Source organism: Acinetobacter sp. 197, assembly GCF_048148385.1.
Lineage (GTDB): Bacteria > Pseudomonadota > Gammaproteobacteria > Pseudomonadales > Moraxellaceae > Acinetobacter > Acinetobacter pecorum.
On record NZ_JAYWZK010000007.1, the window covers coordinates 1 to 115343 of the forward strand.

General features: G+C 42.3%; 111 protein-coding genes and 2 tRNA genes (1 of these 113 running past the window's edge). 58 read left to right on the plus strand and 55 right to left on the minus strand.

The window, feature by feature from the left end; genetic code table 11:
• Positions 1-213 precede the first annotated feature (213 nt).
• From VXQ11_RS08235 to VXQ11_RS08260, 6 genes are all read right to left on the minus strand, one after another.
• Positions 214-1131: a hypothetical protein gene (locus VXQ11_RS08235; RefSeq protein ID WP_064102757.1), complete on the minus strand. Its 918-nt coding sequence runs from the start codon at positions 1129-1131 to the stop codon at positions 214-216.
• A 37-nt stretch (positions 1132-1168) separates the two neighbouring features.
• The gene (locus VXQ11_RS08240) at positions 1169-2302 is read right to left on the minus strand and encodes a toxic anion resistance protein (RefSeq protein WP_064102758.1); all 1134 of its coding nucleotides are present in this window, start codon (positions 2300-2302) and stop codon (positions 1169-1171) included.
• A gap of 16 nt (positions 2303-2318) precedes the next feature.
• Positions 2319-3110, minus strand: a complete 792-nt coding sequence (locus VXQ11_RS08245) for a tellurium resistance protein (protein ID WP_144725492.1) — start codon at positions 3108-3110, stop codon at positions 2319-2321.
• Positions 3111-3397: 287 nt separating this feature from the next.
• Complete coding sequence (gene rnk, locus VXQ11_RS08250) at positions 3398-3802, minus strand: nucleoside diphosphate kinase regulator (protein ID WP_064096182.1); 405 nt, start codon at positions 3800-3802, stop codon at positions 3398-3400.
• A 551-nt stretch (positions 3803-4353) separates the two neighbouring features.
• The gene (glyA, locus tag VXQ11_RS08255) at positions 4354-5604 is read right to left on the minus strand and encodes a serine hydroxymethyltransferase (protein WP_064096183.1); all 1251 of its coding nucleotides are present in this window, start codon (positions 5602-5604) and stop codon (positions 4354-4356) included.
• A gap of 153 nt (positions 5605-5757) precedes the next feature.
• Complete coding sequence (locus VXQ11_RS08260) at positions 5758-7002, minus strand: alpha/beta hydrolase (RefSeq protein ID WP_416705806.1); 1245 nt, start codon at positions 7000-7002, stop codon at positions 5758-5760.
• A 329-nt stretch (positions 7003-7331) separates the two neighbouring features.
• Between VXQ11_RS08260 and VXQ11_RS08265 the strand changes: the two genes are divergently transcribed.
• From VXQ11_RS08265 to VXQ11_RS08275, 3 genes are all read left to right on the plus strand, one after another.
• Positions 7332-8030, plus strand: a complete 699-nt coding sequence (locus tag VXQ11_RS08265; RefSeq protein ID WP_416705807.1) for a 3'-5' exonuclease — start codon at positions 7332-7334, stop codon at positions 8028-8030.
• 101 nt (positions 8031-8131) lie between these two features.
• Positions 8132-8722, plus strand: a complete 591-nt coding sequence (locus VXQ11_RS08270; RefSeq protein ID WP_416705808.1) for a hypothetical protein — start codon at positions 8132-8134, stop codon at positions 8720-8722.
• Between the two features lie 200 nt (positions 8723-8922).
• The gene (locus VXQ11_RS08275; protein WP_416680856.1) at positions 8923-9273 is read left to right on the plus strand and encodes a hypothetical protein; all 351 of its coding nucleotides are present in this window, start codon (positions 8923-8925) and stop codon (positions 9271-9273) included.
• Positions 9274-9468: 195 nt separating this feature from the next.
• Here VXQ11_RS08275 and VXQ11_RS08280 read toward each other — a convergent pair whose 3' ends face one another.
• Entirely contained in the window at positions 9469-9687 is a 219-nt protein-coding gene (locus tag VXQ11_RS08280; protein ID WP_064096187.1) for a hypothetical protein, read from the minus strand.
• Positions 9688-10672: 985 nt separating this feature from the next.
• On the opposite strand from VXQ11_RS08280, the gene VXQ11_RS08285 reads away from it, so the two are divergent.
• A complete protein-coding gene (locus VXQ11_RS08285) occupies positions 10673-12244 on the plus strand; it encodes a diguanylate cyclase (protein WP_416705809.1) in 1572 nt (523 codons plus the stop codon).
• A 33-nt stretch (positions 12245-12277) separates the two neighbouring features.
• Here the strand turns inward: VXQ11_RS08285 and VXQ11_RS08290 are convergent.
• Positions 12278-12353 (minus strand) — tRNA-Arg (locus tag VXQ11_RS08290).
• A gap of 190 nt (positions 12354-12543) precedes the next feature.
• On the opposite strand from VXQ11_RS08290, the gene VXQ11_RS08295 reads away from it, so the two are divergent.
• The 7 genes from VXQ11_RS08295 to VXQ11_RS08325 all read left to right on the plus strand — a co-directional run bounded on the left by VXQ11_RS08295 (position 12544) and on the right by VXQ11_RS08325 (position 18644).
• On the plus strand, positions 12544-13479 hold the full coding sequence (locus VXQ11_RS08295; RefSeq protein WP_416705810.1) for an ABC transporter ATP-binding protein: 936 nt from the start codon (positions 12544-12546) through the stop codon (positions 13477-13479).
• Positions 13476-14249 carry an ABC transporter permease gene (locus tag VXQ11_RS08300; RefSeq protein WP_064096190.1) on the plus strand — a complete coding sequence of 258 codons (774 nt, stop codon included), beginning with the start codon at positions 13476-13478 and terminating at the stop codon, positions 14247-14249. The genes VXQ11_RS08295 and VXQ11_RS08300 overlap by 4 nt, the downstream gene beginning before the upstream one ends.
• Positions 14249-15064 (plus strand): NADPH-dependent 7-cyano-7-deazaguanine reductase QueF, encoded by an 816-nt coding sequence (gene queF / locus VXQ11_RS08305; RefSeq protein WP_191730818.1) that lies wholly within the window; start codon positions 14249-14251, stop codon positions 15062-15064. Before VXQ11_RS08300 ends, queF begins: the two co-directional genes overlap by 1 nt.
• Before the next feature lie 18 nt (positions 15065-15082).
• A complete protein-coding gene (locus tag VXQ11_RS08310) occupies positions 15083-15736 on the plus strand; it encodes a hypothetical protein (RefSeq protein ID WP_416705811.1) in 654 nt (217 codons plus the stop codon).
• Between the two features lie 304 nt (positions 15737-16040).
• Positions 16041-17042: a lytic murein transglycosylase B gene (gene mltB, locus VXQ11_RS08315; protein WP_416705812.1), complete on the plus strand. Its 1002-nt coding sequence runs from the start codon at positions 16041-16043 to the stop codon at positions 17040-17042.
• A 289-nt stretch (positions 17043-17331) separates the two neighbouring features.
• Positions 17332-17946, plus strand: coding sequence for a septal ring lytic transglycosylase RlpA family protein (locus VXQ11_RS08320; protein ID WP_064096470.1), 615 nt, complete (start codon positions 17332-17334; stop codon positions 17944-17946).
• A gap of 242 nt (positions 17947-18188) precedes the next feature.
• Positions 18189-18644: an Mpo1-like protein gene (locus VXQ11_RS08325; protein ID WP_144724574.1), complete on the plus strand. Its 456-nt coding sequence runs from the start codon at positions 18189-18191 to the stop codon at positions 18642-18644.
• Between the two features lie 352 nt (positions 18645-18996).
• On the opposite strand, the gene tsf is transcribed toward VXQ11_RS08325, so the two are convergent.
• Positions 18997-19875, minus strand: a complete 879-nt coding sequence (gene tsf, locus VXQ11_RS08330; RefSeq protein ID WP_416680851.1) for a translation elongation factor Ts — start codon at positions 19873-19875, stop codon at positions 18997-18999.
• A 142-nt stretch (positions 19876-20017) separates the two neighbouring features.
• The gene (rpsB, locus tag VXQ11_RS08335) at positions 20018-20764 is read right to left on the minus strand and encodes a 30S ribosomal protein S2 (protein ID WP_064096196.1); all 747 of its coding nucleotides are present in this window, start codon (positions 20762-20764) and stop codon (positions 20018-20020) included.
• A gap of 207 nt (positions 20765-20971) precedes the next feature.
• Here rpsB and map point away from each other — a divergent pair, with 207 nt between their 5' ends.
• Complete coding sequence (gene map, locus VXQ11_RS08340; RefSeq protein ID WP_416680849.1) at positions 20972-21799, plus strand: type I methionyl aminopeptidase; 828 nt, start codon at positions 20972-20974, stop codon at positions 21797-21799.
• A 254-nt stretch (positions 21800-22053) separates the two neighbouring features.
• Positions 22054-23289 (plus strand): pyridoxal phosphate-dependent aminotransferase, encoded by a 1236-nt coding sequence (locus tag VXQ11_RS08345; protein ID WP_416680848.1) that lies wholly within the window; start codon positions 22054-22056, stop codon positions 23287-23289.
• A gap of 49 nt (positions 23290-23338) precedes the next feature.
• Here VXQ11_RS08345 and VXQ11_RS08350 read toward each other — a convergent pair whose 3' ends face one another.
• Positions 23339-24676, minus strand: a complete 1338-nt coding sequence (locus VXQ11_RS08350) for an MATE family efflux transporter (RefSeq protein ID WP_416705813.1) — start codon at positions 24674-24676, stop codon at positions 23339-23341.
• Positions 24677-25461: 785 nt separating this feature from the next.
• On the opposite strand from VXQ11_RS08350, the gene VXQ11_RS08355 reads away from it, so the two are divergent.
• Complete coding sequence (locus tag VXQ11_RS08355) at positions 25462-25893, plus strand: PaaI family thioesterase (RefSeq protein ID WP_416705814.1); 432 nt, start codon at positions 25462-25464, stop codon at positions 25891-25893.
• Between the two features lie 27 nt (positions 25894-25920).
• Here the strand turns inward: VXQ11_RS08355 and VXQ11_RS08360 are convergent, their stop codons facing one another.
• Positions 25921-26364 carry a hypothetical protein gene (locus VXQ11_RS08360; protein WP_416705815.1) on the minus strand — a complete coding sequence of 148 codons (444 nt, stop codon included), beginning with the start codon at positions 26362-26364 and terminating at the stop codon, positions 25921-25923.
• A 236-nt stretch (positions 26365-26600) separates the two neighbouring features.
• Between VXQ11_RS08360 and VXQ11_RS08365 the strand changes: the two genes are divergently transcribed.
• Positions 26601-26676: transfer RNA gene (locus VXQ11_RS08365), tRNA-Asn, on the plus strand.
• Between the two features lie 124 nt (positions 26677-26800).
• Here VXQ11_RS08365 and VXQ11_RS08370 read toward each other — a convergent pair.
• The 11 genes from VXQ11_RS08370 to VXQ11_RS08420 all read right to left on the minus strand — a co-directional run bounded on the left by VXQ11_RS08370 (position 26801) and on the right by VXQ11_RS08420 (position 36137).
• Positions 26801-27454 (minus strand): tRNA-(ms[2]io[6]A)-hydroxylase, encoded by a 654-nt coding sequence (locus tag VXQ11_RS08370; RefSeq protein WP_416705816.1) that lies wholly within the window; start codon positions 27452-27454, stop codon positions 26801-26803.
• 15 nt (positions 27455-27469) lie between these two features.
• Entirely contained in the window at positions 27470-28195 is a 726-nt protein-coding gene (gene pdxJ / locus VXQ11_RS08375) for a pyridoxine 5'-phosphate synthase (RefSeq protein ID WP_416705817.1), read from the minus strand.
• 13 nt (positions 28196-28208) lie between these two features.
• Positions 28209-28919, minus strand: a complete 711-nt coding sequence (gene recO, locus VXQ11_RS08380) for a DNA repair protein RecO (RefSeq protein ID WP_416705818.1) — start codon at positions 28917-28919, stop codon at positions 28209-28211.
• An 11-nt stretch (positions 28920-28930) separates the two neighbouring features.
• A complete protein-coding gene (locus VXQ11_RS08385) occupies positions 28931-29128 on the minus strand; it encodes an NF038104 family lipoprotein (RefSeq protein ID WP_064102772.1) in 198 nt (65 codons plus the stop codon).
• A gap of 38 nt (positions 29129-29166) precedes the next feature.
• On the minus strand, positions 29167-30195 hold the full coding sequence (gene era / locus VXQ11_RS08390) for a GTPase Era (protein WP_064102773.1): 1029 nt from the start codon (positions 30193-30195) through the stop codon (positions 29167-29169).
• Positions 30195-30893 carry a ribonuclease III gene (gene rnc / locus VXQ11_RS08395; RefSeq protein ID WP_004279062.1) on the minus strand — a complete coding sequence of 233 codons (699 nt, stop codon included), beginning with the start codon at positions 30891-30893 and terminating at the stop codon, positions 30195-30197. Before rnc ends, era begins: the two co-directional genes overlap by 1 nt.
• Positions 30865-31236: a DUF4845 domain-containing protein gene (locus VXQ11_RS08400; protein WP_416705819.1), complete on the minus strand. Its 372-nt coding sequence runs from the start codon at positions 31234-31236 to the stop codon at positions 30865-30867. Before VXQ11_RS08400 ends, rnc begins: the two co-directional genes overlap by 29 nt.
• A 24-nt stretch (positions 31237-31260) precedes the next feature.
• Complete coding sequence (lepB, locus tag VXQ11_RS08405; RefSeq protein ID WP_064096208.1) at positions 31261-32088, minus strand: signal peptidase I; 828 nt, start codon at positions 32086-32088, stop codon at positions 31261-31263.
• 20 nt (positions 32089-32108) lie between these two features.
• Positions 32109-33926, minus strand: a complete 1818-nt coding sequence (gene lepA / locus VXQ11_RS08410; protein WP_004279065.1) for a translation elongation factor 4 — start codon at positions 33924-33926, stop codon at positions 32109-32111.
• 252 nt (positions 33927-34178) lie between these two features.
• Positions 34179-34631, minus strand: a complete 453-nt coding sequence (locus VXQ11_RS08415) for an acyl-CoA thioesterase (RefSeq protein WP_416680840.1) — start codon at positions 34629-34631, stop codon at positions 34179-34181.
• Positions 34632-34751: 120 nt separating this feature from the next.
• Positions 34752-36137, minus strand: a complete 1386-nt coding sequence (locus VXQ11_RS08420) for a Do family serine endopeptidase (protein WP_416680839.1) — start codon at positions 36135-36137, stop codon at positions 34752-34754.
• Between the two features lie 235 nt (positions 36138-36372).
• Between VXQ11_RS08420 and nadB the strand changes: the two genes are divergently transcribed.
• Positions 36373-38001 carry an L-aspartate oxidase gene (gene nadB / locus VXQ11_RS08425; RefSeq protein WP_416705820.1) on the plus strand — a complete coding sequence of 543 codons (1629 nt, stop codon included), beginning with the start codon at positions 36373-36375 and terminating at the stop codon, positions 37999-38001.
• 116 nt (positions 38002-38117) lie between these two features.
• Here nadB and VXQ11_RS08430 read toward each other — a convergent pair whose 3' ends face one another.
• The 4 genes from VXQ11_RS08430 to pabC all read right to left on the minus strand — a co-directional run bounded on the left by VXQ11_RS08430 (position 38118) and on the right by pabC (position 41105).
• The gene (locus VXQ11_RS08430; protein ID WP_416680837.1) at positions 38118-38534 is read right to left on the minus strand and encodes a PaaI family thioesterase; all 417 of its coding nucleotides are present in this window, start codon (positions 38532-38534) and stop codon (positions 38118-38120) included.
• A gap of 96 nt (positions 38535-38630) precedes the next feature.
• Positions 38631-39230, minus strand: coding sequence for a dTMP kinase (tmk, locus tag VXQ11_RS08435; RefSeq protein WP_191730805.1), 600 nt, complete (start codon positions 39228-39230; stop codon positions 38631-38633).
• Between the two features lie 2 nt (positions 39231-39232).
• Complete coding sequence (gene mltG, locus VXQ11_RS08440) at positions 39233-40291, minus strand: endolytic transglycosylase MltG (protein ID WP_064102781.1); 1059 nt, start codon at positions 40289-40291, stop codon at positions 39233-39235.
• A gap of 1 nt (position 40292) precedes the next feature.
• Positions 40293-41105, minus strand: a complete 813-nt coding sequence (gene pabC / locus VXQ11_RS08445; RefSeq protein WP_416705821.1) for an aminodeoxychorismate lyase — start codon at positions 41103-41105, stop codon at positions 40293-40295.
• A 159-nt stretch (positions 41106-41264) separates the two neighbouring features.
• Here pabC and VXQ11_RS08450 point away from each other — a divergent pair, with 159 nt between their 5' ends.
• From VXQ11_RS08450 to VXQ11_RS08480, 7 genes are all read left to right on the plus strand, one after another.
• Positions 41265-42272, plus strand: coding sequence for a sulfate ABC transporter substrate-binding protein (locus VXQ11_RS08450; protein WP_064096216.1), 1008 nt, complete (start codon positions 41265-41267; stop codon positions 42270-42272).
• Between the two features lie 175 nt (positions 42273-42447).
• Entirely contained in the window at positions 42448-43461 is a 1014-nt protein-coding gene (locus VXQ11_RS08455; RefSeq protein ID WP_416705822.1) for a sulfate ABC transporter substrate-binding protein, read from the plus strand.
• Between the two features lie 29 nt (positions 43462-43490).
• The gene (locus VXQ11_RS08460) at positions 43491-44096 is read left to right on the plus strand and encodes an RBBP9/YdeN family alpha/beta hydrolase (RefSeq protein ID WP_064102785.1); all 606 of its coding nucleotides are present in this window, start codon (positions 43491-43493) and stop codon (positions 44094-44096) included.
• Positions 44097-44181: 85 nt separating this feature from the next.
• A complete protein-coding gene (gene cysT / locus VXQ11_RS08465; RefSeq protein WP_416680834.1) occupies positions 44182-45015 on the plus strand; it encodes a sulfate ABC transporter permease subunit CysT in 834 nt (277 codons plus the stop codon).
• Positions 45012-45905, plus strand: a complete 894-nt coding sequence (gene cysW, locus VXQ11_RS08470; RefSeq protein ID WP_416705823.1) for a sulfate ABC transporter permease subunit CysW — start codon at positions 45012-45014, stop codon at positions 45903-45905. Before cysT ends, cysW begins: the two co-directional genes overlap by 4 nt.
• Before the next feature lie 11 nt (positions 45906-45916).
• On the plus strand, positions 45917-46978 hold the full coding sequence (locus tag VXQ11_RS08475; protein WP_064102786.1) for a sulfate/molybdate ABC transporter ATP-binding protein: 1062 nt from the start codon (positions 45917-45919) through the stop codon (positions 46976-46978).
• Positions 46979-47032: 54 nt separating this feature from the next.
• Complete coding sequence (locus tag VXQ11_RS08480) at positions 47033-47956, plus strand: CysB family HTH-type transcriptional regulator (protein WP_064102787.1); 924 nt, start codon at positions 47033-47035, stop codon at positions 47954-47956.
• A gap of 463 nt (positions 47957-48419) precedes the next feature.
• Here VXQ11_RS08480 and carO read toward each other — a convergent pair whose 3' ends face one another.
• On the minus strand, positions 48420-49163 hold the full coding sequence (carO, locus tag VXQ11_RS08485; RefSeq protein ID WP_416705824.1) for an ornithine uptake porin CarO: 744 nt from the start codon (positions 49161-49163) through the stop codon (positions 48420-48422).
• A 320-nt stretch (positions 49164-49483) separates the two neighbouring features.
• Here carO and dapD point away from each other — a divergent pair, with 320 nt between their 5' ends.
• The 5 genes from dapD (at position 49484) to VXQ11_RS08510 (ending at position 52825) form a co-directional block, all read left to right on the plus strand.
• Positions 49484-50305, plus strand: a complete 822-nt coding sequence (gene dapD / locus VXQ11_RS08490) for a 2,3,4,5-tetrahydropyridine-2,6-dicarboxylate N-succinyltransferase (protein WP_064096223.1) — start codon at positions 49484-49486, stop codon at positions 50303-50305.
• Between the two features lie 131 nt (positions 50306-50436).
• The gene (gene queE / locus VXQ11_RS08495) at positions 50437-51147 is read left to right on the plus strand and encodes a 7-carboxy-7-deazaguanine synthase QueE (RefSeq protein WP_064102788.1); all 711 of its coding nucleotides are present in this window, start codon (positions 50437-50439) and stop codon (positions 51145-51147) included.
• Between the two features lie 33 nt (positions 51148-51180).
• Complete coding sequence (gene queC, locus VXQ11_RS08500; RefSeq protein WP_064102789.1) at positions 51181-51849, plus strand: 7-cyano-7-deazaguanine synthase QueC; 669 nt, start codon at positions 51181-51183, stop codon at positions 51847-51849.
• 16 nt (positions 51850-51865) lie between these two features.
• Positions 51866-52279 carry a hypothetical protein gene (locus VXQ11_RS08505; RefSeq protein WP_064096226.1) on the plus strand — a complete coding sequence of 138 codons (414 nt, stop codon included), beginning with the start codon at positions 51866-51868 and terminating at the stop codon, positions 52277-52279.
• 87 nt (positions 52280-52366) lie between these two features.
• Entirely contained in the window at positions 52367-52825 is a 459-nt protein-coding gene (locus VXQ11_RS08510; protein ID WP_416705825.1) for a peroxiredoxin, read from the plus strand.
• 183 nt (positions 52826-53008) lie between these two features.
• Here VXQ11_RS08510 and VXQ11_RS08515 read toward each other — a convergent pair whose 3' ends face one another.
• Both VXQ11_RS08515 and VXQ11_RS08520 read right to left on the minus strand, forming a co-directional pair.
• Positions 53009-53572, minus strand: a complete 564-nt coding sequence (locus VXQ11_RS08515) for a YceI family protein (RefSeq protein ID WP_081406365.1) — start codon at positions 53570-53572, stop codon at positions 53009-53011.
• A gap of 359 nt (positions 53573-53931) precedes the next feature.
• Complete coding sequence (locus tag VXQ11_RS08520) at positions 53932-54537, minus strand: LysE/ArgO family amino acid transporter (protein WP_416705884.1); 606 nt, start codon at positions 54535-54537, stop codon at positions 53932-53934.
• Between the two features lie 104 nt (positions 54538-54641).
• Here VXQ11_RS08520 and VXQ11_RS08525 point away from each other — a divergent pair, with 104 nt between their 5' ends.
• A complete protein-coding gene (locus tag VXQ11_RS08525) occupies positions 54642-55550 on the plus strand; it encodes a LysR family transcriptional regulator ArgP (protein WP_191730802.1) in 909 nt (302 codons plus the stop codon).
• A gap of 2 nt (positions 55551-55552) precedes the next feature.
• Here VXQ11_RS08525 and VXQ11_RS08530 read toward each other — a convergent pair whose 3' ends face one another.
• On the minus strand, positions 55553-56122 hold the full coding sequence (locus VXQ11_RS08530) for a nicotinate-nicotinamide nucleotide adenylyltransferase (RefSeq protein ID WP_416705826.1): 570 nt from the start codon (positions 56120-56122) through the stop codon (positions 55553-55555).
• 102 nt (positions 56123-56224) lie between these two features.
• On the opposite strand from VXQ11_RS08530, the gene VXQ11_RS08535 reads away from it, so the two are divergent.
• Entirely contained in the window at positions 56225-57025 is an 801-nt protein-coding gene (locus VXQ11_RS08535; protein ID WP_416680831.1) for an enoyl-CoA hydratase-related protein, read from the plus strand.
• A 73-nt stretch (positions 57026-57098) separates the two neighbouring features.
• Positions 57099-57896, plus strand: coding sequence for a nitroreductase family protein (locus VXQ11_RS08540; RefSeq protein WP_064102793.1), 798 nt, complete (start codon positions 57099-57101; stop codon positions 57894-57896).
• Positions 57897-58134: 238 nt separating this feature from the next.
• Here VXQ11_RS08540 and VXQ11_RS08545 read toward each other — a convergent pair whose 3' ends face one another.
• The 3 genes from VXQ11_RS08545 to VXQ11_RS08555 all read right to left on the minus strand — a co-directional run bounded on the left by VXQ11_RS08545 (position 58135) and on the right by VXQ11_RS08555 (position 60959).
• A complete protein-coding gene (locus VXQ11_RS08545) occupies positions 58135-59604 on the minus strand; it encodes a carotenoid oxygenase family protein (protein ID WP_416705827.1) in 1470 nt (489 codons plus the stop codon).
• A 138-nt stretch (positions 59605-59742) separates the two neighbouring features.
• Positions 59743-60060 carry an NGG1p interacting factor NIF3 gene (locus VXQ11_RS08550; protein ID WP_416680829.1) on the minus strand — a complete coding sequence of 106 codons (318 nt, stop codon included), beginning with the start codon at positions 60058-60060 and terminating at the stop codon, positions 59743-59745.
• 17 nt (positions 60061-60077) lie between these two features.
• Positions 60078-60959, minus strand: coding sequence for a LysR substrate-binding domain-containing protein (locus VXQ11_RS08555; RefSeq protein ID WP_416705828.1), 882 nt, complete (start codon positions 60957-60959; stop codon positions 60078-60080).
• Positions 60960-61123: 164 nt separating this feature from the next.
• On the opposite strand from VXQ11_RS08555, the gene VXQ11_RS08560 reads away from it, so the two are divergent.
• A complete protein-coding gene (locus tag VXQ11_RS08560) occupies positions 61124-62866 on the plus strand; it encodes an FAD-dependent monooxygenase (protein ID WP_416705829.1) in 1743 nt (580 codons plus the stop codon).
• Positions 62867-62882: 16 nt separating this feature from the next.
• On the opposite strand, the gene VXQ11_RS08565 is transcribed toward VXQ11_RS08560, so the two are convergent.
• The 4 genes from VXQ11_RS08565 to purL all read right to left on the minus strand — a co-directional run bounded on the left by VXQ11_RS08565 (position 62883) and on the right by purL (position 68607).
• The gene (locus VXQ11_RS08565) at positions 62883-63647 is read right to left on the minus strand and encodes an abortive infection family protein (protein WP_416705830.1); all 765 of its coding nucleotides are present in this window, start codon (positions 63645-63647) and stop codon (positions 62883-62885) included.
• Positions 63648-63734: 87 nt separating this feature from the next.
• A complete protein-coding gene (locus VXQ11_RS08570; RefSeq protein WP_252510056.1) occupies positions 63735-63860 on the minus strand; it encodes a KGW motif small protein in 126 nt (41 codons plus the stop codon).
• A 279-nt stretch (positions 63861-64139) separates the two neighbouring features.
• The gene (locus VXQ11_RS08575) at positions 64140-64553 is read right to left on the minus strand and encodes a hypothetical protein (protein ID WP_064096241.1); all 414 of its coding nucleotides are present in this window, start codon (positions 64551-64553) and stop codon (positions 64140-64142) included.
• A 220-nt stretch (positions 64554-64773) separates the two neighbouring features.
• A complete protein-coding gene (gene purL / locus VXQ11_RS08580; RefSeq protein WP_416705831.1) occupies positions 64774-68607 on the minus strand; it encodes a phosphoribosylformylglycinamidine synthase in 3834 nt (1277 codons plus the stop codon).
• Between the two features lie 1311 nt (positions 68608-69918).
• Here purL and VXQ11_RS08585 point away from each other — a divergent pair.
• The 5 genes from VXQ11_RS08585 (at position 69919) to ruvB (ending at position 75208) form a co-directional block, all read left to right on the plus strand.
• Positions 69919-71556 carry a sodium:solute symporter family transporter gene (locus tag VXQ11_RS08585; protein WP_416705832.1) on the plus strand — a complete coding sequence of 546 codons (1638 nt, stop codon included), beginning with the start codon at positions 69919-69921 and terminating at the stop codon, positions 71554-71556.
• An 11-nt stretch (positions 71557-71567) separates the two neighbouring features.
• On the plus strand, positions 71568-71699 hold the full coding sequence (locus tag VXQ11_RS08590; protein WP_212839209.1) for a putative transporter small subunit: 132 nt from the start codon (positions 71568-71570) through the stop codon (positions 71697-71699).
• Positions 71700-71893: 194 nt separating this feature from the next.
• Positions 71894-73234: a deoxyguanosinetriphosphate triphosphohydrolase gene (locus VXQ11_RS08595; RefSeq protein ID WP_416705833.1), complete on the plus strand. Its 1341-nt coding sequence runs from the start codon at positions 71894-71896 to the stop codon at positions 73232-73234.
• 117 nt (positions 73235-73351) lie between these two features.
• Positions 73352-73954: a Holliday junction branch migration protein RuvA gene (ruvA, locus tag VXQ11_RS08600; protein WP_005265806.1), complete on the plus strand. Its 603-nt coding sequence runs from the start codon at positions 73352-73354 to the stop codon at positions 73952-73954.
• Positions 73955-74200: 246 nt separating this feature from the next.
• Positions 74201-75208: a Holliday junction branch migration DNA helicase RuvB gene (gene ruvB / locus VXQ11_RS08605; RefSeq protein ID WP_416705834.1), complete on the plus strand. Its 1008-nt coding sequence runs from the start codon at positions 74201-74203 to the stop codon at positions 75206-75208.
• 13 nt (positions 75209-75221) lie between these two features.
• Here ruvB and VXQ11_RS08610 read toward each other — a convergent pair whose 3' ends face one another.
• Both VXQ11_RS08610 and VXQ11_RS08615 read right to left on the minus strand, forming a co-directional pair.
• Positions 75222-75902, minus strand: coding sequence for a hypothetical protein (locus VXQ11_RS08610; RefSeq protein WP_416705835.1), 681 nt, complete (start codon positions 75900-75902; stop codon positions 75222-75224).
• Positions 75903-76037: 135 nt separating this feature from the next.
• Complete coding sequence (locus VXQ11_RS08615) at positions 76038-77267, minus strand: acetamidase/formamidase family protein (RefSeq protein ID WP_144724623.1); 1230 nt, start codon at positions 77265-77267, stop codon at positions 76038-76040.
• Between the two features lie 374 nt (positions 77268-77641).
• Between VXQ11_RS08615 and VXQ11_RS08620 the strand changes: the two genes are divergently transcribed.
• The 7 genes from VXQ11_RS08620 to pal all read left to right on the plus strand — a co-directional run bounded on the left by VXQ11_RS08620 (position 77642) and on the right by pal (position 84292).
• The gene (locus VXQ11_RS08620; RefSeq protein WP_416705836.1) at positions 77642-78991 is read left to right on the plus strand and encodes an amidohydrolase; all 1350 of its coding nucleotides are present in this window, start codon (positions 77642-77644) and stop codon (positions 78989-78991) included.
• A gap of 267 nt (positions 78992-79258) precedes the next feature.
• Complete coding sequence (gene ybgC, locus VXQ11_RS08625) at positions 79259-79666, plus strand: tol-pal system-associated acyl-CoA thioesterase (RefSeq protein WP_004645668.1); 408 nt, start codon at positions 79259-79261, stop codon at positions 79664-79666.
• A 27-nt stretch (positions 79667-79693) separates the two neighbouring features.
• Positions 79694-80392 (plus strand): protein TolQ, encoded by a 699-nt coding sequence (tolQ, locus tag VXQ11_RS08630; RefSeq protein WP_004645669.1) that lies wholly within the window; start codon positions 79694-79696, stop codon positions 80390-80392.
• Positions 80392-80841, plus strand: coding sequence for a protein TolR (gene tolR, locus VXQ11_RS08635; RefSeq protein ID WP_416705837.1), 450 nt, complete (start codon positions 80392-80394; stop codon positions 80839-80841). The genes tolQ and tolR overlap by 1 nt, the downstream gene beginning before the upstream one ends.
• Positions 80842-80844: 3 nt before the next feature.
• Complete coding sequence (gene tolA / locus VXQ11_RS08640) at positions 80845-82179, plus strand: cell envelope integrity protein TolA (RefSeq protein WP_416705838.1); 1335 nt, start codon at positions 80845-80847, stop codon at positions 82177-82179.
• A gap of 202 nt (positions 82180-82381) precedes the next feature.
• Positions 82382-83665, plus strand: coding sequence for a Tol-Pal system beta propeller repeat protein TolB (gene tolB, locus VXQ11_RS08645; protein WP_416680860.1), 1284 nt, complete (start codon positions 82382-82384; stop codon positions 83663-83665).
• 54 nt (positions 83666-83719) lie between these two features.
• Positions 83720-84292, plus strand: a complete 573-nt coding sequence (pal, locus tag VXQ11_RS08650) for a peptidoglycan-associated lipoprotein Pal (RefSeq protein WP_064096253.1) — start codon at positions 83720-83722, stop codon at positions 84290-84292.
• A gap of 87 nt (positions 84293-84379) precedes the next feature.
• On the opposite strand, the gene VXQ11_RS08655 is transcribed toward pal, so the two are convergent.
• Complete coding sequence (locus VXQ11_RS08655; RefSeq protein WP_416680817.1) at positions 84380-84565, minus strand: NF038105 family protein; 186 nt, start codon at positions 84563-84565, stop codon at positions 84380-84382.
• Between the two features lie 184 nt (positions 84566-84749).
• Here VXQ11_RS08655 and VXQ11_RS08660 point away from each other — a divergent pair, with 184 nt between their 5' ends.
• The 5 genes from VXQ11_RS08660 to VXQ11_RS08680 all read left to right on the plus strand — a co-directional run bounded on the left by VXQ11_RS08660 (position 84750) and on the right by VXQ11_RS08680 (position 88049).
• Positions 84750-85724 (plus strand): class 1 fructose-bisphosphatase, encoded by a 975-nt coding sequence (locus VXQ11_RS08660; protein WP_064096255.1) that lies wholly within the window; start codon positions 84750-84752, stop codon positions 85722-85724.
• A gap of 52 nt (positions 85725-85776) precedes the next feature.
• Positions 85777-86553, plus strand: coding sequence for a TrmH family RNA methyltransferase (locus tag VXQ11_RS08665; RefSeq protein WP_064102805.1), 777 nt, complete (start codon positions 85777-85779; stop codon positions 86551-86553).
• A 167-nt stretch (positions 86554-86720) separates the two neighbouring features.
• Complete coding sequence (locus tag VXQ11_RS08670; protein WP_416680815.1) at positions 86721-87335, plus strand: RNA polymerase sigma factor; 615 nt, start codon at positions 86721-86723, stop codon at positions 87333-87335.
• A complete protein-coding gene (locus tag VXQ11_RS08675) occupies positions 87332-87649 on the plus strand; it encodes a hypothetical protein (RefSeq protein ID WP_064096258.1) in 318 nt (105 codons plus the stop codon). Before VXQ11_RS08670 ends, VXQ11_RS08675 begins: the two co-directional genes overlap by 4 nt.
• Complete coding sequence (locus VXQ11_RS08680; RefSeq protein ID WP_064096259.1) at positions 87639-88049, plus strand: DUF3106 domain-containing protein; 411 nt, start codon at positions 87639-87641, stop codon at positions 88047-88049. The genes VXQ11_RS08675 and VXQ11_RS08680 overlap by 11 nt, the downstream gene beginning before the upstream one ends.
• 62 nt (positions 88050-88111) lie before the next feature.
• Here VXQ11_RS08680 and VXQ11_RS08685 read toward each other — a convergent pair whose 3' ends face one another.
• The 4 genes from VXQ11_RS08685 to cxpE all read right to left on the minus strand — a co-directional run bounded on the left by VXQ11_RS08685 (position 88112) and on the right by cxpE (position 94393).
• Positions 88112-90523, minus strand: a complete 2412-nt coding sequence (locus VXQ11_RS08685; RefSeq protein WP_416680813.1) for a CSLREA domain-containing protein — start codon at positions 90521-90523, stop codon at positions 88112-88114.
• A 9-nt stretch (positions 90524-90532) separates the two neighbouring features.
• A complete protein-coding gene (gene rbtA, locus VXQ11_RS08690; protein WP_416680812.1) occupies positions 90533-92332 on the minus strand; it encodes a rhombotarget A in 1800 nt (599 codons plus the stop codon).
• A gap of 120 nt (positions 92333-92452) precedes the next feature.
• Complete coding sequence (gene hda, locus VXQ11_RS08695; protein WP_064096262.1) at positions 92453-93157, minus strand: DnaA regulatory inactivator Hda; 705 nt, start codon at positions 93155-93157, stop codon at positions 92453-92455.
• Between the two features lie 18 nt (positions 93158-93175).
• Positions 93176-94393, minus strand: coding sequence for a chloramphenicol efflux transporter CxpE (gene cxpE, locus VXQ11_RS08700; protein ID WP_416705839.1), 1218 nt, complete (start codon positions 94391-94393; stop codon positions 93176-93178).
• 135 nt (positions 94394-94528) lie between these two features.
• Here cxpE and purM point away from each other — a divergent pair, with 135 nt between their 5' ends.
• Both purM and purN read left to right on the plus strand, forming a co-directional pair.
• Positions 94529-95599: a phosphoribosylformylglycinamidine cyclo-ligase gene (gene purM / locus VXQ11_RS08705; RefSeq protein WP_416680811.1), complete on the plus strand. Its 1071-nt coding sequence runs from the start codon at positions 94529-94531 to the stop codon at positions 95597-95599.
• A 6-nt stretch (positions 95600-95605) separates the two neighbouring features.
• Positions 95606-96235 (plus strand): phosphoribosylglycinamide formyltransferase, encoded by a 630-nt coding sequence (gene purN / locus VXQ11_RS08710; protein WP_416705840.1) that lies wholly within the window; start codon positions 95606-95608, stop codon positions 96233-96235.
• Positions 96236-96298: 63 nt separating this feature from the next.
• Here the strand turns inward: purN and VXQ11_RS08715 are convergent, their stop codons facing one another.
• Both VXQ11_RS08715 and sppA read right to left on the minus strand, forming a co-directional pair.
• Positions 96299-97102 carry an alpha/beta fold hydrolase gene (locus VXQ11_RS08715; RefSeq protein WP_416705841.1) on the minus strand — a complete coding sequence of 268 codons (804 nt, stop codon included), beginning with the start codon at positions 97100-97102 and terminating at the stop codon, positions 96299-96301.
• A complete protein-coding gene (gene sppA, locus VXQ11_RS08720; RefSeq protein ID WP_416705842.1) occupies positions 97099-98121 on the minus strand; it encodes a signal peptide peptidase SppA in 1023 nt (340 codons plus the stop codon). The genes VXQ11_RS08715 and sppA overlap by 4 nt, the downstream gene beginning before the upstream one ends.
• Positions 98122-98246: 125 nt before the next feature.
• On the opposite strand from sppA, the gene VXQ11_RS08725 reads away from it, so the two are divergent.
• Positions 98247-99227 carry a lysophospholipid acyltransferase family protein gene (locus tag VXQ11_RS08725; RefSeq protein WP_416680807.1) on the plus strand — a complete coding sequence of 327 codons (981 nt, stop codon included), beginning with the start codon at positions 98247-98249 and terminating at the stop codon, positions 99225-99227.
• On the opposite strand, the gene VXQ11_RS08730 is transcribed toward VXQ11_RS08725, so the two are convergent.
• The 3 genes from VXQ11_RS08730 to VXQ11_RS08740 all read right to left on the minus strand — a co-directional run bounded on the left by VXQ11_RS08730 (position 99216) and on the right by VXQ11_RS08740 (position 103676).
• Complete coding sequence (locus tag VXQ11_RS08730; RefSeq protein WP_416705843.1) at positions 99216-101681, minus strand: DNA internalization-related competence protein ComEC/Rec2; 2466 nt, start codon at positions 101679-101681, stop codon at positions 99216-99218. The genes VXQ11_RS08725 and VXQ11_RS08730 overlap by 12 nt on opposite strands.
• A gap of 83 nt (positions 101682-101764) precedes the next feature.
• Positions 101765-102448: a lipoprotein-releasing ABC transporter ATP-binding protein LolD gene (gene lolD, locus VXQ11_RS08735; protein ID WP_416680805.1), complete on the minus strand. Its 684-nt coding sequence runs from the start codon at positions 102446-102448 to the stop codon at positions 101765-101767.
• A complete protein-coding gene (locus tag VXQ11_RS08740) occupies positions 102441-103676 on the minus strand; it encodes a lipoprotein-releasing ABC transporter permease subunit (RefSeq protein ID WP_144724614.1) in 1236 nt (411 codons plus the stop codon). The genes lolD and VXQ11_RS08740 overlap by 8 nt, the downstream gene beginning before the upstream one ends.
• Before the next feature lie 26 nt (positions 103677-103702).
• Between VXQ11_RS08740 and VXQ11_RS08745 the strand changes: the two genes are divergently transcribed.
• On the plus strand, positions 103703-104266 hold the full coding sequence (locus tag VXQ11_RS08745) for a PilZ domain-containing protein (RefSeq protein ID WP_416680804.1): 564 nt from the start codon (positions 103703-103705) through the stop codon (positions 104264-104266).
• Positions 104267-104284: 18 nt separating this feature from the next.
• On the opposite strand, the gene VXQ11_RS08750 is transcribed toward VXQ11_RS08745, so the two are convergent.
• A complete protein-coding gene (locus VXQ11_RS08750) occupies positions 104285-105199 on the minus strand; it encodes a DMT family transporter (protein WP_191730792.1) in 915 nt (304 codons plus the stop codon).
• Between the two features lie 21 nt (positions 105200-105220).
• On the minus strand, positions 105221-105706 hold the full coding sequence (locus VXQ11_RS08755) for a YaiI/YqxD family protein (protein ID WP_171255316.1): 486 nt from the start codon (positions 105704-105706) through the stop codon (positions 105221-105223).
• Between the two features lie 249 nt (positions 105707-105955).
• Between VXQ11_RS08755 and VXQ11_RS08760 the strand changes: the two genes are divergently transcribed.
• Positions 105956-106888 (plus strand): hypothetical protein, encoded by a 933-nt coding sequence (locus VXQ11_RS08760; RefSeq protein WP_416705844.1) that lies wholly within the window; start codon positions 105956-105958, stop codon positions 106886-106888.
• A 581-nt stretch (positions 106889-107469) separates the two neighbouring features.
• Here VXQ11_RS08760 and serC read toward each other — a convergent pair.
• Positions 107470-108549, minus strand: coding sequence for a 3-phosphoserine/phosphohydroxythreonine transaminase (serC, locus tag VXQ11_RS08765; protein WP_144724610.1), 1080 nt, complete (start codon positions 108547-108549; stop codon positions 107470-107472).
• A 526-nt stretch (positions 108550-109075) separates the two neighbouring features.
• On the opposite strand from serC, the gene VXQ11_RS08770 reads away from it, so the two are divergent.
• Genes VXQ11_RS08770 through VXQ11_RS08785 form a run of 4 tightly spaced genes read left to right on the plus strand, consistent with a single transcriptional unit; the run spans position 109076 to position 113926 of the window.
• Positions 109076-110560 (plus strand): TolC family protein, encoded by a 1485-nt coding sequence (locus VXQ11_RS08770; protein ID WP_416680800.1) that lies wholly within the window; start codon positions 109076-109078, stop codon positions 110558-110560.
• Between the two features lie 11 nt (positions 110561-110571).
• The gene (locus VXQ11_RS08775) at positions 110572-111702 is read left to right on the plus strand and encodes an HlyD family secretion protein (RefSeq protein WP_416705845.1); all 1131 of its coding nucleotides are present in this window, start codon (positions 110572-110574) and stop codon (positions 111700-111702) included.
• A complete protein-coding gene (locus tag VXQ11_RS08780; RefSeq protein WP_416680798.1) occupies positions 111702-112832 on the plus strand; it encodes an ABC transporter permease in 1131 nt (376 codons plus the stop codon). Before VXQ11_RS08775 ends, VXQ11_RS08780 begins: the two co-directional genes overlap by 1 nt.
• Positions 112829-113926, plus strand: a complete 1098-nt coding sequence (locus tag VXQ11_RS08785; RefSeq protein ID WP_416705846.1) for an ABC transporter permease — start codon at positions 112829-112831, stop codon at positions 113924-113926. Before VXQ11_RS08780 ends, VXQ11_RS08785 begins: the two co-directional genes overlap by 4 nt.
• 29 nt (positions 113927-113955) lie before the next feature.
• Here the strand turns inward: VXQ11_RS08785 and VXQ11_RS08790 are convergent, their stop codons facing one another.
• Both VXQ11_RS08790 and gyrA read right to left on the minus strand, forming a co-directional pair.
• Positions 113956-114381 carry a DUF3887 domain-containing protein gene (locus tag VXQ11_RS08790; RefSeq protein WP_416680796.1) on the minus strand — a complete coding sequence of 142 codons (426 nt, stop codon included), beginning with the start codon at positions 114379-114381 and terminating at the stop codon, positions 113956-113958.
• Between the two features lie 68 nt (positions 114382-114449).
• Positions 114450-115343: the 3' portion of a DNA gyrase subunit A gene (gene gyrA, locus VXQ11_RS08795; RefSeq protein ID WP_416680795.1), read on the minus strand. 2088 nt of this gene lie beyond the right edge of the window; the window shows 894 of its 2982 coding nt (coding positions 2089-2982); its start codon lies beyond the right edge, outside the window; the stop codon is at positions 114450-114452.

Genomic DNA, 115343 nt, shown 5'->3' on the forward strand with positions numbered 1-115343 from the left:
CTCCAGAGGAGTAAATGTTTATTTGATACAGCCATGATAGGATAATCGATTGAATAGGTAAAACAGGTTGTTTTTATTTTATTGATCGGATTTTATGATTAAAAATTTAATTATTATTCTATTAATAATTTTATACATTATGACCGAATCAAATTATAGAGAGATAAATTTAAAGATTAAAAAAATGCTCCCTTTCAGAAGCATTTTTTTAGTTTAGAAAATTCGTTGTTCGATCCGCAATGAACGTCCTTTAATCGAATGAGCCAGTAAAAATAGAATAAGACTGAGCAATGCAGACAAGATAGCAATACCAATGATCACGATATTCACGATCTTAGTAACCTCGTCAGCTTGCTGTGCTTGACGCTCTACACTTTGCGCCACAGGAGTCAAACTTTTGCCATAGACCTGTTGCTGCATGGTCCAGATCTGTTCAGGTTTGAACCCATATTGCTCAAACTTGGCATCTTTTTTCTCGGCCTCAACCACTTGGGCCACATAAGGCCGTGCTGCAGATAAATCGACGGGCTTATGTAACAGTGCCGTTTGTGCCAGTAAATAAGACTTCACGGGGGCAGCAATCTCTGAATCGGCCAGATAACGGGCAATTTCACTGTCATTGATATTACTATCGTAATACACCACTTGCTGATAAGCATCATCCTGATCATTGCGCAGATCATGCTGCCAGTAAGTTAATCCTGACCAGATCAGAATAAATGCAATCAGCCATGCGACAAATTTCAGCACGAAAGACTGAAAACGCACATAAAAGAAACGTAGCTTTTTCATTAGGCTAATTACAATAAATGCGCCAATGAAAGAAGAAAAAATTTTAATAATTAGCCAGCCAATCCAGCTTAACAAACTAAAAAAATAATCTGGACTGTCACCAATGCTAGCCAGCGCAGCGTCGACACTGACTGGTAAGTGCAATTGCTGAACTTCAGTGCTCAGACCAAAAAAGCCATAGACCAGCTCCTGCTGGAAAAACAGGCTGATCAATGAGGCTATAAATACGGTAGATGTGGTCAAACCCAATAACATCAAATTGCGTTGACGTCTTTTGAGTGCGATTACACCCTGCTTGATGTCCTGAGGTTTGACGGCATATTCATCTAAGGGCGGCAATCTCTACTCCTTCTTACAGATTTTAGCCCTACCTGATTTAGTTGGGCTTGGATCCACTGGTACTTGATTCAATTACCAAATGATTCAGATTATCCTGTAAAGCTTTTAAACGCACGGTCGCTTCTGTACGTTTTTGTACACCTTCTTTCTGGATCTGAATCACATCATTTACAGTTTTAATGAGGGTATTTTGCACATGTTCAAGCGTTTCGATATCAATCACCGAGCGCTGGTTAGCTTTAGCCGTATCGACCGAGTTCTGATGTAACAGGTCTGCATTACGGCGCAGCAGCTCATTGGTAGCATCATCAATGGTATTGGCCAGCTGGACACTGTTCTTTTGTTCGCTCAAGGAAATTGCCAGACTGATCTGGTTTTTCCATGCCGGCAAAGTAATATTCTTGATTGCATAGAACTTGTCGACCAGCATCAGGTTATTTGACTGGATAATCCGGATCATCGGCAAGGTCTGCATGGCAGACTGCTGCAAGACCTGTAAGTCACTGATACGCTTTTCCAGATTATTGGCCAGATGATTCAGATCATAAATTTTCTGTGTGGTGGTCTGGTCTTGTGGCAAGGCGGTTAAAGCGGCAATTTCCTGTTGTAGCTCCTGTTCACGTAAACGGCCTGCGGCAATATGAATGCCGAGCTGTTTGTACTCTTCCTGCACTCCATCGAACATTTTGTCCAGGGTATCGACTCGGGCTTTCAGTCCGGATTGTGAAGTTTCGATTTCTTTCACCAGCACATCTAGCTGCTCTTTGGTGGTATTAAAATGTGCATCAAAGTTATCTTTTGCACCTTTAAATTTGCTGATGATATTGCCAAAAAAACCTGAACTTTTCTTTTTATTAAGAATACTGCTGGTGTTCAGCTGCTGCGCCACCTGCACGACCTGATTCAGCTTTTGTCCTGTGGCATCCAGATCCCTATTTTGAACCAGATTCAGTAATTCATCGGTGTAGGTCGAGGTTTTGGTCGCAATATTTTTACCATATTCCGCCACGCTATTATGGCTCATGTTCTGTAATTCTTTACGTGCAGCCAGCACTTCCTGAAAGTCAGCAGGCTGCAGGCCCAGTTCTTTCAGATCCATTTGCTGGAATTTTTGTTCGACCAGTTCACTCGAGCTTTCAACAGGTAAATTTACTAAATCAGACTTGGTCATAGTTCACCTTATATTGTTATGATTTCGAGGGTTTCTCGAGGGATTTTTTTAACGTTTTAATCAGACGCTCACGACTATTATCAAGTTTTTCCAGATCACTTGTCGAGTGTTTCGTCTGGCTTTGTTTGACATGATATTGCCAAGCCGGAATCAATACCTGTTGAGCCTCCTTAAAGCGATCCAGCAAGCTAAAGGAAAGCTGCTGGGAAAGTTGCATTTGAGTTATGGCAATGTCATTACCACTCTGCAAGGTTCGCAGGGTATTGATTTTCTTGGAGAGACGTTCTGAAAAATTATCCAGAGGATGCTGATTCTTCACAAATTGCGGATATTCGGACAGAAACTCTTCTGCCGCGACAATATGCTTGGCCATCTGTTCGCGCAAACCTAAAATCTGCTGGAATCGGGATTGCGATTTCTGGATTTCAATCTGCAATTTGCGGCTTAAGTGATCAGCCTGATCCAGCAGACGATCCAGTCGCTGGTAATACTCAACCTGACTAGAGCCATAATCCAGATCAATGCCTAGCCATTTCTGAAGAGCATTGAATTTACGTTTTTTCAGATACTTTTTAGATTCTGCCAGTGCCTGAATCAATTGCTCAATGGTCTGACTCAGTTGCTGGGTCAAGTGCGGATCGACCCCATTCAGCAGAACCGACTGAGCCTGAATCAAGGCATCAGCATAATGGTTCAGCCCATATTGATTAGCCAGTACAGGTACAAGCTCATTCCGCTTGATCGCTAGAATTTCCTCACGATCAAACGTCATGTCAGTTAAGGCAGGCAGGGCTTCAAAGCGCGACATAGGGGAGACGATATCCTTTAAAAAGTGAACTAAAGAAATCTTGAACATCTTTGAATGTAGCAAAAAAACAGGCTGCGTTGTGTATATTTATCCAGAAATTCGTTACATCACTTTAACTAAATCCATGTTTTAGCTTTATTTTAATTATGATGTAGGCTACATGATATATAGACGAATATTTATATTTACCCCTTAAAACTTTTTAAATTTTCTAAAAGCTTATAAAAGCTAGAATCAACATACAAAAAAGCCATATTGCTATGGCTTTTAAAAGATGTTCAACGGACTTAGAGATAATCCCCTTCGCTCTCCGGCTGATAGAGCACTTTCTCGATAGTCACTTTCATCGTATGACCATCTGGCTGTGGCCATTCAATGGTCTGACCTTCAGCAAGCCCCAGAATGGCTGCACCTATGGGTGCGACCACATTGACCTGCCCTTTTTCACCGTTAAATTCATGTGGGTAAACCAAGGTCACCTCAACCGCTTCGGTTGAAGGCGCAATCGTCAAAAGGACACGTGAATGCATGGTCACGATATTGCTTGCGATCTCTTTTGGCTCAACTACTTCGGCACGTGCCAGTTCATCCTCTAAGCGAATCATGGTTTCACTCAGCTTGCTCTGGTTCTCCAGCATCGTTTCTAGACGCTGCAAATCCTGCTCAGATAAAATAATGTTGGGTTTAGTCATTCTTATTACCTTGTTTAATTCATAAGTGAAAAATTAATCAATTAACTGCCGGCAGCATCTTTAAATATAGGATTTGCCTAAATTCAAATGCCACCAATCCATAGAATATTTAAATAAAAAAGAATGATGTCATTCATAGCACTTTTTCAGTATTTCCTTACAGTAACATGGGATTTACTCAAGTGCTTTATCTAGCGTGCCATCCAGCAGGATATCCAATATTTTTAAAACATCAGATTCTGAAAAATGACCCTGTAAATGGTGTGAAGCACTACATGGAGCGAATGGTCCACTCTTTTAAAACATTTAAAAATAAAGAGAGTTGATGAAAACTTTAAGCCAGATTTAGAAAAACTCAATATGATTTTATTGATAATTTAGTCTTACATCATAGTCTTCAGGCAGACATTTATAGAACTTAAAACATCATTTTGTACATAGTGATCTCAACTGAAATTGAGCTCGATCAAGTACAAACATATTCTGCAGCCTTACTTTATACAGCTATAAAAAAAGCTCCCGGTTGGGAGCTCCTTTCCGTTTATAAGCAATTATGCATAAACTGGGAATTTAGCACATACCGCTGCAACTTTTTCTTTAACTGCACTGATGACAGCTTCGTCGCCTTTGGCATCCAGAATGTCAGCGATCCAGCCAGCAAGTTCACGTACTTCAGCTTCACCGAAACCACGAGTAGTCACAGCAGGTGTACCAATACGGATACCTGAAGTCACAAACGGAGAACGTGGATCGTTTGGTACAGAGTTTTTGTTCACAGTAATGTGAGCAGCACCTAACCAGGCATCAGCTTCTTTACCTGTGATGTCTTGTTTAATTAAAGATAACAGGAACAAGTGGTTTTCAGTACCGCCAGAAACAACTTCATAACCACGAGCCATCAATACTTCAGCCATTGCTTTAGCATTTACTACAACTTGTTGCTGGTAAGCTTTGTATTCAGGCGCCATAGCTTCTTTAAAGCAAATTGCTTTCGCCGCAATCGCATGAACCAAAGGACCACCCTGGTTACCCGGGAATACAGCCGATTGAAGTTTCTTCTCGATCTCTTCGTTTGCTTTCGCAAGGATCAGACCTGAACGTGGGCCACGAAGTGTTTTATGAGTTGTCGTCGTAGTTACGTCAGCGATTTGCACCGGACTAGGATAAACACCTGCAGCAACCAGACCTGCAACGTGTGCCATGTCAACAAACAGGTAAGCACCTACTTTGTCCGCGATGTCACGGAAACGCTGCCAGTCAACGATTTGGCTGTATGCAGAGAAACCGGCAACGATCATGCGTGGCTTGTGCTCAAGCGCTAAACGCTCAACTTCTTCGTAATCGATCTCGCCAGTTTCAGGGTTTAAACCGTACTGAATTGCATTATATGTTTTACCAGAGAAGCTTACTTTTGCACCGTGAGTCAAGTGACCACCGTGAGCAAGGCTCATACCCAGAACTGTATCGCCTGGGTTCAGAAGCGCTAAGTAAACTGCTGAGTTTGCTTGTGAACCAGCATGTGGCTGAACGTTAGCATAATCAGCACCAAAGAGTTCTTTAGCACGGTCAATCGCCAATTGTTCGATAACGTCTACATATTCGCAGCCGCCATAGTAGCGTTTGCCTGGGTAGCCTTCCGCATATTTGTTAGTAAGTTTTGAACCTTGAGCTTCCATGACTGCTGGTGAGCAATAGTTTTCAGAAGCGATTAGCTCAATATGAGCTTCTTGACGAGCATCCTCATTCGAGATTGCTTGAGCTAATTCTGGATCAAATTCAGCGATAGAGATATTGGCAAACATTAGCGAGGTCCTATTGATTTAGGGCTTTTAAGCCGTGCTAAGATTGGCGCGTATTGTAGCATGAAGTTTTGAATTTTCGATCATGAACTTTCTCCACTTTGCAATAAAAATGGCTCATGTCTCAAAAACATGAGCCATTTAGATAAAAATAAGTTATTGAATTGGCATTAGAGATTTTACATCTGAAATAATATTAGCAATATTCAGTGCATAGACGCTACCATGATCCCATTTAGTCGTATTTGATTCATCCGTAATATAACGTACTGAGGTTTTTTTCTGATTCGCTAATTGAACTAAAACATCTGTTGCTGCTTTCGGAACGGTACTATCTACTGAACCCTGATAAATAATGGTCGGTGTAGAGACTTTCACCAGTAAAGGCTGAGAATCCTTTTCCAGGAAGCTTTTCACCACTGGAATACTCATAAAATTAGCTTGAGTACGCGGGTATCCTTCTAAGGTCTTTTTATCGTTAAGATAAATTCCCATTGCATTACCGAATTTTTTGCCCAATACGTCATAGCAATCTGTTTCAGCATTCTTCGCAATGTTATCGGTTGGCATTTTGAAAATCTGGCTATATTGCAGATTTGGATTCGGGTTTCGCAACCCCGCAACAATCAATGCAGTAAAAGTATCTAAAGACGCTAAAGTTTCAATTTTTTTATTCAGATCTGTTTCCTGGCCTGCCTGCTGTTCACCTCCTGACAAAATCAGGCTGAAATTAGAAGCGGGTGCTAAAGCGACCGTACCTTTATAGGTCATTTGAGAAGCGCGTGCAGCATACTGGGCAGCACCTAAAGCAGCCTGACCACCTTGAGAATGTCCAACCGCCATCCATTGGTTAGAAGCTTCTGACCCTAAATAATCTTTTGCAGCCACCACTGCATCGGTCAGCGAATATGCCTCACTCTTAAGATTCAAGAAAGGATGGGGTTCTTTGCCACTCGGCTCTCCCAATCCTTCATAATCAGGTGCAACCACGATATAGCCAGCTTGAAGGAATCCACTAATCATATTTTTGATAAAAGGATTAAGTTCATTTCGACTTGGCGCACATTGATCAGCTACACCAGTCGTGCCATGTGCCCATGCGACGATCGGCCATCCTTTTGCTGGAGGCGTTCCCTCGGGTGTAAAAACTAAAGCAGTGGCCTGTGTTTCTTTACCATTAACCCCTAACATCTTATAAGTCATAACCACGCTTTCATCGGCAACAGCAGTCAGGTCCGTTTTGGTATAAGCCACAGGCGTCGCTACAACCGGATTGGTAATATTATTTACCGGAATAGCGGGTTTGGATTCATAATAAAGATCATTATCACTATCATCGTTACAAGCGGTTAAGGCTAAACTTAATGTGAGAAGAGTACAGGTCAATACATGACGTTTCATCGATCTTATCCTTATCTTATTTATTATATCTAATGAGTTTTTCTGGTCTTATCTTTAAAAAACGATAAAACTAGGCTTAATTTCCCAATTTATCTAAACAATATCAAGCAAAGAATGAGTTATTTTTATATTAAATTTATTGTTGTTTAAAATTACTGTTAAATTCACCAACTGACAAGAAGGCAGATTTTTTGCTTCTCCGAAGCCTACAAATAGTTACCACAAGTTAAAAAGCCTGCAATCAATACAGAAATAAAGCAATTCAATTGTCAGTAGCAAAACAATAATGTTAGATTTTACTCTCTTCTCTTTTCAGGTGTATTTCCGACATGCAGGCCATTATCCTTGATACCGAAACGCATACTTTAAATGGTCAACCCATTGAAATTGCCTATGCGCCTGTCGAAATTGTAGATCATAAAATCAGCCTGGATAAAAGCCGTCTTTTTGATCAGCTCTATACCTGTGACGAACCCATTTCTTTTGCTGCCATGGCCGTGCATCATATTCTGGAATCGGATCTGGAAGGCCAGCCGCATTACAGCACTTTTAGCCTGCCGAATGAGACAGTCTACATGATCGGTCATAATATTGATTATGACCTCCGTGCCATCCAAAAGTGCGGTGTCGATACCTCGAAAATCAAGGCGATCTGTACACTGGCTTTAGCACGCCGGGTCTGGCCCGATGCAGAAGCACATAATATTTCCGCCCTGATTTACATGATCACCAAAGGCAGTGAGCGAGCGCGTGAAATGATCCGTAAAGCGCATCGTGCTGACATGGACATCATTTTAACTGCCAATATTCTGATGCACATTGTCCATCATTTAAAAATCAATAGTATGCAGGAATTATTCGAGGCTTCTGAAGATGCCCGAATTCCACGTACCATAAATTTTGGTAAACATCGCGGTACTGCCATTGCAGAACTTCCGGCTGACTACGTGCAATGGTTATTGCGTCAGGACGAACTTGATCCTTATTTACGTAAGGCTCTTGAAAATACGGCGATTACCACATTATAAATCTTATCGAAATACGCTTCTGTATCTTAATAAATACTTCATATTAGTGTAATTCTGACAGACTATGCTCAAGCTGAATTTAAGCAACTATCTATTCAGCTATGATGCATTTTTATAAGACTCAACGTGGGATCGAGGTACTCCAGGATCGCTCTCTTCCACTCACCGCACGTCAACGCCGCTTATTGGTTCTGATCGGCAGCCAGGATTTCAACCTATTAAATGACGCTTTAAAACAGCAACTTGCTCCTGCCGAAATTTTAGATCAACTTTATGCCATGGAATTAATTGGGCCAGCTGAAACCTGCAATTTAATACATTGTCAGAAAACAGCTGAGATAAAAGTAGATACAAAAATTGACTTGGTGCATTCCGAGAGCCATCGCCTTCTAAATTCATCTAGCGGGATGAATCAAGACAATCATTCCCATCTGCCAGAACCGCAGGCTTTATATTTTGAAGACCTCAAATACCTGATGATGGAAAGCTTACAAAAATACTGCGGCTTGATGGCCAAACAGCAAGTACAGCATATTTCACTAGCTCGGGATGCACGCAGTTTGAAACTTTGTCAAATGCAATGGACCACCTCACTTCAGGAAAGCCGCATTGCCCCTCAAGAACTGAATCATATTCTGAAGCAGATCAATTTCGCTCTAGATCAATTACAGCAAAATGAAGTTCATGAATAAAACCTTCTGAGTCTTTAAAACTCTTAAATGAGCAAGTTTAACAATAAGTTCTCTTTGATTTTATAATATAACTGATTGGTTATTTGAAAGATTTATATTCAGATCAAATTTAAAGCCCGGAATATCAGACTTAAGCGTGATAGAAAAATAATGATAATCCCGCCATATAGTGAGCATAGACATTCGATTGGATCATATATATGTCCTGCTATTTAGAATTCGATGCGTTTGATAATCCTATGCAACTCAGCAAAGTCGGCAACTGGGTGATTACTTTTTTAAGCCCGGCGGAAGAACTGCAACTTGTGCAACTGGCAATTACCTATGTGCTTCCACGTCAGATGTGCGACAACTTGCAACCGCGCCGTGTGTTGATTGAAAAAAGTCCTCTCGAACATCATTGGCTGATTCAAGCCATCGAATGTTTTGACAGCACCACCCGTCAGGAAATTTCCTTAACTCCTGAACATCCAACAGCTCAGCGGACTTTAACGCAAATTTTGCAAGAATTTGAAAAATATGATGTGAACATATTACTTAAGCAGATTTAAACGGTTAGTTATTTAAATCAGCTCTTTATTATCATGAGAGATTGCTTTATTTACAGCTAGATAAATTATGTGCAAGGTGAGTAATTGCCGACATATAAAAAACTCACCAATTAGGTGAGTTTTTTATATGCTGGATCGGTGATGTCGGATGAATAAGTTCAATTTTTACTACCTATCTGCTGCCCACTGATTGAATTATTCTACAACACGATAAATATTGGAAGACTGCTGGCTTTCAAATAACAGCTCAATACTCGGCAGAATTGTTTCTCCATCCACCACAATATGTTCAATTTTTTTAACCAAATCAACCATCTGATCATTGTTGTGTTCTGCAAAGGAACGCAGCATGGCTTTCACTTCAATCACTTTGCTAAATTGATCTTTCACCTTAATATCGATTATCTTAGACATTTCTTTTCCTCCTAAATTCTCCAATTTGCAGTTTTTTATACCACACTTAGTCCAACGATTAAGGTTAAAGATGTTAGCGAATTTGGCAATGTAAACTTTTTTTATGAGGATGAATTACAAGAAGTAAAATATTAAAATTAGTGCAATATTATTTTAAACAGAAATTAAAAAGCTCGCATTTCTGCGAGCTCTGTGTTGGATGGCTAGTGTTAGATTTATTGTCTGATGATAAACATCAAACTCAACTAACTATCATTGATCCGTCCAACTATGCGGTAGCGTCTTATTGGTTTTACGACCTACCATGAGTTCAATATAGCAATATTTTTTCAGCAGACAATACCCTTTTACACTTCTAAAAAAGACTTATACAAGATTTTAATTGTGATTTTTTCGTAGAAGACTAAAATATTATTGGCTATTTTATTAAAAAACCTTCTACTTGAATCCATCTATTCTTCAATTTTTTTTCATTTTTAAAATATCATTTTATATACGAAGGCATGTTAGGCACTTAGCTAAAAATTTATTTATTTTCAATAATATATTTAAAAAAAGCTATAATCGCATTCTCAATCTAACCCCCGCCTTCAGAAAGAAGATGATGTAAAAATATATTCTATCTCGGCAGGCTCGCATCGATTTCTAAAATAGATTGCCATGTAATCATCTCATCTATTTATAAAGATAAATACCTCATAACTTTGTCGTCCAGACTCTTCTCACATCTACTCAGAGCGTATGTTTATTCAAGAATTTGTCTAAACTGCCCGACATTATTTTTTATGTGGAGCATGAGTAGATATTCAGAACATTATCGGGTTTTAAGATTCCAACAGGTTTATATACAAACAGTCTGGAAATTTTAATTCTGCTCAAGATAACAACACTGCCTTAATAGAAATTTAATTTTATATCAGCTTTAAATATTGAAGATAAATACAATACAATGCTCATAAATACATCGAGATATGTCTAAATTTTTATGTCAGCTAATAATTTTAGGAAACACCTTGATCTCAATTTAAGGCAGTTAATACTTTTATTGGCTATCTTTAGTGTGTCCAGCCTTTTTATTATTTCGCTCATTATTAGCTATCAAATCGTAAAAAATCAGTTAATCGATAACTCTCTCATCTTAAATGCTGATCATGCCCATAAAATTGCATTGAGTACAGACAACCACTTTAGAAACATGCTTCTTGAGCTAAACTATAGCGCAAAAATATTAGGTCAAGACTTTAACAACAATGAGCTTAGAGAAGCTGAGGTCAATAAATTAAAATATCAGTCTGAGCACTATAACAGTGTAGTCATCAGCGATCCCCAAGGCCGGTTAATCAATTTTTCACCGAATATTCTGAATATTGATAGAAGCAAAATACAACATACTCCAGGGATTAGTGATTCTCTTCATAAAAAGTCGACTTATATATCTTCTCCGTATTTTTCTGTCCGGAAAAATCTGATCGTATTTATTTCTCAACCTATTTTTGATAAGTCAAATCATTATCAGGGTTTCATTGGTTCTGCAATTTATTTAAAAGAAAAAAATGTGATCAATCAGCTTTTAACGACCTATAAAAATTATAAAAATAGTTATATGTATGTGATTAATAATGAAAATGAAATAATTTTCCATCCCGATCCTGAAAGAATCGGTCAATCGGCCAGCAATAATTCTGGCCTGGAATATATGCATGCGCATAAGCATGGTCAAATTCGTTTAGTGAATAGCCAGGGAGTTGATAATCTCGCAGGTTTTTCTCATATTCCGACTTCAAACTGGATTGTGGTTTCCCAACAGCCTACTCATGAATTACTTAAACAAGCCAATTCTATTCTTTATAAATTGGCCGCAGGCTTCTTTTTATTTTACCTGCTGGTTTTTTATATTGTATGGAAGCTCTCTGATTCTATCTCGGCCCCGTTAAACCAGCTGGCAGATATGGCGAGTCTACTGAATCAGGCAGAAATCAGTTCAAAAATTAAAGCAATACAGCCTTGGTATTATGAGGTCACAAAATTTAAATTGGCACTATTATTAAGTATCCGCAAGTTTTCACAACAAATGAGCAAAATGGATCATCATATTAATACAGATCCTTTAACCGGGCTGATGAACCGGCGCGGCTTGAATTATGTTATGACTCAAAATATAAAAATGAACATTCCTTTTTCAGTCTTGCTGATGGATGTGGATCACTTTAAAAAAGTGAATGATAATTATGGTCACGATCAAGGTGACATGGTTTTAAAACATATTGCTCATACAATGCAGCAAAATTTTCGTAAAGAGGATATTTGCTGCCGTTATGGTGGTGAAGAATTTATCGTCATTATCCCAAACAGCAATCTGGATGAAGTTTATGAAAGTGCGGAACGGTTCAGAAAAGAAATTGCGTCCAAAGAGATTAACAACATTGGCAACATTAGCATTTCGATTGGCATAGCCTCTTGGCCAGACAGCTCTAAAAATATACTAGACGTTTTGAAAATTGCCGATAACAATCTCTATCGGGCGAAAGATGATGGACGAAACTGTGTTCGTTATTAATTTATTTTTTTCAGTTATATATAACAAATTAAATGGTGCGCTCAGCGGGACTCGAACCCACGCCACAGGCTTCGGAGACCTGTACTCTATCCAGTTGAGCTATGAGCGCATCTTTTTTGGATCGCGCACATCATAACAAAAAAAAGCATAAGGTAAAGCAACTATCTCTAACTTCATCATTTTTATGCTTAAGCTTTATACAATGTTCCAAAATAGCAACACAGAATTGCATGTGAATCACTTGGCTTATTTTGCTAGATCACTCACAATATCTCAACTTTTCACCATTTGAGATATTCATGACTGATGCACTGATCTTAAGGGATTTGTCGAAGACCTATCGCAATGGCTTTCAGGCATTGAAAGGAATTAACTTAAATGTACCAGAAGGTGAGTTTTATGCACTCTTGGGTCCCAATGGCGCAGGAAAATCGACCACCATTGGTATTATCAGCTCATTAACAAAAAAAACATCCGGTACCGTCGAGATTTTTGGTTACAACCTGGATACCCACCCTTCACAGGCCAAACAATGCCTAGGTGTGGTCCCTCAGGAATTCAACTTTGCCCAGTTTGAAAAGACCTTCGATATTTTAGTGACTCAGGCAGGCTATTATGGCATTCCAAAAAAAATTGCACAGCAACGTGCAGAGCTTTATCTGACCAAACTGGGTTTATGGGAAAAGCGTTCCACTCAGGCCCGCCTGTTATCGGGCGGGATGAAACGCCGCCTGATGATTGCGCGCGCCATGATGCACGAACCGAAACTGCTGATTCTCGATGAACCGACTGCAGGTGTTGATATTGAGTTGCGTCGTTCGATGTGGGAATTTTTGAACGAGATGAATGAACAAGGTACTTCCATCATTCTGACCACGCATTATCTGGAAGAAGCAGAAATGTTGTGTCGCCGCATTGCGATTATTGACCGCGGTGTGATTAAAGAAGACACCACCATGAAAAACTTCCTGAGTCAGCTCAATGAAGAATCGTTTATTTTCGATCTGGCCGAACCGATTGAACCGCTGCATCTGGATATTATCGGCGTGCGTTTTAACCTGATCGATCCGATGACTTTAGAAATCACCATGGACAAGGCACACACCATGAATGATCTGTTCCAGTTACTGGAATCACAGAATATTCAGGTGCGCAGTATGCGCAATAAATCCAATCGTCTGGAAGAGCTTTTTGTGAAAATGGTCGAGAAAAATCTGGATGGAGCTGCGCAATGAACATTAATCAACTCAGCGTCGCTTTATATACCATCGTCTATAAAGAAGTGCGTCGCTTTATGCGCATCTGGCCGCAGACCCTGTTGCCACCTGCAATCACCATGAGCTTGTACTTCGTGATCTTCGGCAATCTGGTCGGCTCACGCATTGGAGAAATGGGCGGCTATAGTTATATGGAGTTCATTGTGCCCGGTCTGATTATGATGGCCGTGATCACCAACAGCTATGCCAACGTCTCTTCCAGCTTCTTCAGCTCAAAATTCCAGAAAAGCATTGAAGAACTGATCATGAGTCCCGTACCGATGCATGCCATTTTATGGGGTCATGTGCTGGGCGGTGTAATCCGTGGGATACTGGTTGCAATCATTGTCAGTGCAGTGAGCTTATTTTTTGCTGACTTATATATCACCAATTGGTTTGTGACTATATATACCGTCTTGATTACGTCCCTGCTGTTTTCTTTGGGTGGGTTTATCAATGCCGTTTATGCCAAATCTTTCGATGATATCTCGATCATCCCCACTTTTGTATTAACACCACTGACCTATTTGGGTGGTGTGTTTTATGCCATATCGAGCTTAAGTCCGTTCTGGCAAAATTTATCCTTGATTAATCCTGTCGTATATATGGTCAATGCCTTCCGCTATGGCATTTTAGGACATAGCGATGTCAATGTCAGCGTTTCACTGACAGTGATTACCTTATGTTGTGCCGTGCTGTATGCAGTGGCCTATCATTTACTCTCCCGTGGTTCAGGAATGCGTGAATAATGAGTGTAGAACAATCTCTCCTTGGTAAAGATACCAATTATCCTACTGAATATCAGCCTGATGTTCTGTTTCCAATTTCGCGCGCGCCTGCCCGTGAACAATACGCACATATTGAAGCGATTCAGCAAGGTACTGACTGGTGGCATGTATTTGAAATTTCCTGGTTAAATCCAGCGGGTGTGCCGCAAGTCGCTATTGGACGGATCAGCTTGCCAGCGTCCTCGCCGAATCTGATCGAATCCAAATCCTTGAAGCTGTATTTTAATAGCCTGAATTTTGCCAAATTTGCATCTAAAGATGCCTTTATCGCGATCGTAGAAAAAGATTTATCTGTTGCGGCCGAGGCTGAAGTCAAACTGCAACTGTTTCAGGTCGATGAGTTAGAGATTAGTAAACCTGAAGGCATCTGTATTGATGAGCTTACACCTGAGCGCCTGGAAAATTATCCAGATGCCAGTTTATTGGCTTTGGATTCGGATGATGCAGCAGAAGGCGAAATCCAGCTGTATTCACATTTACTTAGAAGTAACTGCCCAGTTACTGGCCAGCCGGACTGGGGAACAGTTTTTATACGTTATCAGGGTAAAAAACCTTGTTATAAGAGCATTTTAGCTTATATTATTTCCTACCGTCAGCATAATGGTTTCCACGAACAATGTGTGGAACAAATGTTTGCCGATATCTGGCAACAGCTAAAACCTGAAAAGCTGATGGTTTACGCGACCTATACACGCCGGGGTGGATTGGATATCAACCCTTGCCGTGTATCAGATTTAACATGGATGCCTCGCCCTATTCGTTTAGCGCGACAATAAAAACATTGAGGTTTAACAATGCCATTTTTTGGGTTTATTCCTTCTGCAGAGCTTTTAAATACAATTCAGACTGCACAACAAAACAAAAATTCCAGTGAACCGCTTTACCCCTTGCGTGATAAAACTGCATTAATGATCAATGATGAAATTATTGATGCGATTCTCACCGAGCTGGTGCGTCGCTTTCCTGTCAGCGATAAACGCGATACTGCGGAAAAACTGGCAGGTTATATCAAGTCGACTGTTGCAGTGTTACTGAAGCAGCTTTTGAGTAAAGCGCCGAATGAGGTGGTTAGAGAATCCATTACCTTCTCTGAGCGCAGCCTGTTTAAAGATCCTGATGGACATTTACGTGTCGGTGAGTCGCTCGATGCCAATCTGGTGACGAATTTGAAACATCATTATGCGGAACTCAAAGCCGGTCAGAGTATCGACAAACAGGCATTTAGCAATCTTTACAAGCAATTTGGTGAAGCGACAGTACGACATTTTATGGTCGACTTTAATAAAACCCTGGATCTTGGCATGATCAAACGTAAGGCTGCAGATATTGGCGCATCTGCAGTGATCAAAGCCATTAATATGGCAGCAGATAAAATCATTCTGAATTTGAATAAAGATGAGCTGCGCGCCATGGCCGAATATCACGACACTTTGTTCTATACAGAATAGTTTTGGATAGTCTAATCTCTGATTTTCTGTAAATCTTGAGAAACCAGCCTGACTTTTGTCAGGCTTTTTTATGATCAGTGAAATAGATTGTTACAGATAAGCTGCCGCGCAAGCCATACTGCCGCAAAAATAGCCAAACTTTCGCTATTTTTGTATAAGCGGCTAGGTCTCTTAATCATCCGAATGTTATCTTTAATCTGGCACTTTAAGCCCTAAGATTGAAAAAATTTATCAATCTTTTTCATGGCATGATTCAAATGACATCGCCAGCAACCCATCTAAAAAAACTGGAAATCGTAGCAAGATGTTGAAATCGGATTTTTATAAAAAGTTGAAACAGCTTTCAATCATATTCACTGCATTTGGTCTTAGCAGTTTTAGCCTGGCCAACGATTTCCAGTATCATCCTTCTTATGCAAGCTTTAAGCAAAATGCCATGCAAAGCTATGGACTGAGTGCCCAGCAAGTCGATTCAGCCATGAGTGGGACGCGTAACCTGCCCAATATCATCACCATCATGAATCGCCCAGGTGAAAGTAAGCCGTGGTATTCGTATAAGACCAATTTTCTGTCTGAATCTACCATTCAGCGTGGCGTACGCTTTAAACAGCAATATGCGGATACGCTTAACCGTGCTGAACAGCAGTTTGGTGTGCCGCAATCGATCATTCTAGGCATTTTAGGCGTGGAAACCGGTTTTGGTAGCAACAAGGGTTCTTTTATCACTCGTGATGCTCTGGCCACCTTAGGTTTTGGTTATGAGCGCCGTGCCCAGTATTTTCAGGATGAACTGGCTGCCCTGATTGCTTGGTCTTATAAAGATGGGGTGGCACCTTCTTCTATAGTGGGCTCATATGCCGGTGCTGTCGGTTATCCACAGTTTATGCCTAGCAATATTCCAAAGTTTGGTGTGGACTACGATGGTAATGGGCATATTGACCTGCGTAATTCAGCAGTGGATGCAATAGGTTCGATTGCCAACTATCTGGCACAGCATGGCTGGCAACGTAATCAGCCGATTGCCTTTCCGGCACGTTATACCGGTTCGAATCCAGATGTAGTAATTGCCAAGGATCTCACCCAGCCTATCCCTTATGGTGTACTCAAAACTCAAGGCATTAGCCCGATGAATCCGATTGTAAAAATTGATGATCTGGATTTGGTCAATGTGATTCAATTACAAGAGAATTATGGCCCGATTTACTACATCACTTATCCAAATTTTCAAGTGATTACCACCTATAATCGCAGCCGTATGTATGCTACTGCATTGTGGTTATTAGGTACGGAAATTACCAACCGTTAACACTAATAATTAATACAAATTATGAAAGTCAACATTTTTATGGACCAATTTGAGCATATTTTAAGCAATTTTAATATTATGTTACAATATTGATTATTCTTTAATCAACCATTGTTTATTTTGCGTTCTTTTTTTAACTATTTTAATTAAACACTAGACAGGGTGTTGTCAGCATGAATATTATCCATTTCGTTAAATGTAGTTGCATAAGTTAAATATCAGGCATGTTTACATGGTTTTTCAGCCATTTATGAACAACCAAATAGGTATGCTGTTAGGAGTTGATTCGATGCATTCTTCAATTTTGAAGTCTTTTATGGCCATTGCCACGATTGTCACGCTGACGCAATCGCAGGCAGATATGGTTCCATCATCTTCATTCACCAATGAAAATGATAATTCGCGCCTTGCAACGCGAGTACTCAATAAAGAAGCTCAAAGCTTCAATTCAAATTTCACCAATTTGAACAGCCTTTCAATCACTGAGCGTTCTGGCGATAAAGTTCGCCGTGAAACTATCGCAGCGAAAATTGAAATTCCTGCAGAAGAGCCTTCAGTGATTGAAAAACTGAATACAGTGGCTTCAAATACTGTACGTAAATTCAGTCAGACTGGTACAGCGTCTTGGTATGGTCGTCAATTCCACGGCCGTAAAACTGCAAGCGGTGAAACCTTTGACATGAACGCAATGACTGCTGCTCATCGTAGCCTGCCATTGAACTGCTATATTCGTGTAACCAACCGTAATAACGGCAAAAGCGTCGTGGTGAAAGTTAATGACCGCGGTCCTTTCCATGGTAACCGTGTCGTTGATTTATCTTACGGTGCTGCAAAACAGTTAGGTATTACCAGTGCCGGTACTGCAAAAGTCAGTATTGAGCGTGTCGCTGGTCCAAATTCTTAAGGTTTGACCTGCAACACATTTAACAGAAGTCACAGCAATGTGGCTTTTTTTATTGCACTTGATAGTGTATGAGAATACAAACAGTATGGTTTAACGCTATTTTTAAACGATTTCAGAGAAATTTTGGCATGTTCCTAAGACCGGATAAAATTCATTTGCCTACATGATTAACTTTTGACCGCATGCAAATTCTGATTTATATTGCCTGATACGCAAAACATGTTCATGGAAGGGAGCGAAGAATGAAAACAATATCTGAATGGTTTGATGAATATAGTGACAGCCACCAAAATAAAACCAATAAACTGATTCACTGGGTCTGCGTACCGACGATCTATTTTTCGATTATTGGCATTCTGGCGCATTTTAGCGCCTTACTGACTGCCCTGTTACTGATTTTGGCTTTTATCTTCTATGCACGTCTGGATCTTGTTTTGGCTGTGGCCATGGCTACGTTGACGTTGGTCATGGCCTGGCTCATCTGGATTCTGCCAGTGGGTACCGGTTTCTTTATCGCCCTGTTTGTCTTGGCCTGGATTGGACAATTTTATGGGCACAAAGTTGAAGGGAAAAAGCCTTCTTTCCTTAAAGACCTCCAATTCCTTCTCATTGGCCCAATTTGGTGTATGGATGCCTACCTAGGTAAAATCCTACCAAAATGGAAATCTCGTCATAACAGCGCAATCATGAGCATCTGATGCTACATTCGATTTATCCTATGAGAAGAGCCTTATTGATAGGCTCTTTTCTAGTGGTTTAAGCTATGATCTGAACGCTTTCACTTGGTCTCATATTGCATCGCAGTCAATCCCATTGAATTTTCCACTCTATTCATGCTCTTCAAGATAGACATATAACGCATCACAAAGGGTAATAATCGAAACTAAAGCAACATGTGTTTTGGGTGACATGATGATTTACGCATATTTTTTTATCTTAACCTTTATTAAATTTTTAGAAATCATTTGCTGACCTAAACCCGCAAATTTTAGGCATAAAAAAAGCCCCAAACGGGGCTTTTTTCTACTCAACAATTAGTCAAGAGACAAATTATTGTGCAGCAGCAGCTTGAGCAGCAGCAACTTCGTCAGCGAAGCTCATTTCTGCTTTTTTCTCAATACCTTCACCAACTTCGAAACGAACGAAATCAGTTACAGTCGTACCAGTTGCTTTAAGAACGTCAGCAACTTTCTTGTCGTTGTCGATCACGTACTGTTGACGCTCAAGAACAACTTCATTCAGGTATTTCTCAACAGAACCTACAACCATCTTCTCAACGATGTTTGCTGGCTTGCCAGATTCAAGTGCTTTCGCTTCAGCGATTTCTTTCTCTTTCGCGATAAGCTCAGCAGAAACGCCTTCAGCATTTACAGCGACCGGGTTGAACGCAGCAACGTGCATTGCCAAGCCTTTACCAGTTGCTTCATCACCAGTGTAAGAAACAACAACACCGATCTTAAGACCGTGTTTATAAACTGCAAGGTTTTCGCCTTCAACAATTTTTGCACGACGTACTTGGATGTTTTCACCGATTTTTTGAACAAGAGCGATACGCGCTTCTTCAACAGTCGTACCATCTTCTAGTTTCAATTCAGCAATTTGAGCAGGCTCAGTTACGTTTGCAGCAAGAGCGGCAGCAGCAACTTTCGCAGAGAAACCAGCAAAGTTTTCGTCTTTCGCAACGAAGTCAGTTTGGCAGTTAACTTCTAGAAGAAGTGCTTTGTTGCCTTCTTGAGCAATCGTGATTGCGCCATCAGCAGCAATGTTACCTGCTTTTTTAGCAGCTTTTGCTTGACCAGATTTACGTAGGTTATCGATCGCCAGTTCAACGTCGCCGCCCGCTTCTGTCAAAGCTTTTTTACATTCCATCATTGCTAGACCAGTACGATCGCGCAATTCTTTAACCATGCTTGCTGTAACTGCAGTCATGTTAATCTCCTAAATTCGGTAGAAAATGAATTCTTTTTAGAACAGAAACGGCCCAGAGGAGTTCTCATGGGCCGCCTGCATACATAACGCTTACTTTGCCACCATCACATGTCGCAAGAATGACAAGCTAGCGTCAAACGCATTAAGCCTCAGAAGCTGGAGCTTCTTCTGCTTTAGCTTGTGCATTTGCTTGTGATTGAGCGTATTCTTTACCAGCAATAATCGCATCAGCCATAGCAGAAGCATAAAGAGTTACTGCACGGATCGCATCATCGTTACCCGGAATAACGTAGTCTACGTTGTCTGGGTTAGAGTTTGTATCAACGATACCGATTACAGGAATACCAAGGTTCTTCGCTTCTTTGATTGCAATCGCTTCGTGATCAACGTCGATTACGAACAATGCGTCAGGTAAACCACCCATGTTTTTAACGCCGCCTAAGCCACGCTCAAGTTTTTCCATCTCACGAGTACGCTCTAGAGCTTCACGTTTAGTGAGCTTAGCGAAAGTACCGTCTTGAGATTGAGTTTGAAGGTCTTTTAAACGGTTGATAGATTGGCGAAGTGTTTTCCAGTTCGTCAACATACCACCTAACCAGCGGTGATCTACGTATGGTTGACCAGCGCGTTGAGCTTGTTCACGGATGATTGCAGAAGCTGCACGCTTAGTACCAACGAACAAAACTTTGTTCTTTTTGCTAGCCAAGTTGTTAGCAAAGTTCAAAGCATCATTTAACGCAGGAACAGTGTGCTCAAGGTTAATGATGTGAATTTTGTTACGCGCACCAAAGATGTATTCACGCATCTTTGGATTCCAGAAACGAGTTTGGTGACCAAAGTGCGCGCCAGCTTGAAGAAGGTCGCGCATGCTTACGTTGTAATCTGCCATTTTCTTTACCTTAAAGTTTGGGTTAGGCCTCCATATACCCGCATTCTCCACCCCAAAGGGCACCCAGAGTAATGTGTCGATATATGTGCGGATTTTTTTGCCTCATCGCACAAAGCCCGTGAAATTTATTCACGAAAAAGCATTTGATAAAATGGGCGGCTATTTATACCATAGTCACACACAAATTTCCAAAAGTTTTTAGAGATCATGAACAACACTTATCAAGCTCCACGTCGACTTATCAAAACCCCTGACGAAATTGAAAAAATGCGTGTAGCGGGGCGACTGGCGGCAGAAGTTTTGGATATGATCAAACCGCATATTGTTCCGGGTGTTACTACACTGGAACTTGATACGATTTGTCATGACTATATTGTCAATCAGCAGCAGGCCATTCCAGCATGTTTAGGCTATGGTGCTGCACCGGGTCGACCTGCCTTCCAACATTCGATTTGCACCTCTGTGAACCACGTGGTATGTCACGGCATTCCATCAGACAGCAAAAAATTGAAAAAAGGCGACATCCTGAATATTGATGTGACCGTGATTAAAGATGGCTATCATGGTGACACCAATATGATGTACATCGTCGGTGGTGAAACCACGATCCTTGCCAACCGTCTATGTAATGTAGCCCAAGAAGCCATGTACCGTGGTATTGAAACTGTAAAACCGGGCTCAACCATTGGTGATATCGGTCATGCCATTCAGCAGTATGTTGAATCCGAACGTTTTGGCGTAGTACGTGAATATTGTGGACATGGGATTGGTACGACTTTCCATGATGAACCGCAAGTCCTGCATTATGGCCAGCCAGAGTCCGGTATGATCCTTGAAGAAGGTATGACCTTTACCATTGAACCGATGGTCAATGGCGGTGACTGGAAAACCAAATTACTGGGTGACAAGTGGACGGTAGTCACCAAAGATCACTCATTATCGGCACAATACGAACATACAATTCTAGTGACCAAAACTGGCGCGGAAATTTTAACAGCACGTCCAGAAGAGGATTTGTCACGCTTTACGGCATAACTACAATCTTAGTGCAGCACAATGGCCACTTTAAAGTGGCCATTTTTATTTTATATTTCATGCATCCACATGCATGACCGAGATGTATCAAGTCTCTTCTCTCCTACTCCGAGCATATCGAAATTCAAGATAAAGTTCGGTCAATACACCATTTTTTCCTTAAAGTTTTCTAAATTCTTTTGCCCTATCTGCACCATTTTAGGCTAAGATAATGTGCTTTTTATTTTTTTATCCCTATAAGAAGGAATACTGCCGTGGACGTACGTCTCTCTGATCGTGTGAATGCCATCAAACCGTCCCCTACGCTTGCTGTGACTAACAAAGCTGCTGAATTAAAAGCTGCAGGTCATAACGTGATTGGTTTGGGCGCAGGTGAACCAGATTTTGATACCCCTCAACACATCAAAGATGCAGCAATTGCAGCGATTAACAACGGTTTCACCAAATACACCGCTGTTGACGGTACGCCAGGTCTTAAAAAAGCCATTATTGCCAAATTCAAACGTGACAATAACCTTGAATATGCTGCAAACCAGATCCTAGTATCTTGTGGTGGTAAGCAATCATTTTTTAACTTAGCTTTGGCTTTGTTAAATAAAGGCGATGAAGTGATTATTCCTGCACCATTTTGGGTAAGCTACCCGGACATGGTCATCATCGCTGAAGGTGTACCTGTAATTGTGAAATGTGGTGAAGAGCAACGCTTCAAAATCACGCCTGAACAATTAGAAGCTGCAATCACTGACAAAACTCGTCTAGTGGTATTAAACAGCCCTTCTAACCCTACAGGTATGATCTATACCAAAGAAGAACTTGAAGCATTGGCTGACGTACTGCGTAAATACCCAGAAGTATTTATCGCATCTGATGACATGTACGAACCAATCCGTTGGGAGGACGAGTTCTACAACATCGCAACAGTTGCACCTGACCTTTACGATCGTACAATCGTATTGAATGGTGTATCTAAAGCATATGCAATGACTGGCTGGCGTATCGGCTACGCAGCGGGTCCTGCAAAACTGATTGGTGCGATGAAGAAAATCCAGTCTCAATCAACCTCTAACCCAACTTCTATTTCACAAGTTGCTGCTGAAGCTGCATTGAATGGTCCTCAAGACGTTCTAGAGCCAATGATTGAAGCATTCAAACGCCGTCATGACCTGGTTGTAAATGGCTTGAATGACATTAAAGGTATTTCTTGTCTTCCTGCTGATGGTGCTTTCTATGCATATGCAAACATCAAACCGTTAATTCGTGCCAAAGGTCTTAAATCTTGCACAGAATTCTCTGCTTGGTTACTGGAGGAAACTGGTGTTGCAGTGGTTCCTGGTGATGCATTCGGTCTAGGCGGTTTCATGCGTATCTCTTACGCTACTGCTGACGAAGTACTGGTAGATGCGCTTGCTCGTATCAAGAAAGCTGCTGATTCTATCGAAGGTGTAGATGAAGCAATTGCTTCAATCGAAGCTGAAAAAGCTGCCAAATAATCTGACTGAAACATCAGATTTGAAAAACCCGCGAAATTCGCGGGTTTTTTTATGTGCGACGAATATAATATCGATACTTTAGGCTCAGGCATAGCAAACATAAACAGGCAGCAACCGTATAGGCAATAGCAAGCATCCACCAAAAGCCATGTATTCCCAAAGCATTGAAATCAATATTCATAAATGAAATAGGATGATAGGCAATATACCAGCCGCCACCCAAACCAAGCACCAGAACTGTAGTGGTAAAAATAAACATGGGCAACACCACTTCTTTCCAGCAGCGCAGCATATTGACACTAATCACCAGAATGGCATCAAAGATATGCATCCAACACACGAGCATCATCAAACTGAATGCCACCGCCAATACCTGCTGGTCACCACTAAATAAAGCAATAATCCAACGCTGAAATATCCAGACAAAACTAGCAAGGCACAATCCAATCGACAGAACAACTACCACTGCTTTTTTGCTTAACTGCCATGCTGATTCAATATGTTCTGCACCAATTTTCGTCGATACCAAAATACTAAAGGCAGATCCCATTGACAGCGGCACCATAAACATCAAGCCCAACAGACCCAGCATAATTTGATGGGAATTTATAACAATGTCACCCAGGGGTAAAATCAGCAGTGCAATCGCACTGACTGCAAATACATCCACAAACGTAACAATACCATTAGGCACACCAATTCTGAGAATTTTAATTAGGGTAGCCCAATGTAAAAATGTGCCTGACCATTGAATTCTTAATTTTTTCTCTAGAAATACAAAATAATAAATAAATAACATTAACCATTGTATGATCAAGCTTGAAATGAAAGCACCTTGCACACCGTAAGCAGCAATGTAACCTTCAATACCAAAAATCAAGCAATATCCTAATAAAACCTTGAAAATCAAATATAAAATGTTAGCATAAAATACCCGTTTAGCCTGTCCACAAGTTTGCGTCAGAATATATAAAATACGTAATAAAAGGTGTCCTGGAATTATCCATGCCATTAACATCAAACATGGTGTAATCAGGGCTTGCAGTTCATCATCGGCTTTTAAAAGATTGAGTAAGGGTGTGGCATGGGTAAATAGCCAAGCCGCAAAAACAGACACGATAAGTACGATCAAAACACCTTGTTTCACAATCCGCTGTATATCAGAAAAAGCCTGTCTCCCCTTGGCCTCAGCCAGTTCTTGCATCATGCCTTGCAGAATTCCAATCCCTGAAACAAAACACAATGAATAAATTGAAAGACACACAGCCATAGCAGCAACATGCTGAGATGAAAAATGTGACAGGAAAATCACATCGAATAAACCACTTAGCATAATAATGGCATTACTGAGAAAAATAGGCACCCAAAGATGCAAAAACTGTTTCATTACCCTAGCACTCGATTTTTAATTTTTTTATAAATTTTCGTTTTTAGCAGATTATTTAAAACTGAGATATATCAGTAAAAATATATACCATTATTGTGCCATAAATCTTTAAATTTATTAATTTTATAGAAAATATTCATGCAACCGCCTTCAATTTTTCTTCTGAAGAAGAATAATTCGATTAGTTTAGAAATTGCAATTTATTCTTTTGAGTTTTTAATCGCTCTACGAAAATAGAGTTTGACCCTTTGACAGGAATCGTATTTTTTACTTGCGGGTTTGTAATGATTTATAGAGAGCTTTAGCTTCATATTGAATATTTTCGCCAGATACAACAGATTCATTCTTTACTTATCTTAATCGTATTATTTTTAGGAATCAGGCTGCTGAAACATAACAATAATTTCAGCTTCTGTTATTTTTTCCTGGGATTATTCCGCTCATTCGAAAATATTGGTGACTGATAAATGCTGCTGGTCAATAAAATGAATATTCTTTATATCAACAGACATTCAAGTTCCATCAGGTCTGAGGGCGACTCATCGAACAATGATATGCTACCACTTCGTGGTTTTTAAGCTCTACTTCAAATTGAGAAGCACCGCATAAAGATTTTGCTTTCATGGCTGTTTCTCGTCGGTATTATTATTTTTAATCATTTTACTATATTGGCTATACGTAAAAACCTTTATACATTTCCTTATACAATCTTTAATTGTTAATCCAATACCCCTCTCTATAAAATATAAGTTCCAAACTAGAAATTAAAATAATAAGGACAAGCAATGGATATTAAGAATCTTTCAGGTTTTGAAATGATACAAGCGATGATGGATGGAAAAATTCCCGCACCAACCATGAGCCAAACCATTCCAATGCGCCCCACCTTAATTGAAAGTGGTGAGATCACGTTCGAGGTACAAGCAGATCAACACCATTTAGACCCGCTGGGTAATGTACACGTGGGTTTTGCTGCGACTGTACTGGATACCGTAACAGGCTGTGCAATTCATACACTTTTAGAAGCAGGCGCCAAATATGGCACTGTTGATCTCAATATTAAAATGTGTCGTCCCATCCCGCAAAATAAACCATTAAATGCCATTGGCAAGGTCATTAACCTTAGCGAAAAACTAGGAATCTCAGAAGGAAAAATCATCGATGAAAATGGCGAGCTTTATGCTTACGCAACCGCCGCCTGTGTGATTACACGTTAAATCGAGTTAGCTTCCCTAATCAGGGATTTACAGTATCCCCCATCCTTTCTGCGCCACTTTGGCAGGTTTGGGGCGGGACAGAGCACAATACTCGAAATAATGCTTGGAGACATTTGCAGCACTCAGCTTCTGGGCCTGTGCAGAAGAGACCTGCCAAACTTTAGACTGATTTGTGCCAGTTAGTAGATTGCCTGAAATAGCATAAATAAAGAGCTCTTTTGGTTGTGTTTCAGGCACATTAAGGAATACTTCAAAGCTGAATTGGCGTTCTTTTTCAACCAGCCATTTTTCTGCAAACCACAATTGTAGCAAGTCACCCAAATACAACTGTTTTGCAGCTAAGGGCCATAAACGGATTTCAGCACCAGTAACAGGAGTAAAATATTGGGTAGAATCTTGAATGATTTCGAGATAATGATCTTGATAAAAAGATAGCTGCGAGAAAATTTGAGGGATGGTGAGCGTATTCATTCGCTTTCTCCGGTTTAGCCATTTTTGTGCTGGCAAGTAGGTTTAAATCCACACTGTTTGACCAGATGGTCAAACGACTTTATGTTTTCAATCTAACAAGTGATATTTATTCTGACAAGCTTTTTTTATGAATTTTATATGATTGTTTAAATTAAAATCATATAAATTGAATTTGTTAGAAATATGACAGTTTTTGCTTGACCCCTGCTGAAATCTCTCTATAATCGCATTCAGATTCTCCCATAGCTCAGTCGGTAGAGCGACGGACTGTTAATCCGCAGGTCCCTGGTTCGAGCCCAGGTGGGAGAGCCAAATTCAAGAAAGCCCAAGCATTTAAGACTTGGGCTTTTTTATTACCTGAGATTCATCAATCCTCATCAGAAAATAAAAATCCCCCAGTCAATGGAGGATTTTCTTAATCTTAATATAATTGTTCCTAAGCTACTTTGGTAGGCACACCACTATGAAAGCGGAACATATCATCAGGGCTTAAAATCAGATTCTTTTCCACTTCTCTGATATGCTCAATCCGTGCCTGAATATCCTCTTTTGGATTTTTCAGCTTCGCCTCTCTTGCCACATCTATCGCCAAGGCCAAATAGTCCTCAAAATGACGCGATTCAGACTTGAGCAAGTAACGGTAATAACGCCCCAGCTCTTCATCAACATGCGGCGCAAGCGCATAGAATCGCTCACAAGAGCGTGCTTCTACAAAAGCACCAATCACTAGCACATCAATTAATGCTTCTGGTTCATAGGTCCGGATCTCCTTACGCAAACCACCCGCATAACGCCCTGCACTGAGTCCAATCCATTGCTGGCCACGCTTATTCATGAATTCCAGCACCTGTTCATAGTGCAGCATTTCTTCACGGACCAGTTGCGCCAGTTTCACTTGTAAATCTACGAAGAAGCTATAGCGGAACATCAGGTTCATTGCTGTACTGGCTGCTTTCTTCTCACAGTTGGCATGATCCTGCATCAGAATTTCCAGATTCTGTAATGCCTCATCGAGCCAGGCTTTTGGTGTTTCACAACCCAAGAAACCAATCACGGGCTTCATGAGTTCATCGTAATCATTATTTGACATATGTTTCTTGCAATCTTAACGCGCAGCTTTAATTGCAGCCTTCATTTGTTGTACAGCTTGCGCCAGACCAACAAAAACTGCATCTGCAATAATTGAGTGACCAATATTTAATTCATGAATTTGCGGAATCGCAGCAATCGGAGTGACATTTTCCAGATTCAGACCATGACCTGCATTCACCACCAGACCTTTAGATGCAGCATATTCAGCACCTTTCACAATGCGTTCAAGTTCCGCTTGTTGCGCTTCTGGAGTTTCTGCATCGGCATAGGCACCAGTATGGATTTCAATCGTCGGTGCACCGCAAGCAACTGCAGCATCAATCTGGGCAATGTCTGCATCAATAAATAACGACACATCACAGCCAATCGCAGTCAGTTCTTGAGTGGCTTTTTTCACATCTTCAAAATGGCCAACCACATCCAGACCACCTTCAGTAGTCACTTCCTGGCGCTTTTCAGGCACGAAACAGACATGCTGCGGTTGAATTTCTTTAGCAAAAGTGACCATTTCATCCGTCACCGCCATTTCCAGATTCATATGCGTGGTCAATACCGGACGCATACGACGTACATCATCATCCTGAATATGACGACGGTCTTCGCGCAAATGCAGGGTAATGCCCTCTGCCCCCGCCTGTTCGCAGATCAATGCAGCATTGACTGGGTCTGGGTACGTCGTACCACGTGCTTGTCTTAAAGTTGCGACATGGTCAATATTGACACCAAGTAATGCAGCCATAATATTTTCCTAACTACGATTGAGATTGAGAATTTTGGATCCACAATTGCCGACTTTTGAGTGGTCGATCACCGAGTAAGGCAGTGATGACCTGTCGATAAAGCTTCGTCAATAATTGTAACTGTTCTGGATTAAAATCCCTACCATTTTCATGGCTCAGCATAGTTAAAATCTGCTGTCCAGACATGGTCGAACGTGAAACTTTGGCAGAGGGCATGAAACCATCATTAAGCTGAAAATAGTAATGTTGCTCAGGATTAATCTGCGCCTGATTGGCATCGACTGAAAAATCCAGACCATAGCCAAGTTCTTCCAACAAGATATGTTCAAATTGACGCAAGATCTGCTTGAGATAAGTATTCGGATCAATTTGCGTAGAAAGCTGCTGCAAGGCCACTAGAGTTTCGCCATATTTGGCAAAAGTTTGCGGCATTTCGACTTCAAGTGGGCACAGTCGCAGCAGAATCTCATTCAGATAAAATCCTGAAAAGAATGCATCCCCGAAAAAGAAAATGGGCTGATTAACAATTTCCAGCTTCGTAAAATTTTTGAGTTCTGACCTACCTGAGGCTTGCAAACGAATGGGCTGATATTGCGGCGGCGGTGTCTGCCTTAAAATCCCGTCGATACGGCCATATTCCTGGGTAAATAAATGTACGATATGGCTGCGATCGCGATATTTGCGATGATGAATTAAATATCCATGCAGTACTTCATTACGCATAGATTACTTCTTTAATCTTTATTCTTTTTTGATTTTTTCTCATCTTCTTCGTCATCCCCATCAGGAATGACGGCACCCACAACAGCCGCAGTGCCTTTGACTGCGACTTTTGTGGTTTTATAAGCCACTTTGACAGGAACCGTGACTACTTTATGAATGCAGCCTTGCAGAAATACAATACATGTAACGACTGCTAACACTTTTATCATCACGGCATTCCTTAAAGGGTCTTACAAATTTTTATCGCTTAGATATCACTATAACCTAAACTTTTTAATGCACGCTCATCATCAGACCAGCCACCTTTAACTTTCACCCAAAGCGTCAGCATGATTTTCTGTTCGAACATTTTTTCCATATCGAGACGCGCATCCATACCGATTTTTTTCAGTTTGACACCTTTCTCACCAATCACAATCGCTTTCTGGCTCGGGCGATCGACAAAAATCGTGGCATCAATATAGGTACAGGCGGCTTTCATACGACCGGTTTTTTCATTCAAGACCGGTTCTTCAGTTTTAAATGATTCGATCTGAACGGTCAAATCGTATGGAAGCTCTTCACCCAGCTGACGCATGATCTTTTCACGGATAATTTCAGATGCCAGGAAACGCTCTGAACGATCGGTCAGTTGATCCAGCGAATACAGTGGTGGCTGGAATGGAAGATACTTGGCAATCGTGTCACGTAAATGTTCAAGATTGGCACCACGAAGCGCAGATACCGGCACGATTTCCGCAAAGTTCATCAGCTTTTCGCGTTCACGAATAAGCGGCAAAGCTTCGTTCTTGTTTTCAAAGGTGTCCAGCTTGTTGATCACCAGAATCACTGGCATTTCAGCGTTTTTCAGCTTTTCCAGAACCAGGTCATCATTCGGTGTCCATTTCTGGGCATCTACTACAAATAGCACCAGATTAACATCACGCAGTGCAGAGTGCGCTGCGCGGTTCATCATTTTATTGATGGCACGGACTTCTTTTTTATGCATCCCTGGCGTATCGACAAATACCGCCTGAGATTTTTCACGTGAATCAATCCCCACGATTTTATGACGTGTAGTTTGTGGTTTACGTGAGGTAATCGAAAGCTTCTGACCCAGTATATGGTTCATTAAAGTAGATTTTCCCACATTCGGACGACCTACAATGGCAACAAAACCACTGCGATAGTCCGATGGAATTTCGGTGCCTTGTGCGCTAAAAAATTGATTTACCAGGTCATGACTGTCGCTTTGCGACTCGTGATCAGCATCAATGTGATCGGAATGAGTAGTCATTAAGACTTATGCTCCAAAAGTTTCAAAATATCCGCCGCAACGGCTTGTTCAGCAAAACGCCGGCTCGCACCTTCGCCTTGCATAGTCGGTAATCCCGCAATCTGGCATTCCACTTTAAAATGCTGATTGGGCGCATCACCTTGAATATCCACAACCTCGTAAACCGGGAGAGGTTTCTTACGTGCTTGTAAATACTCTTGTAAGCGGGATTTAGGGTCTTTAAGCTGGTCTGTCGGCTCAATATGGTCTAAATAGGGTTCATACCATTTTAACACAATCGGTTCTAGCACGGTGAGATCACCGCAGTCGACATAGATCGCACCAATAATAGCTTCTACCGTATCTGCCAGTATAGACTCACGATGATGACCACCAGATTTCAATTCACCGGTACTCAGAATTAAATTCTGGCTCAGCTTTAAATCATTGGCGATTTTCCCTAATGCTTCCTGACGAACCAAGGTGGCACGCATACGCGTCAACCGGCCTTCATTTTCGCTTGGATAGGCATTAAAAAGATAATTCGCAATGATCATCCCTAAAAGCGAATCGCCCAGAAATTCTAGGCGTTCGTAGTTGTGTTTATGACTGACTGAACGATGAGTCAATGCCAGTTTCAGCAAATCAGCCTGTTTAAACTGATAGCCGATTCGTTTGGCAAGACGTTCATCATTTAGCTTTGACTGTGCTTTGATCAAACTCTTTCTCAAACTTCATCACTAAATCGATATTCATTATGAAATTTTTACGAATTTCATAATTCTTGTGCACCTGTAAACCATCAGTATTGATGACTTTGGCAATTCCATCGAAGGTCAGATCACGAATATTATTCATTGCTAAACGCTGACTCATCTGTTGGCGGAATTGTTCTGGCGTTATATTGGCTGGAGCACTTTTTAACAGCGCCTCAATCTCACCATCGACCATACGATCATCAAAGTATGGCCCCCAAACCGCAATCGCCACTTTTGCAAGAAATGCAAAGCCCACGATTGCAATTAAAACCCCAATATAAGAAGCACCTTGTTGATGTCTCATTTTTTATTTTCCTGCTTGAAACAATTAATCAATTGTTCCGTTTCGACTAAACGACGGCAATTTAAAGCCAGGTTCTTTATGCATCCAGATATAGAATGCACGACCTGTTAAGTTTTCTTCCGGAACAAGCCCCCAGAAACGACTGTCAGCACTTTGATCGCGATTATCCCCCATCGCGAAGTAGTGACCTTCTGGCACTGTTACTTCCCAATATAAACCATTTTCACCTGAATATTTACCATTTTCCAGATAGTTAATATAAGGTGCCTGACGAGCAACATTAACCCCTTCCAGCTCACGCATGGTAAAAGTATGTTCACCCAGGGTTTCTTTATGATAAATAGCTGTCGGTGTATCTAAACGGTCTTTTTCGCGGCTAAACTCAACTGGAACTTTTGCTACTTTTTTACCATTAATACTCAGCTGACCATGATCATAAACAATATGATCACCTGGCAAGCCGACAATTCGTTTGATATAGCTGATGGAAGGTTGAGGCGGATAACGGAACACCGCGACATCACCACGTTCTGGACTACCAGTATCAATAATTTTGGTATTCACAATAGGCAGTTTGATGCCATAGTCGAACTTGTTCACCAGAATAAAGTCGCCAGTTTCCAGGGTCGGCACCATCGAATCGGATGGAATATTAAAAGGCTCATATAAAAATGAACGCAGGATTAGCACAATGGCAAGTACCGGCCAAAAATCATAAGCCCAAGTGATAATGAAATTCTCGTTACCCTTGCCCCGGGTTTGCCTTTGTTTCAAGACAAACTTGTCTAGCAACCATACTGCGACAAAAAACAGAGTCGCAGGCACAAGAATCAAATTAAAATCAAAATCCATGGGCTTATATCCTTATTATTTTAGCGTTCGACTTTTAATACGGCTAAGAACGCTTCTTGCGGGATTTCTACACTACCCACCTGTTTCATGCGCTTCTTACCTTCTTTCTGTTTAGACAGAAGTTTTTTCTTACGTGACACGTCACCACCATAACATTTCGCCAATACGTTTTTACGCATGGCTTTTACAGTAGAACGGGCAATGATTTGCGCCCCAATTGCCGCCTGAATCGCCACATCAAACATTTGACGTGGAATCAAGTCTTTCATCTTTTCAACCAATGCAATACCACGATGGCGTGCATCGTTACGGTGACAGATCATCGCCAAGGCATCGACTTTTTCACCATTGATCAAGACATCTACTTTGACTAAAGATGAGCTTTCAAAACGGACAAAGTTATAGTCGAGTGAGGCAAAACCACGTGAACATGACTTCAATTTATCAAAGAAGTCCATGACCACTTCGGCCATTGGAATTTCGAAAGTAATGGAAACCTGATTCGCCATAAACTTCATGTCTTTTTGCACACCACGGCGCTCAACACACAATGTCATGACGTTACCTAGGTATTCTTGCGGCACAAGGATATGACATTCAGCAATCGGTTCACGTAAATCTTCAACCGTTGAACCATCCGGCATTTTGGATGGGCTGTCGATATAAATCGTCTGGCCATTCTTCATCACCGCTTCATAAATAACGGTTGGCGCAGAAGAAATCAGGTCAAGATCGTACTCGCGCTCCAGACGTTCCTGTACGATCTCCATGTGCAGCATACCCAAGAAGCCACAACGGAAACCGAAACCCAGTGCATCTGAACTTTCAGGTTCAAAGAACAAGGCCGAGTCATTGATTTGTAGCTTATGCAAAGCTTCACGGAAAGGTTCAAAATCGCTGGCATCAATCGGGAATAGACCAGCATAAACCTGCGGTTTCACCTTTTTGAAGCCCGGCAATGTTGCCACTTCAGGTGTGGTTGCCAAGGTAATCGTATCACCGACTGGCGCACCGAAAATATCTTTAATACCGGCAATCACAAAACCAACTTCACCCGCTTCCAGCATACCTGTTTCAGTATGTTTCGGGTTAAAGATCCCCACAGAAGTAATGATGTGCGTTTGACCTGTTGATTTAATCAACATCTTGTCGCCTTTACGCACACGACCCTGCTTGACGCGTACCAGAGAAACGACACCCAGGTAGTTATCAAACCATGAATCTACAATCAGGGCTTGCAATGGTGCTTCACGATCACCTTCCGGTGCAGGAATTACATTGACCAGTGTTTCAAGCACACCCTCAATACCCAAACCTGTTTTTGCAGAACAGGTCGGGGCTTCTGTAGCTTCAATTCCAATAATATCTTCAATTTCCTGAATCACACGTTCAGGCTCAGCTTGCGGCAAGTCAATCTTGTTCAATACCGGGAGTACTTCCAGACCTTGCTCAATTGCGGTATAGCAGTTGGCAACCGACTGTGCTTCTACGCCCTGCGCAGCATCTACCACCAGCAATGCACCTTCACAGGCAGCGAGCGAGCGTGATACTTCATACGAGAAGTCAACGTGTCCTGGTGTATCAATAAAGTTCAACTGATACTCTTGACCGTTAGGATGAGTATAGTACAAGGTTACCGAAGTGGCTTTAATGGTAATCCCACGTTCGCGCTCAAGCTCCATTGAGTCAAGGACTTGAGCCTGCATTTCACGATCTTGCAAGCCGCCACAAGTTTGAATAAAGCGATCCGCTAGGGTCGATTTACCATGGTCAATGTGCGCAATAATCGAGAAGTTACGAATGTTTTTAATATCAACAGATTTTTTAGCTTGCGCCATGGGTTACCTTGAGAAAAAACGCGCTATGTAATTTAAAAATATTACATAACAAAAGCCGAATAGAAATTGCGAAGGATTATAGCAGAATGGTGATCTAGAAAAAGAATTATATTTTTTCCTTTATCCCTCACCTTATGTACGCCACAGTCAAGCGAAATCTCAATCAACACGACACGTAGAAGATCACTGCCACCTCCATTTACTCCTCAATGCTAGACCGATACCCTGATCAGGCTAGAGAGCTTAATCTTTTCAATCCAGATATAAAGTGGAAAAATCAAAAGGATTTATATGTTCTGAAAGTGGCTGATATGCCTGGGTAAATGTCGGTGACATGCGTTTTGGGCGCCCTGTGGCCATTTCAATACAGGCCCACTGGGTACTGCCGGTAAACAACAGGGTCTGATCCTGGAGCCGATAAAATGCGTATTGTCTAAAGGAATACAGGGCATTAAGATCATTCAGCCAGGTGCGCAGAATAATCTCATCGCCTTCAAAAGCCGCCTTACGGTATTGCACCTGATGCTCAACCGCGACCATGGCATGTTTCAGTTCCACATATTGCTTTAATCCCAAGCCCAGTTTTTCAATATGAGCTGATGCGACATCCTGCATCCATTGCACATAGATCACATTGTTCACATGACCTAATCCATCAATATGTTTGGCTTGAACCTTTAAATCAAGATCAAAAATACCGCTCACTTCGCTGTTATCCTTTCCATGATTTTAAGGTTATAGAGTCTACCGAATTTATCGCTGGGGTAAATTGCAAAAAATAAAAAACCGCTTATACAAGCGGTCTTTCATGAAAATCTAGCAATTTTATGAGATACGCATGCCAACCACAGCAAGCTGACCCTGACGGATCAAGGTCACGCGCGCGATGCTACCCTTTTTCAGTTCAGACACCTCTTGTACAAACTGATTGGAATTCAGTACTTTCTGGTTATTAATTTGCGTGATCACATCATTCGGCATAATTCGTGCCTGTGCCGCAATACCACCTGGTCGTACATCCTGAATCACAACCCCACCTTTAATTTCTAACTGCGCCAGCTCTGCCGGACTAAGATCACGAATTGAAACTCCGATTACTGGCCCTTTGTTCGGCTGAGTCTGCGTGCCTGCTTTTGCTGGCGTATCATCTGGTGCCGCACTTAAAGTCGCTGAAAGACTACGACGTTTATCATCACGTAAAATTTCAAGCTGTACCTGCTGCTGGGGTGCAGTACGGTTCAGATAGTTCAACAATTCACTGGTACGTGAAATTGGGGTACCGTTGTATTTTAAAATGACATCACTGGCACGCAGACCTGCACGTGCAGCCGGTGAATTTGGCGCAACCTGAGTCACCAGAGAACCTTCAGGCTTAGGCAGGTTATAAGACTCAGCCAGATTACGGTCGATATCCTGCAAACTCACCCCCAGATATGAACGCGTCACTTTGCCGTTCTTCTTCAATTGATCCGCAACTTCCATCGCCACATCAATCGGGATCGAGAAGGACAAACCCATATACCCACCGGTTCCACTAAAGATCCGTGAGTTAACACCAACTACTTCACCACGCTGGTTAAACAGAGGGCCACCGGAATTACCTGGGTTTAGAGCTACATCGGTCTGGATAAAAGGGACTGCAGTTTCACCCATCATGTTGCGCATTTTGGCACTGACAATTCCAGCAGAAGCGGAATAATCAAAGCCAAATGGCGAACCAATGGCAAGAACAGGCTCACCAACACGTAAGCGTCCGACATCTCCTGTGCGTAATTCTGGAAAATTCGAGCCATTAACTTTAAGCAAAGCTACGTCAGTTCGTGCATCACTACCGACAACAGTGGCATCAATTTCACGACGGTCATTCAGGGTAATGGTGACTTTGGAAGCATCCTCAACCACATGATGATTGGTCAGCAGATAACCATCCTTGCTGATAAAGAATGCACTGCCATAGCCTGTCTTTTCCTGTGGCATACGCTGCTGCGGAATAATCACCTGATTGCCAAAAAAGCGGCGCAGAATTTCCGGAACTTGTTGTTGTAAGAGCTCTTCTTCGCTCATTTTCTTAACGACATTGACACTAACTACAGCAGGACTAACCTGCTCCACCAGATTTGAAAAATCAACCGGCGTGACCGCCTGCAACTGTGCAGCACTCATGGTGAGGGTCGCTGCAAATAATCCTTTTTTTAAGTCTAGAATTTTCATATAAATTATTCACTCAAATTGTTGATAAATTTATGTAAATAGGTTTTATCACAAACACTGTAAAGTTTAAGTAATAAAATGTTTCAAAACGTCGCTCTGGACAATATCTCATTATCAAAACCCTAAGTTAAGACTTTGATTAATTTTTTTCATCAATAAATGAGCACTTCAATGCTTGCCTTTTGCACAAAAAAGCGCTGTTATTACCAAACTTTTTTAAAATTAGCTGATGGACATGTCTCATTCATCTCTTACCCATCAATTTGACGTCATTATTGTGGGCAGCGGCGGTGCCGGTTTAAGTTTAGCCTTATCGCTCCCAGACCATTTTAATATTGCAGTCTTAGCGAAATCTACCCTAACAGATGCCAGTACCTTTTATGCGCAAGGCGGGGTAGCCGCAGTCCTGGATGAAATGGACTCAATTGAACAGCATATTGATGACACCATGATTGCAGGTGCGCAGCTGTGTGAAATGGAAGCGGTAAAACAGACAGTAGAAGGTGGGAAACCGTCAGTTGATTTTTTGCTGAAACACGGCGTGCAATTTACCCTCGACGAACAGGAACAGTTACATCTTACCCGTGAAGGTGGTCATTCACAGCGCCGAATTATTCATGCTGCCGATGCCACGGGTCGGGCGATTTCCACTACCCTGGTACAACGGGCTCAAGAAAAACAGAATATTAAAATCTTTGAAAATTATATTGCGATTGACCTGATCTGTTCACAAAAGCTGGGGTTAGACGGTAATAATCGTGCTCTGGGTTTATATGCCCTGGATGAACAAACTGAAAAAGTGCATACCTTCTTGGCCCCATTTACCGCCCTAGCCTGTGGCGGTGCCATGAAAGCTTATTTATATACTTCAAATCCGGATATTGCTACGGGTGATGGTATTGCGATGGCTTATCGTGCCGGCTGCCGGGTCGCCAATATGGAATTTAACCAGTTTCATCCGACCTGCCTTTATCATCCGCAAGCACGTTCTTTCCTGATTACTGAAGCAATGCGCGGCGAAGGCGCTTATCTACGCCTGCCTGATGGCGAACGCTTTATGCTGCGTTTTGACGAACGCGCCGAACTCGCACCGCGTGATATTGTGGCACGTGCCATCGACTATGAAATCAAGCGTCTTGGTATTCGGCATGTCTGGCTGGACATTACCCATAAAGATGAAAGCTTTGTCAAAGAACATTTCCCTACCCTGTACGCCCGTTTACTTGAACTAGGGATCGACATTACCAAGGACATGATTCCAGTTGTTCCGGCAGCCCATTACACCTGCGGTGGTGTCGTAGTTGATGAAAACAGTCAGACTGATATTGCCGGACTCTATGCAATTGGGGAAACCTCTTATACCGGTCTACATGGTGCTAACCGTATGGCCAGTAACTCACTTTTAGAATGCTTTGTTTATGGTATGAGTGCGGCTGAACATATCCAAACTCATTTCAATCCTGCCTATACCTTTCCCGCAGTACCAGCTTGGGATGACTCCCAGGTCACTAATCCGGATGAAGATGTGGTGATTCTGCAAAACTGGGACGAGTTACGGCAAACCATGTGGAATTATGTCGGGATTGTACGTACGACGAAGCGTCTGGAACGTGCCTTACATCGTATTGAAATGCTAAAAAAAGAAATCACCGAGTACTACCAGGATTATCAGGTCAGTAAAAACCTGATCGAGCTTCGTAATCTGGTACTGGTTTCCGAGATGATTGTACGCTGTGCCATGCACCGCAAAGAATCTCGTGGTCTGCATTTCACGCTCGATTATCCAGCGCTACTGCCTGAACTACGCAAAACTGTACTCACCCCACCAAATTTTGAAGTAGAAACCCCACTGGTCAATATTTAAATAATCTGGGAAGATATGCTGATCGGCAGCATATCTCCTATTATTTTTAAATTTTTATTTGCTTCAATTTAGCTTAGGCTATTTTATTTATAGCTAGTCTTCTAACTTTCAAATATTTAACGTTTTGGTGGAATTGAATATGTTCCGGTCACATGCGCCACAGGTTCTTCATGATCTATCGAATAAATCCAGACTTCTCCCACAATTAGCGCCTTACCGACCTTGATCAGCTTACATTCTCCGCGTATATCGGTTCCACCTGAAGGCTTACGTAAGAAATTGATATTCAAGTTAGTGGTCACGGCCAAACCGACCAACCCAATTTCACCCAGAATCGCAACATAAAGAGCAAAATCTGCCAAGGTCATCATGGTTGGACCAGAAACGGTGCCGCCTGGACGCAATTCCTCTGATCTCACCTGATACAGCAAAGTAGCTCCACGCGGAGAAATTTCCTCAATCCGGCACTTCTCCAGGCTTTGTGGAAACTCTTGTTGTAAAAATTGTTCTATTTCAGTTTTAGTCGTTCTCATATTATAAAAAATCTTCTATATTCATCTTAATATAGAAGATTTTTCACGAATCACCCTAGAGAAAACTCAAATAAAAAAAGTATTTTAAGACTCAGCTTATTTTAGATAACTTAAGGCCTGCTCAAATACCTGTTCAGGGGTTTGGGTCGCATCCAGACGTTTGATGCGTTCTGGATAACGTTGCCACAAGCTTTCATAACCTGCCCTCACTTTCTCAAAGAAAGTGACTTTCTCCTGTTCAAAACGATCCAGTGCCCCACGTTCACGTGCACGGTTCATTCCCAGCTCAATAGGGGCTTCTAACCAGAAGGTAATGTCTGGCATACGTGCAACAAAGTGGGTATTCAGTACCTGCAACTTGGTTTCACTCAGGCCCCTACCCGCGCATTGATAGGCAAAGCTGGCATCGCTAAAACGGTCACATAGCACAATCTTTCCGGCTTCTAATGCAGGCAGAATCACTTGTGCCAGATGCTGTGCACGTGCTGCATACATCAACAGCAACTCGGTATCATGTGCCATGGTTTCTTCATGATTCACTGTCAGCAATAGCGAACGAATCTGCTCGGCCATTAGTGTTCCCCCCGGTTCGCGAGTGAGAATAACGTCCTTGCCCTGTGCAATAAAATCTGCATAGATCGAACGAATGAGCGTAGTTTTACCCACACCTTCTGTGCCTTCAAAGCTAATAAACATACTCATTCCTTACTTTTCGAACGTAAAATCGTCAGATATTCCTGCACTGCTTTATTGTGATCATTCAGATTGGTGGTGAATTTATGTCCACCATCGCCGGTCGCTACAAAGTACAGATTCTCAGAATTATCCGGATGCATGGCTGCTTCAATGGCTTTCTTGCTTGGCAAGGCAATTGGTGTTGGCGGCAAACCTGAAATGGTATAGGTATTATACGGCGTCGGTGTGCGTAAATCCTTGCGGGTAATATTACCGTTATAGCTGTCACCCATTCCGTAAATTACCGTTGGATCAGTCTGTAAACGCATACCGTTTTTTAAACGCCGTATAAACACCCCGGAAACCTGTTCCAGCTCACGGTCAATACTGGTCTCTTTTTCAATAATTGATGCCATAATCAGCGCGTCATATTTATTCTGATACGGTAGATCAGCCGCGCGTTTTGCCCACGCTTCATCCAGTATTTTCATCTGTCGCTGATACAGATTGGTCAGAATCTTGCGGTCTGTTTCACCTTTGGCAAAGAAGTAAGTATCCGGTGCAAACAACCCTTCGGGATGTGAATACGTAATATTGAGTTCTTTCAGTAATTGCGCAGTAGGCAGATGCAGCACTTCCTTGGTAACCAGATCATTTTTTTTCAGGATATCGACCAGCTGTTTAAATGTTGTGCCTTCAATCACCAGAATCCGGCTCATCTGGGCATTGTCTGCATTGGAAATCATTTCTAATACCTGACGAATACTCATGCCTTGACGTACTTCATACACGCCCGCTTTCATGGTGTCATGAATCATGATGCGCTGATACAGTTTAAGGATGATCGGAAAACTCACCTGATCTTCTTTGGCCAGGCGATCAATGAAACCGGAATAGGTTTGACCAGATTCAATCGCGAGCAGCTGTTTTTTTCCTTCAACAGGATAATCTTTCCACAAACTGCTCTTTAGGATTAACCCCAAGATCAAAGCAATACCAATCAGTACTAAGACAATTCCTTTGAAAGATGAGGAAGATCTCACCTTATTGTTCTTTTTGGCTTTAGGTTTGGAAGCTGACATATTAAGACATCTGGTTTAATCGAAGACGGTTAAAAAGTTCAATACAAGCATTGCCATCCAAGGCGCGCTGCTCAAATTGTGTGACAATTTTCATCGGGCTGAGTGCATTGCAGAAAAACAGACTCCGAATATGGGAAATTTCATCCATACCCATATATCGTTGTTCACAGACAATACCCTGATCTTGCATACGTTGTAGAATTTCTGCACGCATGACACCGAAGACGCCATTATAACGGAGTTCCGGCGTAATCCATGTATTCTTTATAAGAATGAAACAATTACTGCTCACCCCTTCGACAATGCCACCTTGTACATCTGTCACTATTGCCTCAGGCCAGCCGCGTTGATCTGCTTCCTGTTTCAGTAAAACCTGCTCCAGGCGGTTCAGGGTTTTCAGTCCAACCAGACTGGGCATGGTCAATCCCACTGCCCGCTGCAATACGCCACTTTGAATCTGTTCAAACCTAAAATCCTGTATGTCTTGAGGATAATAAAACAGCCAGAGATCTGCTGGATGATCCGGCAAACTATAACCGCGCTGACCCACTCCACGACTGAGCACAATCTTTAATGTCCCGTTCAGCTTACCCTCTGATTCCCCGAGAAGCTGTAAACTTTCCGTGATCAGATCGAGATTGGCATTCAGGCTTAAGCTCTGATTGCTGTTTTGCAAACGTGTCAAATGACGATCATACAATTCAATCCGGTTATGTCGAATCCGGGCCGTAGTAAAACAACCATCACCATAATGAAAGCCACGATCCAGCACCTCTATATGACTGACACGTTGGGCATTTTTTAAATACAGCATATTTTTACGGTCTCTAAAATATAAATTGGGCAGTAATATCCAGGCTTCACCTATATATCTCTTTTACTCACATCCAATTCTTTTTTAATTATTTTTTATGCAAAAAAACTCAAGCTATTCTTGCCTCATCTAACAAAAGCTAAAAAACTTGAGGCAAAAATGAGCATTCGTAAATTAAAAATTGGGGTATTGGCAGCACTGGTATCAGCAAGCGCTTTTAGTGTCTCTGCAAAAGATTTCCTAAACGTTTCATATGACCCGACTCGTGAATTATATGATAATTTCAATAAGGAATTCAGCGCATACTGGAAAAAAACCACCGGTCAGGATATTAACTATAAACAGTCACATGGTGGTTCAGGCAAACAGGCACGTGCCGTGATTGACGGACTGGATGCCGATGTTGTGACATTGGCACTGGCAGCAGATATTGATGAAATTGCAGAACGAGGTTTGCTGCCTAAAGACTGGCAAAAGAAATTCCCGCAGAATTCGACACCCTATACTTCAACTATCGTTTTCCTTGTACATAAAGGCAATCCAAAAGGGATCAAAGACTGGGGAGATCTGGTTAAACCGGGCGTAGACATTATTACCCCGAACCCAAAAACTTCAGGTGGTGCACGCTGGAATTATCTGGCTGCCTGGGCGTGGGCCAAACATCAAAAAGGTGGCAATGATGCCAAAGCACAAGACTTTGTTCGTCAAATCTATAAACAAACCAAAGTACTGGATTCTGGAGCACGCGGTGCCACAACGACTTTTGCTGAACGTGGGATTGGGGATGTATTACTGGCCTGGGAAAACGAAGCGCATTTAGCTGTCCGTGAACAACCGGGTAAATTTGAGATTATTACCCCTTCTCTGTCTATTCTGGCTGAACCACCGGTGGCGATTGTAGAAAAAAATGCCAAAAAAGACGGTAATGAAAACCTCGCCAAAGCCTATTTAAATTACCTCTATTCACCTGCTGGGCAAACTGTGGCGGCGAAAAACTTTTACCGTCCACGTAATGCGAATGTCCTGAAGCAGCACAATAATGTATTCAAGCCATTGAAGCTGGTAACCATTGATAAAGAGTTTGGTGGCTGGACCAAAGTTCAGAAACAGCATTTTGACAATGGCGGTGTGTTTGACCAGATTGTCAAAGCCAATCACGCAAAATAATACTTTAAATGCAGTTCATTATGGCCTTTATTCATAAGGCCATTCTTATTTCACACACTTAAGAGCTTATTTATCTCTTTTTTTCATATAAAATTCATTTTTAATTATTTTTTATGCATAAAGAATAAGTTTATTCTGCGCTTATGTTACAGAACATATCAGAGATTCAGTCCAGATGAGCATTTCAAACACATTAAAACTTGGGGTTTTAGCAGCTGTTATCTCGGCAACCTCATTTGGTGCAGCAGCACGTGATTTTCTCAATGTATCCTATGATCCGACCCGTGAACTGTATGAAGATGTAAATAAGAATTTTGGCAAATATTGGGAAAGCCGTACCGGTCAAAAAATCAATTTTAAGCAATCGCATGGCGGTTCAGGCAAACAGGCTCGCGCGGTAATTGATGGACTGGATGCAGATGTCGTGACATTAGCTCTGGCCGCTGATATTGATGTACTGGAAGCGAAAGCCAAACTGTTACCTGCAGACTGGCAAAAGAATTTACCCAATAACTCGACACCCTATACTTCAACCATCGTTTTCCTGGTGCGCAAAAACAATCCCAAAGGGATTAAAGACTGGGGAGATCTGGTTAAACCCAGTGTAGCGATCATTACGCCAAACCCGAAAACATCAGGCGGTGCGCGCTGGAATTATCTGGCTGCATGGGCTTGGGCCAAGCATCAGGCAGGTGGAAACGATAAAACTGCGCAAGAATTTGTCCGTAAAATCTATAAAAATACCAAAGTGCTGGATTCTGGAGCGCGTGGCTCAACCACGACTTTTGCTGAACGCGGGATTGGGGATGTTTTACTGGCCTGGGAAAATGAGGCGCATCTTGCCCTTCGTGAACAGCCGGGCAAGTTTGAAATTGTAACCCCATCACTGTCGATTCTGGCTGAGCCGCCGGTTGCGATTGTAGAAAAAAATGCTGCTAAAAAAGGCAACAAATACCTGGCTCAGGGTTATTTAAACTTCCTGTATTCCCCCCTTGGTCAGGAAATTTCAGCACGTAACTTCTATCGTCCACGTAATGCCAAAGTTCTGACCAAATACAGCCAGGTATTTAAGCCATTAAAACTTGTCACCATTGATCAGGAATTTGGTGGCTGGGATAAAGTCCAGAAAACACATTTTGAAAATGGTGGCGTGTTTGATCAAATTGTAAAGGCAAACAGCGCGAAGTAATTCACAGCTGATCTCTGAGGAGCATTGATATGACCCATACGCTTATTGTTCCAGGTGTCGGTGGTAGCGAATACAATCACTGGCAAACATGGTTACAACAACGGCTAACTCGATGCTCTCGTGTGCAACAAAAGGATTGGAATCATCCGGTTTTGCAGAAATGGATCATTGAATTTGTCAATATGCTGCAAGCTATTCCAGAGGACGTGCAGATTGTGGCGCACAGCTTTGGCTGTCTGACCAGTGTAGCTGCCCTTGCCCAACATCCGGAACTCAATGCAAAAGTAAAAAATCTGCTATTGGTGGCGCCGGCTAATCCGGCACGCTTTGGGGAAAATGGTTTTGCGCTTGATAGTCAAACAGACTACAGCGCCTATTTTCAACAGCTCAAGCTTCAAGTACCTACCAAATTATTAATCAGTGAAAATGATCCATGGTTAAGCTTTGAAGATGCGCACTTACTGGCCCAGGCCTGGAAAATCAAACCGGTTAATCTGGGTGCAGTCGGTCATGTCAATGTCGCTTCAGGTTTCGGTCCTTTTCCTGAAATTGAACAATATTTAATTTCAGAAAACGCTATGCCATATATCAGCAAAGTTGATGATAGCAAGTATTATTTTAAATTTGCATTTTAGTCGCTGCAAACTATGCTTGTGCCAAATTTATTTTCTAATTTCGCTGGTTATTTTTAACCAGCATTCTCTCTTTTGAGGAGTAATCATGTCGCAGCGATCCCGAGTGCTGCCAGGATTTGGTCTTTCTCTAGGCTTTACCCTAGCGTATTTGTCATTAATCGTTCTGATCCCCCTGTCTGCTGTTTTTATTAAATCACTAGGCATTGGCTGGGAAGGCTTATGGGAGATCCTGAGCTCTGAACGTATCCAAAAATCACTGCAACTCAGTTTCAGCGCAGCGATTTTTGCCGCACTGGTAAATGTAGTATTTGGCCTGTTACTGGCCTGGTGTCTGGTACGTTACAGCTTTCCGGGCAAGCGTCTTGTCGATGCTTTGGTAGATTTGCCATTTGCCTTACCCACCGCGGTTGCGGGTATTGCCCTGACCTCTTTATATGCACCGACCGGCTGGATTGGTCAATATCTAGAACCGCTGGGCATCAAAGTCGCCTATACCCCGATTGGTATTACATTAGCGCTGATCTTTATTGGTCTGCCTTTTGTGGTGCGTACCGTCCAACCGGTACTGAGTGATCTGGAAACCGAACTGGAAGAAGCAGCTTCTGCACTGGGTGCCAACCGTTTTCAGATTATCACCAAAGTGATTTTTCCAATCCTTCTGCCTGCGCTGATCACTGGCTTCGCTTTGGCCTTCGCCCGCGGTGTTGGTGAATATGGCTCCGTGATATTTATTGCTGGTAACCAGCCTTTTGAAACGGAAATTGCCCCCTTAATGATTATTTCTCGCCTGGAAGAATATGACTATGCAGGTGCAACCACCATTGCAGTAGTGATGTTGCTGATTTCTTTTGTCTTGCTGTTTCTGATTAACTTACTGCAAGCCTGGGCAAGCCGCCGTACCGGGAGAACTGCACGATGAGTTTAAATACCAACAGCAATGCGCTGGCTGAAAAGCTGCAATCCCGTGATGCAACCCGCGAGCCAACCTGGGTCCGTTATACCCTGATTACCATTGCACTGATTTTCTTTTTGAGCTGCCTGATTCTGCCGCTGATTCTGGTTTTTGTAGAAGCTTTTAAACAGGGAATAGGCGTTTATACCCAGGCTCTGGTACATCCGGATACCTTGTCGGCGGTAAAACTTACCCTGTTGACTGCTGCAATCGCAGTACCACTCAATGTCGTATTTGGTATTGCTGCTGCATGGTCAGTGGCCAAGTTTAATTTCCGTGGCAAGTCATTCCTCACCACCTTGATTGATATGCCTTTCTCGGTTTCCCCCGTAATTGCCGGGTTAATGCTGGTACTGATTTTTGGTACCCAAGGCTGGATGGGTTCCTGGCTGATGGACAATGACATCAAGATCCTGTACGCGGTGCCTGCGATTGTTCTGGCAACCGTCTTCATTACCGTACCTTTTGTTGCTCGTGAGCTGATTCCGTTAATGGAAGCACAAGGTACTGAAGAAGAAGAAGCGGCAATTGTACTCGGTGCTTCCGGCTGGCAGACTTTCTGGAAAGTGACCTTGCCAAACATCAAGTGGGGCCTGATCTACGGTGTAATTCTATGTAATGCACGTGCTATGGGTGAGTTTGGTGCAGTATCGGTGGTATCCGGTCATATCCGTGGCGAAACCAATACCTTGCCGCTCCACGTCGAGATTCTCTATAACGAATATACTTTCAGTGCTGCGTTTGCCGTGTCTTCACTTCTGGCTCTCCTCGCAATTGTAACCTTGGTTCTAAAAACCTGGGTAGAACTGCGCCAGGAAAAACAAGACAAACGTAATGATGATTTAACAGTTTCTTAAGGAATGCCCACATGAGTATTCAAGTTAAAAATATTGAAAAACACTTTGGTGCATTCCATGCACTGAAAAACATTTCACTAGATTTCCCGGATGGTCAGTTAGTGGCTCTACTGGGTCCATCAGGCTGTGGTAAAACCACCCTGCTACGTATTATTGCTGGTCTGGAATCGGCAGATGGCGGTCAGGTCATTCTTGAGGGCGAAGATGCTACCAATGTGCATGTACGGGAGCGTGAAGTCGGCTTCGTATTCCAGCACTATGCCCTGTTCCGCCATATGACGGTATTTGACAATATTGCCTTTGGCCTGCGTGTGCGCCCACGTAAAACCCGTCCATCAGAAGCGGAAATTAAAAAACGTGTGACACGTTTACTCGACTTGGTTCAGCTCGGTTTCCTGGCCGATCGTTATCCAGCCCAGCTTTCTGGGGGTCAGCGTCAACGTATTGCACTGGCACGTGCCCTGGCAGTTGAACCACGTGTATTATTACTGGATGAACCTTTCGGTGCACTGGATGCCAAAGTCCGTAAAGAGCTGCGTCGCTGGTTACGTACCCTGCATGATGAACTGCATATTACTTCGATCTTTGTAACTCATGATCAGGAAGAAGCACTTGAAGTTGCGGATCAGATCGTAGTGATGAACAAAGGTGATGTGGAGCAAATCGGTTCACCACGTGAAGTCTATGAAACACCGAAAACGCCATTTGTATTTGACTTTTTGGGTCAGGCAAATCGTTTTGAAGGTCAGAATCATGGCGGCCTCATCCAGCTTGGTGAAGACCGCATCCAGTTTGAGGGTGCAAAAAATGCTGCTCAAGGCGAAGTTATTTTATTCGCACGTCCAGATGACTTACGCATTCATGCACAGCCACATGACAATGCAATTCAGGCCACCTTTATTCGTGAATTGTGGATTGCTGGCAAAGTGGTTGCAGAACTGAATGATCGACAAGGCAACCTGATTGAAATTTTACTGACACCTGATGAAGCGAGAGCGCATCAATTCCGCCCAAATCAAACCGTGTGGTTAAGTGCAGTTAACTTGCATTTATTTGAAAACCAGGTCGCTTAAGATCAAAAGATGGGGTTTTAAAATACCCCATCCTCTTAAAGGGTAAAGAAAATCATGAATTTTCAACAATTAAGAATTATACGAGAAACAGTTAGACAGAACTTTAACTTAACTGAAGCTTCAGCTGCACTTTATACCTCACAGTCTGGGGTAAGTAAGCACATTAAAGATCTGGAAGATGAACTCGGGGTGCAGCTCTTTATCCGTAAGGGTAAACGTTTGTTAGGCTTAACCGAGCCAGGTCAGGCACTTTTAGGGATTGTGGAACGCATGCTGGTTGATGCTGACAATATCAAACGTCTGGCTGATGATTTTAACAAAGTCGATGAAGGCACCTTGACCATAGCGACCACGCATACGCAGGCACGTTATGTGCTGCCGCCGATTGTCAGTCAGTTTAAAAAAGAATTCCCCAAAGTTCACCTGATTTTACAACAGGCAAGCCCGGTTGAAATCACGGAAATGCTGCTGCAAGGTCAGGCGGATATCGGTATTGCAACTGAAGCACTCACCACTGAAGATAATCTGGCCAGTGTGCCTTACTATAACTGGCAGCACAGTATTATTACCCCACAGAATCATCCTCTGACCCAGAAAGAAAAAGTCACTATCGAAGACTTGGCAAATTATCCGATCATTACCTACCATGGTGGTTTTACCGGTCGCTCTAAGATTGACACCGCTTTTGAAGAGGCCGGTTTTGATGTAGATATTGTGATGTCTGCTCTTGATGCTGATGTGATCAAGACCTATGTAGAAATGAATATGGGCGTCGGCATCGTTAACGATGTGGCTTATGACCCTGAGCGTGATTACCGTTTAAGACAGATTAAAACTGATATTTTCGGAGTAAATACCACCTGGATTGCAGTACGTAAAGGTCATTTACTGCGTGGTTATGGCTACGAGTTTATTTCACTCTGCTCGCCAGATGCGGATATTAAAGCTCTGAAAAAAGTGGCTTATCCAGACGAATAGAGTGCATGATTTTCAGTTTTTGATCAAAGAGGCTAAGCGGCCTCTTTATTATTATATAGATATGCATTGAAAATATTAATTTTGAAAAATTCATTACACCTGAAGTTCTCTTTGCTTGGGTTGAACCTGAAATCAGCTGTCAGGTATAACAATTCGTACAAACCTTTGTTATAAAATTCTGGAACGGGAACTCCGAGGGCAACATTCAATCCAGATACCAGTTCAAATATTAGAGTGGTACCTCTCTAACAGATGTAAGTAACTTAGGATGTAGTAACAGGCCAATCTAATAAAAAATTTTAAAGCTTGCGTTTATACCACATAGGCCTATTACACGGCTTATAGATTTATAAACTGCTTTTTATGAGAGTGTCCTAGACTTAAAACCAGTTTAAGATTTTATAAATACTTTTAAAAATGCATAAAAAAACGAGCCGAAGCTCGTTTTTTTTAAGATCAAATCTTAGAAGCGGAAGCTTACACCGAGTTTCGCTACCGGGAACCATTCATACTTGTTATCTTCGCGAATTTTGTCCTCTTCATCTCTAATAGCCTCAGCTAAAGTACGACCATCATCTCCTGGTGGTACAGCAAGTAGAGCTTCTGGATTAGCTCTTAAGTTTACTTCTGGGTTACCATTGTAATAGGCGCCAATTTCCCCAAAAATACCCCAACGGTTGGTAATAGCTGGTGAGAAACCAATCCCTACATAAGGAGCGATACTATTCTTATATGATACATCGCCTTTAATACGAACATCTGCACCACTTGGATTACTAAAACGAGAACCATCTACTGTAAATGAGGCATTTGTACCCGGACGGCGTTCTAAGCCATAATCATTATCTGTATATCCTACCCCAGCTGCCATATAGAACCAGTTTGCCCAAGGACGGATTTCAGCATTCAAGTAAGTCAGGTTGTTATCCAGATCCAAGTCATACTTCGTTCCATTGATAGATAAATCATCAGACCAGGAAATATCACCACCGTTATAACCTAAAGTGACGCCTACATATGGGTTAGCACTCCAGGAAATTGCACCACCGTAACCGGTAGTACCTACTTCAGCACGAACAGAAGCTGGTTTAAAGAAAGAAAATTCAGTAACGCCCTCATCTGTTACGATAATTTCATCTGCGGCCATAGCAGAACTAGCGGCTATAGCTAAAATAGATACTGCTAAAATATTATTTAAAGGTTTCATTATTTCTCTCCTCAAAAGAACTTATTTTTGATCATTAGTTATTCGTGATAGGCTCAATATAAAGGACTTAAAAAATATTTTTTATTCACATTTTGCTAATCTTTTGTTATTTTTTGATACAAATTAATTTTTCTTGTTTAGAAGCAAGCGTTTTCTAACACTTCTCCTACACTTTAATTTTATGGAAAATAATAATTATCACTTTAATAATTTTACCTCTTCTATAGTTTTGGTTATTTTTCACCTATTTTTGGTGCTTTCAACTATTTTTCCTGCAATATAGTGTAAAATCTAGAAAATTTTTTTCTGGAAGGAAGATCATGTCGCAGCTTTCAACAATCATTGAACAGGCGTTTGAAGACCGTGCAAATTTTACAGCTGCAGATTGCTCTGCTGAAATTCGTCAAGCAGTTGAGGAAGTAATTGCTGGTCTAGACAATGGTACTTTACGTGTTGCTGAAAAAATCGATGGTGAATGGGTTGTTCATCAATGGATTAAAAAAGCAGTATTGTTATCATTTAAATTAAACGACAACAAACCAATGGAAGCTTGTGATCTTCGTTTCTATGACAAAGTAGATACTAAATTCTCAGGCTGGTCTGAAGAACAATTCAAGGCAGCGGGTGTACGTGTTGTACCGCCTGCAGTAGCACGTAAGGGTTCTTTCCAGGCTAAAGGTGTGATCTTGATGCCTTCTTATGTCAACATTGGTGCTTATGTCGATGAAGGCACAATGGTAGATACCTGGGCAACTGTCGGTTCATGTGCGCAAATTGGTAAAAATGTACACTTGTCAGGTGGTGTGGGCATTGGTGGTGTTCTTGAGCCACTTCAAGCAAATCCAACCATTATTGAAGATAACTGCTTTATCGGTGCACGCTCTGAAATCGTGGAAGGCGTAATCGTGGAAGAAGGCTCGGTAATTTCAATGGGTGTATTCATTGGCCAGTCGACCAAGATTTATGACCGCGCAACTGGCGAAATCCATTATGGTCGCGTACCAGCAGGTTCGGTTGTTGTTGCGGGTAGCCTTCCATCTAAATGTGGTACTTACAGCCTGTATGCTGCCATTATCGTGAAAAAAGTTGATGCACAAACTCGTTCTAAAACAAGCTTGAACGATCTATTACGCGAAGACTAAGATGTCTTAACTTAGAGGACACATTTGTGTTCCTCGGAGCTTCAACCGCTCCTCGTCTCTACGATTAGTAATAATCGTAGGGATTTTTATTTTTATACCCGGTTATTTATTTTTCATTGGTTAATTTTGTTATGAATACGCTTCGATCTTCTGCAATCCCAGTTTCTGATCCGTCTGCGGGTTTACGCATTACGGAGATTTTCTATTCATTACAAGGTGAAGCCAATGCCGCAGGACTGCCAACGGTATTTATCCGTTTAACCGGTTGTCCACTACGTTGTAGCTACTGTGACACCACCTATTCCTTTGAAGGTGGCGAGCGTCAGTCTCTGGAAGATATTATCCAGACTACGCTTGATTTTAAAACACCTTATGTCTGTGTGACTGGTGGCGAACCTCTGGCACAGCCCAATGCCCTGCCCCTGATGCAGCGACTGGCAGATTTAGGATGTCAGGTTTCACTTGAAACCAGTGGGGCTTTAGATGTGTCCAAGGTGGATTCACGTGTTTCCAAAGTCCTCGACTTAAAAACACCCACTTCAGGTGAAGTTGCACGAAATTTGCTTGCTAATCTCGATCATTTAACTGCACATGATCAAATCAAGTTTGTCATTTGCAATCGTGAGGATTATGAATGGTCAAAGCAGCAGCTTGAACAGTATCAACTTCAAGAGAAAGTCAGTACAGTTTGGTTTTCGCCTGCATTTGCGGTAGAAAAAGGTGCAGTTCATTTACCACAATTGGCACGTGACTTAGCTCAATGGATTTTAGAAGACCATCTCCCTGTTCGTTTCCAGTTACAACTGCACAAGTTGTTATGGAATGATGAAACTGGTCGTTAATTTTTTGTAAAGTATTATTTGGAGAATCAGCTTATGCGCCCTCGCGCCATTGTCCTGTTATCTGGCGGTTTAGACTCAACCACATGTCTGGCTTGGGCACAGGCACGCTATGAATGTATCGCACTCAGTTTTCGCTATGGTCAACGTTCAACCACCGAGCTGGATGCAGCAAAAGCGTTAACTGAACGTGCGGGTGTAGAACATCGAGTGATCAATATTGATCTGGGTAATCTGGGTGGCTCAGCCCTTACCGATCATAGTATTGAGGTACCTGATCACGAACAGGCCGGCATTCCGATTACTTACGTTCCTGCACGTAATACCATCTTCTTGTCTTATGCTCTAGCTGCGGCAGAAGTCTTCAAAGCTGAAGCAATTGTGATCGGAATTAATGCGGTCGATTACTCCGGTTATCCGGATTGCCGTCCGGAATTTATCGAGGCATTTGCCAACATGGCTCGTCTTGCAACCAAGGTTGGTGTAGAGGGCCAAGCTCTCAAGTTTGAAACACCTTTGTTACATTTATCCAAAGCAAATATTATTCGCTTAGGTATGGAACATGGCGTAGACTACAGTCAAACGGTGTCATGCTATCAAGCAGATGACCAAGGACGTGCCTGTGGTAAATGTGACAGTTGTCGTTTACGTAAACAGGGTTTTGCGGACGCAGGTGTTGAAGACCCGACACGTTATATACCGTAATAACAAGGTAGAGTTTATGAAGAATTTAAAATCAGGCATTGTACTTTCAGCAATTGTTTCAGCTGCTGCGATGTTCACCACTACAGCTCAAGCAGCTGATGACAAATTACAACAAGCTTATAAAAGCACCAATGTGAAAGCTGCATTGATCAATGTTTGTAAAGATGAAACTGGCAAAAGCAAGAAATTAACTTCTGCTGAAGTCAGTAAATATTGTACTTGTGCGGTTGAAGCAGATGGTAAATTAACCAATGCGCAAAAATGGGAAATTCAAAGTACCATTAACCAGAAAAAAAGCCCAGGTAGTTTAGCTTTTGTACAAAAGCAGAATAAAGATCTTCAAGCGTGTTTTGGTCCACAGTTAACCGGTAAACTGAAAACTTTGACTGAAGAAGCAATGAAATCAGCTCAAGCGGCACCAAAGAAATAAGATCCAATTTTTCTTATTCTTTAATGAAATAAGCCACTATAATGTGGCTTATTTTTTTGAAAAAATTTAAATAAAACAGGAGTTTTTATGTCTGAAATTAGTTTAATTGATCAGAATTTTCCTGCGACCACAGGCGAGATCAATTTAACCAAGCTAGATACAGAATGGCTAGTCATCTACTTTTATCCTAAAGATTCTACGCCGGGCTGCACCACTCAGGCAGTTGGCTTTTCCTGTTTAAAAGACCAGTTCGAGGCTTTAAATACTACAGTTCTCGGGGTATCCCGTGATTCGGTGAAAGCCCATCAGAATTTTACTGAAAAGCAGAATCTCAGCATTAACCTGATCAGTGATAAAGAAGAAGTGTTGTGTCATCACTTTGATGTAATCAAAGAAAAGAATATGTATGGTAAACAGGTGATGGGAGTTGAACGTTCAACTTTTATTTTCCATAACGGCCAACTGGTCAAAGAATACCGTAAGGTCAAGGCAGCTGGCCATGCAGAACAAGTTCTGGAAGACTTGAAAGCCTTACAAGTGGCCTGATTACCTGCTAAGACCTAGGCATAAAAGCTCGAATATTCGAGCTTTTTTAATGGTTTTATATAGCAGCATATATTTTATATTTACCTGATAAAGATTTAAATCTGAAAATGATAAGCACGCAGCATTCTAAAAATTTTATGATGCAGGATCATCAGGCATGATGACATATAAGTGAATACTTTCTTAATTGACTTCACATTGACCTGAAAGATGAAGATTCACTTTGTCTCCTATACCTGCAATTCCCTTTTTCATACCAAAATCACTGCGATTAATCACGGCAGATGCCTGAACATCCAACAAATTGGCATCCGACATACTCGGCTTAAAAGTTGTCTCAAAAATCACGGGCTTGGTTACACCACGCAAGGTTAAATGTCCTAATACCTTGTATTTGCCATTGCCTAGGTCTTTAAACTGAATACTTTTAAAAATTACAGTCTTGTATTTTGCTACATAAAACAGGTCTTCGCCCAAAATCATATTTTTAAATACAGGTTTACTAAAACTTAAACTTTCTACATCCATGACCAGATGGGTTGAGGCGTTTTGCGGTGCATTGGCATCAAACTGCATCGTGGATTGAACCTGATTAAACTTGGCTTTAACCATAGTAAGTCCCATGGACTTGATCTCAAACCCTACATCGCTTTTGGGGGTTAGGGTCCATGATCTTGCAAAAGACTGACTGATTAAAGCTAGACAGATCGCCAAGCTAAGAAGCCCGGTTTTTATTATTGTTTTCAATTTTAAATCCACCTTGTTTAATTTCTTATTAATCGGATTTAAGTCAACGGCTTAATCTGAAATTAAATTTTCTTGTTGTGTATTCCCACATGGTTCCGTTATTTTTATATCAGTTTTTTGAAGTTTTTGTAAAATCATTCATGACTAATGGACAGAATAATCGTCCTGATTTCTTTCTTCAGGAGTCGTGTCTGTCCAACAGAGAACTGTTTTGATCTTACAACTTTATGTTCTAGCCACTTTTTATATAACAAAGAATTTGCTGTTTCCAGCTGAATAAAATATTAAAAATCATTGATAAATATCTTAAATAATACGCTGGCTTCATTCTGAAACAGTTTCTCAAGGTTATAAGTAAATCAAATGCTGACTATTAATGACAAGGCGATCGCCCACATGGTACAGGCAATAATAGCATCCAGAATTTTCCATGCTTTTGGATGTTGAAACCACGGCGTCAATATTTTTGCGCCATATCCCAAACAAAAAAAGAAAAACCAAGAAGCAAGGACTGCGCCTAGCGTAAACCATTCTTTCCCCAGACTGTATTTGGTTGAAATAGATCCGATCAGGATTACGGTGTCTAAATAAACATGCGGATTCAGCCAGGTAAAAGCCAAACAGATCATCAGCACCTGTACAAAATGCTCTGTTGCCTGATCACTCAATGCCAATACCTCTGTAGATTTAAATGCACTAATCGCATGTTGCAAACCATAATAAAACAGAAATCCTGCACCAATATATTTAGAAAACATAACAATATGCGGGTAATGCTCGATGACACGCGCGAATCCAAAGACACCCAGCAAAATTAAAATAGAATCAGATAAAGCACAAATTACACAGACCCAGAACACATGCTGCTGTTTTAAACCTTGTTTTAGAACAAAGGCATTTTGTGCACCAATACTCACAATCAGGCTCATTCCTACAGCAAAGCCACTCACCATATAACTGAACATCATCTTCCCCCTTTTTTAAAGAAAGGCATTATTCAATAAAATCGGCAAGATTAATTAAAACTAAGTTAATATCAGATTAACTAAATATTATTTAGATAAGAAAGATGCTGAATGCGAAACAATGTGATGCTTTTTATGCAGTTGCAAAAACCGGAAGTTTTGATCTTGCAGCGGAGCAGTTAAACATTACTGCCTCAGCAGTTACTCTTCGTGTTCAAAGTCTGGAAAAACAATTGGGACATCTGCTGTTGGTCAGAGATCGGCCTTGCCGCGTGACTCAATCCGGGCAAACTTTATTGCATTATTTACAGCATCAACGCTTGCTAGAACAGAATCTAATGCAGGATCTGGGGGGACAGCTGCAACAAGAAGGTTTCTATTGTCTGAATATTGCCACCAATGCTGATTCGCTCGCGACCTGGCTGTTACCGACCTTACAAGACCAGCTGATCCGGCATAAAATTGTGTTGCATTTTCAGGTAGATGACCAATCACAGACTCATCATCTGTTAGAAGCAGGCCTTGTCAATGCCTGTTTGAGTACGGAAGCCAAGGCAATGAAAGGTTGCCGGGCCGAATTGATCGGAGAGATGCAATACCGTCTCGTTGCCACCCCTGAATTTTCCCGAAACTGGTTTCATCAAGGCGTACATCGGAATACGCTACGTCTTGCTCCTGCTATTCTTTTTAATGAAAAAGACCAGTTGCATACCCAGTTTATCCAGCAAGAGTTTGGCCTGAATCCTGCTCAATACCCTCACTTTTTCATCCCATCGACCCATGCATTTTTTGATGCAATTGTGATGGGACTGGGCTATGGCTGGTTACCGGACTATCAGGTCCGAGATTTGCTGGCATCAGGTCAACTGCTTGAGCTTTCAAGGGAATTACGCATCGAAGTCCCCCTGTATTGGCATCACTGGAAAGAACAGTCTCCTGCCCTGGAGATCTTAGGTGAATGTTTAAGGCAGCATGCTCAAGCTGCCATGAATCAACCGGTACTGAACTTGTAGTTTTAAACCAGATTGGTTTTATCATTCCGGGCGAATTTTTCACTGAGCTGTTGATAGGTCGCTGTATGCTGGAAGCGCTCTAAAAATTCAATCGTGCCTTGTGGAAATTTATCCCGTTGAATTTCGCCACGATAATAAGCTTCACGCATCGGCGTGGCAGACAGGGCTCCTTCAAGACTGTCAAGTTCAACCATTTCCCATTCAGGGAAAAATTTTAAATAATAGGAAGAATCATCTTTAAAATGCCCAATCAGCCCGACTTTGGCATTCGGTTCAATGACCTGATTCACCAGCGATTTCACCAGTTTTTGCCATTTTTCATCATTATAAACATCTATGACTTCTACAAATTTGATGCGCGCCTGATCTTCAGCACTAAAATTTGACAGGATCATGGCTTCACGCTCCGAAGCCAAAAATGGATTCTTGATATTACGTTCATTTTGTGCAGAACCAAGAGCCAAAATCACATTCTGACTGTGCTGCAAGGCGATCTTAATGGTTTGCATGTGCGCCAGATGAAAAGGCTGAAAGCGGCCAATGAAAACCAGATAATCAAATGTATAGTTCATAAGGGATCAGTTTTTTATGACTCATGAGTTGTGCCGCTCCAATAAATATGCGACATAATAATTCCCATAAAATCAAATCAAGTTTAAAGCAAGGATAGTACGATGACACTGAGCTGTATTCAACAACCTCATGAGCATTTGAATGCGAATTTAGAACATGGTGTACTCACTTTGGCCATCAATCGCCCGGAAGCTAAAAATGCCTTATATAGCGAGCTTTATTTATGGATTGCGAAAGCCCTGGATGAAGCTGATCAGGCACCTGAAGTGCGTGTAGTTGTTTTACGCGGTCAGGACGCTGACTTTAGTGCAGGCAATGATATGCAGGATTTCATGAAATCTGCAGCCAATAAGGACCAGATTCGTCCGCAGGATGGCCCTCCATTTGTTTTATTAAAAGCTGCCGCAAAATTTTCCAAGCCTTTAATTGCTGCTGTGCGTGGAGTTGCGATCGGGATTGGGGTGACGATCTTACTGCATTGTGATCTGGTTTATAGTGACCATACAGCCCTGTTCCAGATTCCATTTGTCAGTCTGGGTCTATCGCCTGAAGGCGCGTCAAGCAAATTACTGATTCAACAAGCAGGCTATCATAAAGCAGCTGAATTATTGCTGACTGCACAAAAATTCAATAGTGAAAAAGCACTGAGCGCAGGTCTGGTGAACAGTATCGAAGAAGATGCCTATGCTACTACACAAAAACAGGCACAAACTCTGGCAGCTTTACCATTGGCCTCTCTGAAGCAGAGCAAAGCTTTGATGAAACATAATCTGGATGAAATTGTTGAATGGATTGATCATGAGGCAGAAATCTTTATGAACCGTGTTGGTTCAGCCGAAATGATGGAAGCAGTTCAGGCTTTTATGCAAAAACGGAAACCTGATTTCACACAATTCAACTAATTTTCAAACTCAGGATGTCAATGAGGTAGTTTAAACTGCCTTCTTGATACCTTTACTTGCCAGAATAAAGAATATGTCTACTGAAAATTTGAATGATAAATCTCATCAAACGTCTGATAGCGTCAATCCTGACAAAAAACGCTATTACGAACCAGCTCCTCAGGATATAGATGTAGAAAATTTTCGCAAAGTCATTGAAAGCCGCCGTTCAGTACGTAAATTTACCAAGAAACCAATTCCTGATGAGGTTCTGGATGCCTGTCTGGATCTGGCACTATTGGCACCGAACTCGTCCAATCTGCAGCCCTGGACTTTTTATGTGGTACAAAATCCGGGCAGGAAAAAACGTCTGGTTAAAGCCTGCATGGGTCAACTGGCAGCAAAAACTGCTTCCGAGCTGATTGTTTGCGTGGCACGTACCGACCGTATTGATGAAATGGCAAAGCGTAATGTGAATGAATTTCCATTCCCAGAAGCACCACCAGCGATTAGAAAATACTATAAATATATTCCATACAACTATAAAACGGGCTATCTGAATGCCTTCGGCAACTTTAAGAAAGTCGCTTTCAAAGTTGCACGTACACTGGACAAGCAAATGCCAGTCTCTGCTTTCAGTCCGGCTGATGCAAAACTGTGGGCAACCAAAACGACGGCACTGGCTTGTGAAAATCTGGTCTTGGCTTTACGTGCTTACGGTTTTGATAGCTGTATGATGGAAGGTTTTGATGAGCCGATGGTTCGTGAAATTCTTGAATTAAATGGCGAACAGTATCCGGTCATGGTGATTGGTGCAGGTGAACGTGCCAAAGATGGCGTATTCTTCCCGCAGTATCGTTTTGATCGTGAACTGTTTATTCAGAAGATGTAAGCAGTATCTCAAATTTAAATCTTTCATCTGCTCTATGATTAGCGGTATAGAGGTCAATGTTAGGCTGAGATTCAGGGACGAGTCTTCTGCCTAACAACAGATTTTGATTGCCTTAGCGAATATATTTCTCATTCCTCAAAGTAATATCCGCCTACCATCAGATATGAATCTTATTCGAGCTTTCTAAGTTAATGCCTTTTAATCACCAAGACAAAGTTTCAAGTTTTTAAGCTCAAACCTAAGAATAGTTAATTCTTAGTTTCCGATAATCAATCCAGTTACAATGAAATCCGACGGGTACACGTACAGGTAAATAAATGGTTGCAATCGGTCCTGCCATCATATGCTGTGCATCCAGAATCACCACTCTGGATGGACTTCCATCTAGAGCATGGATATAAGACATGAGCCAGCCATCATTTTCAGCTTGAGCACCTTCCCGCGCGACAAATATCACTTCGCCTGTCACCCAGTTCTCACCAAAGGAATAGCTTTCTGAATGGCCAGTTTCCAGATCATGACCCAAGAGCATATTACTGCTGACATGATAAGGATCATCAAACTCGCCAAAGGAAATACTATAAATATACCGATGCTTCCGCCTCGTATAAGCATCATTGATCCGTGGAAACTCCTGTTTCGTCCCGGATAATATCGTCCGAGCCACTTTTCCAGTGCCGTGTTCAAAAATGAACCGCTCCAGCCGAATATCCTGATCTTCAATCGGCCCCTGAATCGAACTGACCAATGCTTTGGAGTGCACGACTGCATCCATCACCACATTACCGGAATCCAGATCATAAGCGTTTACGGTATGGAAAATAAAACAGGGATCAATCTTATACCAGCGAATATCAATTGCCTTACCACCAAATGGCAATATGCCAATACGCGCCTGCCGTTTTGGATTCCATTGATATGGCAGCATTGAACCTTTTAAAGCACTGCGAACCGAGAAATTTACATTCAGGTCCAGAATCAGCACCTGAGATTTGGTAATGGCACAATCATGAATCATTGGACCATGTTTCACTGGAATCTCGACCTGATGTTTCAATTTACCTTTTGAATCTATCTGCAGATAAAAAACTTTATTCTGACTTAAAGCATCATAACAAACCGCATGAATATCGCCGGTTTCAGGATCAATATGCGGATGGGCAGTAAATGGCATATCCTGATCATCTTCAAATAAATGATGCCGTCTTGATTCCAGTGCAGCATTCAATTCAACTGGGTATGCTCCTGCTTCAACCAGTGCCCAGATTTTCCCGGCGAAGCTGATGACATTGGTGTTGACAGCATCTGCGACACTCCGGGTTTTGCCGGGAATCTGTGGCCGGTGAAGTTTTTCCTGCACACTGGCGGAACCGATATAACTGCTTTTATACCAATGTGCCTCACCACCCTTCAGTCTGAGCGCATGCAACATGCCATCGCCCGTAAACCAGTGATAGTTGCGTGGGTTTTTGACGTTAATAGGATTCGGACCAATCCGCATCAGTGCGCCATCCAGTTCTGCAGGAATCTGCCCTTCAACTTTCAAGTTTATAGAAAAATGTTCCTGCCGCTCGGGTGCAAATATACCTTCCAGATAGGGATTGTCCGGCGAATACGGAATACGGCTATGCAGGATTTCTGTACCGTATTGAATGGATTTACTGAGCGTATTTTTCCAGACGCTGCTCAGCGGTTTAAGCCATGACATTATTATTTTCCTTATTGTATTTTTTCTATGGATTATTCTGGCAGAAATGATAATAACAAAAGCAGTTTGGCCATTTTTTGAATCTGGACTAACGGCGCGTCAAGTCGAACACGCCGATAAAGCAGTAATAATGTAACTTTAGACTTTGATATCCAGAAGCTGAATAAATTCAAAGGCCGGCTCTTCGTAAGGATGGCTGTCTTTCAGTGCTTTGGCCACTTCGACCGCCTTTTCATCCGGCACCAGAATTTCTACCCGCCATTCTTCTACCTGTTCCAGTTGGCCGACTTCACCAATATGAGGATCTGCACCTTTCTGCGGCTTAAACTGTCCGGTTCCTAAAACCTGCCAGGCACAATTTGTATATTCCCCAATGCCGCCGCCTCCTGCTGCAAATATCGCATTCTTGGTATCTTCCAGGTTTTCGTCTGGTACGTAATAAATCAGCTTTAACATGTATTTTTTCCTGAAATTCAGATATTACTCATATTGTTAAGGGCTTGGGCAATCATCTTCAATGCAGGATTTTGAGAGTTCTTGTTAAATGTTGCATATAAATCCAGTTTTGGTAGCACCTGGTCAGTCTGGATCACTTTTACATGATCATTCATAAAACGAAGTAAATATTCAGGTGCAAAACTAAAGCCCATCCCCATATTGGTCAGATTGATATGTTGCAACACATTGGTCACCCATAAAACCTGTTCATGCTCAAGCTGATCAATGCAGAGTAGTTTATCCAGCTTTTCATAAAATACGGGTGAAGCATTCTGCTCGCACATAATTACATTATGGTTTTTTAGTTCCTGTAATTTCAGGATTCGATCTGTAGAATGTAAGTGCTGAGCGGCTATCAGATAAATTTGCTCGGTTAATAAATGAATATTCTCAAAATCTGGATGGTCCATATGAAAGCGGGTAATACACAAATCCAGTTCAGCATTTTTTAGCCGCTGAATCTGTTCCATACAGGTCAGGCTATGCAGATGGATTTTTAAGTCCGGCATGTTTTTTTTAAGCTGCGCCAATATCTGAGGCATGACTTTGATTTCTGCCACATTCAGAAAACCAATATGAATCTGATTATTTTTCTGCTGTGCAACCTGACGCGCTGCTGCTACTGCCAGTTTGGCATTTTCCAGTGCTTTTTCGGCATAGATCTGAAAAGCCTGCCCTTCATCGGTGAGTTTGACTTTTCTGGATGAACGATCAAACAGCATGACGCCTACTTCCTGCTCCAGATCCTTAATTTGCTGGCTTAATGACGGCTGGGCGGTAAACAGTTTTTCGGCAGCCTTGGTAAAACTTTGTTGCTGCGCCACAGTGATAAAATAGCGTAAATGTCGAAGTTCCATATCTTGCTCTATCCAAAACACCACGTCATATTCGTATATGCAGTGAAAATATCTATAGGCAGATAGTTTATATGAATAGCTCTATAGCCTGCGCTGAATTTTGCCTAGACTCCTCAGCTAACAGATAGATTGTTCATGTAATAGCGACATTCATGGAGTATGTAATGGCACCGCAATATGACACCGATGTTTTAGTGATTGGTACCGGTCCTGCAGGTTCAACATTAGGTCTGGCCCTGGCCAATTATGGCATCAAAGTACAGCTATTTACCCAGTTTAGCTGGCTGGCCAATAGCCCACGTGCACATATTACCAATCAGCGTGCCATGGAGGTATTACGTGATTTAGGTATTGAAGAGCAGGTCAAAGAGATCGCTACACCTTGGGAGCAGATGGGTGAAAGCCTGATTACCACCAGTCTGGTCGGCGAAGAAATTGCCCGTTTAAGTGCCTGGGGTACGGGCGATGAACGTCATGGCGATTATATAAAAGGTAGCCCATGTCCTCTAGTTGATTTGATCCAGCCCAAAATGGAAGCCTTGCTGGTTAAGAATGCTGGCGAGCGTGGTGCGATTTATAATTTTAATACCGAATATCTCTCGCATGTGCAGGACGAAGATGGCGTGAAAGCCACTTTCCTCAACCGGATTACCAATACTGAATTTAGCTTGAGAGCGAAATATCTAGTCGGTATGGATGGTGCGAAGTCTCGTGTGCTGGAACAGCTTGATTTACCTCTTGAAGGTATAATGGCACGTGCGGGTACAGTCTATGTGACCTTTAAAGCTGATCTTTCTCAATACGTGCAACACCGCCCTGCGATTCTACAATGGATTGTCAATCCCGAAGCCAGCTTTGGCGACCTCGGTATGGGATTGTTACGTGCTATTACGCCATGGAATGAATGGATTATGGGTTGGGGCTTTGACATTTCCAAAGGCGAACCACAAGTGACTGAGGAACAGGTACGTGCCCGCCTGAATGCCTTCGTCGGTACTGAAGTTGAAGAAGTCGAGATTCAGAAACTAACGTACTGGTATGTGAATCAGACCTGGGCCACTGAATATTCTAAAGGCCGTGTATTCTGCGGAGGTGATGCAGTGCACCGTCATCCACCTTCAAGCGGATTAGGTTCAAATACCTGTATGCAGGATGCCTTTAATCTGGGCTGGAAACTGGCATATGCTGTGAAAGGCTGGGCTGCGCCTTCCCTGCTGGATTCCTATACGGCTGAACGTGCACCGGTAGGTAAGCAGATCGTGGCGCGTGCGAACCAGTCACGTTTTGATTATAAATACCTGAAAGAAGTCTTTGGTTTTGACAATGGTGTGACTACACAAAAACAAATGCTGGAACGTATCTTTGCGGAAGATGAGCAAGGTGCTGAAATCCGCAAAAAACTGTTTGAAGCTTTGGAAATTAAAAACTTCGAATTTAATGCCCAAGGTGTAGAGCTGAACCAACGCTATACTTCTAATGCAATCATGAACGAATCTGAGCCTGAAAGATTTAAGCGTGATCAGCAGCTTTATCTGCAAGCAACAACGCGCCCGGGTGCCAAAGTGCCGCATACCTGGCTGATCAATGCCAATGGTCAAAAACAGTCCACGCTAGATATTACCGGTAAAGGTCGTTTTACTCTGCTGACAGGTTTATCTGGCAAAGGTTGGAAACAGGCGGCTGAAGCATTGAAACTGCCATATCTGGATGTGATTCAGATTGGTTCACGTAACTATCGTGATGTGTATGGCACCTGGAATGCCAAGTCTGAAATTCATGAATCTGGCGTAATTCTGGTTCGTCCAGATGGTTATGTGGCATGGCGTTATCAGGACAGTACCAATGCAGCTTTTGATTATGAAAATACGTTGAAGGCGGTGTTAAAGCAGATTCAGTTGGTTGTTTAAAACAATGGGGAAAAGATCACCTTTGGGTGATCTTTTCTAATGATTCTTTGTTAACTTCCCAAGTTGTAAATAAAAATACTGCCATTGTTCCTGCTAAATTTACTGCAAACTCAGCATGTCTAGGAGAAGGCTTTACATTATTTTTACCTTGTCCATGTGCGTCACCCACTTTATTCCTTAAAGCACCTAATCCTTCGACAATTGAACTACAACCACCTAAAATTTGTTTAAACACTTTTTCTGTATGTTGTGATGGTGCTAAATTTAATTCATTACTAACTAAACGATAAAGCTGATTTATTTCAGGCGCATGTCCATAATCAATACCTATTTCATCAAGAATATGCTTACATGTGGATTCTAAGAGTGTTCTCGATAATGTAATCGCGCTTTCAGGATCAGATGTTCTTCTCTCTAACGCCTTATTCCAAATACTATGGATATAATCTGAATCTAGCTTTTGTACAATATTACTTACAATTTGATCTGAAGGAGTGGAATCAGTTAACTCTAGTTTCTCCAATAAGGGTAGAAAAGACTTCCATATAAAATCTCGTCGTTCTGCGTAAGTACTATATTCAAATTTAATAAATTGCCAAAATTGCTGTAGATTCCTACAAGTCACAATGTATTTCGGTAATAAATTCTTAATATCTACTTCTTTTAGTAAATAGAATCTTAGAGTTTCATATTCGCTACTGTTTTCATTACTACCTGTCGCATGAGCTATAAGTAAATTCTGAATAGTTTCTACTTTTATTAATTTTTCCTGATTATTCATCTTATATTTTGTTCACATATTTTTAATAAATATATAATTTAAAAAATAAAAAAGCCACCTCTCGGTGGCTTTTTCTAAATCTAAATATCAAGAACCCTGCATCAAATAACTGCCGAGTACAAACAATATTTGTAGGCTAACAACAAAGCCAAACAACCACCAACCTTTCTGACGCATTGTCGCCCTATCCATTATTCTAAATGTCTTTATCATGTCATCACCTCATACTTGAGAATTGATACTGAACCGATCTATTCCATCTTTCTTTTATAGTGCAATAAAGTTGTGCATAAAATATACCTTAACACTTTATCTATCATATGAAAGCAAAATTCAAACCAGATCAGCAGGAGAAATAAAATTAAAAAATCAAAATATTTAAAAAACAAAAAGCCACCCAAAGGTGGCAATTCATGAAGCTAGTCTAAATAAAAATCTTTATATTATCCAGCTATAAGTATTTCTACTAGATCATCTTACCTAAGTAAAGTATTAGCAGGCCCGCCAAAATGGTCCTTCTGGACGCGGGAATTCACAGTTAAATGGTGAATTATTAAACCAGCCGGCATCAGTATCCCATTCTAATTCTGCCAGATTCAGTTGCTGCTGCTCGTTATATGCCTTAAACGCCATGTTATAACATGACTGGAAAGTTGGATTATTTACACGCGCCTCATATTGCTGGTCAAATTGGGTACGTTGTGCTGGAGGTAGCTGGCTAATGGTAGGTAGCTGAGACATAAGTTTAGCTGCTACAGGATCACATTGCTGAGCCATCTGTACTTGTAAGGCTAAACGTTTTTTCGCTTTTTCTTGTGCACGCTCCGCTTTTTGCTCGGGTGTCATCGCACAAGCAGCTAGAAATACACAAGTCGCTGTTAAACAAAACAGATTTATTCTTTTCATCTTGTGGACCCTCGGGGTTTTTAATTTTTCGAGTTTTAACAAATAGCTTACTCTTCTCATGCCTTTTTATATTTATGATTTTTGATATTCTTATGGTTAATTTGTAACCTATCTATATAAATTCAGTAGAATAATTAATAAATCATTCAGCTTTCTCTGAAAGCGGATATTCCAATAAAAAGGGCCGCTTTTGCGACCCTTTCTTGAAATTTAAAATGGATTAACCAATAAACTTACGTGCATTACGGAACATACGTAACCAGGCACCATCCTGATCCCAGTCTTCCGGTTTCCAAGAATGCTGAATCGCTCGGAAGTTACGTTCCGGATGTGGCATCATAATCGTTGCACGACCATCCTGCGACGTTACACCAGTAATACCTTCTGGTGAACCGTTCGGGTTCAATGGATACTGTTCAGTTGCATTGCCATGGCTATCGACATAACGTAAAACGACCTGATTCGATGCATTCAGTGCAGCAAAGTTTTCCGCAGTTGCAACTGCACGACCTTCACCATGCGCCACAGCGATCGGTAGAATCGAACCCTGCATATCTTGCAACAAGACAGAATTCGATTTTTCTACACGTACGTTGACTGCACGTGCTTCAAATACTTCTGACTTATTACGGTAGAAACGAGGCCAGTGTTCAGCACCCGGAATCAGTGGAGCCAATTGGGACAACATCTGGCAACCATTACAGATACCTAATGAGAAAGTTTCCTGACGGTTAAAGAATTTCTCAAACTGGTCACGTAACTTGGCATTGAATAAGACTGATTTTGCCCAGCCGCCGCCTGCACCCAGCACGTCACCATACGAGAAACCACCACAAGTTACCAAGCCTTCAAAATCATCCAGACTGATACGACCTGCCAGCAAGTCACTCATATGTACGTCAACCGTATTGAAGCCCACTTTGTCGAAAGCTGCGGCCATTTCTACATGACCATTCACACCCTGCTCACGCAGAATTGCCATATTTGGACGACGCAAATTAATGAAAGGCGCTTCAACAGGTTCGTTTAGGTCGAATGTCGGTTGAGCAATAATACCTTGGTGTGCTTTATCAGTAATTAACGCAAATTCCTGATCCGCCGTTTCCACGTTGTCACGCAGGCGCTGGATTTGATGTGAAACTTCAGTCCAAGCCACCTGTAGATCGCTACGTTCAAGTACCAGACCATTTACAGACAACTGGTCAGTATTATTTACAGTACCCACCACTGTAATTGCATCTTTCAAAGTAGACGCTGCAACTTCAGCTTGTAATGCATCCCAATCTGCTTTCGAGATTTGCAGCACTGCACCAATTTCTTCAGCGAACAGGCTTGCAACCGATTGCTCTTCAAGTGCGACACCAAGACGTGAAGCGAACATCATTTCTGCAACAGTTGCCAATAAGCCACCATCACCGATGTCATGGTACGCCTTGATCAAGCCACGGTTGTTCCATTCTTGAATCAATGTGAAGAATGCTTTGAAGTCATCGAAGCTATCCACATCAGGCGTAACCGAACCAATCGCTTTGTATACCTGCGCCAGAATCGAACCGCCTAAACGGAACTGACCTTTAGACAGATCAATACGAACCAGTACAGATTCAATATCTTTCAGTTCAGGCGTCAATGTCTTGCGCACATCAGTCACTGGTGCAAATGCGGTGATTACGCCTGACATTGGAGAAGTCACAGACTTGTCTTCACCTTCATCATTCCAGGTAGTACGCATAGACAATGAGTCTTTACCCACCGGAATTGCAATACCCAGTGCCGGACACATTTCCATACCGATAGCTTTTACGCCTTCGAATAATGCCTGGTCTTCACCTTGTTGACCAGCAGCCGCCATCCAGTTTGCAGACAGTTTGATATCGCTGATTTTTTCAATCTTCGCAGACATGATGTTCGAGATCGATTCAGCAACTGATAAACGTGCAGACGCAGCAGGATTCAACAAGGCTACTGGTGGACGTTCACCCATTGCCATTGCTTCACCGGTGTAACCCACCAAGCTTGTTGTAGTCACAGCAGCATCCGCGACAGGAACCTGCCAGCGACCAACCATCTGGTCACGTGCCACCATACCGGTAATTGAACGGTCACCAATGGTGATCAGGAACGATTTAGAAGCAACAGTTGGATTCTTGATAACACGGTAGATTGCATCTTTCAGATCAGTGACTTTAGCCGCGTCAAAGTCATCGCCTTTGCGTTCAATCGTTTCATATGAACGACTCATACGTGGCGTACCACCAAGCATCACCTGCATTGGCATATCCACCGGCTTGTTGCCGAACAATGGATCTTCAACGGTTAAATGACGTGCTTCAGTCGCTTCACCCAGTACTGCAAACGGACAACGTTCACGCGCACAGATCGATTCAAATAATTCTAAAGAAGATGGACGAATCGCCAAAACATAACGCTCTTGCGCTTCGTTTGACCAAATTTCCATTGGAGACATACCTGGCTCAAGCGATGGAATCTTACGCAGATCCAGCACTGCACCAAGCTCGTGGTCATTCACCAGTTCAGGCATGGCATTGGAAATACCACCCGCGCCTACATCATGCACCGACACGATTGGGTTGTGATCTTCCATGCGCCAGCAGGTATCAATCACTTCTTGGCAACGGCGTTCCATTTCCGGATTTTCACGTTGTACCGAAGCAAAGTCCAGATTTTCACCCAGTTTACCGCTGTCTACAGAAGATGCTGCACCACCGCCAAGACCGATCAGCATTGCTGGACCACCAAGTACAATTAACAGATCACCTGGTTGGATGGCATCTTTTTCAACATGGTCCGGACGAATGTTACCGTAACCACCGGCAATCATGATTGGCTTATGGAAGCCTTTCACTTCGCCATTGACGTTTTGTTCGAAGGTACGGAAGTAACCCGTTAATGCTGGGCGACCAAATTCATTGTTAAACGCAGCACCACCCAATGGACCTTCAATCATGATTTGAAGTGGAGATGCCATACGAGATGGTTTGCCGTAGTTTTCTTCCCAAGGCTGTTCAAAGCCCGGAATGTTCAAGTTAGAAACAGTGAAACCTGTTAAACCTGCTTTTGGCTTACCACCACGACCAGTTGCGCCTTCATCACGGATTTCACCGCCTGAACCTGTCGCAGCACCAGCAAATGGTGCAATCGCGGTTGGATGGTTATGGGTTTCCACCTTCATCAGGATATGTGCAGCCTGACTCTTGTACTTATAAACGTGTTGTCCACTATTTTCCAGGGTTGGATAGAAACGTTGCGTATCAAAACCCACAATCACTGAAGCGTTGTCTTTATAAGCTGACAATACGTCTGTTGGTGACTCTTTATACGTATTCTTGATCATCTGGAACAATGACAATGGCTGAACTTCACCATCAATCGTCCATTCTGAACCGAAGATTTTATGACGGCAATGCTCAGAGTTGGCTTGTGCAAACATCATCAGTTCAATGTCATTCGGATTACGACCCAGCTTGATGAAAGCTTCAGTCAGGTAATCAATTTCATCCATTGATAATGCGAAACCAAATTCATTATTGGCTTTTACCAGCGCCTCTTTACCTTCCCCCAGAATATCAATGGAGTTCAATGGTTTTGGCGCCGTTTCCACAAATAATACCGCTGCATCTTCAATCGCGTTGAATACGCTTTCAGTCATACGGTCGTGCAGTACCTGTAGAGCCTCTTTGGAAAGCTCTTTTGTGCCTTTCAAAGTAAATAAAACGCCGCGTTCTAAACGATGAACCGGCGTATTACAGTTTTTGAAAATATCCGTCGCTTTAGAGGACCAAGGAGAGATGGTTCCTACGCGCGGTGTGACTAAAATCTGGATTTCATCACTTGCAGCCTGGTGCAATTCAAAAGATTGACCATCGTTGAGAAGCTGTAAAGCTGATTGCTGTTGTTGCTCGCTGAGCGCTTGGTCAAAGAGGTAGACCCATTGACTTTCAATTGATTGAACAGAACTAATTGACGTCAAACGCGATAATAGTTGAGTTTTCTTAAAAGAAGAATGTGCGGGTGCACCGGCAACGATAAACATGCTGATTTTGGCTCCACGGGATGGTCTGAACAACCATGCCACAATGTGACTTGAGAGAGCGCATATTCTACTGTGAAATAAGGAAATCGGCTAGATGCCAAATCAGAAAACTGTAGCTGAAATACCCTGGACTTTTAAAAAATTTTGTTTATTTTCAGTCAGGAAAATTGAATGTAGTCGCACAGGTTATCACATTTTTTTAAAGAAAAATCAAAACCGGTTCAGAATAATTTTATATATAAAAATTGTATTATTTTTCAACAACAATCATGACAAATTCTTGTTCAGATTGTATGGCTCTAACTTGCCAAAACTCCTGTATAAAACAGAATAAAATACTCAAGAACCAGGTTTTTCATGAAGTTCTATTTTTGCACGCTGTTTTTAATTATTTTGATTGACTCTTACCTTTCACCACTAGGATTAGAAAACTGGTTAAAAGTCTTCTACCGTTCTGCAATACAAGGACAAGGAACAGTTCCCCACACATCTCCTCCATTAGAGCATCAGAGGCAAATTACTACCCTCTATAAACGAATAATTAATACTGAGTGGTATTTTAATTTGACATAATCTTCAGAACAAAAACCGAACATCTATTCTCATCTTCTAAAAGAATAAAAATAAAATTCCTTATTTGATCCTTTTATTTTTTCATATTTGATGTTTATCTTCTTAGATCATAATTAAGTAAAATTTACTGATCTAAAAGACCAAAGATTATATCGATAAAATTACCCCATCATATCCAATATTTTGAAATTTCATCACTTATTCATTAGTTCTATTATGCGTAAAAAGCACAATATAAATAGCAAAACACCACTCGTATTTATGAAAAAATTTACCAGTAATTATGAGGACTATCTAAAAAAATAATGAAGAAATGATTAATAATAAAATTTTGTTACCTTTTTTATTTAATCCGTATTCTCAGTTTTTATTTAACTCAAAAATTTTAAAATAAATATTTGTAATTGCTAAAAAAATGACAAAAAAATATTTTTTTATTCAAAGGTAAGAGTAACGAGCTTACATCTCTATATCAGCCAGAAATCTTACAAAATAGATACTTCATCAGTAAATTTGATGATTTTATGTTAGGCTCTTGCTCCATTGCTGAGAAAACGTCCAAATTCCGGGCCTGGCAATGGTTTTTCCTTTCTGCTGTAGAGATGAATATAAATTCTATATTCGGACACTCACTTTTTGATGTTCTATAGCTTCACTGCTCTGTCTATTTTAGAGCCTTAATCTGTCACCAATGATTTAACTTTCAAAAACAAAAGGTGACCCGCTTAAGGAGTATGTATGTTTCAGTTCACTAGTACAGCAACTGTACTATTGATGGTGCTTTTCTATGGCATCACCTTTCTACTATCGTTACGCATTAAACAGAAAAATGAAAATGTCGATGGCTACATGGTTTCGAATGGCTCCATCGGATTTGGAATGTCTGCTGCCAGTATGACCGCCACCTGGATCTGGGCTGCCTCGTTTTATGCAGCAGCTTCATCCGGATATACATACGGCGTGTCTGGTGCCCTCCACTATGGTTTGTGGGGTGCGCTGATGATTTTATTTATCTATCCCTTTGGCAAGCGCTTTCGTGAACTGGCACCTAATGCACATACTTTGGCAGAAATCATGCATGCCCGGCATGGCAATCAAAGTCAGATGATTCTGGCAGGTTCCAATATTGTGGGTAGCGTGATCAGCCTGATGGTGAACTTTACCGCTGCCGGGGCACTGGTTGAAATTTTATCTCCTTTAAGCTTTATCCATGGCGTGCTGATTACTGGTATCGGTGTACTGTCCTATACCCTCTGGTCGGGGTTCCGTTCCTCAGTCTTTACCGATTTTGGTCAACTGGTGGCAATGATTGTCGCGGCTGTGATCATTATTCCAACCTTATTCTTTACCTTAGGTGGGCCATCCCTGTTTCAAAGCGGAATTCATCACCTGCAACCGGAACAGCTGGATTTTTTCTCTAAAACAGCCTTTTTGGAACAAGGCGCACCATTTTTTGTTGCCGTATTGGCCTATGCGATTGGTAATCAGACCATTGCCCAGCGCCTGTTTGCAGTCCGTGAAGACCTGATCAAACCGAGTTTTATCACTGCAACCATTGGTTATGCTGCAATTGTCATTGGTCTAGGCATGCTTGGATTACTGGCACTATTTGCAGGTATTCAACCCATTGATGGCAACCTGAATAACCTGATTCCACAAATGGCAGCGACTTATCTTTCGCCATTTATGGTCGCGCTGTTATTCATCATGGTGATTGGAGCCCTGTCTTCTACCGCTGACTCGGATCTGTCTGCTCTGTCTGCGATTGTCATGACGGACATTTATGGCAAACAGATTGCGAAAAACCGCCCTGATCCAAAGAAAATGCTATTTATTGGCCGTATGACCATGATCGTTGCCACCATGCTTGGAATTTTGATTGCCACCTTGAAATTTGACATTTTGTCGATGCTGATTTTTGTGGGTGCGCTTTGGGGCTCTATTGTGTTCCCGGTGATTGTCAGCCTGTATTGGGACAAGGTGAATGCCCGGGCCTTTAACTGGTCAGTGGGCCTGGCATTTTTAAGCTTTCTGATTGTACGTTTTGAATGGCTTCCGATTCAGGGAATGATCGCACTTGGCTTTGAACTCATTGCGACCCTGGGGATTGGTGTGGTGCTGGGTCTGATAACCTTTGGTTTCTTTGGCAAGAAAGTGGGTATGGTCGTTGGTATATTGGCCAGTATTGGCTTCATGCCATGGACCACCGGCTTTTTGCGTGAATACGGCACCTTGTTAAGCTCACTGACAGCGTATGGCAGTAGTGCGCTGGTATGTACTGTGTTGACGCTGGTCTACAGTAAAGAACGATTTGATTTTAAACAAATCAATAAGATGGTGATTGAATTTCACCAGCTATCTGAGAAAAGTAAATAAGGAGAGTTCAGATGACAAGTCAATTATTGACCCTATATGTACTTTTTTGGCCATTGGTGGCAAGCCTGGTCCTGTTCACGATTTGCCTGAATGTCTATAAAGACACACAACAGGCCAAGAAGAATGGTAAAGAGCTAATCTGATTCTTTACCGTATAAAAAGCAGGTTTAATAGCCTGCTTTTTTATTGTTCATTTGATAGTTTCAATTTTTAATTCTCAGTCTTTTACAGCTGGCTAAAATAACCATATGCAGCATGACAATTCATGTCGCACTGCCCTAGTGCCCGAACCAGTTTTTTGGCATGATGCAAACAGCTAATAACTGAATAATGATAAATGACTCAAATGCGTTGGTTAGAACTGCTCTCGACAGTTCGGATTGGTAGTAAAAAGCAAAAAACTGAATTGGCACGCAGCCCGTTCCATAAAGACTATGACCGTATTATTTTTTCACACAGTTTTCGTCAGTTAAACCGTAAAACCCAGGTCCATCCACTGACTCAGCATGATGGGATTCATACCCGTTTGACCCATTCGCTTGAGGTCTCCTGTATTGGCCGTTCATTGGGTATGCTGGCTGCCGAAAAAATCAAAGATAATTTACCTGCCTGGATTTCTCCGGCTGATGTTGGTGCCATCATTCAGGCCGCCTGTCTGGCACATGATATTGGTAATCCACCTTTTGGCCATGCCGGCGAATATGCCATTCGGGAGTGGTTTGACGATGCATCACATACCGACTTCTTAAACAACCTGAGTCCCGAACAGGAAGCGGATGTCCGTCAGTTTGAAGGTAATGCCCAAGGCCTGCGTCTGCTGACCAAGATTGACTATCATCCTAATGATGGCGGTATGCGTCTGACCTATGCCACTCTGGGTGCTTATCTCAAATATCCGTGGCTCTCGCAGACCATTGACCCGACCGGCAACACGCCAGCCAGCCGTCGTCCGAAATTCGGCTGCTACCAGTCTGAAAAAGAGGTTTTGCAGGAAATTGCTGAACATTTGGGCCTGATCCAGCTAGGTGACTATCATTATTGCCGACATCCCCTGACCTATCTTTTAGAAGCTGCGGATGATATCTGCTATGCCCTGATTGATCTGGAGGATGGTATCAGCCTGAATATGCTCAGCTATGCGGAAGTTGAACCAGTCTTTCTGAACTTGCTGGGTGATTATGGTATACCTGAAGAAATCAATATGCCTTATACCACCTGGCAACAAAAAATTGCCGCGCTGCGTGGCCGGGTAATGAAACGTCTGGTAGAAGAAGTTACTACAGCATTTGCACGACATCAGCAGGAAATTCTGATGGGCGAATTGCAAGGCTCATTGCTGGGTTATTGTAGTGCTGATATTGAAATGGGTATTAACCGGGCCAAAGAACTGGCGCGAGACAAAATCTTTGAACATCCGCAAAAAGCAGGTCTGGAAATTATCGCACATCAAAGTTTGCAGACGATTCTGGATGCCTTTATTCCATTGAGCACGCCACAGAAGACATTGAGTTTTAAGGAACAACGATTAATGGCTATTTTAAAACGCTCAGGTGCATATTTCGCAGATGATCACTATGCCAATATCATGCAGGTGCTGGATATTGTCTCCAAGTTTTCTGATCATCAGGCCTATAATCTGGCGCAGGAACTGCATGGCAATAAAGCCGGGTTACTCTAATGCGAAAAAGCGCCTGATGATAATCTCAGCAAAATCACTGCTTTTAACTGATAGAGTTTTGCCTTTATCGAAAATGCTGACTACTATGCCTGTATTAAATTTGAGTATGTATAAAAAATGATTGGATGCCTGATTGGGGAAGTGCTGGCGCTGGAAGCACCGACTGTTTTATTAAATGTAAACGGCGTAGGTTATGAGATTGATACCCCTTTAACCACTTTTTGTCAGTTGCAAAAAGGCCAGAAAATTACCCTGTGGACTCATCTTGCTGTTCGTGAAGATGCCCAGTTACTTTATGGCTTTATCAATGCGCAGGAAAAAACCATTTTCCGTACCTTATTAAAGGTGAACGGCGTAGGTCCGAAAATGGCGCTTGGTATTCTTTCAACTTTAAGTGTGGAAATGCTGATCCACACCGTTGAACATGAAGATATCAACACTCTGGTCAAAGTTCCGGGGGTGGGTAAAAAGACTGCAGAACGCCTGATGATTGAATTACGTGACCGCTTTAAAGCCATGGCTTCAGGTGCTGCACCAAGTAATTCAACTGCACCACAGATTCAGTTTATGGGCAATTCAGCCGTGGCTGAAGCGGAAGCTGCATTACAGTCCTTGGGCTATAAACCTGCTGAAGCACAAAAACTGGTGAATGCTGCCAAAGGTGAATTTACTGAAGCCAGTGATATTATCCGGGCTGCATTAAAGTCGATGAATAGATAATAGGAAAATGACTTTACTTTAAACAAGACTGTTTATTCTCCTATTTCGATAAATTACTCGCGACATGGATGTCGCCTGTTAAACTGTGCTATCAGGACGTAGCATCAGTTTAACAAATGGGTTTTGTTACTTTTGCCCAGTCAAAAGTAAGAGCATGCCGACTCAATGGCAGCTAAACACAAATCATTATTTGAGGCTGTTTCCGCAGCATCAAACAGCTTCGATAAAGAGATTAAGTTAATAGATATGCAAGACCGTCTTATCAGTGGTTCTGAAAAACCCGAAGATCATTTTGATCGTGCCATCCGCCCGACATCCCTCGATGACTACATCGGTCAACCAGTGGTCCGTGAGCAGATGGAGATTTTCATTGGTGCAGCCCGTGGCCGTGAAGAAGCCCTCGATCACACCTTGATTTTTGGCCCGCCAGGTCTGGGTAAAACGACATTGGCCAATATTATTGCCCGAGAAATGGGTGGTAATCTCAAGTCAACTTCTGGCCCGGTACTGGAACGTGCTGGTGACTTAGCCGCGATGCTAACGAACCTGGAAGAAGGCGATGTCCTGTTTATTGACGAGATTCACCGTCTTTCACCCGTGATTGAAGAAATCCTGTATCCGGCGATGGAAGATTATCAACTCGATATCATGATTGGTGAAGGCCCTGCAGCCCGTTCGATTAAACTGGATTTACCGCCATTTACCTTGGTAGCTGCAACTACACGAGCTGGTCTACTCACCTCTCCGCTGCGTGACCGTTTCGGAATCGTACAGCGTTTAGAGTTTTATTCGGTTGAAGATTTAACCCACATTGTCAAACGTTCAGCCAATTTGATGGATGTACCCATGACTGGAGATGGCGCAAAAGAAATTGCCCGTCGTTCACGAGGTACACCACGTATTGCCAACCGTTTATTACGCCGTGTCCGTGATTACGCTCAAGTCAAAGGTACTGGTGAAATCAATCAGGATATGGCCCAACGTGCTTTGGACATGCTCAAAGTCGATAAAGATGGTTTAGACACACTCGACCGTCGTTATTTATCTATGCTTCTTGAGCGCTTTAATGGCGGCCCTGCTGGCGTAGAAGCGCTCGCAGCAGCCATGGCAGAAGATTCAGGCACGTTGGAAGATGTCATTGAGCCTTACTTGATTCAGCAAGGTTATGTGATGCGAACTGCGCGTGGTCGTATTGCGACTAATATGGCGTATTTGCAGTTTGGGATGACGCCGCCTGAATCGAAAGAGAAGTAATTCAAAAAGCAGCTTAGGCTGCTTTTTTAAATTTATTTAGCTCACTATTTAAAAGTTTTTGTAGCTCGTCAGCGATAGCTAAATTTTTTAAATAAATAATTTGATTTTCTTCACTACCATCTTCAAATTTCGTTATACATTTTAATTGATTATTCATTAATGTTTGTACATTGAGCAAATCACATTCAAGTGATTGAGATAAGATATTTCTGATTTTAAGTAAAATTATTAATTTCTTTATATTCCTGAAAATTCTTTGGGCATCATTATAAAATTTTTCTACTTCATTTTGGTAATATTCATTATGATTTATCTCAAAATTTAAATTTCTTTCTTTTTCTTTTAAGAGGGCTAAATTGACTCCTCTAAAAGTAGGTGCCCATTCAGATACTGAACTTTCCATTTCAACTATACATTCAACTACGTCATCAAACCATTTCTTATGATAACTAGTTTCTAATTCCATTTTTTTAGATTCTTCTTGGCTTTGAATTAGATCCTTATTAGATTTAATTTGGCTTTCTGTTGATTTCTTCACTATATATATAGTAATTAAAAACCCTATAAAGCTAATAAGAGCTGATGCAATAACACTTATCACCACAACCCAATCAGTCGAGTGCTGTAAATCTAGATAAATTTTCTGATCTTTTGGCTGCTGTAAAGCCATAGCTTGAGTTTGTTGTTCCTGCACGTTTCCCCACATATTTTAATTTAATTATTTATTCCTCACATTCTAAACATTTTCAAAGCATTACAAAAGAAAAAGCCAACTGACCATGCCTGAATCAGTTGGTAAAAGCACAAAACAAAAAACTATATAAAGAAATTATTTCTCTTCTTTTTTAAATTCCTTAAAGTCAGCTTTACGAATCATGGCATGAATCCCTTTAGTTTTATCCACCACTTGCGATACTTCAAAGTCAGTGGCAGCACTTAAGTAGGCATAGGCAATTTCTTCAGAAATGCCATATTCATTGACCAGAAAACGGATCGCTTCACGGGTGGATTTACGCATGGCTTCGTCCAAGTCTTCATCCAGACCCGGCGTGATCCAGAATTCAGCATTTTCAGCCAGCGGCTGTTTAATCTCTGCACCCGGAATTTTATCCTTGCCGGATTTAAGTAAAGTGAATTTTAAAGTCGCACGCGCCGATCCTTCCAAGGCAGTTAAAGCCACCTCGCCATCGCCTTGTACAAAGTGACTATCGCCTGTATAGAATAAAGCACCTGGCACTTGTACAGGATAATAAGCCGTAGCCCCTGCTCCTAATTCATTAATGTCGATATTCCCGCCATAAAATGATGGCGGCACAGAGTGCACAGGCTCACTGGTATTTGGTGCAACGCCCATCGTGCCCATAAACGGATTCAGCGGGAAACGTATCGCTTTGCCAGATTCAGTTTTTAAAACGCCTTCCCATACGCCATCAGCATTTTTCTCAATTGGGGTAAAAATGGACACGTTGCCATAAGCCTCAGGATTGGCTGGAGATGCATGCTCATGTTTCTGACGTTTCGGAAATTCGGGTAAGGTTCCTTTGCCATGACGGTTTGAAATCACGCCATAAGGCACACGCGGTTCAACTTTTAGAATCTCTACCTTTAGAATATCGCCCGGCATTGCCCCTTCTACATAGACAGGCCCGGTAATAATGTGTGGTCCATCTTTATGGAAATCATGTTTTAACTTGGAATTCGTGATCAGCTTGGCTTCGTCCAATACATGCTCAGGCTTGACACCTTTTGAGGTGAAATATTTCTCTGCATTACGGCCCTGATCCTCTAGCAGCCCTTCATGTGAAACTGTATCGAAAGTAACTGTGCTACCTGAAGGGACAGTTAAAACAGGTTTTGCATCTTTATTTGGCAGATAACCCCACGTAATCGTATTCAAGGTACTCGGCACATAATAATGACCTTTATATTCACCACTTTTGAGTAATGTCGGTTTATTTTCCAGCTGTTTTAGTATTTTAAAGTCTTCAGCCCATATGCTTGTCGAAATAAAACTTAAGCTTGAAGCCACTGCCAGAGATAAAGCCAAAGGTTTTAACATGTGTTCAATTTCCGTCATAAAAAATATTACGGAAGAGTGAATGCAATCTAAATGCCAAAATTATTTTAAGACGTTAAAAAATCTTCACTTCATTCAGGCTATAGATATAAATGGAATCATTTTTTTCTTTTTCTTAATCATTTTTCATGTGGTTATTTTTATTAGTCTCATACCTTATAAATATAAAAAATCAATTTGGATACATATTTTTACAATGTAAAAGAGTAAATAAAGCTCTTTGAGAACAGCTATTAACATCCAGAATACCTTTAAAGTATCAAAAAATACTTAGAGGGTTTTGCTTGAATTTAGATCAGTATGCCATCCTAAAGAATCACTTTAACCGTTTAAAATTCTTAAGGTACTCCCGAAGTATGAACATGTATAAGCAGATCTCCTTTTGTCTCCCTCTTCTTTTCTGTAGCCAGTTCAGCCTGGCCGACTGGATTGATGATTCTGTACAGGCTGCTGAAGCACACACCATCAAATTACGCCAGCATATCCACCAGCATCCTGAATTGGGCAACATGGAATTCAAAACCTCGGAACTGGTCCAAAAAGAATTAAAATCCTACGGCATTGAAGTACGTAAAGGCTATGCCAAAACCGGTGTAATCGGTGTATTAAAAGGTGCAAAACCTGGCCCTGTGATGGCCTTACGCGCAGATATGGATGCATTGCCAATCAAGGAAACTGCACCGGTGCCTTTTGCCAGCAAACAAAAAGCGATTTATCAAGGCAAAGAAACCTATGTGATGCATGCTTGCGGTCATGATGCACATACTGCCATGCTCCTGGGTGCAGCCAAAGTTCTGGCAGCGAATAAAGATAAAATTGCGGGCACAGTGGTGTTCGTATTCCAGCCGGCTGAAGAAGGCGGTGCAGATATTGACAACTTCACTCATGGCGATCAGATTGGTTCCCGCAAAATGATTGCCGATGGTGCCTTGAACAGTCCAAAACCTGAAGTGATTTTCGGGATGCATGTAATGGCAGGCATGCCAAGTGGCAATATCTTCTACAAAGATGGTGCGATTTTGAATAGTGCCGATCATCTACGTATTCAGGTCAATGGCAGTCAGGTACATGGTTCCATGCCTTGGGCAGGTAAAGACCCGATTTACGCTTCTGCCCAGATGGTGACCAATTTACAAAGTCTGATCAGCCGTAAAGCTGACCTGACCAAAGGGATGGGGGTGGTGAGTATCGGTAGTATTCAGGGTGGCACCACTGGTAACGTCATTCCAGATCAGGTTAATATGGTCGGCACCATCCGTTCCAATAGTGAAGATGTACGTCAGGGCATTTTAAAAGACTTGCCAAAAATGCTGGAACATAATGCCGCAGCCAATGACGTCAAGGTGAAAGTCGAAATTGCACCTTATGCACCGGTGACCACCAATGATAAAACCTTGACTGAATTGATGCGCCCAACCTTGGCGAGCGTGCATGGTGAAGATAAATTGCATGTTTTAGACAACAATGCCAGCGCCAGTGAAGATTTTGCTTATTATGGCCAGCTCATGCCATCGCTCTTCGTTTTTGTTGGCGCCACACCAGCAGATCAGGATCCGGCAAAAGCCGCACCGAATCACAACCCGAATTTCATTGTCGATGATGCGACCTTGAAAACCGGTGTCGAAAGCCATGTCCGTTTTATTCTGGACTATCCAAAAGTAGCTGAGCAGGTTCAGGCCAACTGGAAACAGAAAAATAAAGGCTAATCTTCTATTACTAAAAATGCGCGGCTCCAAGGACTCGCGCATTTTAGTATCTGCTGCTGTTTTATAAATGAGCTGTTAAGCGCTTAGTACTTCATCTTAGTGACTTCTCTCCAGATTTGACACCTTGTGCCATTGGTCTCAAGACTCAAAATGCTAAACTTTGAACCGCTAAATTGCTTGACTTTTGGCAGGAATCCGGCAAATTCTAATCCCTCTCCTGCATCTAAAAACAAGCAAAAATTTCGAAAATCTGCATGGAACAAAACTATGGCGAATCACTTTGAATTCAATATCCGCGTTTATATTGAAGATACTGATGCGGGTGGCATTGTCTATCACGCCAATCATATTCGCTATATGGAACGTACCCGTACCGAATGGTTACGTGCCGCTGGAGTGAGCCATTACTGGCATCAGACAGACTACAATTTTGTGGTGCATAAAATTAATGTCAAATATATGCGTCCGATCCTGATGGATGATTTAATTACTGTTACGGCACGTGTCATTTCATGTAAAGCTTCATCATTTGTATTGCAACAAAATATTTATCGTGGTGAAATCATGCTTGCATCAGGTGAGGTTGAGTTGGCATGTATCAGTGCAGAGATGCGACCACGTCGACTCCCGGATGAAATCCGCGAACTAATTCAAAAAGAATTGGAACAAGACTAAAAAAATTTATTGGCACACGTAACAACTATGGCGACTCAGTTAGAATCATCTCTTCAAGTTTCAGATCTTATTTTACAAGCAAGCCCTGTCGTACAACTGGTGATGCTTTCTCTCCTGTTAGCCTCAATATATAGCTGGTATCTGATTGCCAGGCTCTATATGAGTTATAAAAAAGCCCAGGCCGATGATGAACATTTTCAGAAAATCTTCTGGTCTGGTGCTGAGCTGAATACTCTGTATAACAATGCACAACTCAATTCTAAACGCACTGGCCTTGAAGATATTTTCTATCAGGGTCTGGGCGAGTTCCTGAAACTGAAAAAACGCCATGCACCAACTGCCCAGTCGATTGAAGGAACTGAGCGTATTCTGCGTGTCGGTTTAAGCCGTGATCAAGGTCATCTGGAACAAGGTTTGGGTGCGTTGGCGAGTATCGGTTCGGTCGCGCCTTATGTCGGTCTGTTTGGTACGGTCTGGGGCATTATGAATGCCTTTATTGGCCTGGCAGATGTTGATCAGGTGACTTTAGCGACAGTCGCACCTGGTATTGCAGAAGCCTTAATTGCAACAGCGATCGGTCTGTTCGCAGCCATTCCAGCGGTATTGGCTTTCAACCATTTTACGGCCAAAGGTGAAACGGTCTACTCTGACCGTGCACTGTTTGCTGAAGAAATGGTGGCGCTATTGCAACGTCAGTCTGTGGGCGTAACTCAGGACAAAGACTAATGGCGATTCAAGGTTCAGGACGCTTTCAGCGTATTAAAAAACCACTAAAAAGTGACATGAATGTCGTACCGTATATCGATGTGATGCTGGTACTGTTGGTGATCTTTATGGTCACTGCCCCGATGATTACCAGCGGCATTAAGGTTGACTTGCCTCAGGCCAATGGATTGCCGATCGAATCCAAGGATGCGCCGACAATTGTCACACTCAAAGAAGATGGTTCATATTATCTAGAATATAAAAATCAGGCGACTGGCCCAGTCACATTGGAAGAATTGACGCGTACGCTTGTTGATGCCCAAACCCAGGCGCAAAATGACAACAAGGTGCTCAATGTCGTAATCAATGGCCATAATACCCGTCCTTATGGTGAGGTCATGGCCTTGATGTCGAGCCTGCAAGATGCTGGCCTTTCTCAGGTCGGTTTACTGACCAAACCCCTAGAATAAAGTATGAAAAATTATCAGAAACCTCCCTTTCAAAAAAAAGCAATTGCGATTGGATTTACGCTCGGCATCCATGCAGTGGCTTTGGTGGGCCTGCTTTTTCTAGGGATGAGTAAACCCCCTGAACCACCGAAACAGATTAAAACTGTTCTGATCAAGCCAGAGGACCTCAAGCCGGTCACTCGTGAAGAAACTGAATTTGAGGAGACTGCCCATAACAATGTTGCAGAAGAAATCACTCAAACGGCAGAACCCAGTATAGAACCCGCTCCTGTCATTCCAACTGCAGCCCCTGCTGTACCTGTGACTCCACCTGCGCCAAAAGTCGATACACAAAAAGCCCAGCAGGAACTGAAAGCGGCAGAGGCAGCACAAGCCAAGGCTGCGCAGCAAGCAGCTGAAGCAGCAAAACGTGCCCAAGCCGCTGAACAGGCAGCAGCCAAAGCTAAAGCAGAGGCAGCGCAAAAATCCAAGGCGGAAGCCGAAGCTGCACGCCAAGCTGAACTGGATGCACAGCGCAAAGCCGATGCTGCACAAAAAGCCAAACTGGAAGCACAGAAAAAAGCCGATTTAGCTGCCAAGCAAAAAGCAGAGGCTGCATCGAAAGCCAAAGCAGAGGCTGAGGCCAAACGTAAGACCGATGCTGCAGCAAAAGCCAATAATGATGCAGCGGCGAAACGCAAAGCGGACGCTGATGCCAAAGCCAAAGCGGATGCAGCCGCTAAAGCTAAAGCCGATGCAGCGGCAAAAGTCAAAGCTGACGCGGCAGCTAAGGCTAAAAATGATGCAGAGGCGAAACGCAAAGCGGACGCTGATGCGAAAGCCAAAGCCGATGCAGCAGCTAAAGCCAAAGCTGACGCGGATGCCAAACGTAAGGCAGAGACTGATGCGAAGGCCAAATCGGATACCGCTGCAAAAGCTAAAGCCGACGCAGACGCTAAACGTAAGGCAGATGCAGAAGCCAAAGCTAAAGCGGATGCCGATGCGCGAGCCAAGGCAGATGCAGAGGCCAAAGCATCCGCTGCCAAACAGGCTGCTGAAGAAGCGGCACAGAAAAAAGCGGAATCGAAACGGATTGCATCCACCGCAAAACGTGATTTTGAAAATAAAATCAAACGTGCCTGGGATACGCCAGTAGGTTCTTCAGGTCAGAAAGCGACTGCTCGTGTCACCCTAAGCGATAATGGTTCTGTGGTTTCTGTCATCGTGAATTCGAGTGACCCGGACATGAAAGCCAGTGTAGAAGCTGCAGTACGTGCTGCTGCTCCTTATCCAATGCCTTCCGATCCGGATGCCCGCCGTGAAGCACGAAGTTTTACTTCAACCTTTACAGCTCAATAAAAAAACCAGCCGTCATCAAGAACAGGTGTTATGGCTGATTTTTTAAGTTAAACTTCAATTGAAATAGCTTAAACAATATTCACTTTTCATAGTGTCATAACAGTTGAGTGAGAAATTCTGGGTTTTGTTCGTATCAATTCATGCGATGATGTAGCCCGATCACTTATAGAATAACTCCGTTGATTTGAGTAAATAACGAATGATGGAAAAAACTCGCAAACACCTGCTCTGCCTTGCAGTCCTAACCAGCTTGGGCATAATCATTACTACCCAGTCACAGGCTCAGCTACATCTGGAAATTACCAAAGCGCCGGAAGCTGCGCCGAAAATTGCCATTGTGCCTTTTAGCCAGGACCAGAGTATTTACCCTATTGTAGAAAATGACCTGAATCGTTCTGGCAGATTTACCAGCGCTTCAAAAAATCTGCCTGCTACTGCCGCAATGAATACTCCGAATGCAGAAGCATGGGCAAGCGCAGGTGTTCCCTATGTAGTGACCGGTTCTTCCAAGACCAATCCCGATGGCTCTTTTAGTATTCAGTATCAACTGTATGATGTGGAAAAAAGACAGTATCTGCTCAATGAACTGTTGACTGTGCCGGCTTCGCGCACCCGTCAGGCAGCGCATATGATCAGTGATGCCATTTATCAGGCATTAACCGGTATTCCTGGAGATTTTAGCGGTCGGATTGCTTATGTGCTGCGTAACCCGGCAACCCCTGAGCAACGTTATACCCTACAGATTGCCGATACGGATGGTGAACAGCCAAAAACAATTTTGACTTCCCGTGATCCGATTTTATCACCAGCCTGGACACCGGATGCGAAAAAGATTGCCTATGTATCTTTTGAAACCAAACGTCCAGCCATTTATGTACAGGATCTGGCGACCGGTCAACGTGAAAAGCTGGCCAGTTTCCGTGGCTTAAACGGCGCACCGAGTTTCTCGCCAGATGGCAAGAGCATGCTGTTTACTGCTTCAATGCACGGCAACCCGGAAATCTACCAGATGAATCTGGAGACACGCCAGTTAAAACGCATGACCAATGACAGCGCCATTGATACCGAAGCTCGTTATTCACCAGATGGCAAATCCTTTATTTTTACGTCAGATCGAGGTGGTTCTCCTCAGATCTACCGTTATGATTTTAATGGTGAAAGTACCAAACGTCTGACGTTCCGCGGTGCCTTCAATGCCCGTGCGACTCTAAGCGCAGATGGCAAGAAACTTGCACTGGTTCATCGCCCCAGTGGCAGTAATTATAAAGTGGCTGTACAGGATATCAGCTCAGGTGTGACCAACATCCTGACTCCGACCAGCCTGGATGAATCACCAAGCTTCTCGCCAAATGGTCAGATGGTGGTCTATGCCACACGCGAAGGTAATCGTGGATTATTATCCATTATGTCGTTAGATGGTCGTTTCCGTATGAATCTGCCAAGCGAAACTGGTGAAGTTCGTGAACCCGCTTGGGCACCAAAATAATAGTTGAATACTTAAAACCGCTTTAACCCATAATCAACTTCATGGAGATGAAGAATGAACAAAGTAAAATTATTTGCATTGCCTTTGCTTGCAGCCGCTGTGGTCATGACAGGTTGCGCCAGCCGTAAACCTGCTGCTGAAGTTCAGACGGGTAATCTGGATACGACCGGTACAACTACGGTTAACACTCAGGGTCTGAGCGAAGATGCAGCATTAAATGCACAAAACCTGGCGGGCGCATCAGCCAAAGGTGTTACTGCAGAAAATAAGGCCTATCTGGCAAAACGTGTGGTTCATTTTGACTATGACAGTAGCGAATTGAGCAATGATGATATTCGTACTTTGCAGGCACATGCCCAGTTCCTGATGGCCAATGCCAATTCACGGGTAGCCTTAACTGGTCATACGGATGAACGTGGTACACGCGAATACAACATGGCACTTGGCGAACGTCGTGCTAAAGCAGTTGAAAGTTTCCTGACCACTTCAGGGGTCAATGCAGGTCAGCTGGAAGCTGTCAGCTATGGTAAAGAAATGCCGATTAACCCGGGCCACGATGAAAACGCGTGGAAAGAAAATCGCCGTGTAGAAATCAATTATGAAGCAGTTCCACCATTGTTGAAATAAATAATTGCTTCAACAATAATTTGCTCATAAAAAAGCACTCATTTGAGTGCTTTTTTATGAGCAAATTTTGAAAGTGCAAGGAATAATCTATTCCTTCTCCTCACCTTCCTCATGAGCTTGCATCGACTCAATCATGTCATGTTTATTGAATTTCTTGTATTCAGGTTTAGATTCGTAATCCTTCCACGCTTCTTTCATCTTGTCTTCAGAAATTTCATCGAGATTAATTGCTTCACTTGGGGTTGGAGTCGCATCAAACTTCAATGTTGTCATCTCTGTGCTCCTATTTTTACTGTTCCATTGCATTCAACATAGCACTTTCCACAGGAGTTGCAAGGGCAAAATCACAACAAATAACCCAGTTTAATTGTCCTTTTCAGACGTTCTCATCTAAAATATAGCCGCATATCGTTTTGATCATTTTTTCTCGATTTTAAGTCTTGGAGTTCCCCCCCCTATGTCATACCGCACTTTATCTCAGTTTCTACAACAACAAAGCGGAAACCTCACCCCAGAACTTTCACAAGTTATTGAAACGATTGCAAATACTTGCAAAGATATCGATCAGTTATTGCAAAAAGGTGCTTTGGCTGGTGTATTGGGAAGTGCACAGCACGAAAACGTTCAAGGCGAAGAGCAAAAGAAACTGGATGTCATTTCTAATGATTATCTGATTGATGCCTTGCAGCAACATCCAAATGTGGGCGGTCTGGCCTCAGAAGAACTGGATGAATTCACCCCGGCACAAGAAAATGGCCAGTTTCTGGTATTGTTCGATCCACTAGACGGCTCTAGCAATATCGACATCAATATGTGTGTCGGCACTATTTTCTCGATTCTTCCTGCGAAAAATGCTGTGACTCAGGCAGAAGATTTCATGCAGGCTGGTGTAAACCAAGTGGCTGCCGGTTATGTGCTTTATGGTCCATCTACCATGCTGGCATTAACAGTAGGTGCAGGCGTAGTGTTCTTTACCTTTGATCCTGAAACCAAAGAATTCCTGCTGACTTCTGAAGGTATTCAGGTTGCTGCAGATACCAAAGAATATGCGATCAATGCGTCGAATCAACGTCATTGGGAAGCACCAGTACAGCGTTATATTGATGAATTGTTAGCTGGTAAAACCGGTCCTCGTGAAAAAGACTTCAATATGCGCTGGGTTGCCTGTATGGTGGGCGATATTCACCGTATTCTTTGCCGTAGCGGTATCTTCATGTATCCATATGATCTTAAAGATCCGGCTAAAGCAGGCCGTCTGCGTTTAATGTATGAAGCTAACCCAATGAGTATGCTGATGGAACAGGCTGGCGGTGCATCAACTACAGGTCGCGTGCGTATTCTTGAGATCGAACCGACTGATTTACATCAGCGTGTTCCTGTGATCATTGGTTCTAAAAACGAAGTTGATCTTGTGACCAGCTACCACAACTAATTTTTTATAGCGGCGGCTGATGTTGAATCGGCTGCCGTGGATTATATCTCCCATGGCAACTTTTTTTCTTGACTCTAAAGACAACCCGAAGATTAAACACTTACGTGGTTTGATTGAACAGAATACCTATCGTAAAAAACAGGGCCAGACTGTCCTGGAAGGTACACATCTGTCTCTCGCCTGGCTGCATGAAAACCGTAAAATTGATTCGATTTTCACCACTGAACAAGCACTTTCCCACCCTGATTTCGAGAAAATTCTTGCAAAATATACAGGTACAGTCTTTGTTCTGGGCGAATCCTTGTACAAAGATTTAAGTACTTTAGGAACATCATTGGCCTGTTTGGCTGTGGTGACTCTACCCACAGCAAACTACGCTCTTGATTTCAAGGCAGATACCTTGATTCTGGAAAATGTACAGGATCCAGGAAATGTTGGAACTCTGCTTCGTTCTGCAGCAGCAGCCGGTATTGAACAGATTGTTTGTACCAAAGGCTCTGCGTCTCTCTGGTCTCCAAGAGTCTTACGTGCCGGCATGGGTGCGCACTTCACACTGCAAACTTTTGAAAATATTGCCCTCGAACAAATTCTTGAGCAATTTCAGATCCCGGTTTATGTAACCAGCTCACATCGCGCTGAAAGCCTGTATTCAAAAGACTTACGTAAACCTTGCGTATGGATCCTGGGTAATGAAGGTCAAGGTGTATCGGATTATGCCATGCAGCATGCTGAAGCTGTGACGATTCCGCAACCAGGGGGCCAGGAATCGCTTAATGTCGCTGTTGCAGGTTCGATCTGCTTCTTTGAAATGGTTCGTCAACGTATCTAATTAGGGATTTAGGTTACAGTGTTTTAATACGACCCTGCCCGTGTATAAAATAGATTAAACTACAAAAATAATAAACTTAATTGTCAACCAAACCGTTACTCCCAACGTTATGTGATCATGAACTTGGGAATAATGGTGGGTGTCCAATGACAGGATTTTCCATCTCTATGGATTTAGCACCAAAACAGTTGCAGTCACAGGATGTAAGTATTCTAAAGAGTACGGCCGAAGCACGTCTGAAGAATTTCATGCAGGATGTGACGGGACGGGCTTTGGTGATGATGGAAAGTGCAACCCAAGGTCAGCATGGTATTGCCATGGATCTGGTTCAGGAAGCCTTCATTTCCTTGCATAAATCCTATGCAGAAAAGACGACTGAAGAATGGTATCCGCTTTTTTATACGATCCTGAACAACAAGTTACAGGACTGGCGTCGCAAAGAAGCACGACGTGGTCAAATGTTTTCATTTTTCAAAAAAGTCAGCCTCGATGATGACGAAATTGAATTTGATGATGTTGTCGATGAATCAACACCTACACCTCTGGAATTTCTCGATCAGGCAGTGACTGCTGAAGAAATCCAAGAAGCGATTGCAAAATTGCCAGTGCGTCAGCAACAGGCATTTATGCTAAGAGCCTGGGAAGGATTCGACACCCATACCACCGCACAAATTATGAACTGCACCGAAGGCAGTGTAAAAACCCATTATCACCGTGCCATTCAAGGCTTACGTGCCTATTTAGCACATTTAAATCCATATCTGGGAGGGTCATCAGAATGAATCAAGATGATTTCTTAAAACAAGTAACTTCCAAACTTGACGGGCTGGCACAGCAACATAAAGATAAACCTGTGGTCATGCATCATGTTCTTGAAGAAATTCAGGATGCAAAACATTCACGCTTTGCCTTTCTAAAAATGTCCGGATTTGCGTTGGCAGCTGCAATTGCAGGGGTGGTGGTGTTACCGAATCTTTCGGACCACAACGAGCCGCAAACTCAAATGGTTTCAGTACCAAAACTGTCTCCGCAAATGCTTGAAGATTTAGAAATGTTAATGGTTTTAGGTGAGGACAAAGTTCCACATGGCAGCTAAAAAGTTGGCAATTGTTTTTTGTGCACTCGGCTTTCTACAAACTAGCTTTGCAGGATTTGAACGTTTTTGGCTATTTTCCAAAGATGCTAATTCCCAAGTTACCGATACTTGGGATAATCTTTCTGATGCCGAACAACTGGCACTCATTAAACGTTATCAATCCCTAAAAGAAATCCCAGAACAACAGCGTGTCAGCTTACAGCAGCGTATGGACTGGTTTACCCAACTTCCTGATGCAGAAAAACAAAAAATGCGTGAAACTTGGCAAATGATGAGCAGCCAAGAGCGTAAGGAACTGGGTACACGTATGCAAAAAGCGACACCGGAAGAGCGTCTCGCCATTCGGGAAGAATACATTCTCAAATATCAGCAAGTGACTCAACAACCTCCCTCACATTAAGCGATATAGATAAAAAAAGCCTCCATATAGAATAGAGGCTTTTTTATAACTTCAATCGTATTTTATTTTCTTAAACGACGATAAGCTGCCAGTCCCAATAATCCCAGTAGCGCCCAAATACCGCTTGCTCCCCCACCACTTGAGGAAGTATTGGTATTTTTAACTGTATTACCTAACAAGATCGTGGCTGTTTCTGAGATTTTTGCATCTGCGTCAAAAATTGCATACTCCATGCTGTAATTTGCCTGGCTTAAGTTATTCCTCACGCTAAATGTCAGCTTTCCACCATAACAAGTCTGGTTCTGATAGGGATCCGGACAAGCTCCTTGTCGCTCAGCTTTAAGTGAAACTCCTGCAGGAAGCTTGAGAATACGAATCGGAATCTCTTTACCATCTTTATCATGATAAAAAGCCGACTTTCCTGATGGTAATGGTCCGTCCCCGTCATCACTATCATTTTCAAGCGGATTTACAGTCACCGTAAGATTATTCTCTGGGCTAATCCGGTATTCATCATTCTTTGCAATAGGTGCAATATTGGTAAAAGCTGCTCTTAAAAGACCTGTACTGCTCGCACCCGTTGCTCGGTCTTTAATAGTATAACTACAGAACTCCATATCCACCGAGCTGGTGTCCTTAGCATCAGTACGATACATCATGATGCGGTTCAAATCTGGTTTCCATTCACATTTAAGATTTGGATCATTGGGGTTTCCCTCTACACTGGCCGAATTACCAGTACCAGTTAATTTACCCACACCCAGAGCTCTCACACTAATATCGTAATTTTTTGAGTTAAATATTTTAGTTTGAATGATATTGCCAGATAAGGTTTCCTGCGGCATAGCCAAAACAAATGGATTGATATAAATTGCACGATATTTCTGATATTGCTTGGTATATTTAAGCAGGTCTTCGTACTCTTTTAATTCTTCCTTTAAACCGGGCAACTCATCTGCCGGTGTATTTTTATCCGCAATAATCTTCTTAATATCATCTATATTTGTTTGATAAAAATCATTAAGTCCCACCAAATTTGTATTTTTCAAATCGGTAATATCTGCGGCCGTCAAACGTCGGATTTCAACTGAGCCGATCTCACAGGTATTTTTTGCATCTGGATCAAATGTTAATGTGGAACCAATCACACGATCAACACCACGCTGGTCTTGTTCGATACAGCCACTTTCACCAATATCTACCAAATCTGTTGCCGTCTTATTATCCCGCGGGTAATACAGCCCCAAATAGCGATTATCAATCGCAGGCTCAAGATAATCGGTTAATAAACTGCTGAACGTACTACTCGAGACATCCAGATTATTTGAAGTGGCATTTTCTTCTAAGGGAGGTAGTACACAACGCGAAGGGCCAGTGCTTTGAATTGCATTTTGTGTTGTGTAAAATTTGACTTGTTGTTCTTTGGTTGGATTCCCCTGATTCAAGCCATATTCGCAAGATAAGCCCTGATTGAATGCCAGGACATTAAACCCAAAAACTTTAGAGCCTACATTGTCATAAAATAGCGTAGATTTGGCTGTATTTTCGACAATGGTATTACTCGCGGCTGTTAAACTGGAAAAGGCACTGAGCGGACGATTAACCTGATTCGTCATACGCACAATATGTCCAGTGGCACTCGCAGTATTTTTCGCAATAGTTGAGTTCACCATTTCTACTGTCGCATAGCCACAAAAATCAAGAATACTGTTCGTAAGACTTGAACCGTTTCGAGTAATACTACTAGAATTGATTTTCACATTGGTTTGAGTCGCACCTAAATTTGCCTGACAGTCCATCGCCAGAACACTACCATATGAATTCGCCTGATTTTGGTGAATCAAAGAATCCTGAATGGTAATATTTTTTTCTGTATTCATTGCCACACTATAAATAGCTCCCCCTTCTGCGGCTGCTCGGGAATTCACTATTTCACTGGTATTAATGCTTAGAGGTCCCGCTACATAGAAAGTACCACCATTGCCTTTATCCAATCCATTTATTGCTGCATAGCCATCTTTTAAAATCAGATGATGAATCTCCAAGCTAGACTGACTGGCCATACTATTAAATAATCGGGTTTTTTTCTGGCCTGAAATTGTAGTTTTTAAAGCTTCTCGAGTTGGGTATAAATTCGTAATCGGACTACGACGGGTATAGCTAAATGGTGTTTTTCCATAAATTTTGAGGGCAGACTCTACGATAAGCTCTCGATCCAGTTTGTACTCACCTGCTTCAAGCTGAATTACATCTGGGGCCGAACCATCCAGTCGAAGCGTACGTCCTACGTTACAGCCACCATAAGATTTATCCAGTTTTGCAGTTTTAATTGCTTCTCGTAAAGAACAGGCTTCATTATTCTCGCCGTCTTCATCGACAAAAGTAGTGACATATATTGTTTTATCTTCGGCTGCCATCAAACTCATGGCAGATAAAATCATGGCCGCAAGCAGTCCTTTTTTATAATTTTTCATGATTTTTCCTTAATCTTTTAGTTTACGGCGTAAACCCATTAAGCCGAGTAATATCAACAGTCCACCCCCCCCCCATGAGCCGCCTGACGTTTTGACTGCTTTGTCTTCCATTTCATTTTTTGGCGCCTGAACAACTTGAGTAATAATGGTCAGATAAGGTTTTGTTTTATTAAACCGTGTCGAGGAGGTCACCACTTGTAGTTCGAAAATATCTGCTCCATGCCAGGTAGAATTCGGGGTATAAACAACATTGCCATGAATATCGATGACTGTTTTACCCTTTGAGGCTGTTTTGGTTTGCACTACTTTCAAACAGCCGTCTTGCCAAGACTGATCATCAGGATTCTGCCCCACAATCGCATTACAGTACTGTTTTGGAATTAAATCACTATCTCCTAGATAAGGTTCAATTGAAAACTTGGCAATTTCTCCCTTTAACAGGTCTTGTCCAACCAGACTGCCCGAGGTTGGAATCGTGATTTCAATAGCTCCACGATCACAAAATAAATTATCCATCAAACGGTTGATCCCGCGTTGATCAGCAGCCTCACATGCAACGGTAGGATTTGCCAGATTCAGTACTGTGCCTCTATTTACGATCGGTGATTCGTTCACAAGAATATAGTTCAATAAAATTCGGGGACGCATATATCCGAGAAACTGTCCTTTAGGCACGCTATATGGACAAAGGATAGCTGTACTATTTTCATTCAGGGTTTGACACATACCTTCACTTTTATCCGAAGACTCCGCAAAAAGTTGCCTATCATTCCAGAACTGATTCGGTGCCACGGCATCCCCCAAACCACAGGATGAGCTTAGAAGATTGTTTTGCAACAAGGCCTTATCACCATTTATTATTTGGCAATCCTGTGTGCCATTTCTTAAAATAATGCTGTTAGCGACATAGGCTCTACCATTCGGGGCATGGATACGCAAAGCAGTATCTTCATTGTCAACCATGGTGAGATTATTTAGCCCCATTCCATCCATGACATTGATGAGTATCCCTTTATTTTTGAGTATGGTGCTACTTAATACTTCTCCACTAATACTTTGCTCTTTACTGGTGTTAGCAAATTGTCCAGCACTAAAAATATTGGTCGCTGAATTATCTAGTGTCTGGTTATTTTTAAGTACACTTTGAGAAATAAGGAATGCCGGTAGTTCGCTATACAGGATCGCGCCTCGTTGCGCTTTATTATTTTCGATCAGGCTGTTTTTAATTTCTACACGGCTGGTTAGGTTCTGGCCAAACTTTCCAGCATTATAAATTGCGCCACCCAAGTTGGCAGCAGCATTAAAAAGACGACTATATTCTAAAATCAACTGTCCTTTATTATAAATCAAGCCGCCTTGTTCAGTACAACTGGCCTTCCCACAACCTTCAAGATCCAGTTCTTTCAAGTTTAACTGAATCAGTGTGTCTGTACTGTTGACCCTAAATAGGTTATCAGTCCCTTTCATTTGAATATGAGCATTATGTAAGCCTAATGCTTTTTCTTCCGTACTGAATTCCCCATCAACTTCTGCGAGCGCACGGATTGTAAGAGATTTTTTAATCGCAATATGCTTGTTTAGCACATAGGTATTTTTTTCTTTTAAAATAATAGTACTGGATGAGTTTTCCCCGCCGCACCCCATAAAACCGGCTTTGGCTAAGCCACGATTAACATATTCAATCGCTTCTCGAAGTGAACATTCCTTGTCATCTTTTTCAATATCTTCTGTAGTAGTTACAATAATATCTGCACTATATGCCTGCCCCGCTATACATAGCAAAGCTATGCCTATGCTCTTCTTGAGCATAACCTTCTCCTTAATTTTTATCTCTTTCTTTTTCTTCTAAAGTTGCAGAATCCTTGCAACAACGAATTATTTTGCCTTACTGTGGCATAGACTGAGTAATTACTCAAGATTTTTTATAGTTTACCGATATTCGTCAATCAAGGCATAAATCTGTCGCAAATTGGCATTGCTGACCTTCAGTTTTTCCCCTTTAAGCAATTGAATAATCTGCTCTAATCTCTGTAAAAGTACCGAAGTTTGATGTGGTCCATGATTCAGTAAATAATCAAAAATTTGAGGATCTAGATGAATACCACGACGATCTAAAACTGATGAAATCAAGGCATAACGATCAGCATACAGACTGCCGCTCGGAACCCGGGTACTAACCGCCTGAGTGAGGCGGGATTGCAAGTCAGGTAATTCAAGCTTCAGTTCGATAGGGGCAAAGCGTGAGGAAAATACCAACTGGCCACCCCCTTCATTATTATAATTAATCAGGTGAAAGACGGCGCGTTGCCAATGTGGTACCCCACTAATTGCCTCAATATCATCAAGTGCGACCAGATCAAAACGATCCAGCGAAGTAATCGCCTCGGTCGGTGCATCTAGAAGTTCAAGCAAGGATACCTGAATCGCAGATTTACCTACTTCCAAATAAGAGTCACAAATGGCAGACAACAAATGACTCTTACCTGTACCGGCTCCTCCATAGACATAAAAACGGCTGATCAGCCCTGCATGTAATTGACGGACAGCATCAATCACATGTCCCCAGCCCGGCCCTGAAAAATCACTGATTCGGGCATCAAGCTGAGGTTCTATATCTAACTGTAATTGACGCATAGGAATTCTTGGACCTTATCAGTCTTTACGATGAGGATCATGAATCTTACTGGATTTTTCTTCCTCTTGCAGGGGTTTTACTCTTGGCCTTTTCATTTCAATATCAACATCTAAGTCTTCTGTTTCTACACTGATCGAACCCGTTGCCGGATCATTCATAATGACAGCCTGATTTCCATAAAAGTGTGTGTGTTCGTAATATTCACGTGCATGTCGCAATAGAACCACAATGACGGCTGCAACCGGCAATGCAATCAGCATCCCCATGAAACCCGCCAGTTGAGCACCCGCCAGTACCGCAAATACAACCGCTACTGGTGATAAGCCAATTTTATCGCCAAGCAGGAATGGCTGCAGTACATAACCTTCTACAGCCTGACCGACCATAAAGACCACACCCACCAGAACCAGTTGCCACCAGTCAATCCCAAACTGCAGGAAAGTTGCAATCACAGCCGCAATAATACCGACAGCAAAGCCCAGATAAGGAATAATACTGGCCAGGCCTGCCACCATACCGATAATCAAACCGACTTCAAGACCAATCAGTTGTAAGCCCACTGCATAAACAATTCCCAGCAGAATCATCACCAGAAACTGTCCTTTGACAAAGGCGCCCAGCACACTGTGGCATTCACCTACAATTCTTAAGGTGCTTTCTTCATAAGGACGTGGAATCAGGCGACGCAAGCTTTCCAGCATACGATCCCAATCCAGCAGGAAATAGAAGGCAATGATCGGAATTAAGACAATTGTACCGCCAATCTGAAGAAAGTTGATGCCAGATTGCGCAAGACGTAGCAAGAATGTCTGGATACTGTCTGCACTATAATTGGTTTGTACATAATCCATGACTACATCAGAAATCTGATTGGTATCAATTTCCATTTCGACGACATTAAAAGTATGAGACAACCAAGGCAAAAAGGTTGAATTAATCCATCCAATTATCGCGGGTATATTGTCACGTGCATACACCAGCTGCTGCCAGATTAGCGGAATCAGATACCAGGTCGCCAGGGTCAGGATAACCCCGATCCCGATAAAAACAATACTAATAGAGAGCCAGCGCGGCAAACCCATATCATGCAGTTTATCTACCAGAGGACTGAACAGATACGCCATTAAAAATGCTGCAACAAATGGAATTACAACGGGTTTTAGTAAATATAAAATCCATAGCAATAAAGCTATCCCAGCCAGGATAAACACGCGACGCAATGTGCGATCTACCATAAAGTTTCGCCTTTTCTCTATTAATCATTATAAAAATTAAAATATTTTAATAAAGATAGCATTTTAGGCCACAAATACCATAAGAGTTTTACATATTCAGGTTATAATCGCACCCGCGAATGCGGAGACTTCATTATGAGCAACTCAACTTCTACCCCAAACACTGGTTTAAGCTACAAAGATGCAGGTGTCGACATTGAGGCGGGCGACGCGTTAGTCGATCGTATCAAATCTGTCGCCAAGCGTACCTCACGTCCTGAAGTCATGGGCGGTCTAGGTGGCTTTGGTGCACTTTGTAAAATTCCTAAAGGTTATGAAGAACCTGTTCTCGTATCTGGCACAGATGGTGTTGGTACAAAATTACGTCTGGCACTGAATTTGAACCGTCATGACACGATTGGTCAAGACCTGGTTGCAATGTGTGTGAATGACCTTCTTGTTTGTGGTGCTGAACCACTGTTCTTCCTCGACTACTACGCAACTGGTCATTTAAATGTTGAGGTTGCTGCCAATGTAGTTACTGGTATTGGCGCTGGTTGTGAGCTTGCGGGCTGTGCATTGGTCGGCGGTGAAACTGCTGAAATGCCAGGCATGTATGAAGGCGAAGATTACGATCTTGCAGGTTTCTGTGTCGGTGTTGTTGAGCAAAGCAAAATTATTGATGGCTCTAAAGTCAAAGCGGGTGACGTTTTAATTGGTGTGGCCTCTTCAGGTGCACACTCAAATGGCTACTCACTGCTTCGTAAAATCTTGGACGTAAAAAACGTTGATCTAAATCAAATCGTGGATGGTCGCCCACTTGCAGATGTTGCAATGGAACCGACACGCATTTATGTAAAACCAATTCTTGAACTGTTAAAACACGTTGATGTACATGCGATGGCACACATCACCGGTGGTGGTTTACCAGGTAACTTACCGCGCGTACTTCCAAACGGTGCTCAAGCGCTGGTAAATGAATCTTCTTGGGAATGGCCGGAGCTATTCAAGCTTCTACAACGCGAAGGCGGCGTAGAACAGTTTGAAATGTATCGTACTTTCAACTGTGGCGTCGGTATGGTGCTGGTGGTTGATGCAGCTGATGCAGACAAAACCGTTGAATTACTCAACAAGCTTGGCGAAAAAGCATGGGCAATGGGTCAGATTCAAGACAATGCTGAATCGATTGCAGGTGCAGACGAAAAAATTCGTGTGATCTTCGCGTAATTTCGCATGATTAAAATTGCTGTACTTGTTTCAGGTAGCGGATCAAATCTGCAAGCCTTGATTGATGCCAATCTTTCGGGGCAAATTGTGGGCGTGATTTCCAACAAGCCTGAAGCCTTTGCTTTAACGCGTGCACAGCACGCAGGCATTCAGACTGCAGTTATTGAACACAAGCAATATCCAAACCGAGAGGCTTTTGATGATGTGATGCATCAACAGCTTTTGGACTGGGATGTAGATCTGGTGGTACTTGCCGGCTTTATGCGAATTTTAAGTGAAAAGTTTGTGAAAGCCTGGGAAGGGAAAATGTTGAATATTCATCCTTCCCTATTGCCTCATTATAAAGGCATGCATACGCATCAGCGTGTACTCAATACCGGTGATGTTCTGCACGGTTGTACGGTGCATTATGTCACGGCTGAGCTGGATGCAGGGCAAGCGCTTGCTCAAGGTGTTCTCAAGGTTTCTCACCATGATACGGTAGAAAGTTTGGCAATGCGTGTGCATAGTCTCGAGCATGTAATCTATCCACAAGTTGTAGAATGGATTTGTAGCGGTACGATCCAACATACCGAAGATGGTGTGCTGTATCGAAATGAGAAAATGCAAGAGCCTGTTCAATTCTGCAAGTTCTAAAAAAATTTAGAAATAAAAAACGCATCCTCGGATGCGTTTTTTATTTCCAAAATACCCAATGACTCAGGCAGACTGTTGCTGAATTAGCTGTTTGACCAAGTCCGCTACTTGATTGGGTTGTTCTAATGGGAACATATGACCACCATCGACCACGGTAAAAGGAATACCAAATTTCTTTTGCACTTGCTGCGGGAACTTGCGAGCCAGAAATGGACCTTTCTTGGCAACGACTAGATGCACCGGGACTTTTGGTTTGGCTTGAGGCAACCACCAGAGTGACGGATTGGTTCTAAAGACTGCGACCTCATCCCTTTTAGGGATAGTAAGTTCTACGCCACCCCGGATGGGATCTTCCCGTAAGGCATAATCAATATAAGCCTGGAAGCAATCCGCATCAAAATCCTGATAAAAGCCTTTAGGGCGCAACAATTCCGCTGCCTGCTCACGTGAGTCCCAATGATCACGACGGCGTTTGGATAGACCGGCCGGAGACATTTTATCCAATGCTTTTAAGCGAAAAATCTTTGCAATATGCAAGGCAAAGGCTTCTTTGCCCATAATCATCGGCGGGTCCAGCATGATCATTTGTGAAAACAGTTCCGGGCGCTGTAAAGCAGCCTGAAACGTTAATACGGAGCCCAATGAATGCCCCAAACCGATCACAGGGCGGCCTTGAGACTGTCGTACAATACTATCAATCACTTGCTGGGTCAGGCTTTTCCAATGATTATCAATTGGATAGCGCTTATCAGGCCCTAATAACGGCACATAGATAATATCGTAATTCTCTTGCAGTCCATCAAATAGTTCTTGATAGACTTTTGATGGCACGCCATTGGCGTGCGCGAAATGAATCAATGGTTTCATTGCAGTGTCGTACTGTTTTCTGACTGAAGTTTATGTGCAACCGAAGTAGCAATTCCATTACCAATCGATGCTCCCATACGGCCCAGTACTGAGTCGAATGGACTATATTCAATCGTGTAATTCAAGGCTTTATCCGTTTTTAGTTCACGCTTCAAGGTATTTAAACTTCCGATCCGGTCAGCAATGCCAAGTTTTACTGCCTGATCGCCCGTCCAGAACAAGCCAGAGAAAATCGCAGGGTCGTTTGATTTCAACTTATTGCCACGGCCCTCTTTCACGGCATTAATAAAGTGACGATGTACATCATCCAGAACACCCTGTACATGTGCTTTTTGCGCAGGATCAATCGGCTGGGTCATCGACAGCAAGGCTTTATTGTCGCCTGAAGTCATGGTGCGGTCTTCAACACCAAGTTTTTTCATTAAATTGCTCACACCATAATTTGGCATGATGACACCGATAGAACCCACCAAACTGGAAGGATTGACAATAATTTCATCTGCAGCCGAGGCAATATAATAGGCACCTGATGCACCGGTATCACCGATCACAGCATAAAGCTTTTTACCGGGATGCTGTTTTTTAAGATACTGAATTTCCTGCCAGATTTCATCGGACTGTACCGGTGAGCCGCCAGGTGAGTTGATATTCAGCACCACCGCTTTACTTTGTTTATTTTCAAAGGCTTTTTTCAGTGATTTAATGGTATTGCTACTGTTCACACTCTGTTTGTCGGCTGCAATCGTACCCACAATGTCCACGACTGCGATATGAGAACCTGCACCAGCACTGGCATCTGAAGAAACAGAACTACAGCTTTTACCTAATGCCAGAATAACGACAAGTAGATACGCAAACGTCAGAAATTTAAAGAAAATCCCCCAACGACGTGCACGACGCTGTTCTTCAACCGAAGCTAAAACTGCTTTTTCCAGTAGTTTCCACTCAGGACCAGTCGGCTGAATTGGCTGTTGCGTATTTTGTATTTGATTTTCAGGTTTTGGTGGCCAATCGGACATAAATAATCCAATAAATTGATTTATATTGAACCCATTATATACACTGAATCGGGTAATTCTGTCTAAACAAAACGTTTTCGCCTATAATAAATTTTGTTCTCTTTTTTTGTACTTAGACTAAATCAATGACGAAACAGGGCTCACGGAATTCAGCTTACGGTTTACTCAAATATATTAGCCGCCAACCGCTTCCGGTTTCTCGATGGATGGCCCGTATGCTGGCCTTTATTGTGAACAGTTTTAAAGTCACTAAAACTTCGGAAGTTATTCGCCTGAACCTTGAAATCAGTCTCTCCGACCTGCCCGATCAGGAACGTGAACAGATTAACCGTGCTGCAGTGCGTAATGAATTAATGTCATATTTCGAGTTCTTTACCATTTGGGGCTCAAGCAATCAAAAAAATATCAAACGCATTCATCGCGTGATTGGTGAAGATTTACTTCATGATGCACTGGCACAAAATAAAGGCCTGGTATTAATTGTGCCGCATTTTGGCACCTGGGAAATTATGAATGCCTATGTTGCCCAGTTTACTTCGATGACCATCATGTACAAACCTGTGAAAAATCAGGCTGCGGATCAATTTGTACGTGCCGCCCGTAGCCGGGAAAAAGCACATTTGGTACCAACCGATGAATCAGGCGTCCGTCAGATTTTTAAAGCCTTAAAACAGGGGGGTACCACTGTGATCCTGCCTGATCATACTCCGAATATTGGCGGTGAATATATTCCCTATTTCGGTGTACCCTTGGCTACGAGTAATTTGAGTGCTAAGCTGATCCAAAAGACCAAAGCGCGTGCCCTGTTTTTATATGCTCTACGTAATACTGATGATGGATTTGATATCTTTATCGAAACGGTTGATGAAAAAATTTATAGTGGTAATGCCAATCAGGGTACCCAAGTTATTATTAATAGTATTGAAAATTTAATTCGTCGCCATCCTGAACATTATCACTGGAGTTATAAACGCTTTAACGCACATCAAGATTTAGGCAATCTTTATAAACTTGAACATGAACAAGCCTTGAGCAAAGTAAATGCCTTAAGAACACAAGATACTGATGCTCATGAAGCTTCATCTGTAATAGAATCATTCAGTTAAAGGCTGACGATATAGCCATTGCCATCCATGTCGTTCGGTAGAAAGCACCAGCTTTGAGTTTTGTTGCTGAAAGTGCATGCTGCCCTGTTCTGCCGTGGTCAATAAAGGAATATTAAGAGCTTTTAACCGTTGCTGAGTCAGTTGGCTTGGGTGACCATAGCGATTAAATTTCCCAGCCGATGCAATCGCCAGTTTAGGCTGCAAAACCTGTAAAAATTGATAGGCTGAACTGTGCTGACTGCCATGATGGCCGAGTACCAGCACATCGACCTGAAGTTCGGGATAGTCTTGAAGCAGCTGATATTCAGTCTCCCAGCCCGCATCTCCCATCAATAAAAAGTTTTGATACGGTCCAGCATTTTTGACTTGCAGATACACCACACAAGAGCGGTCATTTTTATTGAAGTTTGATGTGTTTAACTGCTGCTGCCGGGGTGCCAGAATTCTAAAGTTAATCTCTTCAGACCATTGCCATTGCTGTCCTTCATAGCAAAACTGAAAACGAGAAGTTCCGGCTGTTTCAGGCATCTGATTAGATGATACTTGTTTGATATTCAATAGATCTTTAATGCTGAAATAAGCACCGCTATGATCCTGATCCAGATGGGTCAAAATCAGTTGATCCAGCTCTCTCACCCCTTGCACAGATAAAAATGGCATAATCACTTGCCGGCCAATACTGAATTTTTCCTCATTATAATAGCCACCCATGTCGATCATCATGCTGTGTTGTCCATCACGAATGAAGATGGCCTGTCCCTGTCCAACATCCAGAATAGACAGCTGAAATGCATGCTGATTGAACTGAGGAATGCACAGCGGTATACAGGCAAGTGCTGTCCAGCTTTTGGGTACTAAGCCCCGCGGTAAAAAGACAATTAACAAACCCAAAATGCATAGAGCAATCATCCAGACATTCATCGCGACTGGAATCAGTTGCGGTGCAAACAGCTGATCAAGCAAATTCAGAAATGCTAGCAGCATATGAATAAAAATATCATTGAGCTGAAACAACAGACTTGACAATGGCTCAGAAACGAAAAACAGTAAAGCTGCCAGAATATCTACTGGAACTATCAGCAGGCCAATCCACGGGATGGCCACCAAGTTACTCAGCGGCGTAATCCAGGCCACCTGCTTAAAAAACAGCATCATTAAGGGAAACAGGGCCAGAAAAATTTTCCACTGCGACTCTACTAAAACTTTCATTGCAAAATACAGCCGTTGTAATGCTGTTTGTATTGTTTGATTCGATTGCTGCTGAATGGTTTGATAGATTCGTAGCAACACAAAACAGGCTCCATAAGACAGCCAGAATGCGGCCGACAAAATGCTAAAAGGATCAAAGAGCAACAATAAGGCAGCACTTAAAATCAGCAATTTTAATGGCTGCACACTTTGCCTGAGCAACAGTGTAAAAGTCACAATCACACAAATCAGTAGAGTGCGTAGCGCCGGAATTTCAAAACCGACGAAGGCACAATATAGTAGTACACATAATAAAAAAGGCAGACTCAAAAAATACTGCCTTGGCCATTTCAGGTAAATCTGCGGTGCGTATCTTGAAATCAGATATTGCAACGTGCCACAAACGATAAAGGCAAAGATCAGGACATGCGGTCCGGAAATCGCCAGTAAATGACTCATGCCAAAACGCTGGAATTGCTGTTCCGTCGCTTGATCCAGTAGACTTTCATCACCACTTAATAGAGCCAGTAACAAGCCTTTCTGCTGTACTGGTTGTCTGGCCACAAACTCTCTTAAGGCCAGTCGCTGCTGTTCTACCCATAGCAAAAATCTCTGATTCAAATTTTGCTGCTGACGTAGATACTTAGCATGACCTAGTGCATAGAGTTGTTGCGGTTGCAACTCTTGGATATGTTTAATCCTAAACCCGGCCATGACATTTTGCTGTAATGCCCACTTTTCTGCATCAAAAGTACCTGGTGTGGCATAACTGTGATGCGGACGAATCTGGCCTTGTAATAGATAATAATGTCCTAACTTAAGGGTTCGCTGCGTGGTCTCAGCAGAAATTAAACTGGATGAAGTGGCAGGATCTGAAACTGGCAGAAAACCCATCCACTTAACTGTAGTACCATCAGGATTAAGCACATACAGGGCTTGCTGGATATTTTGATCACCCAGTTTATTCAGCTCTTTGATATACACCACGATTTCTTCTTCAGAGACCTCGTGCTCCCGCTTGGATAAACGTTCAGCCAGTTGCAGATTGGCATAAGCATGGCCTAAAAACAGTCCTAAAAGCAGGCCGGACCCAGTGATCAACAGGCTTCGCAGCAGTGTATTCAAGATGAGCTTTAATTTATGGCAACACAGATACCAGAGCAGCGCAGCGATCAAAACTGCCGTCCCGCTCAGTTGGACAGACAGGAAATTTTTCCCCATAAAGGCAAGGCCTAAAATCCAGCCGATACATAGCCACTGCAACATTGAATTTTATTCTTTATTATTATTTTGCCCAATAATAAAGCCCACCAGAGTGAGCTTCAATCAAATGCGAATATTCTCGTTATTTAGGATGCAACCCATAGACCATCTTGCATGTGCAAAATCCGGTCTGCAGCATGGGCCAGCTGTTCATCATGCGTCACAATCAGCATCGCCATATTAAACTCACGTTGTAATTCAGTCAGCAGTTCAAAAATTTTTGCTGCAGTCTTACGGTCCAGATTACCGGTCGGCTCATCGGCCATCATCAGTTTAGGTTTACCGACTACTGCGCGCGCCAAGGCTACACGCTGACGTTCACCTCCAGATAATTCACCTGGCTTGTGGGTGAGACGATGCGAAAGACCAACACGTTCCAGTAAATATTCAGCCTGCTGTTTGGCTTCCTTAAACTTTATGCTGTCGCGTAACATCAGTGGCATGGCCACATTTTCCAGTGCCGTAAATTCTGGCAACAGGTGATGAAACTGGTAAACAAAACCCAAATGCTCATTTCGTACATAACCGCGTTCTGCTTCAGACAAGGTATCAAAACGGCGACCATTCACCATGACCCGACCTGACGTCGGACGATCCAATCCACCCAGAACATGTAATAAGGTACTTTTCCCGGATCCACTGGAACCAACAATCGAGACAAACTCGCCTGCTTTTACCTGTAGCGACAAGCCACGAATCACCTCAACCGTGGCTTTACCATCGGTAAAGGACTTGTGAATATTCTGGGCATCTAAAATCAGATTACTCATAACGCAAAGCCTCTGCCGGTTGAATTTTTGCTGCACGTAAAGCGGGGTAAATCGTTGCGACAAAACTTAAGGCCAGTGATAAACCAACAATCACCAGAACATCCTGCCAGCGCAGATAAGAAGGTAGATAGTTAATAAAATAGGCATCAAACATATTCAGACCGAAAGTATTGTTGAGCCAGCCAATAAAGCTACTGATACTGGTTGCTGCAATAATTCCGAGGATTGCCCCTGCGCAAGTGCCAATCACCCCAATCACGGTACCTTGTACCATAAAGATTTTGGTAATCGTGGCAGGTGAAGCACCCAAAGTCCGTAAAATAGCAATGTCCGATTTCTTATCCGTCACCACCATCACCAGTGAAGACACAATATTAAAGGCCGCTACCAGCACAATCAGGAATAAAAGCAGGCTGACCATGGCCTTTTCCATCTGAATCGCGCTGAACAGATTACCATGGGTATAAGTCCAGTCCGAAGCATAAAAATTCGCCGGTAAATCGCGCACGATTTCCTGAGACACTTGTGGTGCCAGGAAAATATCATCCAGTTTCAGACGCACCCCCTGCGCACCATCCGGCAGACGTAGTAAAGTTGACGCATCATTTAAAGCGATATAACCCATCATCGAGTCAACTTCAGCCCCAATACTGAAAATTCCCACCACTTTAAAACGTTTAAAACGCGGGACGACACCGGCTGGTGAAGGAGTCGCTTCTGGCAGAACCAAGGTAATATTGTCGTTTAAACCGACGCCCATGGCATCAGTCATTTGCTTGCCCAAAACAATACCGAATTCACCTTTTTTCAGGCTGTCAATACTGCCCTCAACCATATGGTTTTGTATGATTGATACTTTTTTCTCATACTCGGGCTCAATCCCGCTGACCATAATGCCGGCAACCTGGCCTTGGGCAGTCAGCATTCCTTGTAACTGGGTAAAAGGTGCAACCCCCTGGACATGTTTATGTCCTTCAATTTGCTTTGCAAGTTCTGGCCAATTTGTTAAAATTTGTGTTGAGGAAACAGTCGCTTGGGGAATCATTCCTAAGACACGATTCTTTAATTCTCGGTCAAAACCATTCATCACAGACAAGACTGTAATGAGAACTGCCACACCGAGTGTGAGGCCGATCATTGAGACCAATGCGATAAAAGAAATGAAGTGGTTACTACGCCGTGCGCGAGTATATTTCAACCCTATATACAGCGAGATTGGTTTGAACATAACCATCTAGTCCGAGGTAATAAATTATGGAAAATGTACAGCATCCAAACGGATTTGCGGAAAGACGCGTCATGTCTCGAATCGATGCTGCCTTACGAATTAATTATCAGATTATTTCCGATGATGTTGCCTTGAATGATCCTTACGATCCTAATTTCGTCTTGCCCCGCTATTTTCTACTACTTGCAGAACTAGATCAATTTGATCATGCGGTTAACTACGAATTAGAACAATTATCTGAAAAAGATCAACAAATTGCTCGGATCTTATCCTTATTTAATCAAAAATTAAACCTTATTACCGGGTCTTTGTATGACGCAATTGTACAAAGCATGTTACCTGTGCCAGAACAGGTGAATTTTTCAGAAACCGGTTTTAGCTTTTTTAATGACCGCCCTATCGCTGAAGGCACCTATCTGCATGTGACTTTAAGCCATCCAGAAAATTTCTTCCATATTGCTGTCACTGCCCAGGTGGTTTACAGTCGTGAAGAAGAAAATGGCAAATATCGGATCGGTGCTTATTTTATTACCATGCATCCGCAAGACCGCGTCAAGCTGGGCGAATGCGTCAAAGCTCACCTCGCTTAAATCATCAGGTCAGTTACTTTAGTCAGTACGATGAGACGATGTAAGGCGAGCATTATAGCTCGCTTTAATTTCTCTGGAAAAATATAGCAACAAACCAGCCAGTAAGATGACTATACCCAAGGCCGCTCCACCCGATAATTTCTCGCTATTTAAAATCACGCCGACAACTAATGCCAGCATCGGCGTCAACACGGTGGTCAATGACAAAGTCGTCGCCTTGATTTTCTGTACCAGCTTAAAATAGCAGAACATAGCAATTAAGGAAGCCATGATGACAGCATAACCAAGTCCAATCAGCGACTTAGCCTGCGGAATCTGGGTCGGTGCAAATTGCCAGATAAATGGCAACATGGCACAGGCCATGCCCGCTGAAACCGCAATAGAGCCGGCAGCCTGCGCCATAGGCTCTAAAGGGGCATTGACTTTTTTCACCCAGAACATAGAAGCACAGTAAATAAAAACACTGAGCAACATCAGGCCAATCCCGATCGGCTGAATATGCTGATCCTTCCCGCCGACACAGATAATCCCCAGGCCCAGCAAGGCAATCGCCATACCACTCCACTGTGAAGCATACAGCTTGAGCTGAAACACAAAGCGGCCAATTAATCCGGTCATGATTGGTGCCAGACCGAACATCAAGGCGATAATACCTGAACTCAAATAGTCGGTTGCAAGATAAGTGAAAATCTGTGATCCGATAAAACTGCATGCACCAGCCAGATAACTGTGCATGGATAATTTATCTAAGGGAAAACGGGTTTTAAACAGCCACAATAGAGCAAATGCAAAAGGCAAAGCCAGAAAAAAGCGTAATGCCAAGGCCCAGAGCGGATGCAGGTCTGTCACACTCCAGACAATCGCAAGTGGCGTCGTTGCCCAGATAAAAACCAATAGAAGATAGGTGGCAATCATATTGGTTTGTGTGGGCATGTGAGTCACTCTGAATAAGGCTTAAAGTGCAGAAGTTTTGCGTTTTTGTTTTTGGATGGTCTGATCGAGTGCGCTGGAAAATTCGCGTTTATCCCGTTCTGAAATCGGTGGCGGACCGCCAGTCTGCACGCCAGCGCCGCGCAAGCTGTCCATAAAATCACGCAGATGTAAACGCGCTTTGACATTGTCGGTGGTATAAATTTCCCCCCGGGGATGAATCGCAATTCCGCCTTTTTCAATCACTTCTGCAGCCAAGGGAATATCTTGGGTCATGACGATATCGTGCTCTTTCATGCGCGAAATAATTTCCTTATCTGCAGCATCTGCTCCGCTCATCACCTGAATCGAATTAATCCTCACCGAAGGTGTAATACCTACCGGCTGGTTGGCCACAAAAGTGACTTCAAGCTGATAGCGGTCCGAAGCACGAATAATTACATCTCGCAGAATACGGGGCAGTGCATCGGCATCGACCCAAAGTTTAAATGGCAACACAGGGCTTTCCATTAAAGTATAAATCATGGTTATTCTAGCAAATTGGAAGGGTCAGGTTGATGATTAAATCACTTCATTTTCCTGAGATCTGGCTTGTATATTTTAAATAAGTATATGATTGGTAAAACTGTTGTAATTCATATGGGAAAAGCTTGAATTCACCAGATGCTTATTTTAATTTTAAAATTCATTCAATTGACTTGAAAAATTGCAATGACCCTCGATTAACTACAGATATATCATCCAAGATCAATTGTGCATATGAAAAATCAGAATAGCCCAGAGATCATCACCATTGATGATCAAAATTTCGGTAGTCATGTCGAACACTGGACCTTGCTCACCGACAACCCTGGCACAGATGTACCCCAGTGGTTAGGCAAAGCTCTTGATGCGCCGGTCATGCCGATGGGCCTTTGTACACAAGAAAGTGATATGGATACAGAGACCTGGCTGATCCAGGGACCGAGCAAAGCACCAGTACAATTAAGTCAAGTGATTGCCGTTGAAAATAATAAACCTCAAGCCGTAAAAACTGCATTCCCCTGCTTTGATAGCCCTTATCAGGTGAAAGCTACGATTGACCGGATTATTAGCTGTAAATCCAATACTCAAGCTGTATTACGCTTGAATCTGGGTGCTGACAACATTATTTATGCTTTCGATAACCTGTATAGCGTTAATCATCTCTGTTATGAAAAAGATCAGCTCTATGTGGTAAACCTGAATGCCTGGGCCTATGAACTTGAAGCAGTCTCAGATCATGAGCATCTGGTGGTTGATGATCCGGCTTCGATCAAACATCACCGTGCCTTGAATGCTATTCTGGCTGGCAATAATGGCATAGCCCCTGATAATTTGCAGGAACAGATTGATGCCTGGCAGCCGCAATCAGAAGAAGATAAAGAACCTGTCACTGTAGATTTTTCTAAAATGGTGGCCTATCTTTATGGCGAAACCCTGGGACAGGAAGATGAAGCCTGGTTCCAGGGCAATATCGTCGGTAAAACTAGCATGCAGTTTATGGATCAGGACTATACCCTGTATGATGTCACCCTGATTCATGATGAAGGCCAGCCTGCAACCCTGATCCGCATTGCAACACGCAACGCAGAGTATAAGAATTTTGAAATTGGCCAGTATATCCGTGGCAACTTATGGATCCAGGCCAGTATCTATAGCAAAGTAACCTGAATTCACTCTATAAGGGAGATACTCATTTAGATGCGTATCTTCTTTTAATCTATTTATATTTTTATTTGTCACTTTAATTTCTGACTATTTTTTATACAGATTTACTCGTTTATCTGTCCGTTATTTAAACTGATTAAAAATCCGGTTATCCACATTTTTAAATTCAAATAACTTATTTTAAATCTTTAAATAACCTTTAAAATTCCGTAAAAATAAGCAATTGATTTATCATCAATATAATTTATTGTCGTGCAAATCTGACATTTTAAAAAAATTGAAACTTTATGACCTTTAATCAAGAATGTACTTTATTTAATCAATTTTTTATGATAAAAATACTCACAACAAATAGTATTAACGATAAATAGATCGGACAATAAATATCTATGAAAATCGTGCAAGAAGAAACATTACAACAGGCCGAGCATCATCTTAGCTCTCGCTACAATATTGATATGATGTCGTGCCTTTTTTTCATGTTGGGGATGATCATCTGCGGATTCATCCTGCATACTTTTATTTTCTAAAGTAATTCAATTCATAAAAAACCCAGCATATGCTGGGTTTTTCCGTTTCATGAATCAACCATTGCGTTTGGCAAAGTCATCCATAAAATTCACCAGTGCCTGTACGCCTTCAAGTGGAACAGCGTTATAAATACTGGCACGCATACCACCTACTGAACGGTGACCGGCAAGATTCAATAAATGCTGTGCTTCGGCTTCTTTCAGGAACTGTTTCTCTAGCTCTGCATTGGCCAAGGTAAATGGCACGTTCATAATCGAACGGTTCGCTTTTGCGATTGGATTAGCGTAGAAATCGCTTTGATCAATATAACCATAAAGTAAGTTAGCTTTTTCAAGGTTCACTTTGTGGATGGCCTCTACACCGCCATTGTCCAGCAACCACTCGAATACCAGCCCCGATAAGTACCATGCATAGGTCGATGGTGTATTCACCATTGAACCGTTTTTCGCCTGATCTGCATATCTTAGGATGCTTGGAATTTCAGGTTTGGCCTGATCAAGTAAATCTTCGCGAATGATCACAAGTGTTAAGCCGGCAGGCCCGATATTCTTTTGTGCACCTGCATAAATCACACCAAATTTCGATACGTCCAGTGGTGCAGATAAAATGCTAGATGAATAGTCGCAAACTAGAGGCTTGTCTGTTTCGGGAATAGATGCGAATTGCAAACCGCCAATGGTTTCGTTATCCGCATAGTGCACATAGGCAGCATCTGCAGACAGGTTCCATTCACTTTGTGCGCTGATAGCATGTTTGCCCTCAATTTTAATACCGGCTTTTACAACATTGATATCGCCATAACGTTGCGCTTCTTTCAAGGCTTTTTCAGACCAGATACCAGTATCGATATAGTCTGCCTTGTTATTTTTGCCGAGCAAGTTTAATGGAATTGCCGAGAATTGTAGTGATGCACCACCCTGCAAGAACAATACTTTGTAGTTCTCAGGAATGTTCATGAGTTTACGTAGGTCTGCTTCCGCTTTTTCAGCAACAGCAACATAGTCTGCACTACGGTGGCTCATTTCCATGATCGAAAGACCTTTGCCATGCCAGTCGAGCATTTCAGCTTGAGCTTTTTCAAGTACGGCAGTCGGTAATGCAGCAGGACCAGCACAGAAGTTGTACGCGCGCATGATTTTTCCTTTCAGAGTGAAACACAATCAAATGATGGCATTTAACCATATCTGGCAGGGTCTTGCACAAAATTATTTCAATACAAAACTGTAATTACAGTCAAAAAAACAATGTAGATTCATAAGATAAGTTGACCATTTATAAGAATAATCCTGCTGATGATGCATATTTTAATTAAATGTTTGAGTTTAAAAATAAAACTATTATGATAAAACCACAATAATTAGAAAATCATGAGTGAGATAAAAATGGATCATTTCGTTCATCGTTTCAGATTGGCTATTGCGCATGTTAAACCTGTAACTCAGCAAAACTGGCCAAATAGTAGTAATGAGCGTTTTATATCAATCATGGTAATTTTAAAAAGTTTAGCAACACATTAATTCAGGTCCTACTAACCTGCACTTTTCCTAGACAACTGTAAAATAAACAATATTACAACCATACCACTGACTGAGCTATAAGGCACTGATTTATAATGTCAGTAAATAAATTTCACTTTATTCAAATTGGCAACTTGCTTTCATGAATACGATAAACGATATAAGCAGATTATTTTTGGGGTGCGGATTATTTTCAGGACTGTTGTGTACGAGTCTGAATTTATATGCCCAAGCCTTGAGTTTTCAAGAAGCCGAAAAACAATTATTACAGTCTTCTTATAGTAGTCAGGCCTATCAAAGTCTGGAACAGGCCTCGCAACTTGAAGCTGAAGCCAGCAAAGGTTTGGGATTGCCTCGTGTCGATCTCAATGTTCGTGCCTATGCTTTCCACAGTGAAGTAGATATTCCCCTGAAGCAGTTTAAAAACAATCTGGAAAATGTACTGTCCCAAGGTGTCACGGGGCAGATCAACCAGTGGGAAGATAATCTTGGGAACGTACTTCCTCCTGACATTACCGGCCCTCTTCAGGAAGGAGTCAACAATGCTATTCATAGCGGCGTCGGCCTGATTCCGGACACCTCCAATGTAGTCCTTGAAGATCAGGTCATTCGCCCTACAGTGTCAGTCATCATGCCTATTTATACAGGAGGCCTGACTGCCAATACCAAGGAAGTGGCCAACATTCAGGCGAACCGTAGTGCGCTAAACAACAAAGAACAGCAAGATATACAGCGTTTTGAACTCATTCAGAGTTATTTTAATGTTCAACTTCAAAAACAGCTTCATGCAGCGGCTGTATTCAACCTGAATGCCATGCAGCAGCATTATCAGAATGCCTTAAAAATGCAACAGCAGGGCTTTATCAGCAAAGGCCAGCGCATGCAGTTTGAAGTGGCACGCAATGATGCCGAACGTGCCCAGCAAAATACTCAGGCCAATCTAAATGCGAGTCTATTTCAGCTGAATAACCTGCTTCAGCAAAGCAACCTGACTGAACTGACCACGCCTTTATTTGTGAATAAGACCGAATCTCAGGATTTAAATCATTTGCTGAAGACTTTCAGCCAAAACTCGCCATTAATTCAAAAAATGCAGTTAGATACTCAATTGGCACAAACCAATGTAAAAATTCAGGAAGCGGCAAAAAAACCGAGTGTCTTTGCTTTTGGAGAATACAGTCTGGATCGTAAGGAAAACTGGATTGTAGGTGTGGCTGCCCGTTATAACCTGTTTTCCGGGATTGATAAAAACAAAAACATTCAGGCTGCTGAACTTAAACGTTATGCTGCTGAACTGCTCACTGCACGTACTCAGCAAGAAATTGAAAACCTGATTTACAAATCCTATAGCGAAGCAGTGAGTGCGCAGCAGAGCGATACGCTTTTGGCACAAAATATGAAGGCAGCCCAAGAAAATCTACGTATCCAGCAATTATCCTTTAAAGAAGATATGGGTACGGCGACACAGGTCATTGATGCACAGAATATATTGAGTGGATTAAAAGCAGAAACTGCCTTGAATGCCTATAAATATGTCATGTCCCTCGCCACCCTTTTACAAAGTTATGGCTCGATTAACGAGTTTTCTAACTATATTCAACATACCAATACTCACTATATTCGCTAATGGAGACAGACATGAACGAAGATCAAAAATCAGATGATCCTGTGAATGGCTCAGTCTCCTCAAACAATAAAAGTAGCCCTTCTACCTCACAGCTTGAGTCCGAATCGGTAGAAGAAAAAAACGCTGCAACTTCTGCAGAGCATGAATCATCCTCTGGACTTTCTAAACCCATAAAATATCTGTTACTGGCGGCAATACCTGTTTTACTGGCCGTCATTGCCTTTGGTTTATGGAAAAGCTATCACCCGACGACACTTGAATTACAGGGACAGGTAGAAGCGGAAACGATACAGGTCGCCACCAAGGTACCTAGCCGGATTGAAGAAATCTATGTAAAGGAAGGCCAGCATGTCAAGAAAGGTCAGATTCTTGTCCGCTTATATAGTCCGGAAGTGGAAACCAAAAAACAGCAGGCTGCTGCTGCCCTACAATCTGCCTTGGCCTTACAGTCGACTGTTGATCGGGGTTCTCAAGAGGAGAATATCGCTAGCCTGTATGCCAACTGGCAAGCGTTAAAAGCCCAACAGAATTTAGCCAAAGTTTCCTTTCAACGTGGTGAGAATCTGTTTAAAGAAGGCGTCATTTCCCGCCAACGTCGTGATGAACTTTACGCTGCCAGTCAGTCTGCTGCCCAAATGACCGAAGCAGCCTATCAACAGTATCTACGCGCTAACCGGGGCAGCACTCCGCAACAGAAAACCTCTGCGGATGCACAAGTGGAAATTGCTCGGGCTGCACTGGAAGAAGCCAATTCACTGGTCGCAGAAACAAAACTGCTTGCTCCAATCGATGGCACGGTCTCTAAAACCTATGGCGAAGTGTCAGAACTGGTAGCAACTGCGGTCCCTGTGGTGAGCCTGATTAAAGATGATATGCGTGTGAGTCTGAATATTCGCGAAGACCAGTATGTGCCATTCCAGCACATGACCACAATTGAAGGTTATATTCCAGCCTTGGATAAGAAATCTGAATTCCGAATCCAGAATATCAGTGCTGAAGGTGAATTTGCGACCATTAAAACGACACGTCAGACTGGTGGGTACGATATCAGAAGCTTTAAAGTCCATCTTGTTCCTGTACCTGCCATACCCGGACTTAAAGTTGGCATGAGCGTCTTGTTTAAATTAAAAGAGGGTTCCTGATGTGGAGGGGGATAGGGCGCGAACTGCATTATCTGCTCCGGGAAAAATGGGATCTCTGTCTGGTCACGCTTGCGCCTGCCTTCGTCATTATTATATTCAGTAGTATGTTTCTTCAGGGTAAACCTGAGCATTTACCTATTGCGATTATTGATCAGGACCGAAGTGCACTCAGTCAGAATATTAATACCTATATTTCACTTAATCAGACACTTAAAGTAGATCTTGTCACTGGACAAACTGAAGAAGCTGAACTTCTGCTAAATAAAAATAAAATTTGGGGCTATATTCATATTCCGCAGGGTGCCGAGCAACGTCTGGTTCGTGCTCAGGATGCGGGCATCAGTATTGTTTATAATCAGAGTTATTTTAGTATTGGTAATACTATTTCATCTGCCATGCTGATCAGCACTATTGAAGCCATAGCTGATTTTTTAGGAAAGCATTATCTGGAAAACCGGCTGCCTTATCTCGACTTCCCCATCCCCCAGATCAAATTATCTCCGCTATATAATCCAGATCTTGACTATGAATTTTATTTAGAACCTTTTGTGATTCCGGCAGTTCTACATTTACTGCTCTGTTGTTGCGTGGCATTTTCAGTGGGTCAGGAACTCAAACGGCGAACCTTACAAGACTGGATTAGCCATCAGTCACTCTGGATGGCTTTACTATCGAAAAATCTGGTTTATGTAGCTATTTTTAGCATATGGACCTGGATATGGATGTTCTGGCTGATTCAGATCCGCGGCTGGTTTATAGCTGGCTCTCTTGGTCTGATTTTATTGGCGCAGTTGCTGTTTTATAGTGCCTATGCGTTCTTGAGTAGCGTGATCGTACTTGTAACCAAAGATTTGACCAAATCGTTCGGTTTTATTGCAGTATATGGTGGCTCATCTTTAAGTTTTGCAGGGGTAACGCTTCCCTTAAATAATGCACCCTTATTTACCCATTTCTGGGCTCACATTATTCCCTATACTTCCTATGCCAGGTTACAGACCGAACAGTGGGTGATGGGTAGTCCCGTTAATATTTCACTACAGCCCTTATTTATCCTGCTCATGTTTGTCGTGATCTTTGCCCTGCTAGCCTATCTTTTTTTAAAAAGAGTTGCTAAAGGAATAGTCCAATGAAATCCTGCTGGTCTTATTATCTGCACAGCTTTAAAGATATTGTTTCGCACGAAAGTATTCTTACCACCCTGATTCTTTCTGTACTGTTTTACAGTTTTTTTTATCCTACTGCATATAAGGCTCAGACAGCAGAATCCTTGCCCATTATTATTGTCGACGAAGAGCAAAGCAATTTAAGCACGCGGATCATCCAAAAAGTGCAGGAAAGCCCAAATGTCAATGTCAAAGCAATTACAGGCAATTTCGCGGAAGCCAAGCAATGGGTCGAATCTGAACAGGCAGACGGAATTTTACTGCTGCCGGGCAATTTATCTGAAGCTGTGATCCACGGTGAATCTGGAGGAATTGGTCTCTATTTAAATGCTGCAAACTTTTTGGCGACCAAACAGATTGGTCTGGGCCTGGCTGCTTCAGTTGAGCAAACCCTATCTGACTACATTGCACAATTTGAACATATATCGGAGTTTTCTCCTGCACTCTCCGTACATCAGATTCCCCTGTTTAATACTTTGTCTGGTTATGGCAGTTATGTATTTCCTGCAGTTGCCCCCTTAATTATTCATCAAACTATTTTATTAGGTTTGAGCATGCTGATTTTGATGTACCGGGAAAGAAAAGTAGAGTTAAACCGCAATGCTTTTATCGGGATCTGTCTGGCAATCTTTACGATCGGTTGTCTGGGCTGTCTTTATTTATTCGGTTTTACATTCTGGTTATTTGATTATCCGCGTGGCGGTAATTTTATCGGCATGCTCATTGCCGTTCCAGTATTTATCTACTGTATTATTGGTATGACCTGGTTGCTCGCCAGCTTTCTGGATATGCCAGAACGGGCAGGCCATGTGATTGTATTTACTTCAATTCCTCTGTTCTTACTCTCGGGTATCGCATGGCCCCACTCTTCTATGCCAGTCTGGATGCAAATCCTGGCCGAAATCCTGCCCTCTACCCAAATTGTGCAGATGTTCATTCAGCTTAACCAGATGGGAGTTCCTACCGCACTAGTGGTATCAAAACTAATTTATCTTGGAGTATTCGGTAGCTTGTGTTTCTTGCTGGGCTATCAACGCCTGATTCAGCTTCCTAAAAACTGACCGGCATCACCATTAAGGCCTGTTCAGATTTAAGGATTGGATTCGCCAAACACTTGAATATTAAAATTACGGATCTTGGCGCTGCCATTCGGCTTGTCAAAACTCACATCATACTGAACCAGATTATTCGGATAAGCAATTTCATAGCTGACCTTATACTGGCTCGGCTGATTGGTCGCTTCTTCAATCTGCTTGGTCATTAAGGTTTTAGACTTGTATTCACCTTGAGGAATTGAACGTGAAAAGCGTTTCATCAACTTTTCATTGTCCTTAAAATAAGCCTGTAATTGTGGTTCGAGTTGATCCAGAAACTCATCATACTTCCCGTCACGCAAATCCTCATAAGCCAGCTGTGCCGCCTTTTCCTGCTCAGGACTCGGATTTGGAATATTCTCCATTGAATTACAGCCAGTCAATGCAAGCACTGCTGCTAATGACATTAATTTGGTTTTCATCGCTTACCTCTATCTCGTCAAGGTTTATAAAAAAGGACGCCGAAGCGCCCTTTTTATCAGTAGGAAAATTATTCTTCTACTGAATTTTCACCGTCTTTTTCAAGCTGTTCAGCTTCAGTCACTAAATTTGTTTCTGCCACTAAAGCGTCTTCACCTTCAATCGCTTCAACAAACTCGTCTTCTTCCACAGCTTCAATAGAAACTACACCCACCAGCAATTCGTCATTACCTAAACGGATCAGACGAACACCTTGTGCATTACGACCTGTTTGCGCAACCTCTGATGCACGTGTACGAACCAGCGTACCGCCATTAGAGATCAGCATCAATTCTTTAGTCGCATCAATTGCCACTGCACCGACTAACTGACCATTACGCTCAGAAGTTTTTAGTGCAATAACACCTTTACCGCCACGTTTTTTGGTTGGGAAGTCATCTACTGGGGTACGTTTACCGTAACCATGTTCAGAAGCACACAGTACTTCACCTGTTTCAGGCACAACTACCAGTGACACAATACGGCTGACAATTGCTGAATCTGAACCATCTTCATCATCAGAATCAACGTCATTATCGTCCTGATCTTCAAGCTGCGCTGCTGCACCAATGGTCACACGCATACCACGTACACCTTTGGCCGAACGACCCATTGAACGCACGTCAGTTTCTGCGAAGCGAATGGCTTTACCTTCGTTTGAGAACAACATGATTTGCTGTTCGCCGTCAGTAATCGCCACACCAATCAGGGTGTCATCACCATTAAGTTCAATCGCACGTAAACCGTTTGAACGAACATTCGAGAACTGTTCAAGCTCTACACGTTTAATCGTACCGTATTCGGTTGCCATAAACACATAGAAATTCTTACGTACAGCTTCCACCTGCTGTACAAACTCATTGATGATGTCATCATCAAGATCAGTTGTTGAAAGTGCTTGTCCTAACTCTTTCAGCTGCGCACG

Excerpts from the sequence above, each read along its gene's own strand:
- VXQ11_RS08240 (WP_064102758.1), bottom strand. The coding sequence starts at position 2,302 with ATGACCAAGTCTGATTTAGTAAATTTACCTGTTGAAAGCTCGAGTGAA.
- VXQ11_RS08475 (WP_064102786.1), top strand. The coding sequence starts at position 45,917 with ATGAGTATTCAAGTTAAAAATATTGAAAAACACTTTGGTGCATTCCAT.
- VXQ11_RS08540 (WP_064102793.1), top strand. The coding sequence starts at position 57,099 with ATGTCTACTGAAAATTTGAATGATAAATCTCATCAAACGTCTGATAGC.
- mltG (WP_064102781.1), bottom strand. The coding sequence starts at position 40,291 with ATGTCAGCTTCCAAACCTAAAGCCAAAAAGAACAATAAGGTGAGATCT.
- tolA (WP_416705838.1), top strand. The coding sequence starts at position 80,845 with ATGAAAAATTATCAGAAACCTCCCTTTCAAAAAAAAGCAATTGCGATT.
- VXQ11_RS08755 (WP_171255316.1), bottom strand. The coding sequence starts at position 105,706 with ATGGAAAGCCCTGTGTTGCCATTTAAACTTTGGGTCGATGCCGATGCA.
- VXQ11_RS08665 (WP_064102805.1), top strand. The coding sequence starts at position 85,777 with ATGGCAACTTTTTTTCTTGACTCTAAAGACAACCCGAAGATTAAACAC.
- recO (WP_416705818.1), bottom strand. The coding sequence starts at position 28,919 with ATGCGTAATGAAGTACTGCATGGATATTTAATTCATCATCGCAAATAT.
- VXQ11_RS08740 (WP_144724614.1), bottom strand. The coding sequence starts at position 103,676 with ATGTTCAAACCAATCTCGCTGTATATAGGGTTGAAATATACTCGCGCA.
- VXQ11_RS08400 (WP_416705819.1), bottom strand. The coding sequence starts at position 31,236 with ATGAGACATCAACAAGGTGCTTCTTATATTGGGGTTTTAATTGCAATC.
- queC (WP_064102789.1), top strand. The coding sequence starts at position 51,181 with ATGCGCCCTCGCGCCATTGTCCTGTTATCTGGCGGTTTAGACTCAACC.
- hda (WP_064096262.1), bottom strand. The coding sequence starts at position 93,157 with ATGCGTCAATTACAGTTAGATATAGAACCTCAGCTTGATGCCCGAATC.
- VXQ11_RS08575 (WP_064096241.1), bottom strand. The coding sequence starts at position 64,553 with ATGAAAAGAATAAATCTGTTTTGTTTAACAGCGACTTGTGTATTTCTA.
- VXQ11_RS08385 (WP_064102772.1), bottom strand. The coding sequence starts at position 29,128 with ATGATAAAAGTGTTAGCAGTCGTTACATGTATTGTATTTCTGCAAGGC.
- VXQ11_RS08545 (WP_416705827.1), bottom strand. The coding sequence starts at position 59,604 with ATGTCATGGCTTAAACCGCTGAGCAGCGTCTGGAAAAATACGCTCAGT.
- VXQ11_RS08780 (WP_416680798.1), top strand. The coding sequence starts at position 111,702 with ATGTGGAGGGGGATAGGGCGCGAACTGCATTATCTGCTCCGGGAAAAA.
- VXQ11_RS08785 (WP_416705846.1), top strand. The coding sequence starts at position 112,829 with ATGAAATCCTGCTGGTCTTATTATCTGCACAGCTTTAAAGATATTGTT.
- VXQ11_RS08420 (WP_416680839.1), bottom strand. The coding sequence starts at position 36,137 with ATGAAAATTCTAGACTTAAAAAAAGGATTATTTGCAGCGACCCTCACC.
- VXQ11_RS08310 (WP_416705811.1), top strand. The coding sequence starts at position 15,083 with ATGCCATTTTTTGGGTTTATTCCTTCTGCAGAGCTTTTAAATACAATT.
- VXQ11_RS08670 (WP_416680815.1), top strand. The coding sequence starts at position 86,721 with ATGGATTTAGCACCAAAACAGTTGCAGTCACAGGATGTAAGTATTCTA.
- carO (WP_416705824.1), bottom strand. The coding sequence starts at position 49,163 with ATGAAACCTTTAAATAATATTTTAGCAGTATCTATTTTAGCTATAGCC.
- VXQ11_RS08675 (WP_064096258.1), top strand. The coding sequence starts at position 87,332 with ATGAATCAAGATGATTTCTTAAAACAAGTAACTTCCAAACTTGACGGG.
- queF (WP_191730818.1), top strand. The coding sequence starts at position 14,249 with ATGAGTGTAGAACAATCTCTCCTTGGTAAAGATACCAATTATCCTACT.
- VXQ11_RS08350 (WP_416705813.1), bottom strand. The coding sequence starts at position 24,676 with ATGAAACAGTTTTTGCATCTTTGGGTGCCTATTTTTCTCAGTAATGCC.
- VXQ11_RS08270 (WP_416705808.1), top strand. The coding sequence starts at position 8,132 with ATGATGCATTTTTATAAGACTCAACGTGGGATCGAGGTACTCCAGGAT.
- VXQ11_RS08615 (WP_144724623.1), bottom strand. The coding sequence starts at position 77,267 with ATGTTAAAACCTTTGGCTTTATCTCTGGCAGTGGCTTCAAGCTTAAGT.
- nadB (WP_416705820.1), top strand. The coding sequence starts at position 36,373 with ATGTCTCATTCATCTCTTACCCATCAATTTGACGTCATTATTGTGGGC.
- VXQ11_RS08280 (WP_064096187.1), bottom strand. The coding sequence starts at position 9,687 with ATGTCTAAGATAATCGATATTAAGGTGAAAGATCAATTTAGCAAAGTG.
- VXQ11_RS08620 (WP_416705836.1), top strand. The coding sequence starts at position 77,642 with ATGAACATGTATAAGCAGATCTCCTTTTGTCTCCCTCTTCTTTTCTGT.
- VXQ11_RS08295 (WP_416705810.1), top strand. The coding sequence starts at position 12,544 with ATGACTGATGCACTGATCTTAAGGGATTTGTCGAAGACCTATCGCAAT.
- cysT (WP_416680834.1), top strand. The coding sequence starts at position 44,182 with ATGTCGCAGCGATCCCGAGTGCTGCCAGGATTTGGTCTTTCTCTAGGC.
- mltB (WP_416705812.1), top strand. The coding sequence starts at position 16,041 with ATGTTGAAATCGGATTTTTATAAAAAGTTGAAACAGCTTTCAATCATA.
- VXQ11_RS08550 (WP_416680829.1), bottom strand. The coding sequence starts at position 60,060 with ATGTTAAAGCTGATTTATTACGTACCAGACGAAAACCTGGAAGATACC.
- purN (WP_416705840.1), top strand. The coding sequence starts at position 95,606 with ATGATTAAAATTGCTGTACTTGTTTCAGGTAGCGGATCAAATCTGCAA.
- era (WP_064102773.1), bottom strand. The coding sequence starts at position 30,195 with ATGACTACTCATTCCGATCACATTGATGCTGATCACGAGTCGCAAAGC.
- VXQ11_RS08455 (WP_416705822.1), top strand. The coding sequence starts at position 42,448 with ATGAGCATTTCAAACACATTAAAACTTGGGGTTTTAGCAGCTGTTATC.
- VXQ11_RS08775 (WP_416705845.1), top strand. The coding sequence starts at position 110,572 with ATGAACGAAGATCAAAAATCAGATGATCCTGTGAATGGCTCAGTCTCC.
- lepB (WP_064096208.1), bottom strand. The coding sequence starts at position 32,088 with ATGGATTTTGATTTTAATTTGATTCTTGTGCCTGCGACTCTGTTTTTT.
- tmk (WP_191730805.1), bottom strand. The coding sequence starts at position 39,230 with ATGTTTATTAGCTTTGAAGGCACAGAAGGTGTGGGTAAAACTACGCTC.
- tsf (WP_416680851.1), bottom strand. The coding sequence starts at position 19,875 with ATGACTGCAGTTACAGCAAGCATGGTTAAAGAATTGCGCGATCGTACT.
- rpsB (WP_064096196.1), bottom strand. The coding sequence starts at position 20,764 with ATGGCAGATTACAACGTAAGCATGCGCGACCTTCTTCAAGCTGGCGCG.
- VXQ11_RS08450 (WP_064096216.1), top strand. The coding sequence starts at position 41,265 with ATGAGCATTCGTAAATTAAAAATTGGGGTATTGGCAGCACTGGTATCA.
- VXQ11_RS08560 (WP_416705829.1), top strand. The coding sequence starts at position 61,124 with ATGGCACCGCAATATGACACCGATGTTTTAGTGATTGGTACCGGTCCT.
- VXQ11_RS08285 (WP_416705809.1), top strand. The coding sequence starts at position 10,673 with ATGTCAGCTAATAATTTTAGGAAACACCTTGATCTCAATTTAAGGCAG.
- VXQ11_RS08555 (WP_416705828.1), bottom strand. The coding sequence starts at position 60,959 with ATGGAACTTCGACATTTACGCTATTTTATCACTGTGGCGCAGCAACAA.
- map (WP_416680849.1), top strand. The coding sequence starts at position 20,972 with ATGAACAACACTTATCAAGCTCCACGTCGACTTATCAAAACCCCTGAC.
- VXQ11_RS08535 (WP_416680831.1), top strand. The coding sequence starts at position 56,225 with ATGACACTGAGCTGTATTCAACAACCTCATGAGCATTTGAATGCGAAT.
- VXQ11_RS08680 (WP_064096259.1), top strand. The coding sequence starts at position 87,639 with ATGGCAGCTAAAAAGTTGGCAATTGTTTTTTGTGCACTCGGCTTTCTA.
- tolB (WP_416680860.1), top strand. The coding sequence starts at position 82,382 with ATGGAAAAAACTCGCAAACACCTGCTCTGCCTTGCAGTCCTAACCAGC.
- VXQ11_RS08370 (WP_416705816.1), bottom strand. The coding sequence starts at position 27,454 with ATGTCAAATAATGATTACGATGAACTCATGAAGCCCGTGATTGGTTTC.
- VXQ11_RS08715 (WP_416705841.1), bottom strand. The coding sequence starts at position 97,102 with ATGAAACCATTGATTCATTTCGCGCACGCCAATGGCGTGCCATCAAAA.
- VXQ11_RS08460 (WP_064102785.1), top strand. The coding sequence starts at position 43,491 with ATGACCCATACGCTTATTGTTCCAGGTGTCGGTGGTAGCGAATACAAT.
- sppA (WP_416705842.1), bottom strand. The coding sequence starts at position 98,121 with ATGTCCGATTGGCCACCAAAACCTGAAAATCAAATACAAAATACGCAA.
- VXQ11_RS08745 (WP_416680804.1), top strand. The coding sequence starts at position 103,703 with ATGGAAAATGTACAGCATCCAAACGGATTTGCGGAAAGACGCGTCATG.
- VXQ11_RS08725 (WP_416680807.1), top strand. The coding sequence starts at position 98,247 with ATGACGAAACAGGGCTCACGGAATTCAGCTTACGGTTTACTCAAATAT.
- pdxJ (WP_416705817.1), bottom strand. The coding sequence starts at position 28,195 with ATGGCTGCATTACTTGGTGTCAATATTGACCATGTCGCAACTTTAAGA.
- purM (WP_416680811.1), top strand. The coding sequence starts at position 94,529 with ATGAGCAACTCAACTTCTACCCCAAACACTGGTTTAAGCTACAAAGAT.
- VXQ11_RS08520 (WP_416705884.1), bottom strand. The coding sequence starts at position 54,537 with ATGTTCAGTTATATGGTGAGTGGCTTTGCTGTAGGAATGAGCCTGATT.
- purL (WP_416705831.1), bottom strand. The coding sequence starts at position 68,607 with ATGTTTATCGTTGCCGGTGCACCCGCACATTCTTCTTTTAAGAAAACT.
- VXQ11_RS08730 (WP_416705843.1), bottom strand. The coding sequence starts at position 101,681 with ATGTTGCAGTGGCTATGTATCGGCTGGATTTTAGGCCTTGCCTTTATG.
- lepA (WP_004279065.1), bottom strand. The coding sequence starts at position 33,926 with ATGGCGCAAGCTAAAAAATCTGTTGATATTAAAAACATTCGTAACTTC.
- cxpE (WP_416705839.1), bottom strand. The coding sequence starts at position 94,393 with ATGGTAGATCGCACATTGCGTCGCGTGTTTATCCTGGCTGGGATAGCT.
- VXQ11_RS08595 (WP_416705833.1), top strand. The coding sequence starts at position 71,894 with ATGACTCAAATGCGTTGGTTAGAACTGCTCTCGACAGTTCGGATTGGT.
- VXQ11_RS08750 (WP_191730792.1), bottom strand. The coding sequence starts at position 105,199 with ATGCCCACACAAACCAATATGATTGCCACCTATCTTCTATTGGTTTTT.
- rnk (WP_064096182.1), bottom strand. The coding sequence starts at position 3,802 with ATGACTAAACCCAACATTATTTTATCTGAGCAGGATTTGCAGCGTCTA.
- VXQ11_RS08565 (WP_416705830.1), bottom strand. The coding sequence starts at position 63,647 with ATGAATAATCAGGAAAAATTAATAAAAGTAGAAACTATTCAGAATTTA.
- tolR (WP_416705837.1), top strand. The coding sequence starts at position 80,392 with ATGGCGATTCAAGGTTCAGGACGCTTTCAGCGTATTAAAAAACCACTA.
- VXQ11_RS08585 (WP_416705832.1), top strand. The coding sequence starts at position 69,919 with ATGTTTCAGTTCACTAGTACAGCAACTGTACTATTGATGGTGCTTTTC.
- dapD (WP_064096223.1), top strand. The coding sequence starts at position 49,484 with ATGTCGCAGCTTTCAACAATCATTGAACAGGCGTTTGAAGACCGTGCA.
- VXQ11_RS08430 (WP_416680837.1), bottom strand. The coding sequence starts at position 38,534 with ATGAGAACGACTAAAACTGAAATAGAACAATTTTTACAACAAGAGTTT.
- ruvB (WP_416705834.1), top strand. The coding sequence starts at position 74,201 with ATGCAAGACCGTCTTATCAGTGGTTCTGAAAAACCCGAAGATCATTTT.
- ybgC (WP_004645668.1), top strand. The coding sequence starts at position 79,259 with ATGGCGAATCACTTTGAATTCAATATCCGCGTTTATATTGAAGATACT.
- glyA (WP_064096183.1), bottom strand. The coding sequence starts at position 5,604 with ATGTTTGCCAATATCTCTATCGCTGAATTTGATCCAGAATTAGCTCAA.
- VXQ11_RS08655 (WP_416680817.1), bottom strand. The coding sequence starts at position 84,565 with ATGACAACATTGAAGTTTGATGCGACTCCAACCCCAAGTGAAGCAATT.
- VXQ11_RS08480 (WP_064102787.1), top strand. The coding sequence starts at position 47,033 with ATGAATTTTCAACAATTAAGAATTATACGAGAAACAGTTAGACAGAAC.
- ruvA (WP_005265806.1), top strand. The coding sequence starts at position 73,352 with ATGATTGGATGCCTGATTGGGGAAGTGCTGGCGCTGGAAGCACCGACT.
- VXQ11_RS08325 (WP_144724574.1), top strand. The coding sequence starts at position 18,189 with ATGAAAACAATATCTGAATGGTTTGATGAATATAGTGACAGCCACCAA.
- VXQ11_RS08265 (WP_416705807.1), top strand. The coding sequence starts at position 7,332 with ATGCAGGCCATTATCCTTGATACCGAAACGCATACTTTAAATGGTCAA.
- VXQ11_RS08770 (WP_416680800.1), top strand. The coding sequence starts at position 109,076 with ATGAATACGATAAACGATATAAGCAGATTATTTTTGGGGTGCGGATTA.
- VXQ11_RS08355 (WP_416705814.1), top strand. The coding sequence starts at position 25,462 with ATGGATATTAAGAATCTTTCAGGTTTTGAAATGATACAAGCGATGATG.
- pal (WP_064096253.1), top strand. The coding sequence starts at position 83,720 with ATGAACAAAGTAAAATTATTTGCATTGCCTTTGCTTGCAGCCGCTGTG.
- VXQ11_RS08505 (WP_064096226.1), top strand. The coding sequence starts at position 51,866 with ATGAAGAATTTAAAATCAGGCATTGTACTTTCAGCAATTGTTTCAGCT.
- VXQ11_RS08760 (WP_416705844.1), top strand. The coding sequence starts at position 105,956 with ATGAAAAATCAGAATAGCCCAGAGATCATCACCATTGATGATCAAAAT.
- tolQ (WP_004645669.1), top strand. The coding sequence starts at position 79,694 with ATGGCGACTCAGTTAGAATCATCTCTTCAAGTTTCAGATCTTATTTTA.
- VXQ11_RS08260 (WP_416705806.1), bottom strand. The coding sequence starts at position 7,002 with ATGAAACGTCATGTATTGACCTGTACTCTTCTCACATTAAGTTTAGCC.
- serC (WP_144724610.1), bottom strand. The coding sequence starts at position 108,549 with ATGCGCGCGTACAACTTCTGTGCTGGTCCTGCTGCATTACCGACTGCC.
- queE (WP_064102788.1), top strand. The coding sequence starts at position 50,437 with ATGAATACGCTTCGATCTTCTGCAATCCCAGTTTCTGATCCGTCTGCG.
- VXQ11_RS08510 (WP_416705825.1), top strand. The coding sequence starts at position 52,367 with ATGTCTGAAATTAGTTTAATTGATCAGAATTTTCCTGCGACCACAGGC.
- pabC (WP_416705821.1), bottom strand. The coding sequence starts at position 41,105 with ATGCTGTATTTAAAAAATGCCCAACGTGTCAGTCATATAGAGGTGCTG.
- cysW (WP_416705823.1), top strand. The coding sequence starts at position 45,012 with ATGAGTTTAAATACCAACAGCAATGCGCTGGCTGAAAAGCTGCAATCC.
- VXQ11_RS08275 (WP_416680856.1), top strand. The coding sequence starts at position 8,923 with ATGTCCTGCTATTTAGAATTCGATGCGTTTGATAATCCTATGCAACTC.
- VXQ11_RS08660 (WP_064096255.1), top strand. The coding sequence starts at position 84,750 with ATGTCATACCGCACTTTATCTCAGTTTCTACAACAACAAAGCGGAAAC.
- lolD (WP_416680805.1), bottom strand. The coding sequence starts at position 102,448 with ATGAGTAATCTGATTTTAGATGCCCAGAATATTCACAAGTCCTTTACC.
- VXQ11_RS08570 (WP_252510056.1), bottom strand. The coding sequence starts at position 63,860 with ATGATAAAGACATTTAGAATAATGGATAGGGCGACAATGCGTCAGAAA.
- VXQ11_RS08525 (WP_191730802.1), top strand. The coding sequence starts at position 54,642 with ATGCTGAATGCGAAACAATGTGATGCTTTTTATGCAGTTGCAAAAACC.
- VXQ11_RS08685 (WP_416680813.1), bottom strand. The coding sequence starts at position 90,523 with ATGAAAAATTATAAAAAAGGACTGCTTGCGGCCATGATTTTATCTGCC.
- VXQ11_RS08245 (WP_144725492.1), bottom strand. The coding sequence starts at position 3,110 with ATGTCGCGCTTTGAAGCCCTGCCTGCCTTAACTGACATGACGTTTGAT.
- VXQ11_RS08590 (WP_212839209.1), top strand. The coding sequence starts at position 71,568 with ATGACAAGTCAATTATTGACCCTATATGTACTTTTTTGGCCATTGGTG.
- rbtA (WP_416680812.1), bottom strand. The coding sequence starts at position 92,332 with ATGCTCAAGAAGAGCATAGGCATAGCTTTGCTATGTATAGCGGGGCAG.
- VXQ11_RS08530 (WP_416705826.1), bottom strand. The coding sequence starts at position 56,122 with ATGAACTATACATTTGATTATCTGGTTTTCATTGGCCGCTTTCAGCCT.
- VXQ11_RS08300 (WP_064096190.1), top strand. The coding sequence starts at position 13,476 with ATGAACATTAATCAACTCAGCGTCGCTTTATATACCATCGTCTATAAA.
- VXQ11_RS08320 (WP_064096470.1), top strand. The coding sequence starts at position 17,332 with ATGCATTCTTCAATTTTGAAGTCTTTTATGGCCATTGCCACGATTGTC.
- VXQ11_RS08360 (WP_416705815.1), bottom strand. The coding sequence starts at position 26,364 with ATGAATACGCTCACCATCCCTCAAATTTTCTCGCAGCTATCTTTTTAT.
- VXQ11_RS08790 (WP_416680796.1), bottom strand. The coding sequence starts at position 114,381 with ATGAAAACCAAATTAATGTCATTAGCAGCAGTGCTTGCATTGACTGGC.